The 115343-nt window shown below is 43.4% G+C and carries 89 protein-coding genes, 5 tRNA genes and 1 other RNA gene (1 of these 95 only partly in view); 57 read left to right on the plus strand and 38 right to left on the minus strand.

All coding sequences use genetic code 11. The features are described from left to right. Nucleotides 1-540 precede the first annotated feature (540 nt). Nucleotides 541-1848 carry an ammonium transporter gene (locus ACMFL8_RS02155; RefSeq protein ID WP_194620876.1) on the plus strand — a complete coding sequence of 436 codons (1308 nt, stop codon included), beginning with the start codon at nt 541-543 and terminating at the stop codon, nt 1846-1848. A gap of 10 nt (nt 1849-1858) precedes the next feature. Beyond that, the gene (locus tag ACMFL8_RS02160; protein ID WP_194620819.1) at nt 1859-2482 is read left to right on the plus strand and encodes a hypothetical protein; all 624 of its coding nucleotides are present in this window, start codon (nt 1859-1861) and stop codon (nt 2480-2482) included. A gap of 117 nt (nt 2483-2599) precedes the next feature. Here ACMFL8_RS02160 and ACMFL8_RS02165 read toward each other — a convergent pair whose 3' ends face one another. Then, the gene (locus ACMFL8_RS02165; protein ID WP_189582755.1) at nt 2600-3067 is read right to left on the minus strand and encodes an Lrp/AsnC family transcriptional regulator; all 468 of its coding nucleotides are present in this window, start codon (nt 3065-3067) and stop codon (nt 2600-2602) included. A 290-nt stretch (nt 3068-3357) separates the two neighbouring features. Between ACMFL8_RS02165 and rarD the strand changes: the two genes are divergently transcribed. Beyond that, a complete protein-coding gene (gene rarD / locus ACMFL8_RS02170; protein WP_413189975.1) occupies nt 3358-4380 on the plus strand; it encodes an EamA family transporter RarD in 1023 nt (340 codons plus the stop codon). Between the two features lie 101 nt (nt 4381-4481). Here rarD and smpB read toward each other — a convergent pair whose 3' ends face one another. Continuing rightward, nucleotides 4482-4958: an SsrA-binding protein SmpB gene (gene smpB, locus ACMFL8_RS02175; protein ID WP_010201796.1), complete on the minus strand. Its 477-nt coding sequence runs from the start codon at nt 4956-4958 to the stop codon at nt 4482-4484. Between the two features lie 252 nt (nt 4959-5210). Between smpB and coaD the strand changes: the two genes are divergently transcribed. The 18 genes from coaD (at nt 5211) to recO (ending at nt 24189) form a co-directional block, all read left to right on the plus strand. Further along, nucleotides 5211-5735: a pantetheine-phosphate adenylyltransferase gene (gene coaD / locus ACMFL8_RS02180; protein WP_010201795.1), complete on the plus strand. Its 525-nt coding sequence runs from the start codon at nt 5211-5213 to the stop codon at nt 5733-5735. Nucleotides 5736-5795: 60 nt separating this feature from the next. Further along, the gene (locus ACMFL8_RS02185) at nt 5796-6044 is read left to right on the plus strand and encodes a YfhL family 4Fe-4S dicluster ferredoxin (RefSeq protein WP_025651626.1); all 249 of its coding nucleotides are present in this window, start codon (nt 5796-5798) and stop codon (nt 6042-6044) included. A 55-nt stretch (nt 6045-6099) separates the two neighbouring features. Further along, nucleotides 6100-7425: an adenosylmethionine--8-amino-7-oxononanoate transaminase gene (gene bioA / locus ACMFL8_RS02190; RefSeq protein WP_413189976.1), complete on the plus strand. Its 1326-nt coding sequence runs from the start codon at nt 6100-6102 to the stop codon at nt 7423-7425. After that, nucleotides 7422-8162, plus strand: a complete 741-nt coding sequence (gene bioD, locus ACMFL8_RS02195; protein ID WP_413189977.1) for a dethiobiotin synthase — start codon at nt 7422-7424, stop codon at nt 8160-8162. Before bioA ends, bioD begins: the two co-directional genes overlap by 4 nt. An 85-nt stretch (nt 8163-8247) precedes the next feature. After that, nucleotides 8248-8630: RNase P RNA component class A (gene rnpB, locus ACMFL8_RS02200), an RNA gene on the plus strand. A 144-nt stretch (nt 8631-8774) separates the two neighbouring features. Then, a tRNA-Met gene (locus ACMFL8_RS02205) sits at nt 8775-8851 on the plus strand. A gap of 237 nt (nt 8852-9088) precedes the next feature. Further along, a complete protein-coding gene (locus tag ACMFL8_RS02210) occupies nt 9089-9901 on the plus strand; it encodes an ABC transporter permease (RefSeq protein ID WP_194620823.1) in 813 nt (270 codons plus the stop codon). A gap of 14 nt (nt 9902-9915) precedes the next feature. Further along, nucleotides 9916-10587, plus strand: coding sequence for an ABC transporter ATP-binding protein (locus tag ACMFL8_RS02215; protein WP_413189978.1), 672 nt, complete (start codon nt 9916-9918; stop codon nt 10585-10587). Between the two features lie 67 nt (nt 10588-10654). Then, complete coding sequence (locus tag ACMFL8_RS02220; protein WP_413189979.1) at nt 10655-11671, plus strand: capsule biosynthesis protein; 1017 nt, start codon at nt 10655-10657, stop codon at nt 11669-11671. Nucleotides 11672-11741: 70 nt separating this feature from the next. Further along, a complete protein-coding gene (locus ACMFL8_RS02225) occupies nt 11742-13523 on the plus strand; it encodes a polysaccharide biosynthesis/export family protein (RefSeq protein ID WP_201592707.1) in 1782 nt (593 codons plus the stop codon). A gap of 55 nt (nt 13524-13578) precedes the next feature. Then, nucleotides 13579-16101: a capsular polysaccharide biosynthesis protein gene (locus tag ACMFL8_RS02230; protein ID WP_413189980.1), complete on the plus strand. Its 2523-nt coding sequence runs from the start codon at nt 13579-13581 to the stop codon at nt 16099-16101. Nucleotides 16102-16245: 144 nt separating this feature from the next. Further along, on the plus strand, nt 16246-17478 hold the full coding sequence (locus tag ACMFL8_RS02235) for a capsule biosynthesis protein (protein ID WP_413189981.1): 1233 nt from the start codon (nt 16246-16248) through the stop codon (nt 17476-17478). Between the two features lie 273 nt (nt 17479-17751). Further along, on the plus strand, nt 17752-19548 hold the full coding sequence (gene lepA, locus ACMFL8_RS02240) for a translation elongation factor 4 (protein WP_189582726.1): 1797 nt from the start codon (nt 17752-17754) through the stop codon (nt 19546-19548). Nucleotides 19549-19628: 80 nt separating this feature from the next. After that, nucleotides 19629-20531, plus strand: coding sequence for a signal peptidase I (lepB, locus tag ACMFL8_RS02245; protein WP_189582723.1), 903 nt, complete (start codon nt 19629-19631; stop codon nt 20529-20531). A gap of 174 nt (nt 20532-20705) precedes the next feature. Next, nucleotides 20706-21101, plus strand: a complete 396-nt coding sequence (locus tag ACMFL8_RS02250) for a DUF4845 domain-containing protein (RefSeq protein ID WP_010201783.1) — start codon at nt 20706-20708, stop codon at nt 21099-21101. 140 nt (nt 21102-21241) lie between these two features. Further along, a complete protein-coding gene (gene rnc / locus ACMFL8_RS02255) occupies nt 21242-22039 on the plus strand; it encodes a ribonuclease III (RefSeq protein WP_010201782.1) in 798 nt (265 codons plus the stop codon). A 198-nt stretch (nt 22040-22237) separates the two neighbouring features. Next, on the plus strand, nt 22238-23371 hold the full coding sequence (era, locus tag ACMFL8_RS02260; protein WP_413189982.1) for a GTPase Era: 1134 nt from the start codon (nt 22238-22240) through the stop codon (nt 23369-23371). 47 nt (nt 23372-23418) lie between these two features. Further along, a complete protein-coding gene (gene recO / locus ACMFL8_RS02265) occupies nt 23419-24189 on the plus strand; it encodes a DNA repair protein RecO (RefSeq protein ID WP_413189983.1) in 771 nt (256 codons plus the stop codon). A 42-nt stretch (nt 24190-24231) separates the two neighbouring features. Here the strand turns inward: recO and ACMFL8_RS02270 are convergent, their stop codons facing one another. Beyond that, complete coding sequence (locus tag ACMFL8_RS02270; protein ID WP_413189984.1) at nt 24232-24870, minus strand: GspH/FimT family pseudopilin; 639 nt, start codon at nt 24868-24870, stop codon at nt 24232-24234. 669 nt (nt 24871-25539) lie between these two features. On the opposite strand from ACMFL8_RS02270, the gene ACMFL8_RS02275 reads away from it, so the two are divergent. Together ACMFL8_RS02275 and typA are read left to right on the plus strand one after the other, a co-directional pair. After that, entirely contained in the window at nt 25540-26838 is a 1299-nt protein-coding gene (locus ACMFL8_RS02275; protein ID WP_194620831.1) for an OmpA family protein, read from the plus strand. A 356-nt stretch (nt 26839-27194) separates the two neighbouring features. Continuing rightward, a complete protein-coding gene (typA, locus tag ACMFL8_RS02280) occupies nt 27195-29042 on the plus strand; it encodes a translational GTPase TypA (RefSeq protein WP_413189985.1) in 1848 nt (615 codons plus the stop codon). Between the two features lie 191 nt (nt 29043-29233). Here typA and ACMFL8_RS02285 read toward each other — a convergent pair whose 3' ends face one another. From ACMFL8_RS02285 to cysM, 6 genes are all read right to left on the minus strand, one after another. Beyond that, a complete protein-coding gene (locus ACMFL8_RS02285) occupies nt 29234-29674 on the minus strand; it encodes a hypothetical protein (protein ID WP_413189986.1) in 441 nt (146 codons plus the stop codon). Between the two features lie 307 nt (nt 29675-29981). Continuing rightward, nucleotides 29982-30932: a bifunctional DNA-formamidopyrimidine glycosylase/DNA-(apurinic or apyrimidinic site) lyase gene (gene mutM / locus ACMFL8_RS02290; protein ID WP_413189987.1), complete on the minus strand. Its 951-nt coding sequence runs from the start codon at nt 30930-30932 to the stop codon at nt 29982-29984. Between the two features lie 63 nt (nt 30933-30995). Beyond that, on the minus strand, nt 30996-33548 hold the full coding sequence (locus tag ACMFL8_RS02295; protein WP_010201773.1) for a RelA/SpoT family protein: 2553 nt from the start codon (nt 33546-33548) through the stop codon (nt 30996-30998). A 382-nt stretch (nt 33549-33930) separates the two neighbouring features. Further along, nucleotides 33931-35472, minus strand: coding sequence for a 23S rRNA (uracil(1939)-C(5))-methyltransferase RlmD (rlmD, locus tag ACMFL8_RS02300; protein ID WP_413189988.1), 1542 nt, complete (start codon nt 35470-35472; stop codon nt 33931-33933). Nucleotides 35473-35546: 74 nt separating this feature from the next. Further along, nucleotides 35547-36371 carry a 3'-5' exonuclease gene (locus ACMFL8_RS02305; protein WP_413189989.1) on the minus strand — a complete coding sequence of 275 codons (825 nt, stop codon included), beginning with the start codon at nt 36369-36371 and terminating at the stop codon, nt 35547-35549. 24 nt (nt 36372-36395) lie between these two features. Continuing rightward, on the minus strand, nt 36396-37355 hold the full coding sequence (gene cysM, locus ACMFL8_RS02310) for a cysteine synthase CysM (protein ID WP_413189990.1): 960 nt from the start codon (nt 37353-37355) through the stop codon (nt 36396-36398). 574 nt (nt 37356-37929) lie between these two features. Between cysM and ACMFL8_RS02315 the strand changes: the two genes are divergently transcribed. The 10 genes from ACMFL8_RS02315 (at nt 37930) to tsf (ending at nt 51425) form a co-directional block, all read left to right on the plus strand. Beyond that, nucleotides 37930-41517: an ATP-binding protein gene (locus ACMFL8_RS02315; protein ID WP_413189991.1), complete on the plus strand. Its 3588-nt coding sequence runs from the start codon at nt 37930-37932 to the stop codon at nt 41515-41517. A gap of 166 nt (nt 41518-41683) precedes the next feature. Beyond that, nucleotides 41684-42496: a crotonase/enoyl-CoA hydratase family protein gene (locus ACMFL8_RS02320; RefSeq protein WP_210541157.1), complete on the plus strand. Its 813-nt coding sequence runs from the start codon at nt 41684-41686 to the stop codon at nt 42494-42496. A gap of 234 nt (nt 42497-42730) precedes the next feature. After that, nucleotides 42731-43990, plus strand: a complete 1260-nt coding sequence (locus tag ACMFL8_RS02325) for a multidrug effflux MFS transporter (RefSeq protein WP_210541158.1) — start codon at nt 42731-42733, stop codon at nt 43988-43990. Between the two features lie 421 nt (nt 43991-44411). Beyond that, nucleotides 44412-45287: a substrate-binding periplasmic protein gene (locus tag ACMFL8_RS02330; RefSeq protein ID WP_189582685.1), complete on the plus strand. Its 876-nt coding sequence runs from the start codon at nt 44412-44414 to the stop codon at nt 45285-45287. Nucleotides 45288-45300: 13 nt separating this feature from the next. After that, the gene (locus ACMFL8_RS02335; RefSeq protein WP_413189992.1) at nt 45301-47538 is read left to right on the plus strand and encodes an ATP-binding protein; all 2238 of its coding nucleotides are present in this window, start codon (nt 45301-45303) and stop codon (nt 47536-47538) included. Nucleotides 47539-47558: 20 nt separating this feature from the next. After that, nucleotides 47559-47921: a response regulator gene (locus ACMFL8_RS02340; RefSeq protein WP_189582679.1), complete on the plus strand. Its 363-nt coding sequence runs from the start codon at nt 47559-47561 to the stop codon at nt 47919-47921. Nucleotides 47922-47951: 30 nt separating this feature from the next. Further along, entirely contained in the window at nt 47952-48401 is a 450-nt protein-coding gene (locus ACMFL8_RS02345) for a chemotaxis protein CheX (RefSeq protein WP_189582676.1), read from the plus strand. 48 nt (nt 48402-48449) lie between these two features. Continuing rightward, nucleotides 48450-48899, plus strand: coding sequence for a chemotaxis protein CheX (locus ACMFL8_RS02350; RefSeq protein ID WP_189582673.1), 450 nt, complete (start codon nt 48450-48452; stop codon nt 48897-48899). A 450-nt stretch (nt 48900-49349) separates the two neighbouring features. Then, a complete protein-coding gene (gene rpsB / locus ACMFL8_RS02355) occupies nt 49350-50153 on the plus strand; it encodes a 30S ribosomal protein S2 (RefSeq protein WP_010201760.1) in 804 nt (267 codons plus the stop codon). 387 nt (nt 50154-50540) lie between these two features. Next, complete coding sequence (gene tsf / locus ACMFL8_RS02360) at nt 50541-51425, plus strand: translation elongation factor Ts (protein WP_010201759.1); 885 nt, start codon at nt 50541-50543, stop codon at nt 51423-51425. A gap of 147 nt (nt 51426-51572) precedes the next feature. Here tsf and ACMFL8_RS02365 read toward each other — a convergent pair whose 3' ends face one another. The 4 genes from ACMFL8_RS02365 to hflX all read right to left on the minus strand — a co-directional run bounded on the left by ACMFL8_RS02365 (nt 51573) and on the right by hflX (nt 55831). Beyond that, entirely contained in the window at nt 51573-52394 is an 822-nt protein-coding gene (locus ACMFL8_RS02365) for a lytic transglycosylase domain-containing protein (RefSeq protein WP_010201758.1), read from the minus strand. Nucleotides 52395-52801: 407 nt separating this feature from the next. After that, nucleotides 52802-53491 carry an LrgB family protein gene (locus ACMFL8_RS02370; protein ID WP_010201757.1) on the minus strand — a complete coding sequence of 230 codons (690 nt, stop codon included), beginning with the start codon at nt 53489-53491 and terminating at the stop codon, nt 52802-52804. A gap of 22 nt (nt 53492-53513) precedes the next feature. Continuing rightward, entirely contained in the window at nt 53514-53942 is a 429-nt protein-coding gene (locus ACMFL8_RS02375) for a CidA/LrgA family protein (RefSeq protein WP_189582666.1), read from the minus strand. Nucleotides 53943-54370: 428 nt separating this feature from the next. Beyond that, nucleotides 54371-55831, minus strand: a complete 1461-nt coding sequence (hflX, locus tag ACMFL8_RS02380; protein ID WP_194620839.1) for a ribosome rescue GTPase HflX — start codon at nt 55829-55831, stop codon at nt 54371-54373. Nucleotides 55832-56154: 323 nt separating this feature from the next. Between hflX and ACMFL8_RS02385 the strand changes: the two genes are divergently transcribed. After that, the gene (locus tag ACMFL8_RS02385; RefSeq protein WP_413189993.1) at nt 56155-56955 is read left to right on the plus strand and encodes a lysophospholipid acyltransferase family protein; all 801 of its coding nucleotides are present in this window, start codon (nt 56155-56157) and stop codon (nt 56953-56955) included. Between the two features lie 134 nt (nt 56956-57089). Here ACMFL8_RS02385 and ACMFL8_RS02390 read toward each other — a convergent pair whose 3' ends face one another. Further along, a complete protein-coding gene (locus ACMFL8_RS02390; RefSeq protein ID WP_413189994.1) occupies nt 57090-58130 on the minus strand; it encodes an aldo/keto reductase in 1041 nt (346 codons plus the stop codon). Between the two features lie 48 nt (nt 58131-58178). After that, a complete protein-coding gene (locus ACMFL8_RS02395; protein ID WP_010201752.1) occupies nt 58179-58676 on the minus strand; it encodes an FKBP-type peptidyl-prolyl cis-trans isomerase in 498 nt (165 codons plus the stop codon). A gap of 150 nt (nt 58677-58826) precedes the next feature. On the opposite strand from ACMFL8_RS02395, the gene ACMFL8_RS02400 reads away from it, so the two are divergent. After that, a complete protein-coding gene (locus tag ACMFL8_RS02400) occupies nt 58827-59498 on the plus strand; it encodes a DUF1294 domain-containing protein (protein ID WP_413189995.1) in 672 nt (223 codons plus the stop codon). Between the two features lie 87 nt (nt 59499-59585). Here the strand turns inward: ACMFL8_RS02400 and lspA are convergent, their stop codons facing one another. From lspA to ACMFL8_RS02420, 4 genes are all read right to left on the minus strand, one after another. After that, on the minus strand, nt 59586-60236 hold the full coding sequence (gene lspA / locus ACMFL8_RS02405; RefSeq protein ID WP_413189996.1) for a signal peptidase II: 651 nt from the start codon (nt 60234-60236) through the stop codon (nt 59586-59588). Next, the gene (gene ileS, locus ACMFL8_RS02410) at nt 60229-63090 is read right to left on the minus strand and encodes an isoleucine--tRNA ligase (RefSeq protein ID WP_413189997.1); all 2862 of its coding nucleotides are present in this window, start codon (nt 63088-63090) and stop codon (nt 60229-60231) included. Before ileS ends, lspA begins: the two co-directional genes overlap by 8 nt. A gap of 431 nt (nt 63091-63521) precedes the next feature. Then, nucleotides 63522-64073 carry a protein disulfide oxidoreductase gene (locus tag ACMFL8_RS02415; protein ID WP_413189998.1) on the minus strand — a complete coding sequence of 184 codons (552 nt, stop codon included), beginning with the start codon at nt 64071-64073 and terminating at the stop codon, nt 63522-63524. A gap of 120 nt (nt 64074-64193) precedes the next feature. Then, entirely contained in the window at nt 64194-65831 is a 1638-nt protein-coding gene (locus tag ACMFL8_RS02420; RefSeq protein ID WP_201593254.1) for a carbon-nitrogen hydrolase family protein, read from the minus strand. 787 nt (nt 65832-66618) lie between these two features. Here ACMFL8_RS02420 and ACMFL8_RS02425 point away from each other — a divergent pair. Then, nucleotides 66619-67245: a BLUF domain-containing protein gene (locus ACMFL8_RS02425; protein WP_413189999.1), complete on the plus strand. Its 627-nt coding sequence runs from the start codon at nt 66619-66621 to the stop codon at nt 67243-67245. 86 nt (nt 67246-67331) lie between these two features. On the opposite strand, the gene ACMFL8_RS02430 is transcribed toward ACMFL8_RS02425, so the two are convergent. Continuing rightward, entirely contained in the window at nt 67332-68774 is a 1443-nt protein-coding gene (locus tag ACMFL8_RS02430) for an FAD-binding oxidoreductase (RefSeq protein WP_413190000.1), read from the minus strand. A gap of 336 nt (nt 68775-69110) precedes the next feature. Between ACMFL8_RS02430 and serA the strand changes: the two genes are divergently transcribed. Then, nucleotides 69111-70337 carry a phosphoglycerate dehydrogenase gene (gene serA, locus ACMFL8_RS02435; RefSeq protein ID WP_201593260.1) on the plus strand — a complete coding sequence of 409 codons (1227 nt, stop codon included), beginning with the start codon at nt 69111-69113 and terminating at the stop codon, nt 70335-70337. A gap of 210 nt (nt 70338-70547) precedes the next feature. Here serA and ACMFL8_RS02440 read toward each other — a convergent pair whose 3' ends face one another. Further along, on the minus strand, nt 70548-71633 hold the full coding sequence (locus ACMFL8_RS02440; protein WP_413190001.1) for a rhodanese-related sulfurtransferase: 1086 nt from the start codon (nt 71631-71633) through the stop codon (nt 70548-70550). 399 nt (nt 71634-72032) lie between these two features. On the opposite strand from ACMFL8_RS02440, the gene ACMFL8_RS02445 reads away from it, so the two are divergent. Both ACMFL8_RS02445 and ACMFL8_RS02450 read left to right on the plus strand, forming a co-directional pair. Continuing rightward, nucleotides 72033-74000, plus strand: coding sequence for an Eco57I restriction-modification methylase domain-containing protein (locus ACMFL8_RS02445; RefSeq protein WP_413190002.1), 1968 nt, complete (start codon nt 72033-72035; stop codon nt 73998-74000). A gap of 69 nt (nt 74001-74069) precedes the next feature. Beyond that, on the plus strand, nt 74070-75266 hold the full coding sequence (locus tag ACMFL8_RS02450; RefSeq protein WP_413190003.1) for a TaqI-like C-terminal specificity domain-containing protein: 1197 nt from the start codon (nt 74070-74072) through the stop codon (nt 75264-75266). An 87-nt stretch (nt 75267-75353) separates the two neighbouring features. Here the strand turns inward: ACMFL8_RS02450 and ACMFL8_RS02455 are convergent, their stop codons facing one another. From ACMFL8_RS02455 to metX, 3 genes are all read right to left on the minus strand, one after another. Next, nucleotides 75354-75935 (minus strand): tetratricopeptide repeat protein, encoded by a 582-nt coding sequence (locus tag ACMFL8_RS02455; RefSeq protein WP_010201739.1) that lies wholly within the window; start codon nt 75933-75935, stop codon nt 75354-75356. A gap of 402 nt (nt 75936-76337) precedes the next feature. Beyond that, on the minus strand, nt 76338-76955 hold the full coding sequence (gene metW, locus ACMFL8_RS02460; RefSeq protein WP_413190004.1) for a methionine biosynthesis protein MetW: 618 nt from the start codon (nt 76953-76955) through the stop codon (nt 76338-76340). Continuing rightward, nucleotides 76952-78457, minus strand: coding sequence for a homoserine O-acetyltransferase MetX (metX, locus tag ACMFL8_RS02465; protein WP_413191358.1), 1506 nt, complete (start codon nt 78455-78457; stop codon nt 76952-76954). The genes metW and metX overlap by 4 nt, the downstream gene beginning before the upstream one ends. 300 nt (nt 78458-78757) lie before the next feature. Between metX and hemH the strand changes: the two genes are divergently transcribed. Then, complete coding sequence (gene hemH, locus ACMFL8_RS02470) at nt 78758-79777, plus strand: ferrochelatase (RefSeq protein WP_189582626.1); 1020 nt, start codon at nt 78758-78760, stop codon at nt 79775-79777. Nucleotides 79778-79967: 190 nt separating this feature from the next. Then, nucleotides 79968-80807 carry a BPSS1780 family membrane protein gene (locus tag ACMFL8_RS02475; protein ID WP_413190005.1) on the plus strand — a complete coding sequence of 280 codons (840 nt, stop codon included), beginning with the start codon at nt 79968-79970 and terminating at the stop codon, nt 80805-80807. A 101-nt stretch (nt 80808-80908) separates the two neighbouring features. On the opposite strand, the gene ACMFL8_RS02480 is transcribed toward ACMFL8_RS02475, so the two are convergent. Next, on the minus strand, nt 80909-81241 hold the full coding sequence (locus ACMFL8_RS02480; protein WP_189582621.1) for a hypothetical protein: 333 nt from the start codon (nt 81239-81241) through the stop codon (nt 80909-80911). A gap of 196 nt (nt 81242-81437) precedes the next feature. Here ACMFL8_RS02480 and ACMFL8_RS02485 point away from each other — a divergent pair, with 196 nt between their 5' ends. After that, nucleotides 81438-82742 carry a right-handed parallel beta-helix repeat-containing protein gene (locus ACMFL8_RS02485; RefSeq protein ID WP_189582618.1) on the plus strand — a complete coding sequence of 435 codons (1305 nt, stop codon included), beginning with the start codon at nt 81438-81440 and terminating at the stop codon, nt 82740-82742. 51 nt (nt 82743-82793) lie between these two features. Here the strand turns inward: ACMFL8_RS02485 and ACMFL8_RS02490 are convergent, their stop codons facing one another. From ACMFL8_RS02490 to ACMFL8_RS02500, 3 genes are all read right to left on the minus strand, one after another. After that, on the minus strand, nt 82794-83216 hold the full coding sequence (locus ACMFL8_RS02490; protein ID WP_413190006.1) for a hypothetical protein: 423 nt from the start codon (nt 83214-83216) through the stop codon (nt 82794-82796). A gap of 390 nt (nt 83217-83606) precedes the next feature. Further along, nucleotides 83607-86585 carry a DNA polymerase I gene (polA, locus tag ACMFL8_RS02495; RefSeq protein WP_413190007.1) on the minus strand — a complete coding sequence of 993 codons (2979 nt, stop codon included), beginning with the start codon at nt 86583-86585 and terminating at the stop codon, nt 83607-83609. A 317-nt stretch (nt 86586-86902) separates the two neighbouring features. Next, entirely contained in the window at nt 86903-87316 is a 414-nt protein-coding gene (locus ACMFL8_RS02500) for an Ohr family peroxiredoxin (protein ID WP_413190008.1), read from the minus strand. Between the two features lie 298 nt (nt 87317-87614). Here ACMFL8_RS02500 and ACMFL8_RS02505 point away from each other — a divergent pair, with 298 nt between their 5' ends. The 11 genes from ACMFL8_RS02505 (at nt 87615) to rimI (ending at nt 97627) form a co-directional block, all read left to right on the plus strand. Beyond that, nucleotides 87615-88520 (plus strand): hypothetical protein, encoded by a 906-nt coding sequence (locus tag ACMFL8_RS02505; protein ID WP_413190009.1) that lies wholly within the window; start codon nt 87615-87617, stop codon nt 88518-88520. A gap of 190 nt (nt 88521-88710) precedes the next feature. Beyond that, nucleotides 88711-90306 (plus strand): peptide chain release factor 3, encoded by a 1596-nt coding sequence (locus ACMFL8_RS02510; RefSeq protein ID WP_010201724.1) that lies wholly within the window; start codon nt 88711-88713, stop codon nt 90304-90306. Nucleotides 90307-90619: 313 nt separating this feature from the next. Then, on the plus strand, nt 90620-91474 hold the full coding sequence (locus ACMFL8_RS02515; RefSeq protein WP_201593269.1) for an RsiV family protein: 855 nt from the start codon (nt 90620-90622) through the stop codon (nt 91472-91474). Nucleotides 91475-91553: 79 nt separating this feature from the next. Beyond that, nucleotides 91554-92897 (plus strand): FHA domain-containing protein, encoded by a 1344-nt coding sequence (locus ACMFL8_RS02520; protein ID WP_413190010.1) that lies wholly within the window; start codon nt 91554-91556, stop codon nt 92895-92897. A gap of 195 nt (nt 92898-93092) precedes the next feature. Further along, nucleotides 93093-94589, plus strand: a complete 1497-nt coding sequence (locus tag ACMFL8_RS02525) for an anthranilate synthase component I family protein (protein WP_413190011.1) — start codon at nt 93093-93095, stop codon at nt 94587-94589. Between the two features lie 193 nt (nt 94590-94782). Beyond that, a tRNA-Thr gene (locus ACMFL8_RS02530) sits at nt 94783-94858 on the plus strand. Nucleotides 94859-94925: 67 nt separating this feature from the next. Then, nucleotides 94926-95009, plus strand: a tRNA-Tyr gene (locus ACMFL8_RS02535). 81 nt (nt 95010-95090) lie between these two features. Next, nucleotides 95091-95164: transfer RNA gene (locus ACMFL8_RS02540), tRNA-Gly, on the plus strand. 119 nt (nt 95165-95283) lie between these two features. Continuing rightward, nucleotides 95284-95358, plus strand: a tRNA-Thr gene (locus tag ACMFL8_RS02545). Nucleotides 95359-95794: 436 nt separating this feature from the next. Further along, nucleotides 95795-96985 carry an elongation factor Tu gene (gene tuf / locus ACMFL8_RS02550; RefSeq protein ID WP_010201720.1) on the plus strand — a complete coding sequence of 397 codons (1191 nt, stop codon included), beginning with the start codon at nt 95795-95797 and terminating at the stop codon, nt 96983-96985. A gap of 162 nt (nt 96986-97147) precedes the next feature. Continuing rightward, entirely contained in the window at nt 97148-97627 is a 480-nt protein-coding gene (gene rimI, locus ACMFL8_RS02555; protein WP_413190012.1) for a ribosomal protein S18-alanine N-acetyltransferase, read from the plus strand. Nucleotides 97628-97690: 63 nt separating this feature from the next. On the opposite strand, the gene ACMFL8_RS02560 is transcribed toward rimI, so the two are convergent. Genes ACMFL8_RS02560 through trxB form a run of 3 tightly spaced genes read right to left on the minus strand, consistent with a single transcriptional unit; the run spans nt 97691 to nt 99997 of the window. After that, nucleotides 97691-98122: a MerR family transcriptional regulator gene (locus ACMFL8_RS02560; RefSeq protein ID WP_240216690.1), complete on the minus strand. Its 432-nt coding sequence runs from the start codon at nt 98120-98122 to the stop codon at nt 97691-97693. A 33-nt stretch (nt 98123-98155) separates the two neighbouring features. Beyond that, nucleotides 98156-98974 carry a leucyl/phenylalanyl-tRNA--protein transferase gene (gene aat, locus ACMFL8_RS02565; RefSeq protein ID WP_201593526.1) on the minus strand — a complete coding sequence of 273 codons (819 nt, stop codon included), beginning with the start codon at nt 98972-98974 and terminating at the stop codon, nt 98156-98158. After that, on the minus strand, nt 98975-99997 hold the full coding sequence (trxB, locus tag ACMFL8_RS02570; protein WP_240216689.1) for a thioredoxin-disulfide reductase: 1023 nt from the start codon (nt 99995-99997) through the stop codon (nt 98975-98977). A gap of 549 nt (nt 99998-100546) precedes the next feature. Here trxB and ACMFL8_RS02575 point away from each other — a divergent pair. The 3 genes from ACMFL8_RS02575 to ACMFL8_RS02585 all read left to right on the plus strand — a co-directional run bounded on the left by ACMFL8_RS02575 (nt 100547) and on the right by ACMFL8_RS02585 (nt 106622). Next, entirely contained in the window at nt 100547-103867 is a 3321-nt protein-coding gene (locus ACMFL8_RS02575; protein ID WP_413190013.1) for a DNA translocase FtsK 4TM domain-containing protein, read from the plus strand. 204 nt (nt 103868-104071) lie between these two features. After that, nucleotides 104072-104527, plus strand: coding sequence for a hypothetical protein (locus tag ACMFL8_RS02580; protein WP_413190014.1), 456 nt, complete (start codon nt 104072-104074; stop codon nt 104525-104527). A gap of 601 nt (nt 104528-105128) precedes the next feature. Then, nucleotides 105129-106622, plus strand: a complete 1494-nt coding sequence (locus tag ACMFL8_RS02585; RefSeq protein ID WP_413190015.1) for an amidase — start codon at nt 105129-105131, stop codon at nt 106620-106622. 33 nt (nt 106623-106655) lie between these two features. Here ACMFL8_RS02585 and ACMFL8_RS02590 read toward each other — a convergent pair whose 3' ends face one another. After that, complete coding sequence (locus ACMFL8_RS02590) at nt 106656-107558, minus strand: DODA-type extradiol aromatic ring-opening family dioxygenase (RefSeq protein WP_413190016.1); 903 nt, start codon at nt 107556-107558, stop codon at nt 106656-106658. 292 nt (nt 107559-107850) lie between these two features. Beyond that, nucleotides 107851-108339, minus strand: a complete 489-nt coding sequence (gene rlmH / locus ACMFL8_RS02595; protein WP_010196493.1) for a 23S rRNA (pseudouridine(1915)-N(3))-methyltransferase RlmH — start codon at nt 108337-108339, stop codon at nt 107851-107853. Nucleotides 108340-108589: 250 nt separating this feature from the next. Between rlmH and ACMFL8_RS02600 the strand changes: the two genes are divergently transcribed. Next, entirely contained in the window at nt 108590-109036 is a 447-nt protein-coding gene (locus ACMFL8_RS02600; RefSeq protein ID WP_010196496.1) for a DUF2147 domain-containing protein, read from the plus strand. Nucleotides 109037-109247: 211 nt separating this feature from the next. Here ACMFL8_RS02600 and ACMFL8_RS02605 read toward each other — a convergent pair whose 3' ends face one another. From ACMFL8_RS02605 to ACMFL8_RS02625, 5 genes are all read right to left on the minus strand, one after another. Further along, a complete protein-coding gene (locus tag ACMFL8_RS02605) occupies nt 109248-109787 on the minus strand; it encodes a DUF421 domain-containing protein (RefSeq protein ID WP_194621211.1) in 540 nt (179 codons plus the stop codon). A 315-nt stretch (nt 109788-110102) separates the two neighbouring features. Beyond that, entirely contained in the window at nt 110103-110618 is a 516-nt protein-coding gene (locus ACMFL8_RS02610) for an ABZJ_00895 family protein (protein ID WP_189586837.1), read from the minus strand. 43 nt (nt 110619-110661) lie between these two features. Continuing rightward, entirely contained in the window at nt 110662-112818 is a 2157-nt protein-coding gene (locus ACMFL8_RS02615) for a D-alanyl-D-alanine carboxypeptidase/D-alanyl-D-alanine-endopeptidase (protein WP_413190017.1), read from the minus strand. A gap of 117 nt (nt 112819-112935) precedes the next feature. Then, nucleotides 112936-113541 carry a 3'-5' exonuclease gene (locus tag ACMFL8_RS02620; RefSeq protein WP_413190018.1) on the minus strand — a complete coding sequence of 202 codons (606 nt, stop codon included), beginning with the start codon at nt 113539-113541 and terminating at the stop codon, nt 112936-112938. A gap of 51 nt (nt 113542-113592) precedes the next feature. Beyond that, nucleotides 113593-115343: the 3' portion of a DUF294 nucleotidyltransferase-like domain-containing protein gene (locus ACMFL8_RS02625; RefSeq protein WP_413190019.1), read on the minus strand. The gene runs 190 nt beyond the window's last position; 1751 of the gene's 1941 nt are visible here — the last part of the coding sequence; its start codon lies off the right edge, out of view; its stop codon occupies nt 113593-113595.

Consider the following 115343-nt stretch of genomic DNA (forward strand, 5'->3'; position numbering starts at 1 on the left):
GCTTCCTTGTCTACTACCGACGGACTATTGAGGTGGTATCTATTATTTATTGCCAAACTTTCGTTGGTATCGTACCTTGTTTGAGCGTGACTTAGCTACTTTTAATTAACCAGCCAAGCAGTTTTTATAGCCAAATTAATCCAATAAAATCTTTGTACCACTTTTAGTAAAATTCATCACAAATTGGCTTTTAAAGTTGCGCACATTATTCTCATAAATATGATTCAAGATGGGATAGTTGATTAGTTCTAATCCAGATTTAGTATTAGGGGTGACGGTAGGTCTAAAGATGGTCTTTATACTGGGGGCTTCTATTTTGGTATTGCAGTGTTATTTCCCTCACGAGAAAAGTGCATTTTGGCATACGTTTTGCTCTCTCTTTATTAGAGCCTACTTGTCTATATGGATTAGCAAGAGTAGAGCATTAATAGATGTTGATTTGCTGAATAATTGTTTGGAGAGAAGTGTGTGAAGAAATTATCTTTTAGGCTGGATGCGATATCTGTTTTATTTAAGTCGTCATTATTCAAGACCCTGTTGATGATCGGTTTACTGGCTGGGGCAACCAATAGTGCCAATGCTGCTGAGGAGGCCACATTAACGGTGACGCAATTGCTCGAATATCAAAACATTGCTTGGATTATATGGGGCGGGGTATTGGTGTTCTTTATGCAGGCAGGATTTGCCTTGCTAGAGAGTGGCTCAGTACGGGCGAAGAATGCTGTGAATGTGATGATGAAAAACTATACTGATATGTGTATTGGTGGTCTGGCGTTTTATTTGGTAGGTTTTGGACTAATGATGGGCACCAATGACTCTGGGTTTTTTGGTACTGATCATTTTATGCCAGTAGAGCTGTCTAACCTTGATTGGGCACTGATGTTTTTTCAGATGATGTTTGCAGCGACAGCGGTGACGATTGCTAGTGGCGCTATGGCGGAGCGCGTGTCATTTATTGGGTACGCGGTAGCCGCCTGTCTTATTTGCCTGCTTATCTATCCGGTGTTTGCCAGTTGGGTTTGGGGTGGTTATTTTGGTGGTACAGGCTGGCTTACCGAGCTTGGTTTTATTGATTTTGCGGGTTCTACCGTTGTGCATTCTATTGGCGGTTGGTTGGCGCTGGCTGGTATTTTGGTCATTGGCCCGAGATTGGGACGTTTTGCACCTGATGGCACGCCTAGATTGATAGCAGGACATAACATGACGTTACTGGCTCTTGGCGGCTTTATATTGTGGTTCGGTTGGTTCGGGTTCAATGCCGGTTCGACATTATCAATTACTGGCAATATTGGTTTGATAGCAGTCAATACTTTCGTCGCAGCTGTCAGTGCTGTGGTGAGCTATATGATCATATCGAGGGCTCTAAACAAAGCTATCTTGCTCAGCGATAGTGTCAACGCCAGTTTAATCGGTCTAGTATCCATTACTGCAGGGTGTGCCACGACGACGCCTGTGTTCGCCATTATCATTGGTGCGATCGCCTCAGTGGTCTATATCCTAGCGACCCAAGCTTTATTGAAGCTAAAAATCGACGATGTGGTATCAGCAGTTGCGGTTCATGGCTTTGGCGGGGCATGGGGCACACTGGCGGCCGGATTGTTCTATTCAGGGGATTTGTTCAACTTATCACGCTTGGGTGTGCAAGCCCTAGGTGTGGGTGTGGCGCTCGCTTGGGCCTTGGGCTTAGGTTTGGTGATGTATAAACTCATTGATATGACTTTCGGCTTAAAAGCCAGTCGCCTCCACGAGCAACGTGGCCTTGACTATACCGAGCATGCAGAGATAGGCTATCCCGAGTTTCAAAAGCAGATGTTTGATTCTAAAAGTTTAACAGAGCGGCATTTATAGGAGAAAACTGATGACTATCGAAACTCAATCAGTAGAAAAAACCGTGTCCGCGATGGCAAAAGTATTGGAAAAATATTTAAATCATGAGGAAGTATTGCTTCTCACGGTTCAATGGCGACAGTATCCTACGGTTTCCATAAAAATGATGCAACAGTGCGTTTTGGAGGCAACAAAACGCTATCCTAAGCTAAAACCCTATCGGTCTGATATCCGTAAAGATTTTTGGGGTACGATGCAAGCAGCCAGTCATCAATCGACTGAGGCAGCTACTGAGGCTAATACTGTTAATGGACAAAAGTCTGAATTTGAAGGGGTTCAAGCATTTTATACGGTAATGGAAGCGTTTAACAATCAATTGACCGCACCAGATAATCGCAGTCTGTTTCAGACCTTGCACCAAGCTGTTTCGAAAGAACGCACCTTCAAAGGGCATACGCTTAACATTAGTCAATTTTTAGATGGCGGTCGTCCTGTAGTACCTCATGATATGTATATTTTAAATAATGTGCTTCAACTTGCTTACGTCTGCTTATGCAATATTGTAGGGCCCGTCGAGGCTGATGACATTTTATTTCAGGTGGCGGAGATTGCCAAACAAAGTCATCCAAAAGCAGTGGTCGAAAAGCTATTTTGATTTATTGCTAGGGCGCGTTATGAATGAGTTCCTATGCTAGTTCATGACACGCTCTAACGCTCAATTCTAATATTTTATAAGAATTCTATTCATCGCAAACAAATTATCATGCTAGCGTCAATCCAATAAAATCTTTGTACCACTTTTAGTGAAATTCATCACAAATTGGCTTTTAAAGTTGCGCACATTATTCTCATAAGTGAGTAAACCAGTCGTGAATCGATGATAATCACTCATATTTTTGGCATTGACCATCAGCATAAAATCCGCGTCACCTGACACTTCATAGCAGCTCATGACCTGTGGCTGTGTATTCATCAAGCGCTCAAACCGATGCTGCATCGAGGTATTAGATCGCGCCATCTCTATCATCACCACGGCAGTCAGTCCGTAACCCACCTTGTTTGGGTCCACAATAGCGACTTGCTTGGTAATGACGCCGTTGCTGATTAATGCTTGGATACGGCGCTGGGCAGTAGCGATAGACACATGCACTTGTTCTGCCACCGTTTTTAATGGCAAGGTCGCATCGTCCTGTAGCAAATTTAAAATCGCTTTATCGATATCATCTAAAATTTGGCTCATTATGTTCTCCCTTCTATGAAATGCTTTCATTATCTGTTTTTATCATTATTATCACCATAAATCAAAAAATAAGAAAATATTCAGTTTTGAGCGCTCAAAAAGATAGATTTATTTATAAATGGGTTGTTATAGCAATAATATCTCATCGTTACTTCGTAAAATAGATGCTGTTAAGCAAGATCAACAATCAAAGCTTAGCAATCAGAGCCTAGAGCTCAAAAAAGCTTAGTCATGACAAATCAAAGCTAATAGCTGGTCTCCTAATATCTATTTAAATGTACGGTGCTTTTATGTCTACTTCAATCCTTTCTACTGTCTTTGCAAATACGCTCGCAACGACTGTTTCGCGCTTGCCACTGCCTACTATTTGGACAGCAGGTAGCGCACAGCAGCGCACATTAATGTTAGGCGTAGCGTTAGCCGTGCTGTCGAATTTGTTGTTTGGCGTACTTTATGCTTACAGCAGCTTTTTAGCGCCATTATCAGGTACGCAAGTCTTTATCTGGCGTATGCTCGCGATGTGGGCGGCACTGATAGGATATTTGCTGATTAGTGGGCGCTTAGGTGTTCATATTGATAAGTTAAAAGTGCTAGGTACTGTGAAGCAATGGGTGTGGTTGTTATTACCAACGCCGATATTCTTAAGTCAGTTTTGGTTATTTATGTGGGCACCCGTGAATGGGCAAGGTGTACAAACCGCGATGGGTTATTTCTTATTCCCACTAATGATGGTTATATTTGGCTGTGTCTTTTTTGGCGAAAAGTTGAGCCGTTTGCAATGGTTGGCGGTTGGCTTTGCCGCATTAGGGGTCGGCAGTGAAATTATCCGTACGCAAAGTATCTCTTGGGCAACGCTTTGGGTCTGCGGTACGTATCCTATTTATTATATCTTGCGTCGTCTGCAAGGAATTGGTGCAGTGACTGGATTATTGGTTGATTTAACGATATTCGCGCCATTTGCTTTGGCTTATTTGTTTTTCATAGCACCTAGTAGTTTAATGCTCGTTAGCGGCTCTGGATTTTTTATCATGATGCTGGCAGGACTCGGTGTCATGAGTGTGTTAGCCATGAAAACCAACGTGGATGCCAGTCAAATGCTGCCGGTAAATGTCTACGGTATGATGAGTTATTTGGAGCCTGCATTATTGTTTATACTGGCCATCACCGTATTGGGCAACCCGTTTGAATCAGCGATGATTTATAGCTATGGTTTGATTTGGCTGGGTATTGCTTGTTTGGTCACTCATGGCATTCGCCAACTGCGCCGCACTCGTAAAAACCTATCATTTTCGGTCAAAAAACAAGTTGCGTAAGAGCTATGATTGACAATATGAATAAGCGATAAAAAAGGACGGCTCAATTAACTGAGCCGTCCTTTTTACCTTAGATTAAAGTGAATATTTTCATTCATCCATTAATCTAAATGCTGTTTAAAGCCACGTTGCTTATCACGTTCCCAATCACGATCTTTAAGCGTTTTGCGTTTGTCATGCTGCTTTTTACCCAATGCTAAGCCAATTTGACATTTCACCAGCGAGTTTTTCCAATAGCAGGATAATGGCACGCAGGCATAGCCTTTTTGGTTGACTGCACCCATCAATTTTTCGATTTCGCGGCGATTGAGCAGCAGTTTGCGAGTACGGATACTATCAGGACTGACATGCGTTGAGCTGGATAGTAGCGGCTGAATATGCGCGCCAAATATGAAAGCCTCGTTATTACGGAAGATGATATAAGCTTCGGTAATGGTCATTTTGCCCGCGCGAATGGCTTTGACTTCCCAACCTTGTAACGACAATCCTGCCTCAAACGTTTCTTCAATGAAGTACTCGTGTCGAGCTTTTTTGTTCGCACAAATTTGATTTTCCGGTTTTTTTGATTTTTTTGACATAATTTCTCCATAAGAATCACTCAAAAGTATCGTGTTCTTATCTGACCAGTCCTACTAATTCCTCATCCTAACCCGTTTAATTGGATTATCTTACATTCGAACGATAAGACGGATGAGTCGAACCGCCTATTGTAGCAAAGCACCTCACAAAAATGTAAGTCAGCTGTTAGGACAAATGTAGCAGATAAGTATTAAGTTCGGGCAAAATTTGCTAGCATATGGCGTAATATTACCGACTATATTAGCCATGTTATGAGCCACTCTATTACTTCTAATTCCTCAAAGCTGCACACCAAGATTTTATATCCTGGCACCTTTGACCCGATTACCAATGGTCATGTGGACTTGGTCAAGCGCGCAACCAAGCTGTTTGATGAGGTCGTCATCGCCGTTGCATCAGGACATCATAAAAAACCGTTGTTTAATTTCGAAGAACGCGTCACTTTAGTAGAGACCGTGTTTGAAGATTTACCCCAAGTTTCGGTCATTGGTTTCGAAGGCTTGCTAGTAGATTTTATGCGTGAAAAAAACGCCACTGCGGTATTGCGTGGTCTACGGGCGATGTCGGATTTTGAATATGAGTTTCAGCTCGCTAATATGAATCGCGAGCTCGATGAAAACTTTGAAGCGGTGTTTTTGACCCCCTCTCAGAACTATTCATTTATCTCGTCGACGATGATTCGCGAAATTGCTAGACTTGGCGGCGATGTCAATAAATTCGTCCCTCCATGTGTGGCACAGGCTTTTACAAAAAAACTGGCTATTAAAGACAGCTAGCCCTTTAATAAGCTCATAGCTACAGCATATAAGCTAGTAATAAACAATAAGGAGCAGTTTATGGCGCTATTAATTACTGATGAATGCATCAATTGTGATGTGTGCGAGCCTGCCTGCCCAAACGAAGCCATCTCAGAAGGCGATGATATCTATGTCATTGATCCTGATTTATGCACGGAATGCGTCGGTCATTTCGATGAGCCGCAATGCGTGGTTATTTGTCCGGTTGACTGTATTCCTCATGATCCTAACCATGTCGAAACTGAAAGTGATTTGATGTCTAAATACAAACGCATTACTGGTCAGTAAGTGACTCATATACTATTGATAACATCTGGATTTAAAGCGCTTTAAGGACAATGCAATGACGATAAATGCAAGCCAGATAACGAGCGATTTTGACCAGCAACATCTTTGGCATCCGTATGCTAGCTTACCGCCTAGTTATCCTAATATCATGATTGACCATGCCGAAGGTATTTACATCGTTACTGAAGATGGTACGCGCCTGATCGATGGCATGTCGTCGTGGTGGGCGAGTGCACATGGTTATAATCATCCCAAACTGAATGCGGCGATGATTGAGCAGTTAGGCAAAATGGCGCATGTCATGTTTGGTGGTTTGACGCACCAGCCAGCGATAGATTTAGGCAAAAAGCTGCTCGATATTGTGCCTACTGGTTTAAAGGCTATTTTTTATTCAGACAGCGGCAGTATTGCGGTAGAAGTTGCGCTTAAGATGGCATTGCAATATCAGATTGCCGCCAAGCGTCCACAGAAATGCCAGTTTGCTTCAACGCACTCTGGCTATTATGGCGACACGTGGCACGCGATGAGTGTTTGCGACCCTATTAATGGTATGCACAGCTTGTATGGCAAACAATTACCGATGCAGCACTTCGTTCCTGCCCCGCCATTAGGGTTTGAGCGTGTTTTAGTGGAAGAAGAACGCACCGCACTGACAGCATTTTTTGATGAGCATAGCGATAAGCTGGCAGGCTTTATTATCGAGCCAATTATCCAAGGCGCTGGTGGCATGCGTTTTTATAGTCCTGAATATCTGCAACTATTACGTCAACTGTGCGATGAACATGATGTACTATTGATTGCTGATGAAATCGCCACTGGTTTTGGCCGTAGTGGCAAGCTGTTTGCTTGCGAGCATGCCGATATTAGCCCTGATATCATGACGATTGGTAAAGCCTTGACTGGCGGCTATATGACCTTTGCCGCGACTTTATGTACTCGCCATATTGCTGATACCATTAGCCAAAGCGATTATCCAGCTCTGATGCATGGCCCAACCTTTATGGGTAATCCGTTGGCATGTGCAGTGGCGTGCGCGTCCATTGACTTAATACTGTCCTATGATATTGAAGCGCGTACAGCCAATATGCAATCTGTCATGGAACAGCAACTTGCTCCAGCTGCGAGTTTAAATGGCGTTGCTGAGGTGCGTTGTTTGGGTGCCATAGCAGTAATTGAGCTGCAAGAAGCCGTTGATATGCCGACCTTTCAAACATTGCTGATTGAAAATGGTATTTGGGTCAGACCCTTTGGTAAGTTGGTCTATATTATGCCGCCTTACATCATCACTGATGATGAGCTGGTAACGTTATGCCAGTCATTACTAACCGTCGTCACTGCTTACTTGGGTCAAATTTCTACGACCGATAGAGTTCTGCTATGAACGTGCTATTTATCTCTGGTATCGATACCGATATTGGCAAAACCTATGCCACAGGTATGCTTGCAAAAGCCTTAATGCAGCAAGGCACAAATGTTATCACTCAAAAACTGGTCCAAACGGGCGTTAGTGTCAATCCAATGACCGATGAAATGGGTATTGCTGATGATATTATCACGCACCGCGCGTTAATGGACATACCGCTACAGCCGTGTGATTTGGATTTTACTACTTGTCCTTATCGTTATCAAAAGCCTGCTTCACCGCATCTTGCGAGTCGACTATCCAAACAAACACTCGATCCTGAGGTTATTACGAGCGCTACAAAAAGCTTGCAAGCTGATTATGAAGTAGTGTTATTAGAAGGCGCAGGCGGGCTACTAGTGCCCATTACTGAGCAGTTATTTGTCTTAGACTACATTGCTACTCAAGGCTATCCGATTATTTTGGTCACATCAGGTCGCTTGGGTAGCATTAATCATACCTTGCTTAGTCTCGAAGCTATCACCCAGCGCGGCTTACAGGTTCATACTGTTGTCTATAATCATATCCATGATGATACCGATAATACTGACGCCGAGATAGCTGATAGCACAATTGAGTTTTTACAGAACCATCTACAGCAATATTATCCAAAGACACACTGGCTACAGTTACCCCACTTAGAAAACCATGCAATGTCTGATACTAAAACACCGTTAAAGCATCAGAAATGGTCTTTGCCAAAGGACTTTATTTAAGTGGTTTATGAATAATATCTTTGTGAATGCAAATAAGCGTAAAAGATATTCCTAGACGGCGATTAGATTTGCTATACTAGCGCGCTTGGTAGACTAGGCAATCGCCGCTGCACACTGGCAACAGATGAGCAGGGGAGGAAAGTCCGGGCTACATAGGGCAGCGTGCCAGCTAACGGCTGGGCAGGGTAACTTGACGACCAGTGCAGCAGAGAGTAGACCGCCTTTGGCTTATATGGGTATCGCAAGATATTCATGTCATCGGTAAGGGTGAAAGGGTGCGGTAAGAGCGCACCGCGTGGCTGGCAACAGTTCACGGCATGGTAAACTCCACGCGTAGCAAGACCAAATAGGCATCGGCATGGCGCGGCCCGCGTTCGATGCGGGTAGGTTGCTTGAGCGTACGAGCGATTGTACGCCTAGAGGAATGATTGTCCACGACAGAACCCGGCTTATCGGTTTACCAAACCTTTTTAATGGCTGAAATTGTATTTATAAAATGCTTACTGTATGTTGGTGAGTATTTATTTGCAGAAAATGCCATGTTTTTTCGAAAAAATGCCTTTTGGGGGTTGACGAGGTTAGTCAACTTGGGCATAATACCGAGCCTAAAATGGCGATGTAGCTCAGCTGGTTAGAGCGCATGACTCATAATCGTGAGGTCAAGAGTTCAAGTCTCTTCATCGCCACCATTTATAGTAAGACTAGTAACATTAAAAAAGCCAATCCTTTGTGATTGGTTTTTTTTTGCCTAAAATAAATCAGTAAAAGCTATATTTTGCAGGAATGTAAATAGAATGCTTAATTATATTTACTTACTGTTTTCTTGCTAAATCATAGGTTTATCTGTCTAGACACAGATTAATTGTTGTAACTTATGTCGCGCTTACTTATCATAGGGGCTGTTTTCGGTAAAGTCCTGTAACGCCATGTCTGTACAATTACCTCCTTATCGTCCAATTAAGCATCGTAGTGGCCTCAAAGTCATGGGTGCCGCATTTCATGCATTATTGATGCGTGAGCTGCAAACTCGCTTTGGTGGTTATCGCTTGGGCTATCTCTGGGCGCCATTAGAAATCATTTTTCAAATGCTCATATTTCTAGTGATCTTTGGTGTAATTATCGAGCGCGCATTACCAGGAATGAGCTTTCCATTGTTTTTGGTTGGTGGAATGGTTCCTTTTCGTATGTTTCAGACTATTGCGACTAGAGCACTAGGGGCTGTTGAGGCCAATCAAGGACTTTTGATGTACCGTTCAATACGGCATATTGACGTCATTATTGCCAGATCAGCTTTAGAGCTTATTATTTATTTTATAACATTTATTATATTATTGATTGGCTTGGCATTTTTTAATGATTATGCCAGTTTGGGAAATCTACACATTGTATTATTTTGCTGGATAACGCTGTTTATGTTCAGCTTCGGTGTTGCTCTAATCATGATGATTGTAGGTTATTATGGCGGTGAAATTACCAAAGTAATTTCGATTCTCTTTACCATATTGTATTTTGCTTCAGGTATCATTTATCCCATTCATATTATTCCAGAGCCATACTTCAGTTATTTACTATATAATCCTTTTATCCATAATATTGAGTTGATACGACACGCTTTAGCACCTAATTATCCAGCTTATCATATTGATATAATGTATTTTTTAAAGTGGACAGTTGCAGTAAATTTCTTAGGTCTACTCATGTATAAAGCGGTAGAAAGAGACTTAATACGTTCTAAATAACGGCAGGTAAGTGAATGATTGAAATTAGAAATGTTTCTAAGTCTTTTATGACCAAGCAGGGTCGGCACTATCTGTTTAAAGATTTGAATCTGACTATTGGTGATAAACAAAGTGTCGGTTTACTTGGTCGTAATGGCGCGGGGAAGTCAACTTTATTACGTATTATTTGCGGACTGGATAAGCCGGATCATGGTGAAATCATTACTGATTCCACTATTTCTTGGCCAGTGGGGGTAGCCGGTGGTTTCCAAGGCAGCTTGACGGGTCGTCAAAATGTTCGTTTCGTCTGTCGTCTTTATTCTAGTGGTCCTTATATTGATGAAAAGATTCGTTTCGTTGAAGAGTTCGCAGATATTGGCAATTATTTTGATATGCCGGTTAAGAGCTACTCATCAGGTATGAAAGCGCGCTTGACGTTTGGCTTAAGCTTGGCCTTCGATTTTGATTATTATATGCTTGATGAAGCAGGTGCCGTCGGTGATGCGGCTTTTCGTAAGCGTAGTGAAGAGATTTTGGCAGCGAGACGTGCACAAGCAGGGTTTTTAATAGTATCGCATAACATCGGCGATATTAAGCGTAATTGCGATATTGGTATTGTGCTAATGGATCAAACAGCACACGTCTTTGAAGACACAACAGAAGCGATTGAGATATATGAAGAGCATGTCCACAAAGCGAAAAAATAAGATAATTGACTTCTCGCTGTTTATTGGCTTGGTGGTCCTCCCTTGGGTGCTAGTGATATTTTATGTCATGACCCTTGCACATCCGCGCTTCATCTCGACCGCTGACGTGGTTGTGAAACAAGTAAGCGAGTCTAGTGTGCCCTCTGGTGGCGGTTTATCGGCCTTATTGGGTGTGAATAGCACCAGTAAAGAAGATGCCACCTATCTGACTGAATATATCTTGTCTAACGATATGGTGAAGCGCCTCGATAACAAGTTCAAGTTCCGAGAAGCTTATCATGTCGATGGCTCGGATCCTCTCAATGAAATTGACCCTGATGCCTCGCAAGAAGATTTACTCGAATATTTCAAAAGCCGTGTCCATATCAATCTTGACGAACAAAGCTATGTGCTTTCAGTATCGACAGAGGCCTTTGATTCTGATTATGCTTTTGAGCTTAATAAAGCGATTTTGAGTGAGTCTGAGCAGTTTGTAAACCGTATCTCACAAGAGGTTGCTCGTGATCAGCTAGTATTTGCAGAGACGCAACTCGATGAGTCACAAGCTCGCTTGAATGAAGCCAAAGAACAGCTACTTAACTATCAAAACGAAAATGAGATTTATGATCCGCAAGCCAATGCGCAAATTGTCAATCAGCTGATTGGTAGCTTACAAGCGCAGCTTAGCTCATTGCGCACAGAAGAGCGACAACTGCTCAGCTATTTGAATCCAGATGCACCGCAAGTAGTGTCATTAAGAAGTCAGATAAAAGCGGTTGAAGAACAAATCAATCAAGAGCAAACCAAACTAACTTCACCAAACACCACCAAATTGAACCGTCAAGCGGTACAGTTTGAGACGATTAAAGCCGACGTTGAGTTTGCCACTGAACTATATAAATTGTCACTATCATCGCTTGAAAAGGCACGTTTAGAAGCCTTCAAAAAGATGAAAAACTTGATTGTGATTTCAAGCCCTTATGAAGCTGAAGAGTCATCATATCCACGTCACATTTATATTATTTGGACATCGCTTGCATTGCTTTTGATGCTTTATGGCTTCGTACGTTTAGTGATGGCAGTGGTTCGTGACCATCGTAGCTAGATTTGATCAAGGCAGTTTTGACAAACCAGATACCAGTAATGATCGACAGATCTGCAAAGGAATACAACGCATGAACATGAAACCACGTCCTATCGTGACGATGATTAAGGTAATGAGCTTGACGATGGCTGCGACCAGCATCTCAGCACTCGCAGCGACCAGTTATGCGGATCAAATATCAGGATCTAGCTTTGGCACTAGTAGCAATAGCATGAGTCAAGACCAAAACCGCAGCAATATCAATGTCTCCACGCAAGCTTTTGCTGGCGGTGTGCCAGGTCAAGCAACGACTCAAGAGGCAGTCGCTGCAGCAAGCTTACCGAGTCAGTCGGTTATTAACACCACACGACCTTATCAAGACATCAATACTCAAGATTTGATGTTTGGCGAACAGTTATTTCGTGGTGCGTTCTCGACGACTTCTGGTTCTACTTTCAACGACAGCTATGTGATCAACCCTGGTGATAATGTACAGGTGCGGATGTGGGGTGCGTATCAATATGCGGCAACAACAACCGTTGATCCGCAAGGTAATATCTTTTTGCCAAATGTGGGCCCAGTCCGTATTTCTGGTGTGCAAAATGGCAGTCTACAAAACGTGGTCAAGAGTGCTGTCAGTCGCATTTACCGCTCGAACGTTGGTGTTTATGCATCTTTAGAGCAAGCACAACCGGTTAAAGTTTTCGTAACTGGCTTTGTCAAACAACCTGGTTACTACGGTGGACTTGCCGCAGATTCGGTATTGTCTTATTTAGATCGTGCAGGTGGCGTCGACCCAACACGTGGTAGTTATATTGATATCCAAATCAAGCGCAATGGTCAAATGCTACAGCAAGTCAATCTATATGATTTTTTACTGGCGGGTAAACTGCAATCATTTGCGTTTCGTGACGGTGATGTGATTACGGTTGCGCCGCAGAAAAAAACGTTTGTAGTGGGCGGGCAAGTTCAGAATGAATACACCTTTGAATTTGATGTGAATGATTTGACCATTGGTGACGTATTACAAGTGGCCAGTCCAGCAGCGAATGCCACCAACGTTAGTATCACTCGCAGTGCAGGACGAGCGCAAACGGCAGAGTATTATTCCCTTGCAGAAGCGCAGAATGTCCCTGTCTATAATGGTGATCAAATGGTAGTGACCTCAGATCGCTATGCAGGCACAATCGCTGTACAGGTGAAAGGTGCGCATACGGGTAATGGCGCGATGGTTGTACCATACGGTGCTCGCCTAAAAGATATCGTCCCTCAATTGCAGCCGAGTCCACTGGCGAAACTGACGCATCTCACCATATATCGTCAATCTGTTGCTGAACAACAAAAACGCATGATTAATGAATCGCTTGATCGTTTGGAAGAGTTAACACTAGCCACTCAGTCAACGACTCGTGAAGAAGCAGCACTACGCCAAGATGATGCTGCACTGGTTAAGCAGTTCGTCGCCAAGGCGCGTAATGTACAGACTGATGGTCAGATTGTTGTTGTGCCAAACTCGTGGCAGGATATTATTCTGCAACAAGGCGATATTATTGAGATACCAGCGCAAACATCAGTCATTACAGTTAATGGTCAAGTACGAGCACAAGGCGCACTTACCTTTAATCCTGATTATACCGTTGGTGATTATGTTGCCAATTCTGGTGGTTTCTCTGATAATGCCGACGTTAAAGAAATTTTGATTATTCATCAAAATGGCGCTAGTGAAGTGGTCAACACTGCCTACCGTATTCAGCAGGGTGATGAGATTATGGTGCTCCCGAAAGTCAAAACCAAGCGTGTGGAAATTGCTCGTGGCTTATCGCAAATTATCTATCAATTGGCAATTGCGGCTAAGGTTGTATTAGATCTATAACGGTTCATACTGGTTATGTAGATTGAGACATCAATGACTAATAAAGGTATCGAGAATGGCAAAAAGTGTAAAGCATAAGGATGAGATGCAAGGAATGTCTACCTTTGATGACGCACTATTTTCGCCATTATTGAAGCCTGAGGTATTGGAACATGAGGTATTAAAACCCAAAGTACCAAAACGTCTGGCGGTAGTCGGTAAAGGTATGCGCCGTAATAACCTTTTACTATCGAGCGTCCTACGAGCAGACATTCAGCGTTGGTATCCTTGGTCAAGCTTGCAACAACGTCTTAATATAAGGGTTGAAACCCCTGATGCCTTTATCGGCTGGGGTCATAAGAAAAGCTATCAACGAGCAAAGCATGCTGCCAAACGCCAAGATATTCCTACATTAAGTATCGAGGATGGTTTTTTACGGTCGTTAGATTCAGGGCTCAGTAGCCGCTATGGGCTGAGCGTCGTCACTGATGATATTGGTATTTACTTTGATTTAACGCAGCACTCACGCCTTGAGCAACTGATTATTGAGCGTATTAAAAAGGCTATTACGACCAATAATAAAAGTATAGATGGAGAACGCGCTCGACAACTGATGGTACGCATATGCGACGAAAAGCTTAGCAAGTATAACTCAGTTATCGATTGTCCATCATTGGACAAGTTGGCTAATGAAGAAAATACAAATCCAAAAGAAAGCGCTTCAACATCGCATGTTTTATTGATTGACCAAGTGGTTGGCGACGCGTCTATTAAAGGTGCTGGTGCGAACAAACGTCAGTTTAAGAAGATGTTAAAATCTGCATGCCGTAGTCATCCAAATGCTCATATTTGGATCAAGGCTCACCCTGCCTCAAAATCAGGATATCTGACCAATTTAAAGTTACCAAAAAACGTCCGACTATTGACTCAGGCGCTCAACCCTATCGAATTATTAACGCAAGTTAGCGATGTTTATACCGTTAGCTCGCATATGGGCTTTGAAGCGTTGATGCTCGGTAAAGCAGTACATTGCTTTGGTGTTAATTGGTATAGTGGCTGGGGACTGACCGATGATAGCGGTGCACCCAAAAATCTGCTTAAAGCGGTCGAGAAACGTCGTCAAAAACTTGCCACCAAACTACGAGAGGCTAAGGGGAATTCAACTCCTGCATTATTTCCTAAATCATTTCCTACATCATTTTCTAAAAAAATATCTGCTACATTAGAAACGTTATTTTATAGCGCCTATATCGATTACAGCCGCTATGTAGATCCAGCCACCAAGCAAGCCTGTGACATTGATACAGCGATAGAATGGCTAGTGACTAATCGCTATTGGCAAGGATGTCTTGAAGGTAATTTAACGGTATATGAGTTTAGCCGCTGGAAGCTGCCGTTTGTGAAGGCTTTCGTTCATCTGCCCCGTACTACTCTGTTTATAAAACCCAAACCACGCCTCAAGAATTTGCTGCACCCTGATCACTTACGCGTCAATTATCAGCAGCCGCTATTGGTATGGGGCTTAGCCAAGCGTCAACAGGTACAAAAAAAACTACATACCAAGATTTCCAAGCAGCAGCATTCACCGATGCCGCCTATTTACTGCATGGAAGATGGGTTTATTCGCTCAAACGGTTTGGGTGCGACCTTGCTGGCGCCATTGTCAGTGGTTATAGACAAGCAAGGTATCTACTATGACGCGACGCAGCCGTCAGATTTGGAAACGTTATTACGTCATTGTCAGGCGATGAGCCCACAGCAAAGTAGGCGTATAAAACAACTTCAAGATAAGTTGCTTAATCAGCGGGTGAGTAAATACAATGTTGGGACCGATATAGGCAGTGCTGATAGCCAGCATACTTCTTGGGTACATAATGCAAAGGTATCTGGAAAACACCGCATTCTTATCGTTGGACAAGTCGAAGATGATTTATCGGTGCAATATTGTGGTTCAGAAATAAAGACCAATAACGGCTTGATTGAGCGTGTACAGCGAGACAATCCAGAGGCTTATCTGATTTACAAGCCTCATCCAGATGTTGAGGCGGGCTTGCGCGTAGGTAAGGTAGGAGAGGCGCATCTAAAACAAGTTCAAGCGGTCGCTTATGATACAGCGATGCCGGACTGTTTAGAGGGTGTCGACGAGGTGCATACCATGAGTTCATTGACGGGGTTTGAAGCCTTGTTACGTGGCTTAAAAGTGACTTGCTACGGTTTACCGTTTTATGCAGGCTGGGGCCTAACGACTGATATTGATGCACAGCTACCATTAAAAGCGGAGTATCTAAGCAGGCGCAAACGAGACACAGCATTGACACTTGAACAACTGCTGCATTGCACGTTGATAGACTATCCTTTATATCGACTTCCCAATGGTTATGGGCTGGCGCAAGTCGAGCAAGTCATTGATTACTTGTACCCGCCAAAAAATAACGCTTTTGCCGCAACGCAAAATGAAATAAATAATAATTCGGTCAAAACAATCTCTATTTCCAAGAAAATTTCAGCCGTACCCAGTCAGTTGAAGCGCCAAGCTGCCACCCGTTTTATGCAGCAGCGTTATCAATGGCAGCAGCGTCTACGTAGAGTGCTTCGTTAATTTTATCTAAACACGTGATGTAAAACCACTGCGACAAGTATGGGCTTTTTCGGTATAATCATTGATAATTAATGTCTATTCACACGGTCTAACGACCACGCTTGCTTTGATCTTCTATCCTTCAATTAATGGTAACTCAATACTATGGCAGCTTCGATGTCTCATTTGCTTACTCATCGACACGTTTTGCTGTTACAGGGAAAGATGGGCGGATTTTTTGACCGTTTTTCTACATTTTTGCAAACTCAAAATATTCAAGTGAGTAAAATAAACTTTAATGCAGGCGATGCTTTTTTTTATAGCCATCCCAATACGCATGAATATACGGGTACTTTGGCGCACTTTTCATCTTGGTTGCAGGTTTTTATTGCTGAGCATAATATTGATGCGATTGTATGTTTTGGTGACTGTCGCCCACATCATACGCAAGCGTCCTGTATCAGTGAAAAATTAGGCACCTCATTTTTTGTGTTCGAAGAAGGCTATTTACGACCTGATTATATTACCTTGCAAGAGTATGGTATTAATGGCTATTCACGCCTAAATACTGAAGATATTAAAGCGCTCAAAAAGGCCAATGACCATCCAATCTATACACATAATCGCTTTTATCGGCTAAGTATTGCCGCTATTGTTTATTATGTTATCGCTTGGCTATACAAAAGCCGCTATCCGCATTATTCACATTACCGTGGCATGACGGCATGGCAAGAGGCAATCGCGTGGCTCAAAGCGCCATGGCGTAAATTGCGAGGGTATTTACCTGATAAACAACTACAAAAGAGGCTGACCAAACAAGAAAGTGATAATTATTTCTTGATCAGCTTACAAGTCCATAATGACTCGCAGATTACCCATCATAGTGATTATCATGACATAGTACAGTTTATTGATGAAGCCATTGCAAGCTTTGCAAGTCATGCGAATCAGACACAGTTATTGGTATTTAAACACCATCCCTTAGATCGTGGTCATCGAGACTATCGTGAATTGGTCTCCAGTTTAGCCACACGCTATCAGGTCAGTCACCGCGTCTTTTATGGCTGCGATATGCATCTACCAACCTTGATGAAGCATAGTATCGGCATGGTGACGATTAACAGTACAACAGGATTGCAGTCGGTATACCACAAAAAACCGACTAAGGTGATGGGTCGGGCGATTTACGACACCCCAAAACTGACCGACCCAAAGCCGCTTGATGATTTTTGGCAGCATCCTAAAGACCCAGATAATGAGTTCTATTTAAGATTCCGTGAATATCTGATCGAGCAGACACAAATCAATGGGGCTTTTTATGGTCGATCGCCATGGATGTACAAATATCTAAAGCAAACAGATAGAGACACCAGCGCAATCTCTGATACGGCTAAATAGCTCATCAAGCAGGAGTTGGCTATCAATGTTCTTTGATTAATTTAGCGTTCAACGTTGCGTTATAAAATGCTAAATTAAGCGCTTATTTAACCATTAACGCTATTCAGTCGTTAGTGTCAGCAGCCATTCCAATTCCTACTAATAAAATCGCCTTACTTTACAGTGGAAAACTGCTAGAATACCTGCATATATCGGTACGTCGCAGCAATGGATGTTATTGCCCTTTTTGCGAACCGATCATTATTCTATCACCCTTAATTTAGTAGGCGCTTTGTGACTGCATTAGCCAATATTCGTAACTTTTCTATCATTGCCCACATTGATCATGGCAAATCGACCCTTGCCGATCGTTTCATTCAAATGTGCGGTGCCTTGCAAGACCGTGAAATGCAGGCGCAAGTACTCGACTCAATGGATATTGAGCGTGAGCGCGGTATCACCATCAAAGCGCAGTCAGTGACTTTGTTTTATGACCACCCAAATGGCGAGCGCTATCAGCTCAACTTTATTGATACGCCAGGCCACGTTGATTTCTCTTACGAAGTCTCGCGTTCATTGGCTGCCTGTGAAGGGGCGCTATTGGTCGTAGATGCGGCGCAAGGCGTGGAAGCACAATCGGTCGCTAACTGCTATACCGCAGTCGATCAAGGCTTAGAAGTGATGGCAGTTTTAAACAAAATTGACCTACCACAAGTTGAGCCTGAGCGTGTTATTCAAGAGATTGAAGACATCATTGGTATCGATGCTGTCGATGCTCCACGTGTATCAGCGAAATCTGGTCTTGGTGTGGATAAATTACTAGAGGCTTTGGTTGCTTTTATTCCTGCACCCACTGGCGACCGTGAAGCCCCGCTACAAGCGTTGATTATTGACTCATGGTTTGACAATTATTTGGGTGTGGTCTCTTTAGTACGTGTACGTCAAGGAACCATACGTAAAGGTGACAAGCTCTATATCAAGTCCACCAAAGAGGCGCACTTGGTCGGCTCTATTGGTGTTTTCACACCGAAACCTCTAGATACGGGTGTTTTGGAAGCCGGTGAAGTTGGCTTTATTATTGCCGGGATTAAAGATATTGCTGGTGCGCCCGTTGGTGATACGATTACCCATGCCAAAACGCCTGATGTTGATCGTATTCCTGGATTTAAGCAGGTAACGCCGCAAGTCTATGCCGGTATGTTCCCTGTTGAATCTACTGACTTCGAAAAATTCCGTGAAGCGTTGCAAAAATTGCAAATTAACGATGCCTCGTTGTTTTTTGAGCCAGATACCTCAGATGCGCTTGGTTTTGGTTTCCGTTGTGGCTTTTTGGGTATGCTACACATGGAAATTATCCAAGAGCGCCTAGAGCGTGAGTATGACTTGGATCTCATCACCACGGCACCGTCGGTTATTTATGAGATTGTAAAAAAAGATGGCAGTATTATTTATGTCGATAACCCATCAAGACTGCCTGAACCTAATAACATTGAAGAGTTTCGTGAGCCGATCGCCCGCTGTCAGATTTTAGTACCGCAAGATTATTTGGGTAACGTTATGACGCTATGTATTGAGCGTCGCGGCGTCCAAGTTGATATGCGCTTTATGGGACGTCAAGTTCAGCTGATATTTGATATTCCGATGGGCGAGGTGGTGATGGATTTCTTTGATCGCCTAAAGTCTGTGTCACGTGGATTTGCCTCGCTTGATTATAACTTTGAACGTTACCAAGTCGACAAGCTGGTCAAAATAGATGTGCTGATTAACGGCGACAAAGTCGACGCCCTAGCCATGATTGTGCACGAAACCCAGTCTCGTTACCGTGGTAATGCGCTTGTTACTAAAATGAAAGAATTGATACCACGCCAAATGTTTGACGTGGCGATTCAGGCTGCTATTGGCAGTCAAATCATTGGGCGTAGCACTGTCAAAGCCATGCGTAAAGATGTATTGGCCAAGTGTTATGGTGGTGATGTTTCTCGTAAAAAGAAACTGCTGTCCAAACAAAAAGCAGGTAAAAAGCGCATGAAGCAAGTGGGTAATGTGGAAATTCCACAAGAAGCCTTTTTAGCAGTATTGCAAGTCGATTAAGATATTGATATACGTATAATCATCGCTAGTCTTATAAATTTAAATAGTCAGATAAGCAGCTCGTTAATAGGCAATTTAGTATGGATTTCGATTTTAATTTGATTTTAGTGCCATTAACTATTGGCTTGGGTATTATTTGGCTATTAGATAAGCTAGCGTTTAAACAGCGCAAAACACGTGGTCGCGGTCAAGAGAGCTTATTGGTACGCTGGGCTTACGATTTTTTCCCTGTATTGGCAGTGGTATTAATAGTGCGCTCGTTTTTGATTGAGCCTTTTAATATCCCATCATCTTCTATGGTGCCGACGTTATATACGGGCGACTTTATTGCGGTCAACAAGTATGCCTACGGCGTGCGTTTACCACTGACTTATAATAAAGTATTGGATACAGGCGCGCCTGAACATGGCGATGTGGCGGTATTTCGTTACCCAGAAAACCCAAGTATTTATTATATCAAGCGCGTCATTGGCTTACCGGGTGATACGGTCAGCTATGATCAAGGCACGCTTGCTATCAATGACGTACCAGTAGCAACCAAATCAATCGATTTTGATGCCAATGCTGAGCTCACTGCACAGCTGTATCCCCCAGGACAAATTGCACCAGGGCAAGTACTTACGGAAGAAAACGCTGCAGCAATGGGTCAACAAGAAGAAGGTGAGGCGCAGTATTTTCAAGAAACACAGGGTGAGCATGAGCATCTCGTTCGCTACTTGAATGGTATGAATAGTTCGCAGTATGGGCCGTTTTTGCAGCAGCAGTCACCAGAAGTGGTTAGCTCAGAAGGGAACGAGTGGCGTATTACGGTTCCTGAAGGTAATTACTTTGTGATGGGTGATAACCGTGATCGCAGTGCTGACGGTCGCTTTTGGGGCTTTGTCCCTGATGAAAACCTAGCAGGCAAGGCCGTTTATATTTGGATGCATAAGCCACCTGGTCTCAACGTACCCACCTTTTCGCGTAATGGCTCTATTGATTAAAGTCATGGAACAACAGCGTGTTTATTTATGGACAATAGTTTCGTGCTACTATTATGATGATCCGATAATGTTAAATATCCAATCATTGTGACTGTCTAATGGTTTAATAAATGGATACTTAGTGTTATTGAGGTATCTAATAAAAATATAGCAATTTACCCGTTGAGAGGTGTTATGGTGCAGCAGTTATCTGGTTTGTCTACCCAGCGCGGCGCTAGCGTGACTAGCATTGTATTATTTATCATTGTTCTCGGTATTGCCGTCAAGTTGATGATTGCTATTGTACCAGCACAGATCGGTGATTATCAGCTGACTAAGCTTTTAGGAATGGAGCTCAAAGAAGCCAATGACAAAGGTGAGACGGCCAAGCAATTCGTCGAGCGTGTGAATCGGCAGTTATCTATCAATGCTGATTATGATACCAATGCAGAAGACGTGTTTACTTTCACTAATAAAAAGACGGGTCAGTTGGCTATCTATAAGAAATACGAACAAACCAATAACCTTTTCGGTAATGTCGATATTGTCAATCGCTTCGAAGGTGATATTGACGCAACCATGGCAGAGTAGCCTGAATGAGTATATAGCTCATTTCTTATTTATTCGTCAAACATCATTTACGACCATATTTTTTATTAATTAATCGTTATTAACCAGTCATTATTAACCAATTACCTCAGTAAAACAAAAGGGATAACCACAAGCCACGCATGAAACCAACTTCGCAGCACTCTCAGGCGGTTCCTACTCCCCAAACAAATAACACGTCTGTCGACACGCTTATTGTTAGCTCAGAATTCATCCAACGCTTGGCCATATTAACGCGCAAGCTGGGTTATGTGTTTAATAATCTAACACTTCCCAAGCTGGCACTGACTCATCGCTCGTTTGATAGCAAAAAAAACTACGAGCGCTTAGAGTTTTTGGGCGATGCATTATTGGGTATGATTGTGGGTGAGGCTCTATATCATCGTTATCCCAGTCAAAACGAAGGGCGTTTGACGCGTATGCGTGCCACTTTGGTACGCCAAGAATCGCTGGTCATCATTGCTCAAAATTTAGAGCTTTCCAATCATTTAATATTAGGGATAGGGGAGCGTAAAGGTGGTGGTCGTAATCGTGCTTCTATATTAGCGGATGCCGTAGAGTCGCTGATTGGTGCTATCTATTTAGACAGTCAGGATATGACTATTACTCGTGATTGCGTGCTCTCATGGTATGGAGACCTGATTGATAATGTCAATGACCAGAAAGCTCTAAAAGATGCTAAGAGCCGCTTGCAAGAATGGCTACAATCTAAGCAATTTGATTTGCCGCATTATGAGCTTATGGAAACCCGTGGCAATGCACCGCATCAAATTTTTGTGGTGCGCTGTCAGGTAAATATTAGTAACTGCCCTGATATTACTGAATCGGGTGAAAGTCGCCGTATTGCTGAACAAAAAGCAGCAGAGCTGATGATTAATCAGCTGCATAAACTGCCAAGCTTGCCTAAAACTCGCTCGTAATCTAGATATCCCAAGCATGTTCTAACCAAAAAATGAATTTATAATATTTTTTAAGTAAGGGTTATTTTTAAATAATACTTATTTTAAAACCGCAAATATTCTCAAGCCAAGCATGGTGCTGCTATCTTATTTGATACTACTTTATTTTAGATAGCAGTAGAACTGTTGAGCTGATGATAAACCCCACAGGATAAACCTATGAGCAATCATACTGACTTGCCATCAAACAATGAAGATAATACCAACGCTATGACCCAAAAAACAGACGTAAAACCAATACTAGAAAATGCTGAATTAAAAAGTGCTGACTTAAATTCCGAGCACTCAGAAAATAATGCAGCAGAAAGCAACGATGTAGAAAACGATCTGGCCATCGAAGAGTTTTTCTCGCCAAATAATAATGCGAGTATGGCTGATGATTTTAAAGCTGGCTATGTGGCAATCGTTGGACGTCCAAACGTGGGTAAGTCGACCTTGATGAACCATTTATTGGGTCAAAAATTATCTATTACGTCACGTAAGCCGCAAACAACCCGTCATCGTATCCACGGTATTTTGTCAAATCATGAAATGCAGGCAGTATTCGTTGACACACCAGGTATTCATCGCAATGAAGTACGTGCTATCAATGAGCGTATGAATAAAGCCGCAGTATCTGCATTAGTAGATGTTGATTTGGTATTATTCGTTGTTGATTCAGATCAATGGCGTGATGATGATTTGTTAGTTTTACAAAAGCTTGGCGATACTAATCTAACTGTAGTTTTAGTGATTAATAAAGCGGATACCTTAAAAGACAAAGGCAGCGTTTTACCGCTGATGGAAACCTTTAATGACAGCTTTGATTTTGCTGATATCGTACCAGTATCTGCTTTAAAAAACCAAAATCTAGATCGCCTGCAAGAAGTAATCGCCTCACATCTACCTATTGCTGCCCCTATTTATGATACCGAGCAAATCACTGATCGCTCAGAGCGTTTCTTAGCCAGTGAAATTATCCGCGAAAAAATCATGCGTAGCGCCGGTGACGAAGTGCCATATGACTTAACGGTACAGATTGACGGTTTCAAAGATGAACCTGCGCATACCGATCCAAAAACAGGTCGTCCACGTAAGGCTTGTACTTTCATCGATGCAACTATCTACGTCGAGCGTAGTGGTCAAAAAGCCATTGTCATCGGTGATAAAGGTCAGCGTATCAAGCAAGTGGGTATGGATGCTCGTAAAGATATGGAGCAGTTGTTTGATAAAAAAATTATGCTGACACTGTGGGTGAAAGTGAAACGTGGTTGGTCTGATGACGAACGTGCATTGACCAGTTTGGGCTATTAATAGCGATTAAAATTAGCCTTTTATAATCAGCGCTGAGGTAATGATAGATGCGTAATGAAGCATTGATTGGTTATTTGTTACACCAGCGCCCTTACCAAGAAAAACGTGCCTTATACTATTTATTTTCTCAGCAGCATGGTGTCATACATGGGATTGGTAAAAAAGGCGCGCCTTTATTTATGCCTTTACAACTGTTTGCCACGGGTAAGCGGGATTTAAAGACATTCAGTCAAATTAATATTGCACCTCAGCACGTCGTACAGACAGACGTGCTTCCAGAAGACGATGCCGCGAAAACGTTAAAAGCCGTTCCCTACGAAAACATCACTGGTCAACATCAATATGCTGCCTTGTATCTAAACGAAATACTATGGCGCTTATTGCCCACCGAAGATCCGATGCCAAAACTATGGCAACATTACCAAGACAGTTTAGATAGGCTAAAACAGCCATTAACGGCTAATGAGCTGCGCTTGTGTTTGCGGCAGTTTGAGCAGTATCTATTTAACGAATTGGGTTTTGCCTTGACACTAACGCAGGATAATGTTCAAGATAGTATCGAGCCTCAGAGTATTTATCGATTCTTACCCGATGCCGGTTTAGTGCCGGTTGTGCAAGGTGATTTTTTAGAAAGTGCTGATATGGGGCGAGCAGTTTTTGAGGGCAGTGAGATAGTGATGATGGTGGAGCAAGGAATAAGCGATGTCACACTTAATGCTTGGTCGCGTTTGCATCGACAACTGATTGACCACCTCCTAGATTATCAGCCGCTACAAAGTCGCTTGCTTTGGCAGCAGCAACAGCGCTATCAGTTATAGCTAAAGCATGAAAAAATTTAAAAGCTTTAACCTCAAAGCATGTCAGTCACCACACCCAGTCGGATGGCTGTCATTAGGCTTAAAAGTAATATTGGCGCCTTGACTGAATGATATTTGATACATAGCTTGGCTGTATGTAGAGTTTGCACAGTACTTAAAATGACCGAAATGCCCGCGTGGTTTACCGCTATCACCATAGAATCTGATGTAACGACGTTTTCCTGCACGCAGATGCAAAGTGCCATACTTAGGGTTTAAGGTTTGTTCTTCTAACAAATCGTCTGTCCCTTTATCAAAATGCTGGTTATCGTTGTTATCTACAAAGAGCAACAAGGTTTTATTGCTGTTTTTATGACATAAACCATTGCCATCCGACAAACACACTAATAAGTTTTGGCGACGAATGACACTTTCCGCTTTCGCTAATTTCAGCGTGTCTGTTATTCCGTACCTGATACGCTGAGCTTCCATGCGGGCCAATTGTGTCAAGATAGCGGGTGCGGCAATCATCATGATAATTGCTAATACTGCTACGGTCACCATAAGCTCTATTAATGTAAAGCCATTTTGATATGAGTATTTAAAAACGCGCTTATTGAGTGTGGATTTCTCGTTTAAGATAGCCTGTTCAGTGCTTATAGAGCAAATCTTTGGCGCTTGCATCATGACGGTGGAACTCATAAGCTTATTTCTACCCAAAACCAATTTAAGTAAACTAAATGCAGATAGTTGTTGGTAATTTGACGATATTTTATATACTATAGCCATAGGATTATTACTTGTAACAAATAATGTATTTGACACCTTGTCGGAATGAATGTGACCAATACCTGTGATTAAGCCTCATAAATATTTTTGTTAAGAATATTTAGGTTCCTGGGATATTAATCACTCTATATACTCATCACTTTAGCCAAAGATAAAAAATTAGATTAATGTTTGTTATTACAATATAAACAGAATATATGTCTACTGTCAAAAAATGTTTCAATTAGTGAATAGGTAGTTTTAACAATAGAGAAAAAGTACCAGTTGTATTAAAATACCCTCAACCAAAAGAGACACTTCGGTTGAAAGTCTATTGCGAACTCATACACAAAAGGCAAAAAACGTAAGGTGTGTTTGTTCTCAGTAACTTAAGCTGGCTATTGTGTTTTAGTTACGACATTATCGTGTAATAATGTGTAGCTCGTTAACGAAAAAAGTTGTAAACTGAATCGATAATCGCTAAGCTACTTCTAAATTAGTTTTGCTTTGTCATTTAAAATTCGTAAAAGATGTCTATTCTGGAGCATCTTGAGAAGTGGTTTTGCTTAACGCATCACTAAAATTATCCTTTGGAGGAAGTCCATGAAATTGAATAAAATCGCTCTAGCTCTAGTTGCCGTAGCAGCTGCGCCTCTAGCAGCTAACGCTGGCGTTACTATTAGCCCATTGTTACTTGGTTATCACATGGTTGATGACGAATTCAGTGATACAGCTGACAAACAGCGTGAAATCCTACGTACTGGTAAAAACCTTTATGAAGATGCCAATGGCAATCAAATCGGTGACGGCTCACGTGGTAACAGCAACGGCGGCATCGCTAAAGAAAGTGGTCTATATACTGGTGCTGCACTAGGTATCGAACTAACTCCTTCTACTCAGTTCCAAGTAGAGTATGGTGTGTCAAACACGAATGGCGAAGCGTCTGAAGATTCTGCAGATGCTGGTATCAACCGTTTTGACGTTGAACAAACCATGATCTCTGGTAACTTCTTAATCGGTACTGAAGAATTTACTGGTTATACTGATGGCGCACTTAAGCCTTATGTATTAGTTGGTGCTGGTCAGTCTAAAATCGAAGTAGAAAACCAAGAGCGTTACATTGCTTCTAATGGCGACACGGTTGACGCTGGTACTGAAGTATCAAGCTCAAAAGACACTATCGGTAACCTAGGTCTAGGTGCTATGTATCGCATCAACGACGCGTTAAGCCTACGTGGTGAAGCTCGTGCGATTCATAACTTCGACAACAACTGGTGGGAAGGCATGGCTCTAGCCGGTCTAGAAGTTGTACTTGGTGGCCATCTAGCACCTACAGTAGCTGTTCCTCCAATGGAAGAGCCTATGGTTGATACTGCACCAATCGTTGTTGTTGAATCTGATCTTGATTCTGACGGTGATGGCGTACCTGATAGCATCGATGCATGCCCAGGCACTCCAATGAATGTTGTTGTTGATGAGCGTGGTTGCCCAGTACCAGTAGATATTACTGACGAACTGAAAATGGAACTTCGTGTATTCTTTGATAACGATAAATCAGCTATCAAAAACCAATACAAGCCTGAAATCGCTAAAGTAGCAGAGAAAATGCGTGAGTATCCTAACTCAACTGCACGCGTAGAAGGTCATGCTTCTAAAACTGGTCCTTCAGCACGTTATAACCAACGTCTGTCTGAAGCCCGTGCTGTTGCTGTGAAATCTATGTTGACTAACGAATTTGGTATTGCTCCAAACCGTCTATCAACAGTTGGTTATGGTTATGACCAACCAATCGCACCAAACGACACTGAAGAAGGTCGCGCTATGAACCGTCGTGTTTATGCCATCATTACTGGTGACAAAACTATGACTGTTGAACAAACTAAAGATATGGTTGTTCAGTAAATAATAGCTAGATAGTTATCTTCTAAGTTATATCGTTACAAAAAAAGCTACCCATTGGGTGGCTTTTTTTTATTTATGTACTGAGAAAAGTAAGTTATTACATAAATTTATCGTGCAATAATGTTATACTATCGACCCAAACACTTTGTAGATTGACAAAGTGTACATTAGCATAGCTATCTGTACGATGGATTTTCCAGCATAGGTATTTGATTTTACTACTATTAATTAAATGAATTCACCTATTGTGTACTCATTTACAAGTCCTGTAGTCATATCTCTCTGGTTGATGGTAAAAGTTTATCCAGCGGTGCTTACTGCTACTGCATTTTTTTAAGACGAAAAGAGCATTTTATATGGCGAACGATATCAAACACCTGCGTAACATCGCAATTATTGCCCACGTTGATCACGGTAAGACAACTTTGGTTGATAAACTATTACATCAATCTGGCACTTTTGGCGATCGTGCAAACATTGCTGAACGTGCAATGGATTCAGGCGATATTGAGCAAGAACGTGGCATTACCATTTTGGCTAAAAACACAGCTATCCGCTGGACAGATAAATCTTCGGATACAGAGTATCGCATCAACATCGTTGACACCCCAGGTCACGCCGATTTTGGTGGTGAAGTTGAGCGTGTCATGTCGATGGTTGACTGCGTACTTCTAGTGGTTGATGCTGTTGATGGTCCAATGCCACAAACTCGTTTCGTAACGCAAAAAGCGTTCGAGCAAGGTCTAAAGCCTATTGTTGTTATCAACAAAATTGACCGTCCTGGTTCGCGTCCTGATTGGGTAATGGATCAAATTTTTGATTTGTTCGATAACCTAGGCGCAACTGACGAGCAGCTTGATTTCCCAGTTGTTTATGCGTCAGCATTGAATGGTATTGCAGGCTTAGAAGCTAATGATTTAGCTGATGATATGACGCCACTGTTCAAAACTATCGTTGATGTCGTGCAGCCACCACAAGTGGATGCAGATGCACCGTTCCGCATGCAAATCTCAAGCCTTGACTTCAATAGCTTCGTTGGTGTTATCGGTATTGGCCGTATCCAGCGTGGTAAAGTTAAGCTTAATACGCAAGTAACTGTTATTGATAAGCATGGCAACACGCGTAATGGCCGTATTCTAAAAATCATGGGCTATCATGGTCTTGATCGTATTGATGTTGAAGATGCACAAGCTGGTGATATCGTTTGTATCACTGGTATTGATGCACTTAATATCTCAGATACGATTTGTGATCCAGCTAACGTTGAAGCATTACCAGCACTAACGGTTGATGAACCAACCGTATCAATGAACTTCCAAGTAAACAACTCACCGTTCGCTGGTCGTGATGGTAAGTTTGTGACTTCACGTAATATTCGTGAGCGTCTTGAGCGTGAATTGATTCATAACGTTGCACTACGTGTAGAAGACACAGAGTCTCCTGATAAATTTAAAGTATCAGGTCGTGGTGAGCTTCACTTATCTGTGCTTATCGAAAACATGCGCCGTGAAGGTTTTGAAATGGGTGTTTCAGGCCCAGAAGTTATCGTTAAAGAAGTTGACGGTAAACTACAAGAGCCGTATGAAAACGTTGTGTTCGATATTGAAGATGAGCATCAAGGTTCTATCATGGAGCAGGTTGGTCTACGCAAAGGCGAGATGACTAACATGGAACTTGATGGCAAAGGTCGTATGCGTATTGAAGCAACTATGCCAGCACGTGGTTTGATCGGTTTCCGTTCTGAATTCTTGACCTTAACATCAGGTTCAGGAATCATGACGTCAAGCTTCTCACATTATGGTCCACAGAAAATTGGTGATGTTGGTGGCCGCTCTAACGGTGTACTCGTTTCTATGGCTAAAGGCGTTTGCCTAGGCTTTGCATTGTTCAACTTGCAAAAGCGCGGTAAATTATTCGCTGAGCCACAGCTTGAAGTATATGAAGGTATGATCGTTGGTCTTAACTCACGTAACGATGATATGGCTGTTAACCCAACGACTGCTAAACAGTTAACTAACGTTCGCGCTAGTGGTACTGATGAAGCATTGACGTTGACTCCAGCAGTTAAGTTTACGCTTGAGCAAGCACTTGAGTTCATCCAAGATGACGAATTGGTTGAAGTAACACCTAAAGCGATTCGTCTACGTAAGCGTTACTTGACTGAAAGTGAGCGTAAGCGTCATGGTCGTAAGAAAGGTGCTTAGTAGTTTATATTAGTACCAATAAATTTCTAAAAAAAAGGCTAACATCATGTTAGCCTTTTTTATTGTCGGTCTATAAATAATTGTTGGTAGTAATTAGTTGGTTGTAAATAGTAATTAAACAGTATTCAAATAAATCTGAATATTTAGCAGGTGCTCATCTTGTAGAATGATCGCTTGACGGAGTGATTGTCTTAAGGGGTAACTATCACATAATCATTTGTATTGATCAAAATCTCTGATGGTTGGTCAACGACAATACGTACGATATTGTTATCGCTGACTTGTGACTTATAGTAGTTGTCTTCGGCAACCGTACAGCCTAAGCACCGTCCCATCGCATCCCAAGGCTCTACAAATAGCTTCTGCTGAGCTTGATCAGTGTTACCACCGATTAGAGAAAAAGGCAGGCTGACAATATAAGCTGCCGTACCAGCCACGGCAGTCACTAAACCCAGTGGCTTGCCAACGATAGTATCTACTGCCATAGTGCCATAAGAAGGCCCAAAGTCATCTTCATCAATTTCTATCGCTGCCAAAGCAGGTTGCATACTGGCCACAATCAAGCTTACGCTTGTAATCAGGGTAAAAATTTTGCGCTTGACGGTGCGCTGTGTATGGGCTTTAACAGTCATAATGATATCCTAAAACTCGTAAGCAGTATAATGGATGGCTGCTGCTATTTTCATACAGAGACAACTTCCCTATACGAGCAATGCGGCAACGATAAATAGATTAATTATTACAGATAAATAAATGGTTTGCACTATTTATGTAAGCTCTTTCACTATTAAAGCAAGACGTAGGCCAATAAGCAACAAAAATGCGTGTGATACAGCTACTGTAATCACAAACTTTACTAACCTTAAAAAATGTTTTCTACTGTATCAGTGAGGCTTGATAGCATTAATACTTATCAAGTATGTCGTAGCATTTCTCTTACTACGCTAAGGGCTGGCAGTTGGGGCAGTAAACGCTAGCACGTCCATTTAGCTTGATATTTTCTAGCGTCGTTTGACAGTGTGGACAAGCTTCACCCTGTCTACCATAGACATTTAGAGTCTGTTGAAAATATCCGGTTTGCCCGCTAGCGACCGTGAAATCTCGTAAGGTCGAGCCACCAAGCGCTATCGCTTTTTGTAGAATGGTTTTAATATGATCGACCAAAATAACAATATCATCATACGATAATTGATGAGCAGGGGTCGCAGGATGAATCCCTGATAGATACAGGCTTTCGGTCGCGTATATATTGCCAACGCCAACGACCACTTGCTGCTCCATAATGACGGATTTGATGGCTCGCATGATTGGCCGCTTTTTCGATTTTGCTTTACTCGCTGTTTTTTTACCAGCCGTAGTTTCAATGGCGGTTTTATCAGATAGATTCGTGCGTTGGATGAGCTGATACAAGTAATCAGCAGTGAATTCCTCTGATAAAGGCTCAGCACCCAAGTGATCTAATAGCTTAGCACCATAATCCTCATGCCACAGCACCGAGCCAAAGCGTCTAGGATCATGATAGTGTAATTGTATTTGCTTTTTATCAGTGCTACCAAATACCATCACCAAATGGTCATGTTTTCGCTTCTCTGTACCCTTACTGTGCTGCTGTAAACTACCGGACATACCCAAATGAATGAGAAGCTGCCGCGGTGCCAATGTAGCAAGCTCAGTAGTAGCGTTATGCTTAGATAAGGGTGGTAAGAAATTTAATATCAAATACTTCGCTCGTCGCTCGATGCTGCCTAAGGTATAACCATCCAAGGCATCTAAATCGTCAGGCATAGACCAGCGCAGCTTTGGCTGGAATACTTTTACATCAATCACTTGTTGCCCCAATAAAGGGGTTAAGCTGGTTTTGGTTGTTTCTACTTCAGGCAATTCAGGCATAGTATTTTTGGTAATAACTCGATTATTAAATGGATAGGTTTGCGCAAAGCCTTAGCACTTTACTTAAGCAACCGCACGCCGTGCATGCAATATGCCATGCTGCTGTTCAAGTTTGGCTAAGAGTTTGGACAAATGCGCCAATCCTGACACCTCAATATGAAACTTTAAAAAGGCAATATTGTCATCATTGCTCAGGGTCTCAACTTGACGAATATTGACATTTTCTTTGTCGATAATTTGAGTTAAGTCGCGCAACAATCCACGTCTATCATAAGCTTCTACATGAATGTCTACGGGTTGGTAGCGACCTGATTTTACACGCCAAGCAGCATCTATCTGGCGCTCAGGGTCACGTTCAATAAGGCGTAAATATTCTGGACAGCCCCGATTATGTACACTAACGCCGCGTGACAAAGTGATGTAACCTGCAATCGGCTCACCGTGTACAGGATGACAACAGCCTGCTAAGTTGACTTCGATATTGTCCAGACCGTCGATATGAATTTTATAGGCATCAATTTTGCCAGCATCTCTAGCATCGACACTGGGTGTGAAATCTTCCTCAGGTCTCTCTGGCTCTAAGTGTAGCTGACGAGAGATATGGCTGGTGAGCTGGTTTAGGCTGATATCACCTGTGACCAAACCAACAATGACGTCGTCTGTATTATTGACGTGAAAAAACTGAGTGTAATCATTCAAATCAATACTGTTAGGATGGACGGATAAACGCTCCAATTCCTTACTTAGCATGTGCCGACCAATCTCAATGTTCTTATCGCGGTCTTGCTTATTAAACCATTGACGCAGCTTTGAGCGTGCTCGATTGGTATGAATATAACCGAGTGAGGCAACCAGCCAATCACGATTGGGCTCGCGAGAAGCTTTGGTAATAATCTCAACTTGCTCACCAGTTTTGAGCTGATAAGTCAGAGGCACATAGCGTTGATTGACCCGAGCGGCTTGCGCACGGTTACCGACCTGAGTATGTACATAGTAGGCAAAATCAAGGACGGTCGCGCCTTTTGGAAGTTCGGTAATATCACCGTCACGACTAAAGATGTAAATGCGCTCAAGCTCATCAAAATCAACCAGTTGCTCTTCTTCGTCGAACTCTATTTCTTCTAGCTCATCACCAGTCAACATGGATGAGCGTGGCTGATTGCGTGTTTCATTATTGATAGAAAGCAGTTGACGTAGTGAGCTGATTCTCTGGTTAAGATAATTGTCTTTCTTGTTTTTTAGCCCTTCTTTGTAATTGACATGCGCGCACATGCCAAGCTCAGCCTCAAAATGCATCTCATGGGTACGAATCTGTACTTCAAGCGATTTGTTTTCGGCAATCACCGCCGTGTGCAGCGAGCGATAGCCATTTGATTTAGGATTGGTAATATAGTCATCAAACTGTTCAGGAATATAGCGCCACAGACCGTGTACCAATCCTAAAACGTGGTAACAGTCGGAAGGATTGGTCACTAACACACGCAGCGCACGAATATCGTAAAGCTGATCGAAGGATAAGCCTTTGAGCTTCATTTTTCGATAAATAGAATAGATGTGCTTGACGCGTCCTGACACTTCACCCGCGATATCTGCTTCCGCCAAGGCTTCATTGAGCTTATCTTGCACACGCTGAATATAAGACTCGCGTTCGCTACGTTTTTCTGACAATAGCTTGGCTATTTCTTTGTAACGCTCAGGGGCGAGATATCGAAAGGCAAGGTCTTCAAGCTCCCATTTTAGTTGGGCAATACCCAATCTATGGGCCAGTGGCGCATAGATCGTCATGACCTCACGTGCCACTCGATTTTGCCGCTCTAAGTGAGAAAAGGTCAATTCGCGCATGGCGAAGGTACGTTCAGCCAGCTTAATAAGCACCACACGCACATCATTGGTGACGGAGATGAGCATGCTATAGATGTTTGATAATTGGTCACGCTGATTGTTTACGAAGTGATCTTCTAAGCGTTTGTTACTTTCGATAATTTCCGACAGTTTACCCATTGCCAAAGTATCTTTGACCAATGTGGAGATGTCTTTGCCAAATTTTTGCTCAATTTCAGTCAGACTGATGATTGATTTGCGGGCACTGCGATAGAGCATCGCAGCAACCAGCGCATCTTCATCTTGATAGAGGTAGGTCAATATATCGGTCATACCGATACCAGTGACATAAGCACCGGAGCGCTCAGATTCGCTGGTATTCATATGACTACGAATAAAGTCACAGGCAGCGCTGAGGTTGGGCACAGACTCTTGGCCGATACGCTTGGCCACGTTATCTAACCACGCAGGGACATCAATATTGGCATTGTCTAGATCGATTGCTTCAAGCTCTTCTTCTGAGAGAATATGAGCATCATCTAAAAGCTGGTTGTCCAAATATTCATTTTCAAGATTTGGGTCATGACTATGGTAAGCATGCTGTGCAGAGCGATCAAAAGTCGTATGCAGCTTGTGAGTGGCCAGTTGGTATTTGATATCGAGTGGAATTTGAGCATAGCTATTAGCAGACTGATGAGAGCGTTGACTCGCAACCAGTTGTGCCGCTAACGTCGCACTGTCGGCTTGTGTGGTCTGTCCATCTACCAACGGTAATCCTTCACGAATTTTTACCATAGCCGACTCCTCTTAGCTATTTCGAATTGATTATAACCTCATCTACTACGTACGAAACCCAAACTTATACAATATATAAGTGGGCAACTAAAAATCAATACAGCTGCTAAAAATCCATTTTTAGCAGCCATAGAGTTGTATGTAGAATATGTAAGATTATGAGTGTTAATAACTGCTGTATGCTGATTAAATAAGCATAGAAAGAACGACTATTATCTCATTTTAAGACGACAAATCAAGAGAGGCTCTGTAATGCTCATGTCACTATGATTAACATATCGGCTACTTTAATAGCATATTTTGACCTAATTTATGAATAAGCAAAATGTGTTGATAGTATGCCTAGTCACTCATACGATGACATATGCGAAAAAAATCAATGTTAATTAGTGACCTTTTCAAAGCGCGCAATAGACTCAACATGTCCAGTATGGCAAAACATATCCATTACGCCAGCATGAGTCAGACGGTAGCCTTGCTCTAATAATGCTTTTGTATCGCGGGCAAGCGTTGCAGGGTTGCAAGAGACATAGACAATACGCTCGGCGTTAAACTTCGGCAGATACTGCATAATCTCCCACGCGCCAGAACGAGGCGGATCGATCAATAGCGCATCAAAGCCTTGATTGGCCCAAGGCTTATCAGTACAGTCTTGCGTCAAGTCTTGGCTATAGAATTCAGTGTTATTGATCCCATTACGACGTGCATTATCAGCGGCGCGTGCGGTCATCGCTTCGCTACCTTCAACACCGACGACAGAGCCAGTCTCGCCAACCAATCGTGCCAATGGCAAGCTAAAGTTACCTAGACCACTAAACAAATCGAGTACGCGTTCACCGGCTTTTAGGTCTAATAAATCACAAGCAAGTTTGGTCATCTGACGGTTCACAGATAGATTAACTTGGGTGAAATCTGTTGGGATAAATTCAAAAGTAAGGTCGTACTCTGGCAGTTGGTAATACAAACGTCCAAATTTCTGACTCAGGTCATCAGCATCCGTCAAGGCGATACGCTGGATGCTATCAACGCCTTTCGATTGTAAATACAGCTGCCAATTACGCGCGGCAAAAAACACCTTTAGCTTCTCTACATCGGCATCAGATAACGGCGCTAAGTTGCGCACAATGAGGGCGACTGGCTGGTTGCCATCTGGTAGCTCTGGCATCTCTTCACCCATCGCCAATTCAAGCTGGGCAATCTTGTCACGGCTCTCTAGAGTGCTGATAAGGGTTTTTAAGTTTTCAAGCTCAAAGCCAATACGGGGATCTAGAATATGACACTCATTTAGCTCAGCCAAAAAGTTACTTGAGCGTTCACGAAAGCCCACCAAGGCGGTTTCTTTTTTGGTCACATAACGCACACCCATTCTTGCTTTGGTGCGATAACCGAGGCGATCACCGATTACAGGTGCTAGCCAATGATCAGGCTCGGCTTTGGCTTGATGCATCAGCATTTCAGCAAGGACAGACTGCTTAAAATTAATCTGAGCATCTGGCTGCCAATGCTGTAAGTTACAACCACCACAGACACCGAAGTGCGGGCAGGGCGGTACCACACGTTCAGGATTTGGGTTGGCAGTGATGCTGATCGCGTCACCTTCCTCAAAGCTGGTTCGGCTATTGGTAAGCTTGACCAAAGCGCTTTCACCCGGCAAAGCAAAGCTGACAAAGACTTTTTTACCATGCTTGTCTATGGCATGACCTTCTGCTTCACCTAAGCCATTGCCATACACTGCCACGCCGCGACCATCATGCGACAACCCATCAATATTAAACGGTAAGGGTTCAGCCTCTTTTAGACGGCGACGGGTCTTTGATGACGGTTTGGATTTTTTCTTGTTAGGCGGGATGGTAATGGTTTGGGTATCGTTCGCCTGCAGCGTTGCATCAGCTGCGGTAGATGTTTTTGAATCGGTGGGTTGCATAAACCTGCCTTAAATAAATAATAAATAATAAATAACTAAAAGGTGAGTACAGAAATTGGTACAAAGAATCATGCTTATACTGACGGCGTAAATGACCAATCAGCAATAAATTCTTGATGACGTGCACTGCCATCGGCTTGGGTGTATTTTGCTAAATAGTCATGGCTTTGCTGCTGCCAAGCATCAAAATCTTGTGAGGACAGTTGACCCGTTAAACGCAGCCAGCGCAGATAGATTAGCCAGGTATTCATCACGTCAGACTCGCAATAAATAGACAGCGTCTGCCAATCATCATTGCTGACAAGATCGCCAACCATACTGCCATCGACACTGGTTTTGCCGGGAAGTCCATACAAGCTTGCGACGATATCCATCGCTTCGCGGCGACTGGCACCGTATTGGCTAAATCTGTCCATTAAATCAAGATGGCGAGTATGGAAGCGATTGACATAATTATCAAAGCGCATGTTTTTGATGCGTGCGCCTTCTTCAAATAGCCATGGTGCTGAAAGGTCATACTGCATGGCACGGTAAATCAATACCGGAATATCAAAACCTGAACCATTCCAGCTGATCAGCTGTGGCAATTTTTCAATGTCACTAAACGCTCGAAAGAATTTAACGAGAATGTCCTTTTCGCTGAATTTATCTGCAGTCAACGAAAATAACGACAACTTGCCATCTTTTATATATAACGCCGAAATACAAACAATACGTTGCAGCGGCAAACGCATAAAATCGTGCCCAGCCTCTTGTGTACGTAGCGCTGTCAATGCGCTCAGTGCGTCCGCATCATTTAGATCGGTCAGCTGCGGGTAAATACGGCGCGCGGCAGCTGTATCCGCGACAGTTTCAATATCAAAGACCAATATAGGGTCGGAGGGTAGGGCATGTGACATAGATAAACCTAATTAATTTCGAGATTATGGTGCTGCATTGTCTACGCTATCATCGATACTATACAGCCCCGTCGATAAATAACGGTCTCCACGATCACAGACAATAAAGGCGATAACGGCATCAGGATTTTCTTTAGCCACCTGTACGGCAGCCCATGCAGCGGCGCCTGAAGATACACCCGCGAAGATACCTTCGGTTTTGGCCAGTTTGCGCATATAAACTTCAGCGATATGTTGGTCGATATCCATCACTTCATCGACCAAGTCTGCATCAAAAATACCCGGCATATAAGCGGCAGGCCAACGGCGGATACCGGCAATAGACGCTTCCTCGTCAGGTTGCAGCCCGATGATTTTGATCGCTGGGTTTTGTTCTTTTAGGTATTGCGAGACACCAGTAATGGTGCCAGTCGTGCCCATCGAGCTGATAAAATGGGTAATTTTACCCGCAGTTTGCGCCCATAGCTCAGGGCCAGTTGTTAGATAATGGGCTTGTCTGTTATCAGGATTATTAAATTGATCTAAGACGATGCCTTTGCCATCCGTTTGCATCTGCAACGCCAAATCACGCGCTGCTTCCATACCTTCATCCACTTCAATCAACGTAGCACCATAAGCAATCATGGCGTCTTTGCGCTCTTGAGTCGAATTGGTTGGCATCAGTAGGGTGATCGGATAGCCACGCATCGCAGCGACCATAGCCAACGCAATGCCTGTATTGCCACTGGTGGCTTCAATCAGCATATCTCCAGGCTTTATGTCGCCGCGCTGTTCCGCTTGGTAAATCATATTAAAAGCAGGGCGGTCTTTGACAGAGCCAGCAGGATTATTGCCCTCAAGTTTGGCGAGCAAAACCGCACCGTTTGTAATGTGCTCCTGCTCAGGCAGACGCTGAAGTTTCACCAATGGTGTTTGACCGACGCAATCGGCAAGGGCAGTCACTTGCGTGATAAAGTTGGCATTTGACGTGGTCGTCGTGGACATAAGGTATCCTTATTGGTTTTTTAGAGGACAATTTATTTAATATTAGGTATTTTTTAGAGCGTTATTCATTTAACAGTCGTCTGAAGCACCGCGTTTTAAATAACGGCTTGCTGATTAACACACTGTTGTTATCGTCCAACAATCGCTTGAGACCATCTCTGTAAATTCTGAGACTGCCACTATAAAGGTTGTTACTCAATCGTCAGCCAGTCAATTAGTGCGAGGGTCGTAATTACGCCGTTAATCTGGTCATATGACGAGGTATAAATGATGACAAATAAAAAGTTGCGTCATTATATCATTTTGTTTTCAGCCGCGCTGATGACATCAGATATTATTGGTAAATGCATTGCTACTGATATTAAAGACTTGAACATGGATACTGTCAAAATTATCAATGGATAGAGGTTCTCTTATCAGGATTATAAAGGTTAAGGTACGCGCTATGAATGTTTAACAGCCATTCATAAAATCCTGTTAAGATAATATCGAGCACCAGTTATTGGCTGCGGCATAAGACGTGAAAGCAGCATGAGTATTTATCGCAAAAATATCAGTGGAGAGTAATCCCAGTATGGCATACAAGAAACGTTTTGATACCAGTAGCGCTTATGGTCAGCTGATTATATTGGTGTTTTTGCCGATCTGTTTATTAGCAGCGGTCGGTGGTATCTTGGTCTTTCACGAAACCATGCGTGCTAGCAACTCAGAGCAAGAAGCATTAGCAGAGGCAATGCTTATTCGTTATACACCCACGATTGCCGAGCGTATTCCCGAACTACTAGAGCAGCAGCGTCAGCAAGCGAGAGATGAGGTCAATACAAGTGAGGCACCGCAAAAATCAGCTGTTACACTCAGCGGCCTCCAAGATAGGCTTGGGCGTATGCAGTCTGAGCAGCATGTACAGCGTATTGCGATTATTGACGAGGGCAATCAAGTACTGGTGACGGTAGGTTATGGAGCGAATGAAGCGTGGCCTCTGATCGCCACGACAGGGGAGTTTTTATCGCAAAAGCCAACACCTATCGGTACCGCCTATGGCAGCATGCTGGGTGATTTTGACGGTCAGCAACTGTGGTTAATGATTGATATGGACAACGAGCCGCTCTATATCGCTCGTTACCGTATCGCCATGGCACTGGTCATTACTGGCTTGTTTACTATTTTAATCTTGTTGCTGAGTTTGAATATTTATTCAAAACGTTGGATTGCACCAATTTATGAGTTGCGCCTGCAATTACAACGTACCCATGTCGACAATCTATACCAACCCGCTTCGGTCGAGTCAACTGGTGAGCTGAATTTATTACAACAGGATTTAATTAGGACTCTACGCCGTTTGCATGGTAGCTTTCAAGAGCTTAAGGACCATGCTGAGCAAACCGAAGATGACTTGCGTTTGGCCTTTGATGAGATGGAAATGCAAAACATCTCTATTAGAAATGCACGTGATGCCGCCATCTCAACCAGCCAAGCCAAATCTGCATTTTTGGCCAATATCAGCCATGAGCTGCGCACACCGCTCAACAGTATTGACGGCTTTATTAATTTGCTGGCGCGTCATGGCGAGCTCAATCCTGAACAAGACTTGTATGTGCAGACCATACGCAAATCGTCGGCACACTTGCTCGCTTTAGTGAATGATGTCTTGGACTTTTCTAAAATCGAAGCGGGCAAATTGGTGCTCGACCGCCATGAGTTTGACCTGTATGACACCATCTATGACGTGGTCGACATGCTGTCACCGGTATCCTCAGAAAAGGGGCTGCGCATGGCGGTGTTGTTCTATAATGATGTGCCCATGCGCGTGAATGGCGATGCCTTGCGCCTCAAACAAGTACTGACCAATATCGTGGGCAATGCCATTAAGTTCACAGACAGTGGCGATGTGGTGGTGCGCGTCAGCTTAGATGACCATCGCGACAATTACTTGATGATTAGCGTACAAGACAGCGGTAAGGGTATTTCCTTAGCCGATCAAAAAATGCTGTTCCAAAGCTTTAGCCAAGGCGATCCGTCAATCACTCGCCAGTATGGTGGTACGGGGCTAGGCCTAGTTATCTCCAAGCAACTAACCCGTTTGATGGGCGGCGATATTGGTTTTTATGATAATGCACAAGAAAACATTGCCAATCAAGGCGCGACGTTTTGGTTTCGAATGCCAGCCCATGTCGATGTATTAGAAGCCGCTACTGGGCAGACGATTGCGCTACCCGTGTTAGCACCGCTGGCGAGTGCCACCGATGAGTTCAATGTGTTGGTATGGATTAATCATCCTGCTTCGATACAGGTACTCAAAGCCAGCTTGCAATACTTACCGATTAAGCTGACCCAAGCCAATTCGTTGCCAGGCGTGCTTGAGTCACTAAAAGAGCGCGGCAATTATTGGGATTGGGTCATCGTCGATGATGACAAACAAGACGATATGATGGCGCTGCTCAAACAGATTCGTCTGCATTATCAAGGCAAGCTGGCAGTGTTTGGTTATCAGGTCGCTGCCGATCAAGCGCTGTTAAATCGTTATCATGCCAATATATTGTATGAGCCGTTAGACAAACGCCAACTCTACGGTATGCTTGATACGCAGAAGCGCAGCGCACCCAAAAATATGCAAGAGCCGCGCTGGAAAGGCGTGACCGTGCTGGCAGTTGATGACCATCTGCCAAACCTACTGGTGCTCGATGCCTTACTCAGTGAGCTTGGCATTCAGGTGATTACGGCGAATAGTGGTTTTGAAGCCATAGAGCTTATCAGCAAGCAACAAACCAAAAATATCAAAACCGCCAAAGCTGATAAGCAAAGTTTGTCGAAAAAGACCCAAATTTCAAAAGCGGAAACGCGCGACGAAGTGGGTAAAGCCGCCAACAGTTCCCTATACTCTGAAGATAATAATAATGAAGACAAAAGCACTACTCAGAGTACAACCAATGCTCAGAGTAAAACCAGTAATCAGGATAAAAACAGCATCGACTTGATATTTATGGACATACAAATGCCGCGGATGTCAGGGCATGAAGCCGCTCGACAGATTCGTAATATCGAGAATGCTGATAATCGTATTCCCATTATTGCGTTGACGGCACATGGATTGGCTGACGAGCGCGACAAGCTCATGGCGAGTGGTATTAATGATTATGTGGGTAAGCCCATTAGCCAACCACAGTTGTTACAAGTGCTACAAAAATGGCTAGGACGCACAACGACAGTGCCGCAGTTAACCGCTGTGGCTGGAGTCAATGCAGAGCAAGAGGTTGGTACTCAAAATACTGGTACTCAAAATATCGGTACTGATGTTGGTACTGATGTTGGTACTGATATCGCTACTAAAGATTTTGATGCAAAAGGTTTTGATGTACAAAGTGACCCCTTAACGAATACCGCTGTGGAAAAACCTTTAGGTTCGTATGTAGGCACTACAGCACCGGCTTATCCGATGGTTAAAGGTAGTGACGATTATAATGGTCAGGTGTCCGAAGCTATCAATCAGCAAAAAGTAACCCGACCTTTATCATTAAAAAAAATCCGTGATGACTATCTAAAGGATAGCCAGCCTCGTGAGGACTATAGACAAGGAACGCTACGCGAAAGCCAGCCACGTTATGAAAGCTTGCGCTATCAACAGCAAAGACAAGCATCGCTACTGTACCCTCCGTACCAAATATCAGGCAGCAGCAACCCTGAGGTACTAGCAAGTACCGAGGATAAGTTAGACGAGCACACAAACCTCGACCTAAGCGCTAATGATACGAGCACCTCCCATATCTTAGACTGGCAAGATGCGTTGACTCGCTCAGCGAATAAACCGGATCTCGCAGCCAAGCTCATAATTATGATGCTCGATACGATCAATGAGGAAAAACGCGCCCTCACTCAAGCGTGGGATGCCCGTGACCGTAGTGCTCTTGCACAAATTGCCCATCGTATCTTAGGCGGTAGTCGCTATACTGGTGTACCAGAGCTACGTCAGGCCAGCCAAGATCTGGAAGACAAGAGCTTGTTGAATATTCAGCACACTACGCCTGCACAGTTTGCGATGCTTGAGCCGTATTATGAAGCGTTATTAACGGCATTAAATAACTTACAAGCGCTGGATTTATCGTCTTATGCGCAGCTGAATTATCATCGTCTGAGTGAAAATGATATGACGTGGAAGATGATTTGAGGCAGCTAATATATCAGATGGTTTTGTCTGCAAATTGGCCGTTTTCTATTGATTGATGGATGGGTGGTATCCTGACAGTCAGTTATTCATAAGATATGGCAGATATAACCCTGTTATATTGGCATCATTAGCAGCATATTTATTTTATTTATTAATAAGGATTGTTATGAACGCGATTGCCACTTACCAGTATAAAACGTTACAAGTGAGTGTGACTGACCATATTTTAACCGTTACTTTAAACCGCCCTGAAAAAAAGAATGCCATGAGTTTTCAGATGATAGATGAGTTGATCAAAGTAGCAAGTCGCATTGGTAAAGAGAAAACGATACGTGCGGTGATTTTGAATGGTGCTGGAGATACGTTTTGTGCAGGTATCGATTTGAGCGACTTAAACCACCCAAAAAACAAAGCTTTTGCACTTTGGGAGTTAATGAAACCTTGGCAGAGCCTTTTTCAGCGTGTCTGTCTGGTTTGGCGTGATGTGCCTGTCCCTGTGATTGCGGTACTAGAAGGGTATTGTATTGGTGCAGGGCTACAACTGGCGCTGGCGTGTGATGTGCGCATCAGTCATCCTGATTGTAATTTGTCTATTATGGAAGCCAAGTGGGGGCTCGTGCCTGATATGGGATTGACCCAGTCGGCATTGGGCGTGGTTCGCGTCGATGTCTTAAAAGAGCTGGCGATGAGTGCCCGTACGATTGATGCAACCGAAGGCAAAGAGTTAGGTCTCGTCAGTCACTGTAGCGAGACACCCTTAGCACAAGCACAACAGCTCGCTGCTGAATTTGCAGAGCGCTCACCAGATGCCGTACTGGCCAGTAAGCGTGTCATCAATGCGATGTACGAACAATCAGCGTTGACGTTATATCAAGAAAAAGTCTGGCAGCTAAAGATGATGTTAGGTCGCAACCGTAAGCTTGCGCTCAGAAAAGCCAAGCAAGCCAGCACTGCATTTGCCAAGCGCCAATTCCGTTAGAATCTTAGACATTTCTTGAGAAGTTGTTAGTGTTTGTTTTATTAACATCATATGGCTATTGAAATACAAGCAGACAGTAAGATATAACACTGTCTGCTTGTGTATCTGTGCATAAATATGCATTATTGATTTGCTGCCAGTTTTTTATTTTGAATACCTTTATCCTGAATAAAAACTGGCCACACGCAAAGCCTGAATAATAAAATAATAACCATTATACAAAACGGTCTCACTATGTCTGCTCCAAAGCCTTCTTTGCCCAATAAACCACTTGCCTCTGAACGAGTGCGCTCTGCCGATTTGCCTGTAGCATGGATCATGATGCTCGGACTCATAGTGGCAGTAGGGCCGCTGTCTATTGATATGTATTTGCCAGCATTACCATCGATGGCAGATGACTTTGGTGTATCCACTGCTTTTATGGCCAATTCTGTGCCAGCGTATTTTTTGGGCTTGGTGTTTGGCCAGCTGTTTTATGGTCCGTTTAGTGATCGTGTTGGCCGCGTCAAACCTCTATATATAGGTATGACGTTGTATGTCATCGCATCCATCATCTGTGCAACCACAAACGATGAATATGTATTGTTTGTGGGACGTACCCTTCAGGCACTGGGGGCTTGCGTGGGGGCTGTGGTTACCCGTGCCGCGATTCGCGATCGCCTAACAGCCAAACAAACTGCCAAAGCCTTTTCTATCATGATATTGGTGATGGGCTTAGCGCCGATATTAGCGCCATCACTTGGTGCGGTATTTTTGCGTTTTTTTACATGGCACTCTATTTTTTGGTTTTTAGCGGCTTTTGGCACGCTCAACTTATTACTTACCAAATTTTTCTTTTTTGAAACACTAACTGAAGAAAACCGTAATGTGCGTCCCGCCAAAGAAGTCCTGAGTCAATACTGGGACTTACTGAAAGATCGCACTTTTAGCTATCCTGCGATTGGTGGCGGTCTGTTGATGGGTGCGATGTTTGTTTATATCAGCTCAGCTTCTGAATTGATCATGGATACATATGGGGTATCGGCGACCCATTTTGGCTGGCTCTTTGGCATGAATGCGGCTGGTTTTGTCGCTTTAACGCAGCTGAACCAATGGCTCACCAATCGCTTTCGTATCCTGAGTATTCTGCGTTTTGGTGCGATGATGCAGGTTATTTCTGCAGGCGTGCTATTCGTGATAGGTCTGTTTTTGGGTACTGATGCCTGGCTACCACTAGTATTGGTCTGTATTTTCTTTTGTATTGCGGGTCTTGGTTTGACGCAGCCGAATGCTTCTGCGATTGCTTTAGCCTTCCAAAAACGCCGCGCAGGTATGGCAAGTGCATTGCAAGGCTCTCTTATGTTCTCCGTGGGTATTTTTGGCGGTTTATTGTTGAATCTATTTCCGGTCAATCCAGTACTTAAAATCGGCATTGCCATGTTTTCTTTAATGAGTCTCGGTTGCTTTTTGATTTGGCAGATAGATCGTAATTTAAATCTTGATGATGCCGAATAAGTCCCAAATGAGCCATTAAATGATCAATTAAATCATGCCTTACTTACTCCCTGAAAAGCACTCAAACGTCAAAGGCGTTGTGAGTGCTTTTTTGTGTGCTTTGTACTAAAAAAATGTATATACATTTTTACTTGTTAAAATAAACAAATGTCCTTTATAAAATTAAAATAATGCTTGTTATTAGGTCGTAAAATACGATAAAGCGTAAATAAATATACTTATGTTTAATAATTATATATGCGGCCTTTGCTATATATAACAATTTGTATGTATTCTCTAAACATAATTATTGCAATCACAGAGTTGCTCAATTATCATCCTAAGTAACTTTCTGTAAGCAAATATTATTTAATGATTATTCGACCTTGCTAGATTGTTATTCACTAAAATTTAGAAAAACCTTAAACTTTAAGGATGGGATATGAAGCAAATATATCGGATGTTACCGATTGTATTAAGTGTTGGCTTATTCGGATGTGGTAATTCTTCTACACAAGAGAGCGCCAACTCGACTGGCAAGGCGATAGCAGCAGAAAGTAAAGATGAGTTTGTCAGTAAACTGCCTGATACTGCGCCAACCTTAAAGGTTGCTACCACAGGGACGATGCCTCCATTCTCGTTCCAGGATGACTACGGCAATATGCAGGGGATTGATATTGATTCTATCCGTGCTCTTGGTGAAGAGCAGGGGTTCAAGGTCGAATTTTACAAAGAAACTTGGCAAAATATGTTCGACAGTGTGGCGTCAGGCGGTCGTGATTTAGCGATATCAGGTATCTCTTATAAAGATGATCGTGCAGAAAAATATGGCTTATCTGACCCTTACTTTTTTAACCCGTCTTCAATCATGTATGCCAAAAGTGACACAAAAATCAAAGGCATAGAAGATTTAGCTGGTATGCATGTTGCGGCGATGGAAGGCTCTAAGCAAGAAGATCAGCTAAATGCGATGGGTCAATATAGTGAGATGACCACTAGAAGTACGGCTTTTTTGCTGTATGAAGACTTAATGCAAGGCAAGGTCGATGTGATTTTGCATGATCTACCTATTTTGCAATATACGGCAAAAAACCATCCAGAATATGATGTCACCATCGTCCCTTATGAAGGCGCGGATAATCCTTCAGCACAGCAAGTCATACTGATGGCAAAAGGCAATAGTAAGCTTATCAATACCGTCAATGAAGGGATTGCTAAGCTTGAGAAAAAAGGCACGTTTAAAGCAATCGATGAGCAGTGGTTAGGCGCGTCTGAGCCAGCTACTAAAAGCGCTACTACCAATGAGCAATCGAAATAAGGGGCTATAAAAGATGGCAACCACACATAATGTTGACAACAAACGTTATCGCAGTCTGATTGTTTCAATTGCACTGTTTTTATCATTGATTGGTGCTTTGCTGGCCTTTACTTTTTATACATCCAGCTTGCTCGAAAGAAACACGGTTTTAATTGACCAAACCAACCAAGTCGCTAATAGCGCCCAAGCGGTAATCAAAGATCTATTTGACTTAGATAGCAGCTATGGTGAAGACACCAGCTCTCCGCATATTCAACGAGTTTTGGAGCGTTTGGAACAAAACACCGCGCTTATTACCAACTCAATTGCAGCTATTGGGCAGGGTGGACAGGTTACAGATCTTGATGGTAATGACTACACGCTACCAAAGATTAATGAAAATTCGCAAGCCAAAATTTCTGCCGCCAATGAGCAGTGGCAACTTTTAGAGCCTAAGATTCAAAGCTATCTCAAAGATGCTGATAACATCATGGTTGATTCTTCTGATGAGTTGATTCAAGCGGTTGAGCAGGCCAAAACATCCAGTTTGTTTATTAACGAATCGTTAGATGAACTCACTGATGAGGTGTTTATCAACGCTGAGCGCCAAGCCGACACTATCCGTTTGATTCAGGTATTAGGTGTTGCAGCTATCTTTGCTTACTTCTTGATTTTCGTTTTCTTCTTCGTTCGTCGTCTGCGTGATACCGATGCAGAAGCTTTGGCCGCTCGTCGTGAAACCCAAGAAATCATGGAGACGGTGAATACGGGTCTCTTCTTGCTAGACAAAGATTTGAATATCGGTCAGCAGCATTCTCGCGCACTGACCAACATTATCGGTGCTGACACCCTAGCAGGAGAAAACTTTACCAATGTCTTGCGTGGTCGTATTTCTGATAAAGACCTAAACACCACCCGCCAATTCATTGAGCAGCTATATAATCCGCGTGTGAAAGAAAAGCTGGTCGATTCTTTAAACCCACTGAACAAAGTCATGTTGCACAATGCTCACGGAGCAGATGGTGCCGACAGTCGTTATTTAGACTTCAAGTTTTCGCGGGTTTATGAAAATAAAGACATCGCTCGTATTCTCGTCAACGTCAATGACGTCTCAGACGCCGTATATTTAGAACAGCGTCTAGAAAAAGAGCGTTCACAAAATGACATGCAGATTGAGATGTTAACAACCATCTTAAACGTCAATCCAAAAATCATTAACGAATTTATTACCAATACCAAAGCGCACATCGACAAGATGAATAACATTTTGAAAAACCCAGGTAGCTCACAATTTGAGCTTGAAGGTAAATTAAAAGCCATCTATCGTGAAATGCACAGCCTAAAAGGTGAAGCTTCTGCGCTGAAACTGCACAGCTTTACTAAGATTGCATCCGATGCGGAAGACAAGCTGGATGCGTTGCAAAATCAAGGTAAATTATCGGGTAATAACTTCTTGCCGTTAGCAGTGCATTTAGATGATTTGCTCAGCCTATCTAATACCATCGAAACATTGGGTGAGCGTATCAACCAAGCCACGCCAAAAAGTGTCAGTGTAACAAACAATACTCATGCGACCCAATCGGTAGCATCATCAGCCACGCCTGCATCAAATATTAAGACACCAGCCGCTAGCGAAAACCAATCAACGCATCAATCAGCCATGAGCATGCCTGTTGCAAGCGGTAATGATATTGATATTGATTTGAGTGATGAGTCGGATGATGATCAGTTGTCTTATTATCAAAGTTTTGCGCAAGACATCGCGGCAAGACAAGGTAAGCAAGTGCAGTTGAGCAGTCAGACGTTAGCGCACACGGCGATACCAGCCCATCTTAAAAATGTCGTCAAAGAAATAAGTATTCAGCTGTTACGCAATGCTGTGGTACATGGTATTGAGACGCCTGCGGTACGTCAGTCAGCTGACAAACCAGCCGTTGGTACTATTGATCTAGAAATACAGAGTGATAGCCGCGATCTCGTTATTACTTTGCAGGACGACGGACAGGGTATCGATTACGACAGCATTCGCCAAAAACTCATCGCCAAAGGTCGCTTTGATGCAGAAGCTACTGCTCAAATGAGTCAGGGTGAGCTATTAAAGCAACTGTTTACGTCAGGGTTCTCGACCAAAGAACACGCTGATGAAGATGGTGGTCGCGGTGTTGGCTTGGATATTATCAAAGCACAAGTAAAAGAGTATGACGGTAAGCTCAACGTCAATAGTGAGCTTGGTAAAATGACTCGCTTTACCATTACCTTGCCTAAAGCTTAATTGAGGATAAGAAAGACGTTATGTATAAATTAATGATTGTTGATGATTCTAATATCATTCGAAACCGAATCCAGCGTGCGTACGATTCAGGAGAGTTTATGTTGGTGGCTACGGCGACCAGCGGTGTGCAAGCTATTGAGAAGTTTAATGTGCATCGTCCTGATGTCATTACTATGGATTTGACCATGCCACAAATGGACGGTCTAGAGTGTATCGAAAAAATAATTGCGATCGATCCTGAAGTTCGTATTTTAGTGGTGTCAGCCTTATCTGATAAATCGACTGGTATTGAAGCATTATCGTTGGGTGCAAGTGGATTTTTATGTAAGCCTTTTTCAGAAGAAGAGCTTGTCGAAGCTTTACATGAGCTTATGCAAGACTAACTTCAGCCAACGATTTAAGCAGATGTCATTATGAAAGAACAACATTTACATATTTTTTTAAATATCATCACCAACTATTTTGATCAGTTCGGTAGTGAATCACTTATCGTTGATACGCCTTATTTGCTGGAAAATCAACAGCCAAAAGTCTACGACTATACCGGTGTCATTGGTATATCAGGGGTACAAAAAGGCGTGGTGTATTTTTCGGCAACCCGTGATTTACTGTCTTCAATATTGGACAGCATGGGTGAAACGGATAAAAGCGATGAAAACTACATCGATTTGGCTGGTGAAGTTGCCAATACGATCGCGGGTAATGCGCGCAAAGAGTTTGGTTCAGAGTTTCATATCTCTGTGCCGTTTGTTTTTAAAGGCGCACCGCAAAGTATTGTGTTGCCGCACGATGAGCGCTCTTTTATCATTCCTGTTACTTGGCGCGGTCAAGTCGGTGAAATTGTGGTTTGTTTGCAAGATTAAACTAAGCACCCACACATCATCGATGTTAGCTATGGACAATACACTATTATGGTTAAAGTAGAAAAATTAGGCGTCTTTTTAAGCTCAATCAGCGCATTCTTTGCGCAGATTGATGATACGCCAGTGGCGATTGATACGCCATATTTGAACAGTAATAAAAGTGCCGTTGGTTATGATTATAGTGGCATCATTAAAATATCTGGACCTATCGAAGGCTGCGTCTATGTGAGCGCGCCAAGCGTAATGTTGCGAGAAGTCATAAAAGTGATGGGCGAGCCAGATTCATCGATTACGATGATGAAAGACTTGTTGGGTGAGATGACCAATACCATCTCAGGTAATGCACGTACGGAGTTTGGCTCAGATTTTATTATCTCACCGCCTAAGATTATTGAGGGCGCGCCAAGCATCGCTTATTTACCAAAAGACCGCCAAAGCTATGTCACGCCATTTACTTGGCGCGGTTACGAAGCGGTGATTGGTATTTGTATCGCTTAGGGCGTGTCTGATCCTTTGAGCATGGCACTGAACGTAGCTGTCTGTGGATCCAATGATAGTAATCAGCGAAAAAAACGACGTTAAAGCGTCGTTTTTTTTATGGTTTTTATCCAAAGATATGTCACATAGCTTGTTCATTTATTTGATATTTAGCTTGTGCGGCTCATGATAATAGCGCTAGCAGTAAGCTGTACTTTTATGATAAAATACAGCGCAGCTATTTTATAACTTAGTGTTTATCGCTAAGTTCAAATCATAGCTCATTTTTTAAACCAACCCATCAACCAATGACACACACATCATGGCAAAAAATTGCTGGGTGTTTGGCGACTTGATTAATTTGCAAAAAGTTAATGCGGTATTCATAAGCATTGACCCTCAGCAGATGCGTGTCGCTAGATAGGCAGTTTTTGTGATGTGGAGGCATAACCCAACCACTAGGAATTTCACATGGCTACAAAGAATCCAACCAAAATCGAAATGCGCGACTTACTACAAGCCGGCGCTCACTTTGGTCACCAAACACGTTTTTGGAACCCAAAAATGGGACCATACATCTTTGGTGCACGTAACAAGATTCACATCATCAACTTAGAGCACACTGTAAAAGCGTTTAACGAAGCATTGACTTACGTAAACGGCTTAGCTGCTAAGAAAAACAAAGTATTGTTCGTTGGTACTAAACGCGCTGCTAGCGGTATCATCCGTGAACAAGCTGCCCGCGCTGGCATGCCATACGTTGACCATCGCTGGTTAGGTGGTATGTTGACTAACTGGAAAACACTTCGCCAGTCAATCAACCGTCTAAAAGAGCTAGAAAAACAAGCAGAAGACGGTACTTTCGCTAAGCTTACTAAGCGTGAAGCGTTAGAGCGTACTCGTGATATGGAAAAACTTGAGCGTTCACTAGGCGGTATCAAAGACATGGGCGGCCTACCTGACGCAATCTTCGTTGTAGACGTAGATCATGAAGCGATTGCTATCAAAGAAGCTAAAAATCTAGGTATTCCAGTTATCGGTATCGTTGATACCAACTCAAACCCAGATAACGTTGATTACATCATCCCAGCAAACGATGATGCTATCCGTGCAGTGACTTTGTATGTAACTTCTATGGCTGATGCGATTATTGCTGGTAAAGAATACGCACAGACTCAAGCAGGCGGCAAAGCTGAGCAAGAAGCACCTGTTGCAGCTACTGAAGCAGCACCAGCTGAAGCGGCTACTGAAGAAGCAGCAACTCCAGCAGAATAAATAGCTGACCTAAAAGGTTTACCTTTGTAAGGATGTATTAATAGTTATGCTATCAGCATCCATATAAAGGTATTAACAGCGTATACGTACAAGCTCACAATAGGCATGATGTAGTTTTACTCGTCATGCCTTATTGCTGATGGATTGTTTGTTAATAGGCGAGTATTATCGTTTATAGTTGCCCTCATGATACACAAGATCTGTTATCACAACGACTTCTGCTATCACAAGCAACGATGAGCACTCTCATCACAATAGCAATCATCACTACAAGAGCAATATAGTACTTATAAAATATAGTACCTATAGATAGTTTCTATAAATAGTATGAAAATATTGAATAGAAGTTAAGCACTCCCATACATAACAATATAAAAGGTAACTCTTATGTCAGAAGTAAAAGTATCTGCCAAAATGGTAAAAGAATTGCGTGACCGTACTGGTCTTGGCATGATGGAATGTAAAAAAGCGTTGGAAGAGTCAAACGGCGATGTCGAAACTGCCATTGATAACCTACGTAAGTCTGGTCAAGCCAAAGCCGCTAAAAAAGCGGGTAACATCGCAGCTGACGGCGCTATCATCATCGCTCAAGGCGACAACAAAGCATTCTTGCTAGAAGTTAACTGCCAGACTGATTTCGTTGCAAAAGATGACAGCTTCAATGCATTTGCAGAAAAAGTGGCTAGCATTGCTCTAGAGAACAACGTGACTGACGTTGCTGCTATCTCTGAATTGCCTTATGGCGATGGTCAAACCGTTGAAGAAGCACGTGTATCTTTAGTACAAAAAATCGGTGAAAACATCCAAATCCGCCGTGTTGAAGTACTTGAAGGCGCTAACATTGCTGCATACCGTCATGGTCTACGTATCGGCGTAGTGGTATCTTATGAAGGCGGCAGTGCAGACACTGGCAAAAACCTTGCCATGCATATCGCTGCGTTCAACCCAGTTGCAGTAGATGACGAAGACGTCGCTGCTGACGTACTAGCGCGCGAAAAAGACATCATCGAAGCCAAAGCAAAAGAATCTGGCAAGCCTGACAACATCGTTGAAAAAATGATCGAAGGTGGCCTACGTAAGTACCTAGACGAAGTAACGTTATTGCGTCAGCCATACGTCATGGACAATGAGAAAAAAGTTGGTGACGTATTGAAAGCTGAAGGCGTAAAAGTACTTGGTTTTAAACGTCTAGAAGTTGGTGAAGGCATTGAGAAGAAGCAAGAAGATTTCGCTGCTGAAGTTGCTGCAACTCAAGCACTAGCTAATAAGTAAGTTTCAAAATGCAGTAAGTGCTGAGTTTGTTTTTGCTCAGTACTTATAGATTGTTTGACATAAGAAGCAATCAAGCATAAAAAAGCCCGTTATTTATTAACGGGCTTTTTTGTGTCTGCTGATTTAGTTATATCATTAACAGTTATATTAACGTAATGCCGCATACGCTGAATTGGCATAACTGGCGCTATTGGTATTGCTACTAGTGCCATAGCTGACGTTTTGTAGGCCATTACTAGCAGTGGTATTGCTGTTGCTGGCGCTCATGCTACTACCAGACAGACCTGAGTCATTTTTATATAAGCTGTGATAGCGGCTCATCACGCTTTTGACATAGTTGCGGGTTTCTTTAAACGGTGGGATGCCACCATATTTATCGACGTTGCCTTCACCAGCATTATAACCGGCCACCGCATGTTCGACGTTGTTATTAAAGCGACGCATCAACCAAGCGATATATTTAGCAGACCCTTCGATATTGTCAGCAGGATTCCAAGGGTTGCTCACTTTAAAGCGGCGGGCAGTGGCTGGCATTAGCTGCATCAGGCCTTGAGCACCCACAGGTGAGCGTGCGTTGGGATTGAATGCGGATTCCGTATGCATCATGGCTTTCATGAGGGCAGGATCTACACCATTACGCTCGGCAGAGGCGCGAATATAACTGTCATAAGCATTGCGGCTACCGCTACTACTTGCTGTGCTGCTACCATAATCACTACCGCTGCTATTACTGCCATCATACATCTTGGAGTCTTTGTAGTAAGTCACCTTTACTTTTTTGGTGAATTTATCAAAGTTGCCGCTAGGATTGACATTGGTGAGCAGTACTTGTCCACCTTTGTCTTTATAGATATACATATTGCCTGCGTGAGCAGTCATCGAAAGCGTTGAGAGGGCAAGTGTACTAGCAATGGTGCTGAGTAAAAGCGGAGACAAACAGCGGGTAATCAAAGGGGAGATACTTATCATAGAGATATCACTTTTTATCGAATAATAGCAAATTGTTTTGCCTATAGGCGCGTCATGTTGCGCGTTAGAGCGGTTACCGTGTTTGCTGGATTTTACAGCTACATTGAAGATAGCTACCTAGCAATGGTCACGCTTAACAAGAAACCACTTGCGATAGATACAAAAAATAATAGTTGCTTACTATAACATATAATAACTTTTTAGCGCATAGGATTAGCAGAACAAAGCACAAAAGCCGCCTTTAATTTGTAAAAAAATCAACAGACTAAGGCTTTTAAGCACATCGATTACATGTCTGCTTCAGTGTTTTTAAGCTGATACAAACGCCTCAATATGCTCACTGCGACGGTAAATTTTCAATAAAGACGAAAAGTTATTTAAGATAATGATGGGTTTTTTAAACGCTATTAAATGGAAAACGCACTGATAAAAATAGGCACCCACACGGCAGTGACCAAACCATTGACCGCCAGACCAAAGGCAGCATAACGACCAGCAGTGTGACTGATTTGCCAAGCTTCTACTGTGCCAAAAGCATGGGCTGCCAAGCCAAGTGCCAAACCTTTGGCACGATCATCATCGATACCACGAAACAAAAATCGCGCTAAAGTGCCACCGATTATACCTGAGACAATAATAATCAAGTTGGCCATGGCCAGTGGCGCTTTAATCAAATCGGCGATGCTCAAGCCAATGGGTGTGGTCACTGAACGGGTGGCAAAGGCGAGTATCGTGTCGTGGCTTAAGGAAAATAGATAAGCCAATGACATAGGTAGTAATGCACCAATTACGCTGGCCATGGCTACGATCAAAGTCAGCTTTTTAACTGGCAAACCCTTGAAGTTCATTGCCGCGAGTGGCACGGCTAAAAGTACAGTGACATAGCCTAATAGATGGTCAAATACAGGTTTGGCAACGCTATAATAATTATTGTAATCCCATTGCAGGATAAACAAGAACAAAAGAACAAGAATCAACGCGGTAATCACCATTGGCAACCACGATAGCTTACGAGCCAAGACGCGGGCAATGACATGTGCTGTCAAGGTTAATAATATCGCTGCGAGGGTCGCCATCAATACGCTATCAAAAGTCATTACATTTCCTTGGTTATACAGCTCAAGGCTGCTGTTTTTGCTTATGAGTAGTATTGGTATTTGCGCTATCGCTTAGCCAGTGGTTGGCAAGAATAGCCAGTCCCCATAGTGGTATGAGCGTACTGATTAACATGGTCAGCATCACGCCCCACAGCTCGTCACCTAAGGCGAATAATAGCAAGCCTGCACCGGCTGACACGGGCAAAAAAGCAAAGCCACTATCGACCAATAAGACATTACTGGCTTGGGTAAGCCAACTGGGCAGGCCTTTAAGTAAACGCCATGCCATCAAGATAAAGAACATCGCGATTAAACCGACGATATTGGCGGCCTTTTCGATACCCGCCCACTGACAAATGATAACGGCAGATTCACGGACAAAAATGATCATGACCAACGTTAGGATGACGGCCATCCATAGGGGCATACGCGAGGAATGAGTGGAGTTCATAAGCAGTGCTGGCCAAGTCAGAGATAGAGAGTATGTTCATAAAATCGAGTAGGCAGTAGCGCCAAGAGCATAGCAAAGAGGGGTGTCTTTGCTCGGTTATGTTTTCAACGTAGTCGATAACGTCTAAATGGGTTAAATATATAAAAGTTGATTATATAGAGAGCAAACCAACTAATAAAGCCTCTAAAACGCTAGGACTGGTTATTGATCTTCTAAGTTTTTAGTCGAAAAATCTAGTCACACATGATGGTGAAAAAATGGAGGTCAAAAAAATAGACGATATCGTTGATACCGTCCATTTATCATTTAACACTCTATGTTAAGAAACCACTGATGAAAAGGCCTATTAATTGAGAAGCCAAGCGTTTTGGGAAGACGCTATTTGAATTTGTAAATCCAAATCAAATCTATACACCCAAATTTTACGCTTATTTTTCTTCTGATGTTTCTGAGTGCAATGTCTCAGAGCTCAACGTCTCAGAGTTAAGGGCATCAAAATCATCAAAAGCTTGTTCTTCTGCTTTCGTCATAAGTTGGTCTTCGTCTTCATCTTCATCAGGCTGCTCGAACTCTTCAAGGACTGGCATCAGTAGCGTGGCTTGTGCTAATGGCAATACATCTAGAGGATTCAAGTCGGCTTGACCAAGGAGCTGTCTGAGTCTGTCACTCGGCAAACGAATGGTCAAGCATTCATGACCTGTATCATCGTAGCTTTCTTCTAAAATGACGCCCAGCTCATACAAGGTACTTTTGAATTGACCTGCATTATAAGGAAGAGTCAAATCAAATGTTGTTAAAGCACCAGTCAGCAGCTGTTGCACAGCTAGTGACAACCCTTCCATGCCTAGGTTCTCTCTAGAGGAAACATAGACACGGTTGGGTTGACCTTCGCTAGCATAACCGATATGGGCGGGCTCATCCGTCAAATCAATCTTATTGTAGACATTGAGTACCGGCACATCATTGTCAATCTCTGCCAATACATCTTTGACTGCTTGAATTTGCTCGTGCATGTCTTCACTAGAAGAGTCGATGACGTGTAGCAATAAATCTGCCTCTAATGTCTCTTCTAATGTCGCATGAAAAGACTCGACTAGCTCATGCGGTAGATGACGGACGAAACCAACCGTGTCGACCAAGACCACGCGCCCAACACCCTGCCAGTCTAAACGGCGCAAAGTTGGATCGAGCGTGGCAAATAGTTTATCCGCCGCATAGATGTTTTCATCGACTAAGCGGTTGAATAATGTAGATTTACCCGCATTGGTATAACCGACGAGTGAAATAGTCGGCACGTCTGATTTTTGCCGACGTGCTCGACCTTGAGCGCGTGTTTGGCGCACTTTTTCCAGTTTGCTTTTTAGCTGATTCACACGAGTCTGTAATAAGCGACGATCGGTCTCAAGTTGGGTTTCACCGGGTCCGCGCAGACCGATACCGCCTTTTTGACGTTCCAAATGCGTCCAACCACGTACCAAACGTGTCGATAAATGGTTTAGCTGCGCCAGCTCTACTTGTAGCTTACCTTCGTAAGTACGGGCACGCTGCGCGAAAATATCCAAAATCAGACCAGTACGATCCAGTACGCGACATTGCACCAAGGCTTCGATATTACGCTCTTGTGATGGCGATAAGCTGTGGTTAAAAAGGACGATATCAGCGTCATGCTCGCGCACCAATTCTGCTATTTCTGCTGCTTTGCCGCTACCGACGAAGTATTTGGCATCGGGTCTTTGGCGTGAGCCTGTGACCAACGCCAAACGATCAGCCCCTGCTGAGTCTGCTAATAGCTCAAATTCACCTAGATCGTCAGGATCTTGAATTTGGCGGATGTCTAAATGTACTATAATGGCGCGTTCGCCACCTTCATGTCTTTCAAAATAATCCAAAGAGTATCACCTATTAATAAAGTAAATAAATCGCTATTATCAATTTAGTAAGCTTTGATTCAGTAAGCTTTGATATAACGTTCAGATGGTTGTCTATATGTGGTCTTATCACTTGATATTAAAGCGTATTGGCATAATTAGCGATGATTTTATGTTACAGCATTTATGGTGGCTGATTTTCTATAAATCTGCTTCATTACCCATTTGTATAAAAGTAAACACTCACTGAGTGAACAAGCTATCACTGAGTGACAGAACTTTGTTATACTTAGCTCGTTTTTTTAACTATCTAAAAACCAAACATTCAATCATGAGGGACGAAGATGAGCCAAGCTAAGTCAGGCTTTTCACTCAAACAACAATGGGGTCGCGGTAAACAAATCGCGGGAATGACCACGACGATCGCTGGTGGTCTTAGGGCTGCTCAGCGTATTGGCGCATTTAAGCAGCCACCACGCGAAAAACTGCCACGCTACATTCAAGTATTTTGTCGTAAGATGGCAGGCTCCTTTGGGGTCAAGGTCGTTGAAGTTGAGCCAGTGCAACAGCATCATGGTCTATGGGTATCCAATCATGTGTCATGGATGGATATTCCGGTCGTGGGCACGGTGAGTCCTGCCTTTTTCTTATCCAAAGCCGAAATCGGTGAGTGGCCAGTATTTGGCAAGCTGGCTCATGCGGCAGGTACGGTATTTATTGAGCGTGGTTCCGGTGATGCAGGCTCGGTGGCAGCGCAGATTGCTAGCTTTTTAGCAAAAGGATTTTCGGTGATATTTTTCCCAGAAGCGACGACTACCGATGGTAAAAAAATCAAACGTATTCATGGGACATTGCTACAAGCAGCGATAGAAGCAGACGTTCCGGTTCGCCCCATCGTTATCGCTTATGTCAATAAAGACGGTACATTAAGCGAAGCACTGCCATATTATGGCAAGCTGACGATGAAGGACAGCATGAAAAAAGTGCTTGATAGCAAAGACGTAACCGCTTATGTATTGCCATTAGCGCCGATAGATCCAGCAGGCTGTAGCAAAAGCGAGCTGACCAATGTATTGCAGTTACGTATGCAAGAGGGGTTGGCTGAACTACATTCAAGAGTACTTAACGTACCGGCTAAAGACTAAATATTTGCAGTTGAAGTAATAGTCAAAAAAAGGGCGCGAATCGCAGTGATAATGCTAGCGATTTGCGCCCTTTTTGGTGGGAGCTTCAATAGAGCGTACTTAATTTAATCCACTACGCTCTGATAGAGGGCAGATTATGGTGACGGATTAGGCTGCTGTGTATGTACAGCTTCTATCGCCTCTAATACGTCTGCTGTCAGCTCTACATTGACACTATCGATGTTGGATTTGAGCTGCTCGGTAGTCGTTGCCCCAATGATATTGCTGGTGACAAAGTGACGAGAGTTGACGAAAGCCAATGACATCTGTGCCATGTCCAAACCTGCATCAGCGGCTATCTTGGCATATTGCTCAGTGGCTGATTTGGCTTGTTCGTTTACGTAGCGCCCAAAACGGTCGTACATAGTCAGACGTGCGCCAGTCGGACGTTTGCCATCGAGATATTTACCAGATAACACACCAAAACCAAGCGGTGAATAAGCAAGTAGACCTACATTTTCACGATGTGCAATCTCTGCCATATTGACTTCATATAAGCGGTTCAGCAGGCTATAGGGATTTTGCACAGTGATGGGGGCAATCAAGCCGTTTTTATCTGCTTCCCATAGGTAGCGCATCAGACCCCACGCAGTATCATTCGACAGCCCATAAGCACGAATACGACCTTTTTTGATCTCATCATTTAACGCTTGAATGGTCTCTAAAAAAGGCGTTAAATCGTCTAGTGACTGCGCTGCCATCGCTTCAGTATAACCGCGCTGACCGAAGAAATTCGCTTGGCGTTCAGGCCAGTGCAGTTGATAAATATCAATATAGTCGGTTTGCAAACGCTCAAGATTGCCATCAATGGCGCTGCTGATTTGCTCAGCATTAAAGCGCGTTTGCCCGTCGCGTAAAAAATCCATCGGTGACATTTTGCTGGCAAGGATAACTTTGTCACGCTGTTTGGTTTTGCTAAACCATGTGCCCATAAAGCGTTCGGTATCGCCCTGCTTGTCTTTGTCCGGCGGCGATGGATACATCTCTGCCGTGTCCCAAAAATTCACCCCTTCGCTTAGCGCCATGTCCATCTGCTCATGCGCTTGGGTCTCATCATTCTGTTGTCCCCACGTCATCGTACCTAGACAGATTTTGGAAACGTCTTCATTAATTTGTGGCAGTTTTTGATATTGCATTTTTTATCCTTATCGTTCATTCAACAGAGTGTTTTTAAATGAATTGTTTTACATGAGCTTTATGCCCGTTACACCGGGCGGTGTCACTTTGAATATTTTTACTTTAAACAATACGGCTTGCCCAGCGAGTGGATGATTGAAGTCTACTTCGACTTGATCATCATCGATGGCACTGATAGTACCGGGTAGGGTATTTTTGCCTTTATCTTCAAATTCTACCATCATACCAATTTCAGGGTTATCAGCGACCAGCGCGAACTGAGGGCGGCTAAAATGCTGAATATTGTCAGGATTCCAATCACCAAATGCTTGCTCTGGATCAAGGTGGGCAGAGCGGGTGTCACCCGCACGCAGGTTCATTAATACTTGTTCAAAACCGGGTAGTAAGCTCTCGTCACCAATGGTCAGCGTCACAGGCGCATCGCGGCTAAAGGTAGAGTCAATCATCGTACCGTTCTCTAATGATACTTCAAAATGCAGCTTTACCAGACTGCCAAAAGTGATGCGCGTGTCTTCATTGGGATTGATAAATTGTGAGTCGGTCATAGTCAAAAGCCATCTGTTGCGGGATTAGAAGTTCAGGTCAAAAAATTAATATAAGAAATGATAAGCCATCTGAGAAAGGTTGTAAGCGTAAATAGTGTAACGCAAATAGTGTACTATATTTGGCAAGTCTAAATTAGGTTTGGAGGAACCATGGCAAATAAGCAACAAGGCCACATTAAGAAGTGGCAAGACGACAAAGGCTTTGGCTTTATCGACACTGAGCAGGGTGACTCAGTATTCTTTCATATCAATGAATTTAAAGCACGCCGTCGCCCTGAAGTGGGTGAGCAAGTCGTCTTTACGCTTGGGCAAGATAGCCAAGGGCGAATGCAGGCAAAAGACGTGCAAGAGCTGAGCTTTGTGCAACAGAAAATGGCACAAAAGAATCAGCAAATCCGTCATCGTAATGCAAAGCGTAGTCATCAAGCGGAGTTTGAAGCAGGACAGAAAAAACGCTTGTTCCTTGGTGTGGGATTTTATGGTGTCTTAGCTCTATTAGCGGCCATGAATAAGCTAAGCTGGCTGGTCGTGGGTTGGTATGTAGCTTTGGGTTTGATTACTTATATGATGTATGCCAAAGACAAAGCCGCTGCGCAAAGTGGCGCTTGGCGCACGCCTGAGTCAACGTTGCATCTACTCAGTGCGTTGGGTGGTTGGGTAGGAGCAATGGTCGCACAGACTTACTTGCGGCATAAATCACAAAAACCTGAGTTTCGCATGGCGTATTATTTGACCGTGGTGATTAACATGGCAGGGTTATTGTTTTTATTGGCAGGTGGCGGTTTAGAGGCTTTGAAAGAATTGCTTGATTCTCTGATATAAAAAAGATGGCTAACAAACAACAAAAAAGGTGGGTTACTTATTCGTAACCCACCTTTTAAATCTAAAAACTATGTACGATTATAAGCGCTAAACCTCACGCTTCTTTTCTAAAAATAGCATATCGATGACAATCATCGCGACACCGATACTGATGCCCATATCCGCGATGTTAAATATCGGATAATGCCAAACGTCAGCATTGTGTACATGAATGAAGTCGATCACGTGACCGTGTAGCAGACGATCTATTAAGTTACCAACTGCACCGCCAAGCACTAAAGCCAGTCCGAGCGATAATAGCGTGGCTTTACGAGGTGCTTTAATCAGATAGATGATTAAAAACAGCGACATGATTAGAGCAAGTCCCGAAAAAAACCACTTCTGCCAACCGCCTGCATCCGCCAAAAAGCTAAAAGCAGCGCCATAATTGTATGCTAAAGTCCAATTAAGAAACGGTTCGATAACAGGCACTGGCTCATGAAAAGTCAGGTTAGTTTCTGCCAGCCACTTCGTCCACTGATCGATGATAAGTACAACCAGTGACACCAGATACCACATAAAAGCACGACTGCCATTAGCAAGCATCTTTGGTGCTTTAGTTAAGCGACTTCTCGGTGTCGTTGAGCTGCCCGTTGTTGCATGGGCAGGGGTTGGCGAGTGGTCGACCTTAGACTGCGGCTGCTTGTCTTCAGGTGGCTCTGTTGGGTTGGGCGCTGAGTTAGGTGTCGTGTTAGGCATAGTGGCGCACCTCGCCGTTACCCGTGACATTAGTGACGCAGCGAGCACATAGTTCAGGGTGTGCGCTATCGGTACCGATGTCATTACGGATATGCCAGCAGCGCACGCATTTGGTACCAGTCGCGGCACTCACATTGACTACTAAGTCTGATACTTCTTTAGTGCTGCTTTCAGCTTGCTCTGTGGCGTCATTCTTAGCAGCAGCAGGAGCATCGCTCATCGGTTTTAAGGTTGCGCTACTGGTAATAAGTACAAAACGCAGCTCTTCGCCAAGCTTGGCTAAGCTTTCATGCATCGCACCGTCAGCATACAAATCAACGTCAGCAGATAAATTAGCATTGATGATTTTTTCACCACGCGCGGTTTCTATATGCTTATTCACCATATCTTTGGCTAGCATGATACGTTGCCAATCATCAGTACTGATCGCACTTAGCTCAAACTCTGGGAAGGTATACCATTCTTCGGTAAACACATAGCCTGCTTCATTGCCGTTTTTACCTTCTAACACTTCCCACGCTTCTTGGGCGGTGAACGACAAAATCGGCGTAATCCAGCGAATCAACGCTTGGGCGATATGATAAATAGCCGTCTGCGCAGAGCGACGCGGCTGTCCATCAGTCTGGGTGGTGTACTGACGATCTTTAATAATATCTAAGTAGAAGCTACCCAAGTCTTGCGAGCAAAACGCGGCAATAAGTTGAGTGACTTGGTGGAAATCCATCGCATCATAGGCGTCGATGATTTGTGCTTGCACCGTTTGCGTACGCTCAATGATAAACTTATCAAGGCTGACCAGCTCATTAATATCAATGCTATTGGTTGCTGGATCGAAGTCATCGGTATTGGCAAGCAAGAAACGCAAGGTATTACGGATACGGCGATACATGTCGATTGCGCCTTTAAAGACCGTTTTGCCTGCGCTCATCTCATAACGATAATCGCTCGACGCAATCCACAAGCGCAGCATGTCTGCACCTGTTTTGTTAATCTCTTCTTGTGGCGTGATGATATTGCCGAGTGATTTACTCATCTTGCGACCGTTTTCATCAACCACAAAACCATGGGTCAATACTTGCTTGAACGGAGGACGCTCGTACATGGCTTCAGAGGTTAATAACGACGTCTGGAACCAACCGCGATGTTGATCCGAGCCTTCTAAGTACAGATCAGCAGGATTGGTCAATTCATCGCGTTGCTCCAGTACGGCAAAATGCGTCGTACCTGAGTCAAACCAAACATCTAATGTGTCAGTCGCTTTGTCATAGTCAGCCGCTTCCGCACCCAAAAAGTCTTCACAGCTGGCATCAAACCAAGCTTCCACACCGCCTGCATCAATTTTTTGTGCGGCAGTTTCCATGAGTTCAAGCGTGTTTGGATGTAGTTCACCCGTTTCTTTATGAGTGAAAAAGGCAATCGGTACGCCCCATGTACGCTGGCGTGAAATACACCAATCTGGGCGACCCGTCATCATTGACTCAATGCGGTTCTGTCCCCATGCTGGCGTCCAATTGACCGCTGGAATATCAGCAAGCGCGCGCTCACGTAAACCTTTGGTTTCCATATTGATAAACCACTGCGGCGTGGCGCGGAAGATAATCGGCGACTTATGACGCCAGCAATGCGGATAGCTGTGCTCAATCTTGGTATGGCTAACGAGATGACCATTGTCATGTAGGGCAGCGATGATTTTTGGATTGGCTTTATAGATATGCTCGCCCGCAAATACCGCCGCGCTGTCTAAATAGACGCCCGTACCACTCACTGGGTTTTCAACTGGTAAATCATATTTCAGACCAACGATATAATCGTCGAGACCATGACCCGGTGCGGTATGGACTAAGCCAGTACCGCTATCCGTGGTTACGTGATCGCCTAAGATAAGTGGCACTTGACGGTCTACAATCAGTGGATGCTGGGCGCGTAGACCTTCAAGCTCACGTCCGGATACAGTTGCCAATACACCTTCATTGCTAAGTTTAAACTCAGTCAGTGCGCTTTCAACCAAATCAGTCGCTAATAAGAAGTTGCCTTTTTCAGTCGCCACCACACTATAGTCATGCTCAGGATGTACGGCGATGGCTTGGTTAGCTGGTAATGTCCAAGGCGTCGTCGTCCAAATGACCGCTGCGATATTACCGTCGATTTCGCTCAATGCGGCAACTTTTTCGGTATCAAGCACATCAAAACTGACATAGATCGCATCTGAGACTTTGTCTTGGTATTCCACTTCGGCCTCAGCCAGCGCAGAGCTACAGTCCAAGCACCAGTTAACGGGTTTCATACCGCGAGTGACATGACCATTGTCATGGATTTTGGCCAGTGCGCGTACGATGTTGGCTTCTTGATGGAAGTTCATCGTTAAATAAGGATTGTCCCAATCACCAAACACACCCAGACGTTTAAAGTCTGCCTTTTGTAGCTCAATCTGCGTGCTTGCATATTCGCGGCACAGACCACGAAATTCAGTCGCAGAGACTTTTTGACCGACTTTGCCGACCTTGGCTTCGACCTTTTGCTCGATAGGCAGACCATGACAATCCCAACCGGGCACATAAGGTGCATCAAAGCCTGATAAGGTTTTTGACTTTACGATAATGTCTTTGAGCACTTTATTGACCGCATGACCCAAGTGAATCTGCCCGTTGGCGTATGGAGGGCCATCGTGCAAAATGTACTTGGTCGCACCTGTACGCGCCTTGCGAATTTTGCCGTACACGTCATCCGCTTCCCACGCAGCCAGCCAATCTGGCTCACGTTTGGCAAGGTTTGCGCGCATGGCAAAGGGCGTATCGGCAAGATTTAGCGTGTCTTTATAGTCTTGGCTTGGCGTATCAGTACTTTTATCAGTCATAGAAGGTGTCTTTTTAAAAAGTAGGTTAAAAGATAGGTTAAAAAGTGACTAAAAAATTGATGTAAAGTCAGGTGTGAAATTTAAGCTTAACGTTAAATATAATATGGGGTCAAATATTTGATAATCGATACTCGTTTTTTGTCTTAGACAACGTTGCTTACAATAGGTTGCTTGTGAATAGTTACGTCCATAATAAATACTAACGGGACGATTGCAACAAAAAATGCATTTATCAGAATAATTAGTCTAGCACCGATGATAACGGCAGCTATTATATGACAAAACGGGAAGGGTAAAAAGAGCTGGTCAGTATCGTCCTGTTTTTAGCCAAAACCAAATTTACGTCAGCATAAATACTTTGCTCATTCAATCATAGGTCTGGCAAGCTTGATTGGTCAACAGACCCTAGATGATACCTAATTGGCGTAGGTCTAAAAAACGGAGGATAACCACAAGCGCAATTTAAGCGACCAGAGTGGTTGAATACCTGTCAATCCTTGCGTCATCTCGCCATCTTTTAAGATGACATAAGAAGGCGTGACTTGCCCTTGCCAATCAGCAAATATCTCTCCTTCTTGATCATTGACCGTGGTAAAGCGATAACTGTTTTCATTAAGGTAGCGGTGCAGCTCTTGATCAGTGCCTGATTTAATGGCCACCGTAACGACTGGATAATTATTTGCGGCGGCAAGTTTGTTTATGGTTGGCGAGGTGAAACTACAGACTGAACACCACGTACCCCAAAAATATACCAGTGTCGGCTTCTCCTGACTCAGTGCCGCTAAATCAACCGTTTGTCCTTGGTAGTCTATCAATTGCAATTGTGGGTTGGCTGGCATGACGGGTTGTCGCCACCAATTGATGGCGGTATAAATAACGGCAAACATCAAACCATATATCAACAAGGTTTTAACTATAGAAAGCACTTTTTGCTTTGGTTTTTTCTTAAGAATATTTTTTTTATTTGTGAGATCAGTCGTCATAATGGCTGCATTTTTGCTCTAAATGTGTTTGATAGATAAAAATAAACGGCTGAAATGTCAGCCGTATTACTCATCAATTTTATGTAACTGTTTTTAGTGGTTACTTTTTAAGTTAACCGATTAAGGCTTTTGTGCACGATTTTGCAATGGATCACCAATGAGTACGCTGCCTGAGTTTTCAAGGCGCTCTTCGTCGGTTAATTTGCTCGCTGGAATTTTTGCTTTTCGTTTCCATTTTAAGCTAAACAAATCATCACGGCGGTCAATCAGGTTATGTACCGAGCCTTCGTTACGGACGTGAGTCAGCTTATCTAAGTTCACATCTGAGAAAAAGATCATCTCAGTGTTTGCCGTTGTTTCGGCCATAATCGCATCATGCGGAAAAGCAAAGTCTGACGGTGAAAAAATCGACGACTGCGCGTATTGAATATCTAGGCTTTCAACTTGCGGTAAGTTGCCTACTGAACCACAAATCATGACATAGCATTCGTTTTCAATGGCTCGCGCTTGGGCACAGTGGCGCACACGTAAATAGCCATTTTTGGTATCTGTCCAGAAAGGCACAAACAAAATATCCATATCGTCAAGTGCCAGTAAGCGGGCAAGCTCAGGAAATTCAACGTCATAACAGACCAAGATGCCAATACGACCGGCATCCGTGTCAAATACTTTGACCTCGTCACCACCTTCGATCACCCAAGCGCTACGCTCATGCGGCGTAATATGGATTTTGCGCTGCTCTTCGACCGTACCATCGCGGCGACACAAATAGCTGACATTGTACAACGTATCGTTTTCGTCTATTAATGGCATGGAGCCGACAATAACGTTGACGTTATAACTGACTGCCAGATGCGAGACTTCGTTTTTGAACCACTCGGTGTAACCGGCCAAAAAGCGAATCGCGATGTTTTGATCGGTAGATTCACACAGACCCATTAATGGCGCGTTAAAGAACTCTGGTAAGCAAGCAAAGTCTGAATTGTAATCGGCCATGACATCGACAAAGAATTCTACTTGTTGCAAGAGCTCCTCAGGCGATTCAACTTCACGCATTTGCCACTGAATACCACCGATACGCACTTCTGACTTACGGGTATTCGGCTTATAATCTTGCGGCTCATAATAAATATTAGCCCACTCAAGTAGAGTAGCAAAGCCTTTAGACTGAGCGTCATCTGGCAGATAAGCGGTCAAAATACGCTTAACGATAAAACCGTTGGATAGCTGAAAGGAAAGAGCAGAGTCATGGATTTCACGCGATTCGACCGCATCGATATACTCACCAGGGGTCAAATCTTTGTGATTATAGTAATTAGGAATGCGGCCTCCGGCTAAGATAGCTCGGAAGTTCAGCTGGCGGCACAGCTCTTTACGCGCATCATAAAGACGACGACCCAAACGGTAGCCACGATACTCAGGGTCAATCAGCGCATCCAAGCCATAAATAGCATCACCTTCTGGATTGTCTCTAATGATTTCTTTGTGCCCAATCAAATCATCATAAGTATGTGGGTTAGAGAACTTGGCATAGTCCACGCGCATAGAGAGAACGATACCGATCAGCTGATCATGATCAAACATTGCAATCTGCCCTTCAGGAAAGGCATCAATCAAGGTATGAATAGTGGTCTTTGACCATGCGCCGCCCAAATTCACATAAACACGGTCCATCAAGGCTTTTAACTGCGGATAATCTTTTTTCTTGATCTCAGCAATCGTGAGATGAAAGTCGTCTATTTTTTCGATTTTACTCATAAGGTTCCTGTCTGCGGTGTTAATGAACATCGTAAAATTAATGCGTTGTGCGGTGTAGTATCTGATGTAGTGTCTATAGCTATATATAGACCTAAAGATTTTTGTGTAACAAAAGCGATAAAAATATTCCAATACGCTTATATAATCGTTACAATAATTTATCTTTTTATTTACAATGAGTTATAGCGATTACATATTATCTAAAAATTTTAATGAGGGCTTTAACAGGTTTGCAAGTGTCTACATTTAAGAAGACTGGCCTTGTTAGTAGCTGAATCAATCGTACTTGTATGAATAGCATCTGTTCTAATAGTACCTAGGGCGTGTCATCAATTAGTACATGGATACATTTAGTGGTCTTAAAATGGTTAAATTTTGCCAAACATCGTCAGAAACTTTGTCAATATATTCATATTTACGGCAATTTCTTCCTTGTTTGGCTGCAATTTTCCTCATTTTAAGCCTCACAATCTAAATGATGACACGCCCTAGTCTAGTAATTAGTATCTAATCTAACAGTCTCTATTCTAACAGTACCTAATCTAACAGCATCGAAATTCTGTAGCGTCTCCTATTACTTTTGGCTTCGCTTATTCATCATGATTTGGCTTATTACTTTATATTTCGATAGTTATCATACCAATGTAGCGGGTCAATGACAGTCCCGCGTAGTAAATATTTGCTACGTTTTTGTGAATCGATGTCCCTGTCTTTGCTTGGTCTGAACGTGTTTTTTGTTTGACTTACTTCATTTTGCGGTCTATAGGCGGCTTTTTAGGATTATTTTATGGCACCCTTGACACATACGGTCGACCCTCTAGAAACAGTAGAGGATTCAGCATTGGTTCAATTGGTGTATGTCAGTAGTATCACCCTCAGCACGCGCTTAAAAGCCTCAATATTTGATGAAGTAGAAGGTCATGCTCGGGACTATAATGAGCAGCATGGCATTACGGGTACTTTATGTTATGGCAATGGTCACTTCTTACAATGTATTGAAGGTAAAAAATCAAACGTGCTTGCTTTGCAAAAGCGTATTTTTGCCGATAGTCGTCATAAAAATGTGCAAGTCTTGCTATTACGAGTGATCGATCAGCGTAGCTTTGCTGATTGGCGTATGCGCCTGCTATTTTTGGAGCGTTGGTTGTGGTCACCAGCGACCAAGAAGCAAGCCATGCAATTATCGCCTTTTTTACCGTTTGCCCCGCATGGCTGGACCTCGAAGCGTACGGAGCAATTTTTGCAGATTATCAAAACGTTTGACAGCCCGCCACATATAAAAGCCGCTGGCATTACTTATAATGCACTGGGCAATATGTTTCGTCATATCGCGGCACCGCATCAGGCCTTTTTAATCGTTCAAGGCTTTTTGAGTATGTTGCTGGTAGTAGCGCTGATACTGTTATATTTATAAATTATAAGTTTTATAGCTGAGCTAAAAAAGACGCTAACTTTTGAGTTTAGCGTCTTTTTATTTGAGGTAAGCGATTAAAATACCAATCACATATCAAAAATCTTACCACGGTTCATAATGTTATTGGGATCAAAGACTTTTTTGACCTCTCGTAAGTAATCAATCTCAGTCTCGCTGCGGCTGTAGTGTAAATAAGGCTTTTTGGTCATACCCACGCCATGTTCGGCAGAGACTGAGCCGCCATACTTCTGTACCGTCTCAAACACGTGTTTGTTGACGATCTGACACTCTGCAAAGAAATCATCTTTGCTCATGTTTTCAGGTTTTAGAATATTCAGATGCAAATTGCCATCGCCGATATGACCGAACCAGCACACTTCAAAGTCAGGATAGTTACTGCTGACAATGTGATCAATCTGTTCTATAAATTCAGGCACATGGCTTATCAGTACAGAGACATCGTTCTTATAAGGGGTAAATACTGAGATGGTCTCAGAGATGTATTCGCGCAATTTCCACAGCTCTTCTGCCTGCGCGAGGCTTTGACTCATCACCCCATCGACGACCCAACCTTGCTCCATGCAGTGCTCAAATATTGCCATCGCCTTATCCATGATCGGCTCATATGGCGCTTCAAACTCTAGCAATGTATAAAACTTGGTACGCGACTCAAACGGCTCTTGTACTTGACCATGTGCCATTAACTTGTCAATCGCCACGTCGTCAAAGAACTCAAATGCCGTTAAGTCAATTTGTGCTTGAAAAGCCGATAGTACATTCATCACATCGTTAAAGCTGTCCATACCGAGCACCATGACGTTTAAGTCTTGCGGCTGACGCTCAAGCTTGATCTGTGCATGGGTGACAAACCCTAGGGTTCCTTCGCTACCGATGAACAGTTGACGCAGATCATAACCTGTGGCGTTCTTTACCATACCGCGATTCAGCTGCAAGATATCACCTTTACCAGTGACCACAGTCAGCCCCATGATCCATTGACGGGTCATGCCGTAACGAATGACTTTAATACCGCCTGCGTTGGTACCGATGTTGCCACCGATTTGACTTGAGCCTGCTGAGGCAAAGTCGACAGGGTAGTAGAGGTCTTTAGACTCTGCGAACTGTTGCAACTGCTGAGTGACCACGCCTGCTTCAATCTCGACCATGCGATCCGCCGGATAAAACTGTCCGATACGGTTCATTTTATCCATACTAACGACGATTTCACCATTGGCGGCGACCGCGCCAGCAGACAGTCCAGTACGACCGCCACTTGGAGTCAGAACAACGTTGTGCTCGTTGGCAAGGAGTACGATAGATTGCACTTGCTCGGTGGTTTTCGGAAAGACAATGGCAGCAGCAGCTGGAGCAAAGTGCTTGGTCCAGTCTTTGCCCCAATGTTCTAGGCTCTCAGCGTCGGTTTTGATTTGGCTGGCATCAAATTCATGAGTATCAATTAAAGTACTCAAAATAGCTTGGACGGCAGCTGTATTGGTTTCGGGTGTAGGCTGAGCGGTAGTTGGCGTCATGATAAAATCTCAATATTAGCGTAAACACGATGCTGGGGTTGACTATTATATAACGAAATATCTCTAAATTCAGTGATCAGTCAGCTCGTGATGGCAATAAGTAGGTGATAATCTGTCTATATGGCAGGCTGTAAATCACAAAAAAATGGTCTGGTCAGTTTCAAACAGAATGATTCACTATAGCATAAAAATTTTTCAGGCTTGATAACCAATAATTCATCTAATCTCCTAACATCGACGTCGAATTTTGTGTAAGATATCGGGACTGTTTTCGTTTCATCCCTCAGACTTATCCCACTGATGATTTTTATAAGACAATTATAGGACAGTTCTCATATGGCGTTATCACTACAGAAAGACAAAATACGTTTTTTATTGCTTGAAGGTCTACATGCCAATGCTCTAAAAGTATTGGAAGGTGCTGGCTATCATAACATCGAAAATATCAGTCACGCGCTGGATCAAGATGAGCTGATCGAAAAGATTAAAGACGCTCACTTTGTTGGTATTCGCTCGCGCACGCAGCTGACTCGTGAAGTACTTGAGCATGCGCACAAGCTGATCGGTATTGGTTGCTTCTGTATCGGTACCAACCAAGTAGACTTAGAAGCCGCTCGTGAACTGGGTATTCCAGTCTTTAACGCGCCATACTCAAATACCCGCTCGGTGGCTGAACTGGTATTGGCCGAAGCTATTATGCTGTATCGCGGCATTCCTGAAAAGAATGCGACTGTGCATCGCGGCGGTTGGGGTAAGTCTGCCACCAACTCACATGAAGTGCGTGGTAAGACCATCGGTATCGTCGGTTACGGCTCTATCGGCTCACAACTGTCAGTATTGGCAGAAAGCTTCGGTATGAAAGTCATTTATCATGATGCTGTCACCAAGTTGCCATTAGGTAATGCGGTACAAGTGGGAAGTTTAGAGGAGCTGTTATCAACGGCTGACATCGTGACCTTGCATGTACCTGATGTGCCAAGCACGCGCTATATGATGAAAGCTGAACAGTTCGCACAAATGAAAGAAGGCAGTTACTTTATCAATGCTGCACGCGGTACGTGCGTCGAAATTGACGACCTAGCTGCTGTGCTTGAGTCTGGTAAAATCTTGGGCGCGGCGATTGATGTGTTTCCGAAAGAGCCAAAATCTGCTGACCAAGAGTTTGAGTCACCACTACGTAAATTTGACAATGTTATTTTGACCCCGCATATCGGTGGTTCAACTCAAGAAGCGCAGGCTAATATTGGTTTGGAAGTAGCGGATAAATTCGTCAGATACTCTGATCAAGGTGATACGGCGACCGCTGTTAACTTCCCAGAAGTGTCTGTTCCATTCAAAGAAAACTCGCATCGTCTGCTGCACATTCACAAAAACGTACCGGGCGTACTGTCACAGATTAACCGCTTGTTTGCTGAAGCGCATATCAACATCTTGGCACAGAGTTTAATGACGGAAGGCGATGTCGGCTATCTGGTCATGGATGTCGATTACAATGATTCGACCGCTGCGTTAGATCAGCTGAAAGACGTAGAAGAGACTATCCGCGTACGTATCTTATTCTAGTATAGTCAGTCCACTATAAAAGAGTTACAGCGTTAACCTCGCTTGAAGTATTACATATACATCTGCACTCGGTTGCCTTGTACCACTTTCAAATTGGATCAACTATATCAGCGTTGATTGTTGCGATAAGCACTGACAATTTGTCATAAAAAAAGAGAGGCTCTATTAATTAGAGCACTCTCTTTTTTGTTTAGCTTGAAGTAAGACTGTTTATCTATTTTTGGCTTGATTTGCTGCATCGGCTAATCGTTGTGCTTCAACCTTAGCGGCTTTGCGTTTCTCTATCACATCTATCACGTCGCTGCCGATATGCGCTTCACCACGTTTTTTGGCCAATTGCATTTGATGCTCGCGTTCACGAAAGCGCGCCTTTTGTTCATCAGTTGCTTTATCGATACAATGTGGGCATGACTCGCCTTTAATGTAAGCACTGCTTTGCATCTCTTCTTGAGTAATCGGCATACGGCAAGCGAAGCATTGCTCATAGCTGCCTTTTTCTAAATTGTGATTGACCGACACGCGATTGTCAAAAACGAAGCAATCGCCTTGCCACATAGAGTCGCTGGCAGGCACTTCTTCTAGATATTTTAGGATGCCGCCTTCTAGATGATAAACCTCTTCAAATCCTTGCTCCCGTAAGTAGGCAGTAGATTTCTCACAGCGGATACCACCCGTACAGAACATCGCGACTTTTTTATGCTTCGTTGGATCAAGCTCTTTTGCCACGTATTCTGGAAACTCGCGAAACGTTTCCGTATTCGGGTTGACCGCATTTTGAAACGTACCGATTTTTACCTCATAATCGTTACGCGTATCGATGAGCATAACCTCAGGATCAGAGATTAGCGCATTCCACTCGCTTGGTTTTACATAGCGACCGACCGATTGCAAAGGATCGATATTTTCGACACCCATGGTGACGATTTCTTTTTTGAGCTTCACTTTAGTACGATAAAAAGGCTGAGCATCAGTATAAGACTCTTTGAAGGTAAAACTGCCAATCGCTTCGATACTACGCAGGTAGTCAAGGACGGTGTCAATACTTTGGCGCGTGCCAGAAATCGTCCCGTTAATGCCTTCAGCGGCAATCAACAAAGTGCCTTTAACGTCATTATCGAGCATGGTATTTAAGATTGGCTCACGGTGTTGCTCAAAGTCAGCAAAGCGCGTGAACTTATAAAGAGCGGCAACGACGATATTATTGGTGACGCTATCGTAAACGGGGGCTGACTTGTTATCAGTCAGGTTACTATTAGAATTGCTATCTTGGACCTTACTGTTTTGAGTAGTGCTCATGTGTTTCTCCTGCTGGCTAGGTCGCAAACCTAGTGCGTTGGGTTAACAGTCTGGTTCAAATAAACACGCTATGGTGTCATCCTCGCTTGATGTACTTTGGGTACAATCTGTGCTCGGCTTCCTTATATCGCATTCATTTTAAATAGACTTGGTTGGTTTAGAATGAGGTATAACACTAGCCCTATTGTGGGATTAGCTGATGCGCGGGTAGTGTAGCAAATTTTGGTAAGATTTTGAATAGTTTAATAGCGAATGGTATCGCTAAAGCAATGCCGACTCACTAAAGAAATCTTATCTGAGCGATTATCAATTTTAGGCGTTTATCCGATGAGTAGAGCTTGCTATAGTAGACGTTTGCTCATCGTTTGGTTCTATTTATTTCATTATTAAGGCGCTCGTATGTCTCTGTTTCAATCTATCGTCATCGAAAAGTATGTCCGCGAACTTGATAGCACTCAGCTAGAAACGGCTTGGCAGACTTATAGCCATTGTTTTTTAGACCTATCAAAGCAGGACAACATCCGCCTAAGTAAAGAAGAGCAATACCAAGAAGGATTCTTAAGAGATTTATTCGTCGATGTTTTTGGTTATACACTCAATCCCAATCCTAATTATAATATAACGACAGAGTTCAAAAACCAAACGGGCAGCAAAAAAGCCGATGGCGCGATACTCAAAGACGGTCATGCTGTTGGCGTGATTGAGCTAAAAGGTATGAATACCACTGACCTTAGTAAAATTGAGCAGCAAGCCTTTGGTTATAAAAATAATCAGCCAAAGTGCCGCTATGTCATTACGTCTAATTTTCAAAAGCTGCGCTTATATATCGATAATGCAGTCGAGTTCATTGAGTTCAATCTGTTCACCTTGACCCAAGACAATTTCGCATTACTATATTTGCTACTGCATCGTGATGGCATCATGGATGATTTGCCTGCTAAGCTAAAGTCGGCATCTCTATCGCAAGAAGAGGCGATAACGAAGCAGCTCTATAAAGATTACTCAGTATTCAAACGTGAGCTATTCAATGATTTGACCACCAATAACCCAAGCGTAGACAATTTAGTATTGTTTCAAAAATCACAAAAGCTACTCGATAGATTACTGTTTATTTTCTTCGCTGAGGACAGTCATCTGTTGCCTGCCAACTTTGCAAAGGGAATCATCAGCGAATGGGAGAAGTGGAAATCGCTAAAAATGACTGTGCCTTTGTACGATAGGGTCAAAGCGTACTTTGGTTATTTGGATAAAGGTCATAAAGATGAGTATAGCGAGATATTCGCCTATAACGGTGGACTGTTCAGCACTGACGAGCTGCTGGACAGCGTCATCATCAGCGATGATATTCTACAGACCCATATCAAGATACTCTCCGAATACGACTTTGACAGTGAGGTAGACGTCAATATCTTGGGACATATCTTTGAAAACTCATTATCAGAGCTTGATGAGGTAAAGGCGCAGCTGACAGGTGAGGTGGTCGATAAATCGCAGACCAAGCGTAAAAAAGACGGGGTGTTCTATACCCCGAAGTACATCACCAAATATATCGTCGAAAACACAGTAGGCAAGCTCTGTACGGATAAAAAGCTTGAGCTGGGTATTAACGAAGAGAATTACTATCAAGAAGCGGTCATCAATAAAGATGGTACTAAAAAGAAGAAAACTGCCAAGCAGATTGCCACAGAAAAGGTAGCGTTCGATAGCTTAAATACGTATCGAGATTGGCTATTACAAATCACCATTTGTGATCCGGCAGTAGGGAGTGGGGCGTTCTTAAATGAGGCGCTAAACTTCCTAATCGCGGAGCATGACTATATCGTCGAGCTAGAAACCAAGCTATTCGGTAGCGGTCTGGCATATCCTGATATCGAAAACAGTATTTTAGAAAATAACTTGTTTGGTGTCGATATCAATGAGGAAAGCGTCGAGATTGCTAAGCTGTCACTGTGGTTACGGACAGCGCAGCCACGACGTAAGCTAAATAATCTCAATGATAATATCCAGTGTGGTAATTCACTCATCGATGATGTAGAGGTCGCAGGCGAGAAAGCCTTTAATTGGCAAACGGCGTTCCCACAAGTCTTTGCAAAAGGTGGCTTTGATGTGGTGATTGGTAATCCGCCTTATGTGAGAATCCAAAATCTTAAAAGTACGTTAGTAGATTATTATTTCCAAAAATATGAAAGTCCTATAGGTAAGTTAGACTTATCAGTTTTATTTTTTGAAAAAGTTTTTTCGCTTATAAAGAAGGAAGGTGTGGCAGGTTTTATTTCATCATCTCAATGGATGCAAACAGACTACGGTGAAAATATCCGTAAAATTTTATTAAATAGTAAAATATTAGAAATAGTTGATTTTGGCTAACTTCCTGTTTTCGAAGGTGTAAGCACTTACCCTGCGATTTTTATTTTAGGCTTTAATAATAAAGAATATGTGAGATATAGAAAGATTCTTTTTAAAGAGCATTTAGACTCATTAGGAATAAAAAATACTGAATCAATTTTGATACCGTATAGTAATTTGAGTGGAAAATCGTGGTCATTTGGCTCATTTGATCTCTTTAATAAATTAAAATTATCAAAAAATCCATATCTTAAATTATCTGATTATGGAAAAGCTTACTACGGAATAGTAACTGGGATGGATAAAGCATTTATCGTAAATGAAGAAGTTATACAAGAAAATAAACTTGAAACTAGTATAATTTTTCCATTTGCTTATAAAGGTGAAGAAGTAGGCAGATACCTAAATACCAATCCTGAGTTTTCTATAATTTATCCCTATGAAAAAACAGACGACGGAAGTCAGCAGCTAATAAATCCTGAGAAGTTACAAGCGAAATTTCCTAATACCTATAAGTATCTTTTACGCTTTAAAGATCAATTAGAAATAAGAAAAGATTCAAGGAGGTTATATGCTACTGGCAATAATTGGTTTAGTCAGGTTAGACAGGGCAATTTTGATTTAATAAAGGCTGATAAATTACAGATACGTGGAATAAGCCACAGTATTAGATGTGGTTTTTTAAAGAAAGGAATTGCCTTTAGTGGTGCGAATTGTCCAGCCATCATTCTAAATGAAGGGGTTTCATACTCTGTGATTATAGGAATTATTAACTCTTCTTTAATAGACTATTATCTCAAACAAATCTGCCCCAAAAAGCTTGGTGGTTATATTCGATATAATACAAAAAACATAAGTGATATTCCGATTATTTACCCTTCTGAAAAAGACCTTCTCGAGTTTTTAGTTAATAAAATAATGAAACTAAGAGAAGAATTACAACTTTCTGTTGAGAAATTCTCATTATTTATTAAAGGAAATATAAATATATGTTCAATCTCTCGTAAACTAGAAAGTTGGCACGAACTCTCGTTCTCTGACTTCGTAAAAGAGCTAACCAAAGCTATAAAGGCAACGAATAAAATACGTACTAAAGAAGGGCAGCCCCCAATCCTTGAATTGACTAAAAAAGATGAATTCGAATGGATGGAGCTTTTTGAATCTAAAAAGCTAGAAGTGCAACAGTTACAGCAAAAGATTAAGCAAACTGAGCAAGAAATAGATCAAATGGTCTATCAACTATATGATTTAACGGCTGATGAGATTGCCATTATCGAAGCCAGTTAATGTAAGTATTTATCATTATGTAAACACAAAAAATCCAGCTCAAAGGCTGGATTTTTATTTTCAAACTAAAACTGTACGTGGCTAGAGTTACTTACTCTGAAACCAAGTATCCGCTTTGCTACGGGCACTAGCGATATCTGAGCTTGATAAGTTCAATGCCAACTGACCGATTTTGCCGCGTGCTTTGTTACGGACTTTTTCATCTAGCATGCCATCACGGGCAGCCAAGTCGTACCACTTATAAGCATCGACTAAATTCTTTTGCTTCTCATCTAATAGTGCAAGCGTATAGCTGGCACGGTTATCACCACGCATGGCGGCTTTCTCTAACCAAACTTTCGCTTGTTGCAAGTTAGGCTGCACACCTTCACCGCGCAAGTACATGATGGCAAGATTCAACTGAGCAGGGGCAACGCCTTGCTGAGCAGCTTTGGTATACCATTGGATGGCTTGCTGGGTGTTTTGGGCAATGCCTTCACCTTTTTGCAAACGTTTGGCTAAGTAAAACTGAGCGTGATCGTTGCCTTGGGCAGCACGATTAGACAATTCACTGACAGGCATTAGCTCAAAACGTGAGGTATCAAGTGGCACGTTTGATATTAACTCAGCGTTGGCAAGGCCGGCACAAGAAAACAAGGCAGTGAACAACGCAGCTTTTAATAATTTCATAGCAGCTCCAAAATTAGGCAGTTAATAGGCAAAAAGAGTTGTACCGCTCAACATTGTCTCGCTAAAGACAGTTAGACGGTGATAACAATTAGGTGAAATCTTGCGATATAAACCTACCTAATTATTAGCAATATAATTAATCGTTGAGTGTCGCAATCACCGTTAGTCGGACCGATAAACGGTCGAAATCAGGGTGCGGTTGACACTATTTTGCTAGCTTAACACCCAAACTTACGAAACTCAAATACTAATTACATGATTTAATCCTCATTACTACCTTAGCGTCCTCAACAAAATCATAGAGTTACTAAGAGGTAATAAAGAATTAACAATGTATTAAGGTTTAAAAGGTGTTTATTAGCCATCACTAGATAGCTCAAAAGGAAGTGAAATTGCCTATAACTATACGGGTTTTTGTTTGGTCACGCGGTAAATAGCGACGTCTGCCAGTAGATTTGGCGCTTGGCGTATCAATGCTTTCATGAGCGGTGTGTGACCTTTTTCTGAATCACTAACGGCAAAGCGGTTAATAATATGAATGTCATGCTTGGCACAAAGCTGCTCAAAGTCTTTAAAGGTACATAGATGAATATTTGGCGTGTTATACCATTCATAAGGCAGCGCTTCTGAAACGGGCATCATCCCTTTAAGCCCTAAATGCAGCCGGTTTTGCCAATGGGCAAAGTTCGGAAAGGTAATCACTGCCTCGCGGGCAACACGCAGCATATCGAGCAATAGTACATCTGGTGACTTGACCGCTTGCAGGGCACGCGCCATGACGACGGTATCGAAGCTATTATCAGCGAAACGCGCGAGACCATCGTTCAGATCTTGCTCGATGATGGACAACCCTTTGGCGATACCATCATTGATTTTTTCTTCGTCAATCTCAAGCCCATATCCCGTCACGCCGCGATTTTGTTGTAAATGCGCGAGCAATTCGCCATTGCCACAGCCTAAGTCTAGTACATGGGACTGCGGGGCAATCCAACGCTCAGCCAATTGATGATCCATTCTCATGAGCGCTCTCCAGTTTTCCGATGGCTGTTTTTTGACTGGCTATCCGTGATAAATGGCGCGGTCAAAAACCCTCTGACGGCACCCATATAACGGGGGATATCGAATAAGAAGGAATCGTGACCATGCGGTGCATCGACATTGATATAGTTGACGGGTTTGCCAGTCGCCATTAAGGCATCGACAATCTCTTGCGAGCGCTCAGGGGCAAAGCGCCAATCGGTGGTAAACGACACCACTAAGTACTGACACTGAGTGTGGGCGAAGGCCGCTTTGAGCGCCGCTAATTCTTGCTGACGATCAATTTCATTGTCAGTTTGAGCGTCATTGTCATTGTCGGTTTCATTATCAGTTTTTAAGTTGTCAGTTGCTACATTGTCAGTGACTAAGTCATCTGCAAGCTCATATTTAGCGGATTTTTCGGTCGCATTTTTGGTCGTTTCGACAGACGCTGCGATTGAGTCCTCAAGTAGCACTACGGACTCCGACGAATTTGTAGAGTCTACTGATGGTGTTGATGGCTGTACGGATGACTTTGCTGATGGCTGTACTGACAGATAGCCACGCGTTGGGTCAAAATAGTCTAACGCTTTGGTCATGAGCAAATAAGTATTGGCATCGAAGTTTTCACTAAAGCGCTCGCCTTGGTAGCGTAGATAGCTTTCTACCTGAAACTCGACATCATAGCCATACATAAATTTGCCAGATTTTAAATCACGACCAAATTTGGCTTTCATCGCATCATCAGTCAAATAGGTGATATGACCAACCATGCGAGCCAATATCAGTCCGCGACGAGGGTAGGTGCCTGCTTGTAAATAACGCCCATCTTTAAAATCAGGATCGGAGAGAATAGACTGCCGCGCCACTTCATTAAAGGCAATATTCTGTGCAGAGAGTTTCGGCGTACTGGCGATGACCACACAGCGCTTCAGCCTCTCAGGATAATCGACCGACCATTGCAGCGCCTGCATACCGCCCATTGAGCCACCGACGATGGCATGCCAAACATCGATACCGAGACGGTCTGAGAGCATGGCTTGGGTTTTGACCCAGTCTTTGATGGTGACTAGCGGAAAGTCAGGGCCATAAACTTCTGATGCGCTAGCGTCGTCTGCTTTTTCTGAATCGACGCTGTTTGAATCGATACTGTCTGGATTAATCGTCGTTGGACCCGTCGAGCCAAAGCAGCTGCCAATATTATTGAGGCACACCACATAAAATTGATTGGTATCGATGGCCTTATTAGGGCCAATCATATTATCCCACCAGCCTGCCTTTTTATCATCGGCACTATACCTGCCTGCCGCATGATGATTACCAGATAAGGCGTGACAAATTAATATCGCATTTGATTGATCGCTATTGAGGGTGCCATAAGTCTCTACCATCAAGTCAAACGAGGGCAAGGTTCGATTGCACTCCAAGGTCAAGGGTTCAGCGAAATGGAAGTTCTGTGGTGTGACGATTCCAACTGAGCCAACGGTATCGACTGAGCTATCCACATGAGCGTGATCTTTTGGGGAGTGGTCACTGGTAGTACTATCAGGACGTGCGTTCAAAGCTACCTCGCAAGACGACAATTATCAATAAAAAATAGGACGGCAATATGCTTGCCTATTGTATGGCGATGCGTGGATGAGCACAACCTTCGAGTTGAGTCTTTCGCGCACAGTAAAAACTCAGTGCGTATCAAATTGTAGGGTTGCTACTTTTACCATGCGTTATCGCGCTATAAAATGCTACACTAATAATCGTTTATCCTATATTCTTTTTTAATCAACCTAATAATAAAATAGTACTTTATGAAACCAAAACTGCCCCCACGTATTGCTGTTCTATTGGTCAACCTTGGTACGCCTGATGAGCCGACAGCGCCTGCCGTGCGTCGCTACCTAAAGCAGTTTTTATCAGACCCGCGTGTGATCGAGATTCCGAAATTCCTGTGGGCGATTATCCTGAATCTGTTTGTGTTGCCAAGCCGTCCTAAACGCGTGGCAGAAGCTTATGCCAGTATTTGGGATGGTGACTCGCCAATGCGCAATATCCTGAACCAACAAGTAGCGATGTTAGATACGCGTTTGGCTGAGCAGGCTGCACCATTTCGCGTTTCTGTCCATTCTGCAATGAGCTATGGTAATCCAGGTTTGCCCGATGTGATGGACAAACTGCGTAGCGAAGGCGTTGACCACTTTGTGATGTTACCCGTATTTCCACAGTATTCAGCGACTTCAACGGGTGCAGTGTACGATGCCATTACTAAATGGTCTCTAAAGCAGCGTAACTTACCTAATATTACGATCGTTAAAGACTACTTCGCGCATCCTTTATATATCAAAGCATTAGCGGATAGTATTCGTCGCTTTCAAGCGGTACATGGCAAACCTGACAAGCTTATGTTTAGCTTCCACGGTATTCCGCAGCCGTATATGGATAAAGGCGATCCTTATCCTAGACGTTGTAAATGTACCGCAGCGCAAGTGGCACAAGCGCTTGGCCTAAAAGATGATGAATGGATTATCAGCTTTCAGTCACGCTTTGGTAAGCAAGAATGGGTTAAGCCTTATACCGACGTCATACTCGATGAATGGGCTAAATCAGGTGTAAAATCAGTACAAATTCTCAGTCCAGCGTTCTCAGCGGATTGTCTAGAAACCTTAGAAGAATTGGCGATTGAGAACCGTGAGAACTTTCTTCATGCTGGCGGACAAGAGTATCACTATATCCCAGCGCTGAATGCCGATGAGGCACATATTGATTTATTAGAAGCCATGAGTGCGCCATTGGTCAAAGGCTGGGCAGGCACGCTGGATGGTTGGGCTTAATTGATTAATCCAAAGCATAAAAAATACCGGACATCGTTTCCGGTATTTTTTTGTCTAAATGGTTTTAATTGAATTGACTAGAATGAAATAAAGTTGGGGTATTCGTTATCAATGTGTAAGAATATGCCAAACAACTATTTAAAACCTTTGCTAGCTTTATATTTGCGTAACTTTATCTTTAAGGATGACTATGTCCAGCTCTAACTCTTCACAATCCAATGTGTCTCTACAAAAACCTAACGGACAACCACCAAATTTACCACCAACTGATGAGTATGGCGGCCTATTACCGCAGTTATTGGCAAGTCCAAGAAAATGTGATGCAGCGGCTGGCATGAGCTGGATTGTTAAAGCGTTTGGGCTGTTTAAAGATCAACCACTATTATGGTTTGGCATGAGTGTGACATTTCTAATAATCGTTGGCATTGCTTCTTCAATACCTTTATTAAATATCCTGATCATACCGACTCTATTTATGTTTCTTGGGGGCTTTATTAAAGGTGCAGCAGCTCAATCGCAAGGGGCAGAGCTGCGTTTTGACCATCTATTTTCAGCATTTAAAAGCCATTGGCAGCCCTTGCTAATCCTTGGCTTATTATATTTAGTGGGTATTATTATTTGTATGATTCCGCTGTTTATCGCTATGGGTAGTATGATGTTTTCTATGATGACAGGCGGTATGGGTAGTAGTTACGGAATGATGAATGATATTTCTCTAGGAAGTATTTTCCTTGGTTATCTGTTGTCTATGCTACTGATAATCCCCCTTTATATGGCACTGTGGTTTGCGCCAGCGTTAGTGGTACTACATGACCTCGACCCCATTGCCGCCATGAAAAAAAGCTTTGAAGCAGGCAAAGTTAATGTCGTGCCTATTTTAGTGTATGGTTTAATATCAGTGTTGTTGTTACCTATCCTGACTATGCTGACCTTGGGACTGGGTGTATTTTTAATACTGCCAATTATGTTGCTCACTTACTACACCAGCTACCGTGACGTTTGGACCGATCAGCCAGTGTCAGCAGTGTAGTTTTTGAATTTGATAAAACGTTAAAACTTAAGCACCTTCTAAGAAACAAAAAATCCCGCTCAATGCTATCGAGCGGGATTTTTTATGACTGAATAGTTATCCTAAAAAGAGTCATCGTTACTACGTTCTGCTGCCTCTCTATCAGCGATATCCATCGCATCTGGATAATCACTGTCATCTAAATTGTCTTGAACCAAGACTTCATCGACACGTGATTCGTCGATATTTTGGCGGTGCATGGGCGTTAATCCTTGCGTGGCATCTGTACCGACTTCTGAATTATCAAACCCAGCACTATTGTCAATCACATCATCATTATCAATCGTGTGCAGCATAGGATTGTCTAGATTCACTTCTTGACTGTTATCATTGATGTTTGTATCACCTTCAATGTGATCCATATTTTCTGGTAGCGGACTCTTTGAATTGTCCATAATGGTTTCCTTATTATTGGCGGTTATTATTAGGTCGGTGGTTATTATTAGATAGTTATCAGCTGTTATTGTTGATTTTGTTTATCAAGATTCATTTATCAAAGTTAGTGTGACGCGTTATGATAGCTACTGATAGTAGTAAGGTGTCACAGGATGTTCAAAAAATGTAAGACGGACAATAAATAAGAGGTGCTTAATGGTAGCCAGCAAGAAGGGTTTACTCACATTCTCGTTAATAACAGCCTCATTGATGGGTGTCACGGTAGGCATGACAGCTTGCGAACGTTTGCCTTTTATTAATCCTGAGGGTATGAGAGAAACGAGTCATGTACAGCCGCCGCTTATAATCGATGCCAAGCTACCAAAAGCTACGACGATAATAAATTGTGCACCATTGAAACCTAAGCAGACAGTGACGGTAAAAGGTCATAGCGCACTCAGTAACGGCTGTGATTTGACAGGCAAGTCGATACGCTTTGAGCTGAACCACTCAAACAGCTCACTCGACTGTCGAGGCGCACTGCTTAGTACCACGGCTGATGACCCATCAAAGGCCAGTGCTATTACCATTAAGCCTGAAGCGGATGTGGCTATCGACAATATTGCAGTGGCCAATTGTCATGTGGAGGGCTACGGTCATGCGCTGCACATTCGCCAATATAGCAATCCCAATCAGCGTTACGCGCGTGGCTTTATTCATCCTGCTGCCAACCGTGCCCTTGCTCCAAATAGTATTCGCGTCATTAATGTCAGCAGTCGCAATAGTATCAATAGTGGGATGTTCGTTGGCGATCATGTGCATGACATCACTTTTGATAAAGTGCATATCCAAAACGCAGGCACCGTTGGGCTCTATTTAGAGTTTGGTAGTCGCGATAACGCGATTAAAAACTCTGTGTTCGTCGGGAATGGTTTTCGTACGTTTAAACCCAATCGTGAAGCTATCGCCGTCGATTCATCGAGCAACAATCGTATCGAAAACAATCAATTTATCCATAATGGCGCAGGCAGTATATTGTTATATCGCAATTGCTTTGAGCACGCCGATGACCCGACGCGGGGCAATCATTTTAAACGTACTGAATCGAGCCGTGACAATATTATCGCCAACAATATTTTTGAAGATGAGCCAGTTGGTGTGTGGGTGGCATCCAGACAGTCGCGCAATCTCAAAGGTTTTGAATGCGGTGCTTATTTGGTTAAGCAAACGCCATTTGCCAGCTACCATTTAGACAGTGCTAAAGACAATCAGATCATTAATAACCGTTTTGAGCAAGTCGAGCAGGGGATTATCGTAGAGGATGACGGCACGCTGATTAAGGGCAATAAGTTCGCAGCAAACGTCCGCTTACCTATCAGTGTTGGTTCTGAGATTCGTGAACAAAGCACAGTCGGAGCAATAATAAATACGCAGATTAAAAACAATACCTTTATCGATAAATCTATCGAACAAGCTATTCAGATTAGCGCTGCAAGCAAAACGGCTACCCATATTGAGTAGCCGTAGATATTTAAGCAACATTGATAGACCATAAACACTGCACTGACAGTTTTAGTGATTGGCGTGGCTCAATCCATCATTTAACTTGTGCAACAGGCAGGATTCAAAGTCGTTTAGTGTAAACTTCCATAAATATAGCAAGGCAATCAAATAAATAAGGGTTTCAGCCAGCTCTTCAACTATCCCACCAAAAGTGTGAGGGAACACGATAGCGTTCTCTCCCATATATTGTAATATCGCCAATGTGGCGACGCCAAGATAGAGCGACACATCAACATTTTTTAGTACTGCCCAAAGATAACGCCTCGAGTAAATCAGCAAACCGACACTCGTCAGGTACAGGGTCAAAAGAGCTGCGTCCTCCCACCAGTCATAAGACTGATTGAGAAATGAAAAATCACTGGGAACCAGTAAATCTGGTAGATAGTTCAACTCTCGACGAATAACAGCGACAAAAACCAGCACTGTTGCCAACCAAAAAGCCTTAATTTGTCTGACATGACTCTGTATAACATACTGTGAGCTGCGCAATAAACATGCTATCAACAGTATAATGCCAGGGGCTTCAATGATGCCATCTGAACTCAAAATAAATGACTCCCGATTTTTTAAAAACAAAAAAGTGAGCGCAAAGGCTCACTTCAAAGCAAAAAATAATGAATGAATAATTATGATTTAATGTGCCACCATTATAACGCCTATACTGAGATATTACCGTTATAAAATATAACCAACTGGTCATAAGTGATTGTTAATATGAATAATAGTTAATCATTCATTGTAGTCTTGGTTATTAGAAATTTTTACTTTTTCTAAGCATCTAAAGACCACTTATCTCAGGTCTAAGCGAGTGACAGTCTGTAATTAATGCGCCTCATCCCAGTTTTGACCACTATCAGTCTCGACCAATAGCGGGACTGCAAAGTTGACGTTCCAGCCTTTTTCCACGGCTGTCGTCCTTAAGACATCTTGCATTGCATCGGTAATCAACTGGCTAATCTCATCGACCTTATCGGAATCGACTTCGAACACCAATTCATCATGGACTTGTAGCAGCATCTTAGCTTGCTCTTTTGGCAATACCTTATCGACGGCAATCATAGCAAGCTTAATTAGATCTGCCGCTGAGCCTTGTAGTGGCGCATTAATCGCCGCACGTTCAGCGCCTTGCTTGACCATGCGGTTGCTATGGGTGATATCAGGCGTGTAAAGCTTACGACCTAATATCGTCTCGACATAGCCTTGCTCATGGGCACTGGCACGAGTATTGATCATATAGTTTTTGACACCCGGATAGCGATCAAAGTACATGTCGATATAGTCTTGCGCCTCATTACGGCTCATTTGCAATTGCTTGGCAAGCCCAAAGGCACTCATACCATACAGTAGTCCAAAATTGATGGCTTTGGCATTACGGCGCTCAGTTGGCGTAACATCTGCGACATCTTTGCCAAGCACTTCGGCGGCAGTCGCAGCATGAATATCTAACCCTTCGTTAAAGGCGTCAGTTAAGTTCTTATCACCTGAAAAATGCGCCATGAGACGCAATTCGATTTGTGAATAATCGGCTGCGAGAATCACGCGACCTGCTGGAGCAATAAAGGCTTGGCGAATTAGGCGACCAGTTGCCGTACGAATAGGAATATTTTGTAAATTGGGATCAGTCGAAGATAAACGACCAGTGCTGGTCAATGCCTGATGATAGCTGGTATGCACACGATCAGTCTCGCTATCTGCGACATTATCAAGCGCATCGGTATAAGTGCTCTTTAGTTTAGATAGTCCGCGATATTCTAAGGTGATATCGACCAATGGGTGATCAATTTTCGATAGTATGGCTTCACCAGTAGAGTATTGACCGGATTTGGTCTTTTTGCCACCCGGAACGCCGAGTTTCTCAAATAACATTTCGCCGAGCTGCTTAGGTGAGCCTAAGTTAAATTCTTCGCCAGCGATTTCATAAGCCTGTTTTTCAAGCGCGATAATTTCTTCATCGAAGCGCTTAGATAATTCGTTTAAGAAGGGGCGTTTAATTAAAATGCCATTTGCTTCCATTTGACACAGAATCTCTGCCGTTGGAATCTCTAACTCATGTAGCAATTTGGCATTATTGGCATCGTTCGCCATCTCGACACTAAACACCTCAAATAATTGATAAGTAATATCGGCATCTTCACAGGCGTAGTCACTGGCGATATCGATGGCGACTTGGTCGAACGTAACTTGCTTAGCGCCTTTGCCAGCGACGTCTTCATAGCTGATGGTTTGCGTTTGTAGATAATGACGTGCCAAGTCATCCATACCGTGACGAGTGGCGGCAGCGTTAATCACATAGCTGGCAAGCATGGTATCCATGGCCCAATTATTGGGTTGTTCATGAATGGCACCGACCAAATCGATATCATAATGACTGAGAATATGAGCATCGTATTTTAAATGTTGACCGATTTTACCGATATTTGAATTTTCCAAAATTGGCTTTAGGCGTGTCAAAACGGTATCACGGTCGAGCTGTTTAGTTGTTAGCTCGTCACCTTCCAGACTATGCGTCAGCGGAATGTAGTACGCTTCATGTGCTTGCACAGCAAAGGAGAGACCGACGATTTCAGCTTGACGCCAATAGATGCTAGTGGTCTCGGTATCTATAACGAAATGTGGAGCCGCTTTTAGTAACGCAATCAAACTATCAAAAGCTGGTTCGTCGAGCACAGTATGCCATGCTCTATCATGCGATTCGCTATCTTGGATATTCTCAATACTGCTTGATTGTAGCGACTTAGCGATTTGTGCTTGTGATTCAGCATCTGCTTGACTGTCAGCGACACTCTGCGAGCCATTGGCAGGGTGATTTGGGTGGTCAAGAGACGCTAGCTCGTTTCTAAACTCAAGCTCATTATACAATTCGCGTAATTCGTCTATATGAGCACAAGGATCGGTATTGATTTTCAGATCGTTCCAGTCCTGACCGATAGCTAAGTCTGTCACGATAGTAGCCAGCTTCCTATTAAACGGAATATCGTCAGCGTGTTCAATCAAACCTTTGGCACCGCGACCTTTGATAAAACCAATATGCTTTAACATATTGCCGATATCGCCATACTCAACGAGTAGGTCTTTTGCTGTTTTTTTACCGATACCAGGCACGCCTTTGATACCGTCTGAGGCATCGCCCATCAATGTTAAAAAATCAATCATTTGGTTTGGCGTGATACCAAGTTTGTCTACGACCGCTTGAGTGTCCGTGACTTTGCCAGTAAAGCTGTCTTCTAATATGACGCAGTCATTAACCAGCTGCATCATGTCTTTATCGCCAGTTGAGATGACGACGTGATGGCCTTGTTCGACTGCACGATGCGCCAGTGTCCCGATAATGTCATCGGCTTCTGCGCCCTCGATGCGCAACAGCGGAATACCTAATGCGGTTACCAAGCGATGGATATAAGGAATCTGCTCTACCAGCTCTATGTCGATGGGCGGGCGAGCTGCTTTATAATCAGCAGACATATGGTGACGAAAAGTCGGTGACTTGGTATCAAAGCAAACCGCCATATGAGTGGGATGATAACGACGCATAAGCTTGAGTAACGCATTGAGCGTGCCACGGATGGCATTGGTTATCAGGCCTTGCGAGTTTTGCATGGTCTTTGGTAAGGCATGATAAGTGCGAAACAGATAGTAAGAGCCATCAACCAAAATAAAAGGGGGCTGATTGCTGTCCACATGACTGGTGTCCATGGTCGCTACATTGGGCATGGTATCAAAGTTTGGCAAAGCGGCAGGATCAATCGCTTGATGGGAATTGTGGTCACTGTCGGTAATGGAGTCGGTCATAGGATCAGTCATAAAGGTCACTTATCAGCTATTAGATAGAAATATGTGCTTATTATAACGATAAAAATGACGTGTGCCGAACTGCTTAAAAGTTATGATAGGTTCTATAGTCAAAACATTCTAAAAACGCGACGGTATGGCTGATATCAATTTACCTTGCTTGCTGCTATCACAGAGGCTACGAAAAATTCATCCCAGTCGCACTGTATCTGTTTTAAAGTGAATCCACTATAGCGTTATTGTTTTTTGACCAAAATTTAAGAAAAAAAAGAACCCAGCGTTAACTGGGCTCTTTTATATCTATTACTGATACTGTCATTGATCAGGAATTATTTTACTTCTGACGTCACTTCGCTATCGATATTACCGTGTGTGGCTTTCGAGTATGGGCAAACTTTATTGGCTTTTTCGACCAGCTGTTGAAATTCATCGGCAGATAGCTCTGTATTTTCAGCAGCCACATGAATTTTCACCGCCAATTGAAAGTCTAGACCTTCACCTTTACGTAAATCTACCGATACTTGAGTGGTCGAGTCAAATTTTGCTTTTTCTTCGCCTTTGACTGCCGCAAGTGCGCCATCGAAGCAAGCCGCATAACCCATGGCAAATAATTGCTCTGGATTATTACCGTCTTTACCTGAACCCGGTGCGACCATATTAATGGTCAAATCACTATCTTGCAGACTAGCCTTACCAGAACGACCGCCAGTGACGGTTGCTTGAGTAGAATATAGATTTTTCATAACACATCCTTTGTAATTGGTTTATTTATATAATTATTAAATTCAATCAGCCATTAAGCATAACAAACTATGCGCCTAGCTCCATAGGTCAGTCGTAACTATATGCTACGACTTTGTAAGTGAGCATTTGCATGGATAATGAGAATATTTTTAACATTCACCAATAAGCCCTGCTACACAATTAATGGCTTTAAATATATAAGTCATGGCGACATTGATGTAAACTAGTAACATGGTTTTCATACCCACATTATCAGCAGAGATGTGCAAAACATCCTAACCGTAAGGACACCTTATTATGAAAGCAACAGTATTTTTGCCTATGACCTTATCCTTGCTCGCGATGGCACTCGTGGGATGTGGCGAAGACGATGACGGTGTCTACGGTTCAGGCGGCAATAAGATTACGCTGACGAGCTTTTCTAATAGCTATGACAACCAAGCCAACGCGAGCGCCATTGCGCGAATCGAACAGACCTACCGTACTGGTGGACGTGAAATAAAAATAAAAAATCTGGTCAACAGTTACAACAACCAAAGTCTTAATAACTTAGACAGAACCGTGCTGGCAGATGATTTTGAAGGCAGACTGGAAAATAACGATATTGAAGTCAATGGCCGCACGGTTAAACGTCCTATTTATGAGACAAACAGCAACAATAAATTGAATTATGAGACCACCTATAAAACCCTTGATTTAGCAGGTTTGAACGCTGGTAGTTATAGTTCTGGCAACAATATAGACAACAGCCGCGGCATCATTACTGATTTGAACAACTATCCTGATATACCAGCCAATGTGACGTTCCCAGCTGGCTCGGTTTGTTATATTCCTGTTGTCACTAGCGAGCGCTCATTTTTGGCTTTTAGTGACAGTAATAAAACGGGCTATAGTACGCTGAACAGATGGATTGACGCGGCCGAAGAACGTTTTAACGACGATAGAGACTTTAGCACCTCGCGCTTTGGGGTGGGTTTTGACAACGACCAAAAAGCGGCGCAAGTGACGTTTTTTGAGTTTAACAACCAGCCTGCTTATCGATACAATGGTGTTGAATATGATAATGATATTTATGAAGCCGATTATGTGGCGCAAGGCCGCATTGACCCGAATACCAACAGTGTGCGCGGTGTCGTTGACTGTACGCTAGTCAATGAGGTGGCAGGGGACTTCTTGGCAGCGCAAATCACGCGCTATTATTAAATTCCAAAAAATGACTGACACTCTCTATTTAACGATCTAGAGAGTGTTTTTTTATGCGCTAATTCTGCACCCTCACGCTAAATCCGCTACAATACGCCCATTATTTATTTTATTTATTGAAATTAATACCCAAAAGAAAGTTACTGTCTAAGAGACAGCCTTTTTGAAGTTAAGGTTGAAGCCAAAAATTATGAGCGTAGATCCAAAGAAATTGAACAAAGAAGTGGCCAAACGCCGCACCTTTGCCATTATCTCGCATCCTGATGCGGGTAAGACCACCATGACCGAAAAGCTGCTGCTATGGGGTCAAGCGATTCAGGTGGTTGGCGAAGTAAAAGGCCGAAAAACTGACCGTCATGCCACGTCCGATTGGATGAGTATGGAGCAGGAGCGTGGTATTTCTATCACCACTTCAGTCATGCAGTTCCCTTATCAAGACCATATGGTCAATCTACTAGACACCCCGGGTCACGCCGACTTTAGTGAAGATACTTATCGTACGTTGACCGCTGTCGATAGCGCGTTAATGATGGTTGACGGTGCGAAAGGCGTTGAGGAACGAACCATCAAATTGATGGAAGTTTGCCGCATGCGTGACACACCGATTATCTCGTTTGTGAACAAGCTAGATCGTCAGATTCGCGAGCCGCTTGAGCTACTGAGTGAAATTGAAACAGTGCTTAAGATTAAATGTATTCCGTTGACGTGGCCGATTGGTATGGGGCAGGATTTCGTTGGCGTCTATCATTTGACCGAAAATAAGACTTACCTTTACGAAAAAGGTAATGGCGGCAAGATGACGGTTTCTGAAACCCGTGACGGTTATGATTATCCGGACATACGCGAGCGTCTTGGGAAGCTGATGTTTGATGCTTTTGAAGAGTCGCTTGAACTGGTACAAATGGCGCTAGAAGACTTTAGCGAAGAGGCATTTTTAGCGGGTGAGATGACGCCAGTATTGTTCGGTACGGCGCTGGGTAACTTCGGTGTCAATATGGTACTCGATACCCTTGTGAAATATGCACCGCCCCCAAAAGCCCATCCGACTACTGAGCGTGAAGTCTCAGCATCTGAGACAGACTTTACAGGTTTTGTCTTTAAGATTCAGGCAAATATGGATCCGCGTCATCGTGACCGCATTGCGTTCTTACGCGTGTGCTCAGGTAAGTACGAAAAGGGCATGAAGCTGAAGCATGTACGCTTGGGTAAAGACGTGCGTATTGCGGATGCACTGACCTTTCTCGCCGGTGACCGTGAAGCGCTAGAAGAGGCTTATCCGGGTGATATTATTGGTCTGCATAATCATGGGACGATTTCTATTGGTGATAGCTTTACCGAAGGCGAAGAGCTAAACTTTACCGGTATCCCTCATTTTGCGCCTGAATTGTTTCGCCGTGTCGTTCTAAAAGATCCTCTGAAGTCCAAGGCTCTACAAAAAGGTCTACAGCAGTTAAGTGAAGAGGGCGCTACACAGGTCTTTATGCCGCAGATTAACAATGATTTAATCTTGGGCGCGGTGGGTGTGCTACAGTTTGAAGTGGTCGCGCATCGTCTCAAAGAAGAATACAAGGTTCAATGTATTTTTGAGCCAGTATCGATTGCAACGGTACGTTGGATCCATTGCGATGATGATGTGGCCTTGGCTAAGTTTAAGAAAAAAGCCCACGATCAGTTATCAATCGATGGCGGTGGTTATCTGACCTATCTTGCGCCATCGCGAGTCAACTTGCAGCTGATGCAAGATCGTTATCCAGAAGTGACTTTTAGCAATACTCGCGAGCATTAATATCTGTTATTTAAGTATGAGTAAATGGTCAAAACCTATTTTCTATTTTTTAAAAGACACGCTAGCCGTGTCTTTTTTATTGCCTGTCGTTTAGTCCATTATTAAATCGCTACTTCTCATAAACATCGATACATCAATACTTTGGAACTAGCACCTTGACACTGGCACTTTGAAACCAGTCTTTTGAAACTGGCACTTCAAAAGATTAATACCTCAAAAACACAAACAGTGTTTCAACAATACATCACAGTAGTTACGGTAGAATATTATTAACCATTATATTATTAACCATTGTTTTTTTATGGAAAAAATTATGACAGTCACACCTCAATCTAGTAGCGCCACACCAAAAGCCAACCAGTCGTTAGTACTGAGAAGGACCAGTCTACGCCGAGTTGGTACGTTAGTGACTGGCCTACTATTTGGGGCAATGGCGATGTCAGCTAATGCGGGTAATCTCATTAGCAGTACCGATTATTTGGATTATGAGTTGCCCAACGATGTGCAAGAGAAATGTGCCGAACGACAGAATTGTCCAGAGATCGAGATTAAGTATCTCAAAACCAATCATGATTGGATAAACGGTATTACCAATGCCCGTATCAATCATTTCGTCGTCAATAGTAAACCGACCGAGTCAGCATCTATTAATACCAGAGCGACGCCAGCCATTGTCAAGGCAGCTATCGATGACTTTGCAAGCTCACAATTTATAGATATGCCAAACGACAGTTCAGGGTCGTATAATTTGATGGTCACGCCTGATTATTTGGGGCATGTGAGTGATTTTGAGTTGTTTGAAATCAACTCGTATGTGTTTACAGGTGGCGCGCATGGCATGCCCTATAGTGAGTATTTAATATTCGATGCCAGCAGCAAAAAACAAATCCAACTGGCAGATATGTTGCAGACAGGCAAAAAATCACGTTTTGAGGCGCAAGCTTACGCTGCTTATAAAACGTGGGTAAAAACGGTCGATAATGACTTGAGCAGCTATGAGAAAAACTGGCCATTTACCCTGAGTGATAACGTCACATTGACGGATAAAGGCGTCGATATTCGCTATCAACATTATTCTATTGGGCCTTATGCTTATGGGATGCCAGTCTTAAGTATCCCTTACAGTAAGCTTGGTGGTGTGATCAAGCCGCGTTTTATGCCCAAATAACCGTTTTATTCCGAAATAATATGAGTCATAAACTTTAGAGAACCATTGAACATTTAATAATAAATTAAGGAGCGATGTTATGACGAGCGATATAGAAAACACAGCAGCGACAACAGAGTCAACAGTTACAGATACTTGGCGTCTCAACGCCTTAACAGTAGCGCTGGGTGATCTGGCACTAACTGTAAGCGACAGCTTGTCTGTGGGGCGTGGTAGTGATAATGACGTGGTACTTGGCAGCAAGGAAGTATCACGCAATCACGCGGTACTGAGCGTACTAAACGGTAAGCTGTACGTCAAAGATCTGGACTCCTCTAACGGGACGTTTATTAATGAGCAACGTATTGATAGCAATAAGTCTAAGCACCTTGAGGCCAATGATACGCTTGGTTTTGCCAGTTTTGCCTTCACAGTAACGCCGTTGAGTGTCGTAAATGAAGCTGTAGTGAATGAAGCTGTAGTGAATGAAGCTGTAGAGCAGCCAGTCATCGCTAAAGAACCGATAGTCGACCACGAACCTGTCGTTGATGTTACTGCTGCGCCAGTTCTCGCATCAGATTCTGTTAATACCCATGATGCTAATACCCATGATGCTGAGTCTAGCGTTGCCGATTCGAGCAGTGTTGATTCTGAAACTGTTGCTTCCAAAACCATTGACTCTGAGATTAGTCCGTCTCCCGTCGTAGAAGAGCAGGTAGCACCGACTGTTGCTGACAAACCAGAGATGGCTACTGATACACCAGAAGTGAATCCTGAGCCGCCTGTAGAGGTTGAGCCTATCGTGAAAGAAACCATCATTGCAGATGTGTTGTCATCAGTGAATAGCTCGGATAGCACTCCTGTTCAACCAGCGGATATTACCGAAAGCAAGGTTGATAAGACTAATGAGGCAGCTACTCCAGTCGTTAAAGAAACGATGATCGAAGAAGTCTTGACCGCCAAAGATACTGTGGATACCACACCTGTGCAAGCGACTCCAGTTGCCGCCGCCGCAGTAGACGAGCCGACGCCCATTACTGAGCAAGAGAATGCCATGTCTAAAGAGGTCATGCCTAAAGAAACAATAACTGAGACGCCTGTTGCTACTGAAAAGCCTTTAGCCAAACAGTCTGTTGTCGAGCAACCAGCATTAGACAGTGCAGAGCATGACAAAACCACCAAAACTGAACTGCAGGAAGAGGCTGATCCGGATGTCTTACGTGCTAAGCAAGCAGCAACTGCTCAGTTTTCAGGTACGGCCAATCTAGGACAGGCTCACGATCTCGGTACCAAAGGTAATAATGCCATGGATCAAGCCGTTGATAACCCTGCCAATGCTGGATACGTAGAGAAGAAGCCCAGCGGTGGTTGGTTTATATGGGTGTTTGCCGTCATTCTTATCATTGGCTTAGCGCTATGGCTGTTCAATATGGGCGGTGTATAAGCCAAGCTCTGTCATGTCCATCATGTCATGCTGAGATGAGTTAAGGCTAACATCTTTATCCTTATAACTAGCGTTCTATAGCGTCAACGTTCATGAGAGTGTTGACGCTATATTTTGATTATACTTTCATTCTCTTTTTAAGATTGTTTTTAAGTTTATGGCCTTTTGCCAATATCGTGTTAAGAGACAGCTACTATGATGACCTTTGTAGAATATCAAGCTTTCAAAAATCAAGGCTTTAGTCATGCCCCTTTGGTAAAAAAGCGTTTGATGGATGCGCAAACGCCCGTGTCGGTATTCTCTAAAGTACGTGATTTGAATGGTTCTGCTTATCTGTTTGAGTCCGTGGTAGGTGGTGAGCGCTGGGCACGATACTCTATGATAGGCTTGGGCAGTGATCTGATTGTACAGTATGCCGACGGTAGTATGACGACCAAAAAAAACGATCATACGGACACCGAGTCAGTAGAAAATCCATTTGAATATATTCGTCAGTTAATGGCTCAGTACCAGATGCCAACAGTTAAGGATATTCCCACATTACCGAGCTTCAGTGGCGGTTTGGTGGGTTACTTTGGCTATGACATGGTGCGGGTCATTGAGCCTAGTGTAGGCCTGTCTGATGCGCCTAATCCGATGTTAATGCCAGATATGTGGCTGATGCTCTCGATGAGCGTCATCGTCTTTGACAATTTAGAAAATACTTTATCAATTATTGTTTATGCTGATTGTCAGGCTGAGGATGGTTATAGCATGGCCATACGTGAGCTAGAAAAAATCGAAGAGAAGTTGGCAGAGCCGTCAAATTTATCTGCGCCAGTTATGCCGACTCCAGCTTTTACCTCGCAGACAAGTGTAGAAAAGTATGTTGGCGACGTCAAAAAGATAAAAGCTCACATCGAAGAAGGCGCTGTGACGCAAGTGGTCGCATCACAGCGTTTGACGGCAGATTATACAGGTGACTCACTGGCTGTTTATCGTGCGCTACGATACCTTAATCCATCACCTTATTTATTTTTGGTACATGGCTATACGCTTGATGATCACAAGCGTTTTGATATCATTGGCGCTTCTCCTGAAAGCCTGTCACGTATCGAAAACGGCAAAGTGACGGTGCGTCCACTGGCTGGTACCCGTAAGCGTGGCCGAGATAAAGCAGAAGACCTAGCACTCGAGCAAGAGCTACTCAACGATGAAAAAGAGACTGCCGAGCATTTAATGTTCATTGATTTAAGCTGCGAGGATATTGGCCGTGTCTGTACAGATGGCAGTGTGAAAATCACTGAAAAGATGTCTATCGAGCGTTATTCACAAGTCATGCATATTGTGTCCAATGTTGAGGGCAAGGTGCTGCCTGATAAAGATACGCTAGATGTGTTTTGCGCTACCTTTCCTGCTGGTACATTATCAGGTGCACCTAAAATTCGTGCCATGCAAATCATTGACAAAATAGAGCCGGTGCGTCGAACAGTGTTTGGTGGCTCAGTAGGATATCTAGGCTGGAATGGGAATATGGATACGGCTATCGCTATCCGAACAGCAGTGATGCGCCGTGGCCAAATACATATCCAAGCAGGGGCAGGGATCAATGCCGACTCTGTGCCAGAGGCGAAGTGGGATGAAACCAATAAAAAAGCACTTATATTGGTGAAAGCGGTAAAAATGGCCTGTAATGGATTGTATATTCGTTAGCGATATTGTCAGTTGTATCGCAAAAATAAGAGTCGCAAGCATAAAGAGCCATCAAGCTTGAATTTTTATCTGAAAAAAATAGCAATATAATCAATGTCTTGAATATTATTATTAAAATAATTGGAAAAAACATTAAAAAGAGCTTGCGTCTGTCCAAATATTTGATAGAATAGCCACCACTTTGAGAGAACAAGCCGACTTAGCTCAGTTGGTAGAGCAACTGACTTGTAATCAGTAGGTCGCCAGTTCGATCCCGGCAGTCGGCACCATCTCTCTCAAAGTAGCTTTTTATGAATATGTCTTGAATTAAAGCCATTTTTATTCAAAGCAACCTAAGGTGGGATTGGGGAGCGGTCAAACCCAACAGACTGTAAATCTGTCGCGAAAGCTTCGAAGGTTCGAATCCTTCTCCCACCACCATATTTTCTAAGTTTGTCATAGCGCCAAGCATACTCGATATATAATCACTCTTTATTAGAGTGAGCTTACAGAAGAGTAAATGCGGGTGTGGTATAATGGTAACACCTTAGCCTTCCAAGCTAATGACGCGGGTTCGATTCCCGCCACCCGCTCCATATAGGCACAATCGCAAAAACTATTAAACATTCATCACGACAGTCAGTATATTATTGCTGTATCGTGATATTTTTTTTAGTGCAACCCACTGGTTGGCTACTGTAGTTGTTAAAAGCATGCTCATATAGCTCAGCGGTAGAGCACTCCCTTGGTAAGGGAGAGGTCTCGAGTTCAATTCTCGATATGAGCTCCATTTATTATTTAGCCTTTTATGTTTGCTTTGCTACTTTAACACACCGCTTTATGTCGATATCGAAATTATAGAATATTGAAAACAATAAAAAATTGGTACGGTAAATAAAAATTTAAGGGTGACACTGAGGTGTTGCCTTTTAGTGCTGTCAATTTCTAAATCAATTGCATTCACAAAAAAATACTGTAATGACAATGTTGTATAATACAGTGTAATGCTTGAAAAGCTAGTGATTGAAAAGTAGGTATAATGCCTGCATATAAAAGTATGGTGTTTACATTGTACTAAAGCATTTAACAGCAATACGATAAAGTAATTTTTAGTAGATAAGCCATAGCGTCAACGGTTTGATGGTTTTGTACGCATCATAAGCCGTCAAACAGCTATTCATCGATCTTTGACTGATAAAGATTCACCAAAAAAAGAGGAAATACCCATGGCAAAGGCCAAGTTTGAACGCAGCAAGCCACACGTCAACGTCGGTACCATCGGACACGTTGACCATGGTAAAACAACCCTAACAGCCGCTATCGCAACCGTAGCAGCAATCACCTCAGGTGGCGAAGCCAAAGACTACGCGTCTATTGACTCAGCCCCAGAAGAAAAAGCACGTGGCATCACCATCAACACCTCACACGTAGAATATGACACCCCAGCACGTCACTACGCTCACGTTGATTGCCCAGGTCACGCCGATTATGTTAAAAACATGATCACCGGTGCAGCCCAGATGGACGGCGCAATCCTAGTAGTATCTGCAACTGACGGCCCTATGCCACAAACACGTGAGCACATCCTGCTTTCACGTCAGGTTGGCGTACCGTACATCGTCGTATTCATGAACAAGTGCGACGTTGTTGACGACGAAGAATTGCTTGAACTAGTAGAAATGGAAGTTCGTGAATTACTAAGCGACTATGACTTCCCAGGTGATGACACCCCAATCATCCATGGTTCAGCTACTGAAGCTCTAAAAGGCTCACAAGAAAAATATGGCCAACCAGCTGTCGTAGAACTACTAAACGTTCTTGACACCTACATCCCAGAGCCAGAGCGTGACATCGACAAAGCATTCCTAATGCCAATCGAAGACGTATTCTCAATCTCAGGTCGTGGTACTGTTGTAACGGGCCGTGTTGAATCTGGTATCGTTAAAGTTGGTGACGAAATCGAAATCGTCGGTATCCGTGACACTCAAAAAACCACCTGTACTGGTGTAGAGATGTTCCGTAAACTGCTTGACGAAGGTCGTGCAGGCGAAAACTGTGGCGTACTACTACGTGGTACTAAGCGTGAAGACGTACAACGTGGCCAAGTACTTGCTAAGCCAGGTTCAATCACGCCTCACACCAAGTTTGACGCTGAAGTATATGTATTGAGCAAAGAAGAGGGTGGTCGTCACACACCATTCCTAAACGGCTATCGTCCACAGTTCTACTTCCGTACTACTGACGTAACTGGCGCAATCCAATTACAAGACGGTACTGAAATGGTAATGCCTGGTGATAACGTTGAGATGGGCGTAGAGCTTATCCACCCAATCGCTATGGACAAAGGTCTTCGCTTCGCTATTCGTGAAGGCGGCCGTACTGTAGGCGCTGGTGTTGTTGCTAACGTATTGAACTAATCTATCAGTCTCAGTAATGAGCTTGTAAGTTAGTTATGAAAAAGCCGCTCTCTTTATTGAGGGTGGCTTTTTTTTGGATGAAATAAGTTGATTGAGTGATATGAGCAAATAAAAATCAGTATTTACGATAAAATAGACCCTAATAAGAATAAAGGATAGGCCATGTTCACTATAGAAAATATAGAAGAGCTGCTAATTGATGCAATAGAGTTTGAACACATGATTCAAGCAGTAGCAAATATTGAAACTATGGTACAGCCGCAAGATGCTTGGGGTTATCAGACAATAATAGAATTGCTTGAGCAAGATAGTATTGATTTATTGGTCGTTTATCAAATTGATAAAGTCGTTGGCTACTGTCTCTATCAAGTTATCTTTGAGCAAGCAGAGATACTGCGCATCGGCACGCATCCTGATTACCAACGCCAAGGTATTGCCTCGCAAGTTTTTGCTAAATTGAATACTGAATTGATGAATAATAAGGTGGAAAATTTACTATTAGAAGTACGCGCAGACAATTTTTCAGCGATTGCTTTGTACGAGCAGCAAGGGTTGGCAGTGATTCATCGGCGTAAAGGCTACTACCAAATGCCTCATCGCCCAGCCATTGATGCGTTGATTATGCAGCGTGTGTATCTTTAATAGCCATAAATAGTACAGATGCTATTGGATTGATAAACGTTAGGAATGAAGACAGGCTCTAGATTACTCGGGGATGGTCTTTTTGCAGACTTCAATATCGAGCTCATAGTCACTATCTGCTTGCATGCGTTCTAATATTTCGATGCGCTCGCTTAAGAGCTCTACCATGACATTGATATTGGCCTGCTGTTTTTTGACTTGAGCCAGTTTTTGCTGAGTGAGACTTAGCTGTAAATCAATATCGAGCTGCCCATCATAATAGTCATTAAGACTGTCTCTGATTTCAGTGAGCGTAAAGCCAATAGCTTGTGCGCTCTTAATCAACTCAATGCGCTCAACGCATTCAGGATGAAACTCAGTATAGAGCCGTGAGCCTGCTTGTCGCTTACGCGACTTGAGTAGCCCTAGCTCATCATAATGACGCACGGTGTCTTTGGTGGTATTGGCTTCGCTCGCCAGCTTTCCAATTAATAAAAATGATGTATCAGGTGCCATAATAACCTCGTTGTTTTGTCGCTGTCACCACCATCATGAGTTGAGCTGCCAAGATTCCTTGCTCTCAAGGAGCGATACACTTAGGGACTTGTGAGAGTTCTTTTGCCATTTGACTGAATGAGTGGCTATTAGCGTATCCAATTGGGAAAGAAATTCAGCACGTGGTAGGGTGGTCGCACCTAAGCTCATGAGATGCTCATTGGGTAATTGGCAGTCTACGAGTGCCACGTTGCTCTGCTCACATAAGCGCATCAAACCCCAAAATGCTAACTTAGAGGCGTTGGATGAACGGTGAAACATCGACTCGCCAAAATAGATATTGCCTATTTTTAATCCGTACAATCCACCAATGAGTGTGCCTGCGTCATCCCAAACTTCGATACTATGTGCAAATCCATGAGCATGTAGTTTGGTATAAGCCTCGATCATCTCATCATGAATCCACGTGTGCTCGCCCTCAGGTAGGTCAGTATTGAGACCATCACTGCGCGGTAAACTACAGGCGTGAATGACGTCATCAAAAGCTTGATTGAGTGTCACTTGCCAACGCGCGCGGCTTGCTTGCTTGCGTAGAGATTTGCTGGGTTGATAGTCGGTCGGCACAATCACGCAGCGCGGTTCAGGGCACCACCAAGCGATAGGCTCATCTTCATTAAACCAAGGAAACAAGCCTTGCGCATAAGCAGAGATGAGCGTCTCGGGTGCTAAGTCACCGCCCATGGCGACAATACCGACTCCATCAGGATCAATAGAAATAGGATCAGGAAAGTCATAACGCCCAAGACTTTTTAAGGTCTCAGGCGTGATAAGCTGCTCGTTGTTATTGGCGTTATATTGTGAGAAGCTGTTCATTTAGTCTTCTTGATCAGCAGTCAGCGTTGACGCATAAGTATGGTCTAACGCAGTGGCTTCGCCAATGGCATCCAAGTATTTTTCAGCATCAAGCGCGGCCATACAGCCAGTGCCAGCAGAAGTGATGGCTTGACGATAGACGTGATCAGCCACGTCGCCTGCTGCAAACACACCTTCGATACTGGTTTGTGTGGCATTACCATTTAGGCCACTGTTAACGATAAGATAGCCGTCTTTCATGTCGAGCTGACCTTTGAATAGATCGGTATTAGGCTTGTGACCAATGGCGACAAACATACCAAATACATCTAGTTGCTTAGTACTGCCATCAATCATAGATTCAATAACGACGCCATTGACGCCCATGTCATCACCGACGACTTCTTTTACTTGATGGTTCCATTCGATTTTGACGTTGCCATTCTTGGCTTTTTCGAACAATTTATCTTGTAAGATTTTTTCAGAGCGTAAACCATCACGGCGATGTACTAGCGTGACTTCAGCAGCAATATTGGATAAGTACAAGGCTTCTTCGACAGCTGTATTGCCACCGCCAATCACCGCGACTTTTTGGTCTTTATAAAAGAACCCATCGCAAGTGGCACAAGCTGACACGCCTAAGCCTTTAAATTTGGTTTCTGACTCTAGCCCCAAATACTGTGCAGACGCACCCGTTGAGATAATCAAGGCATCACAAGTATAGGTGCCATTGTTACCTGTCAATTGAAAAGGACGCTCGCTTAAATTGACATCATTGATATGGTCATAAACCAATTCTGTACCAAAACGTTCAGCATGAGCTTTCATGCGTTCCATCAGTGCAGGGCCTGTCAAATCATGAGCATCGCCCGGCCAGTTGTCGACTTCGGTGGTGGTGGTTAATTGTCCACCCACTTCCATACCAGTGACCATAACGGGCTTGAGGTTAGCGCGCGCAGCATAGACCGCGGCAGAGTAACCCGCAGGGCCTGAGCCTAAAATAATGAGCTTTTCGTGACGTGGAGCGGTAGTATCAGTTGCCATGAGTGGTTCCTTGCAAAATATACGAATTAAAAATGTGAGTGATAAATATAATAAAAAGACAAACGTCAAAAGGTGCGACTAATATAGTTTTTCTAATTGCTATGAGATAATAACATAAGGGCACAGCGCACAAAGTGCAAGTTTGCTAAAACAAACACAGGTATTATTAGAATCAAAGAATAAATAGCTTTGGAATATAAGTGCAAAAAACAGAGGCTATTTTATAGAATTTAGGCAATACAGTGAGCAATATTTTGCCACTAATGTTTCGCTAACCAGCTGTTTTCTTGTGCAAAGTGTCTATTGATTTACTTTCTTACACGCTTTCTTTATAAGACTGTCGCCACTGCACCTATGTATTTGTTATTATAAGAAGTTATGCCAAGTGTAGTAGGAGCCAAGCGATAACGGTTGTTTAAAGGCTCTATGATCGGCACCTGCCAAACAAACACTTCGCTCGGTACATTTATGTCAACACTTTATGTCAGCATGATTAGGCTTAGTCATGCACTGGCGACCATTTAGTATTAATAACAAGGCAGATTTTACGTGATATCAGCACCGCTTATTGAGTATTTAAAAAAGGGAATATTTACCCTCCTTGGGTTAATACTGGCCGTTTATCTGTTTGTCATTCTGATGACGTATACAGGCAACGATCCTAGTTGGTCGCACATCAGTAGTGACATGACCACCATTAACAATATGGGTGGCGAGATGGGGGCGTGGTTGTCTGACCTGCTTTATAGCTTTTTTGGTTTTGGCGCATGGTGGTTGTTGGCGTTTGTGGTCTATGAGTCTATTCTTATTTGGTGGGACAATAAGCCGACGTTTTGGTTGCTACGTGTAGTCGCTTACGTGTTTTTGATTCTAAGTGCCAGCGCCTTATTTGCGCAGTTGGTCGCTTTAGTGCAGCAAATAGCAGATCCAGTTACCACAGGTCTGACAGGGGTCGCGGGTGGTATCATCGGTCTCGAACTGCAAGCGCGTTTGGCTCAATTATTGTCGCAGTGGGGGAGTGTGGTTTTTTTAACGGTATTCGTAATTATTACGGCGACTTTTGCTTTTAATATTCATTGGCTCGCGATATACCGAAAAATCATGACCCTGTCATGGCTTGGTTCTGGTGTAAAAAACCAAGATAGTCAGTCTGAGAGTGTGCAGGCCGCTGAAAAGAGTCGTCAGCAGCATAATGAAGCCCTAACCGACGAAAAGGTATCGCACGCTGTTCCGGAGTATGACCAGCTGTCCCTTGAGCTGCAAGCAACTGAGCATGAGGCTAATACGCAACAATCCGATAGCAGTGGTCGCTTTAATCATGTACTCACCGAATTTTTAGCGAGTTCTGGCTTGGGTGCCAGTGTAAAAGCTTCTATGGCAGCAGCGGGTGAGAGCGAGCATTTACAAAGCGTACCTGCCACGCCTAGTAGCGCTGGCGTAAGCAACTTTAGTGATAATAAGGTATCTGCTACCCCAAGCCCTGTCACGACTCCTAGCCGTAAAGTAGAGCCGAGTTTTGCTTGGAATGATGCCAATACTGTTGATGACTTATTGGCAAGCGATATGGCTATTTACGACCAGAGCATCCACAGCGCCACTCATGATTCTGCTACTCCTGCTTATATCAATAATGCTGAGTCGCCAAAAGAGACAGCAGTGTCTACAAACACGGCAACAGACATGGCAACGCTAGAGCTGGAGACACCAAGCGCGAGCTCTACTGTTAGTCCTAATAAAGAAGATGTCGACCAAGCAATTACAGAGACAGCAAGCAAGCAAATCGCGCCTAATTCTGCCGATGCGCCTCAGACTATGGCATCAGATGACAGCCATGCAACAGATGAAACGAACGAAGCGGTTGATACATTGGCAGAATCTTGGTTGTCAGAACATGCGCCTGTTTCACCTTCTCAAGAAACAGAAGAAGATACTAATGAACCCGAGCAGCCAGCACTAAAGACGGCAGCGGATAATACTTATGACGCCTCTGCTGGATCATCAAACAAGTTAGCAGACAAGTTATCAAATGAAGAGCAATGGGAAAGCTCATTGTCAATACAAAGTCCTGCTCCAGAAGAGGATGATGTAAGTATCGTCGCACCAGTCGCTGATATGACCCCGACCAATACGCCACCGACCAACCCAGCATTACCTCCTAAGGTAGAAACCAACGTTTCAGCGCCAGCTGCTGAACCGATAGTCGCATCTAAGCCAACGGTCAGCTTTGCGGTGCCAGAGGGTGATAGCGGCAACCATATTACGGATATGATGCCTGAGGATGACAGCCGCGATGATAATAGCGATACGCCCGTTATGCCGCATATCAGTGACGATGGCGCTTTTAGTCAAAAATCACGCTCGATGCAAACGGCCGCCTATCGCAGTAGCTTAACGCCTATTCCAGAGATCTCTATTTTAGATAAGCCAGATCCTGATCGTAAGCCAAGCTATACCATTGCTGAGCTTGATAAGTTGTCTGAGCTCTTAGAGATTAAATTACAAGAATTCAATGTTAAGGCCGCAGTAGTCAATGCCATTCCGGGGCCAGTCGTTACACGCTTTGAAGTAGAGCTTGCTGCTGGGGTAAAAGCCAGTAAAGTCACCGGTATTTCACGTGATTTGGCACGGTCATTATCAATGGCATCTTTGCGTGTGGTTGAGGTCATTCCGGGCAAGCCTTATATCGGTATCGAAGTGCCGAACAAACAACGCGAAATGGTGCGTTTGATTGAGCTGTTGAATACCGAAAAATTCCAAGATCCTAAAGCCCAAATCAGCATGGCGATGGGTAAGGATATCGGTGGTAATGCTATTATTACTGACCTTGCGCGCGCGCCGCATATGTTGGTTGCTGGTACCACAGGCTCTGGTAAATCCGTATTAGTCAACTCAATGCTACTCTCTATGCTACTCAAATATACACCGAACGAGCTGCGCCTGATTTTGATTGATCCAAAGCAGCTTGAGCTGGCAAACTATAATGACATTCCGCATCTATTGACGCCAGTCGTTACCGATATGACTGAAGCCGCCAGTGCTTTGTCATGGTGTGTGGCAGAAATGGAGCGCCGTTATCAGCTGATGAGCTTATTAAAGGTACGTAAGCTTAACGAGTTTAATAAAAAGGTCATCGCTGCTGAAAAATCGGGCAATCCAATGCTCGATCCTTTATGGCGACCCAATGATAGCGTGAGCATCAGCCAAGCACCAAAGCTCAAAACATTACCGATGATTGTCATTGTCGCGGATGAGTTTGCTGATATGATTATGCAGGTCGGTAAGCAAGCAGAAGAATTAATCACCCGCCTTGCGCAAAAGTCACGCGCAGCAGGAATTCATTTAATGCTTGCCACCCAGCGTCCATCGGTCGATGTTATTACTGGTCTAATTAAAGCCAATATCCCCGTTCGTGCAGCGTTACGTGTGAACTCAAAAGTGGATTCACGGACGATTCTAGACAGTGGCGGTGCCGAAGACATGCTGGGTAATGGTGATATGCTGTTTTTAGGCCCAGGGCAAATTGAGCCAGACCGTGTACATGGGGCGTATGTCAGCGATGAAGAGGTCAATCGTGTCTGTGATGCTTGGCGTGAGCGCGGTGCGCCTGATTATATTGATAACATGGCAGGCAACTTTGAATTGTCTAGTCCTGGCGGTGGTGGTAGTGGCGGCAACGCTTCTGGTGAGGACGATGACTTATATAATGATGCCGTGGCTTTCATCATGGAGACGCGAAAAGTATCAGCGTCTAGTATCCAGCGTAAATTTAGTATCGGCTACAACCGTGCCGCTCGTATCGTTGATTCAATGGAAGAGGCTGGATTGGTCAGCTCGATGGGTAAAAGCGGCAAGCGTGAGTTATTGATGTAAAAGATGATAAGTTTGATGAATTATAAAAAGCGAGTCACGAGAGTGGCTCGTTTTTTTTTGATTCTCAGGTCTGACATTGAAAATCACATAGTAAACGTTAAAATATTTCATTGAAACTTAAAGGTTACTCCTGTATAAAATAGTGAACATTAGTTTTTTTTAGCCAAATTGATTTTGTCGTCATGGAGGATGCTGATAGTGCATATGCGAAGTATAAAAGGTATTAAGAATATAACGAGATACTATGAAAAGTATAGACTTGGTGTTTTTAGTATAATTTTACTAGTCGTATTAGTGTTTAACATAGGGTTTTTGCCCTATTGGCTCTATAGTTTAGGACACAAATATATCGTTAGTTTGACTCCGATAAATACTCTATTTGGTGTTGTTATATTAGGTTTGATTCCTACGCTTATCGCTAGCGTAATTTTCGGTATCTATTTCGCTAAAAGGTATGATAAAAAACTGATGGCTAAGTATCTATATTTTTTAGAAGATGTTGCTTCGGGTATTTATAGTATTGTTCTGTTTTTATTAGCTACGATCATATTAATTGATATGTTGAGCGTACCATTTTCAGATGCTTTTTATATTAGTATTTTTATTATGGGTTTAGGTCTTACATTTTTTGAATCTTATTATAAATATTATTATAAATAACTGAATATATCATTTATTTATGAGTACATATGTATCGGAGTAGAACAATGGAAAATAAAATACATCTTGATAGTATTGCTAATAAGCAAATTGAATTTACTAGTTACCGACTGGTTATCCTTAGTTTTATCGTCATATTAGCTGTTTTTTTAATGTTCGCTCTTCTTGTCTTTCCAGTTTTTAGTATATTAACTCTACTGTGGAGTATCATTGACTACTTTGCACTTTCATTAGAAAAGATAAAGATTCTTTTATTAATACTGTCAATTGTACTCTTCTATGGCTGCTGGTTTTATTTTAAAAGCAAGAATGAGCAAATAAGTGAAAAAACAAAAAGTACCGAAGCCGTGTTATTTCTTGGTCTGCTGATGACTAGTTTTTTGGTAGTCACCTTTGGTTATCTAAATATGTACATTATTGATTATAAGCTTAATGATGTGACTTCTTATTGTATATTTTATGCTAATTTACATATCTATTTTAAGTTGAAATCACAATAATTTTATATTTTCTTTAATTACCAAGAAGTAGTAGGTTTGCACTGGCTACCTGTATTGTTTACGCGATACAATCAAGTAATCCATCCAGCAAGGACGCTACTATGTTTAAAGAATACACCCAATACGATGCCCTAGGTTTAGCCAAGCTCGTCAATTTAGGTGAGGTCAGTGCCAAAGAGCTATTAGACGCTGCGACTCATCAAGCCAACACACTGAATCCTAAGTTAAACGCCATCATTCATCGCTTTGATGAGCGTGCTTATAATGCTGCGCAAGCAGGATTGCCAGCAGGTGCATTTAATGGTGTGCCGTACTTACTCAAAGACCTATCATTTTATTTTGCTGACGAACCCATCACGATGGGCAGTCGTAGCGTGAATGTCATGCCAGAAAACGACAGCGAAATCGTTAAGCGTATGAAAGCGACGGGTGTCAATACTTTCGGCAAGACCAATACGCCAGAGTTTGGTTTAATCATCACCACTGAACCCAAAGCGCACGGTGCCACCCATAATCCATTCAAAAAGGGCTATAGCTCTGGTGGGTCATCGGGTGGTAGCGCGGCGGCAGTGGCGAGCGGTATCGTACCGATGGCAGGTGCTGGCGATGGTGGCGGTTCGATACGTTTTCCGGCAGCGTGGTGTGGGGCGTTTGGACTCAAACCCAGTCGTGGACGTAACCCAATGGGTCCCGCATTTGGTGAAGGTTGGGAAGGCGCGGTCGCTGATCACGTGATTACCCGTAGTGTGCGTGATAGTGCTGCGATGCTCGATGCCACGAGTGGCGCTGAGATTGGCGCGCCTTATGTGATTGCGCCACCCGATGGGACATTTTTGCAAGCAGCGATGCGCGCCCCTCGGCAATTAACGATAGCTTTGCACCAGCAGCCATTAGTCGCCAATACAATAGTGGACAAAGAAGTACTGGCTGTACTGGAGCAGACGGCAAAGCAATTAGAAAGTATGGGTCATCGTGTAGTGCCTGCTGAGCCGAATATTAATATCGAACAATTTTGGCATGATTTTTTAGTGGTGGTTTGTACGCATACAGCCTTTACCATTGATAATATCGAACGCAAATTTGGTGCGGAACATATAAAGAACCTAGAGCCGCAAACGTATAATATGGCAATGCTAGGACGCTCGCTCTCTGCCGTTGACTTGGCACACGCTAAGCATGGCTGGCATGATAACCAATATCAAACGGGTCTATTATTAGAGACCTACGATATGATTCTGTGCCCGACCATACCGACGCCTGCGGTTAAGCATGGCGTGCTACCACCAAGTCGTATGGATGAAATGCTCATGCGTAGCGCAGGTCTACTAAATAAAGGCATTGATATGGGGAAATATGCCTTTAGCTCAGGCATGATCGAAAAGCTTAGCCAGCCAGTGCTGGGAAAAATGGCCTTTACCTTGCTGGGGAATGTCACTGGGCTGCCTGCCATGTCATTGCCAGTAGGCATGAGCAAAAAGGGTTTGCCGATTGGCATGCAGCTGATTGGGCGTATGAATGACGAGACTACTTTATTTAGTATCGCTGGCGAAATGGAGCGCGCAGGGTTGTTTACCAAGGCAGCTTTTGAGAAGTAGTTTTATTTTTGCTATCGCTTGATTGATGGTTGCTTAATCAAAGCGAAAGATATCCATTCCCAAGCTATGGTGCGCCATGCTTTGATGTACCACCGAGACGCGTTGACCGGCTCCTAGGGCAAAAAACAGCGGTAGTAAATGCTCGTCGCTTGGGTGTATGTCGCGAAAGTTGGGATACTGCTGCCAGTCTAATGCCGCTGGGATGTCTGTTTTGAGCTGCTGTAGCAACCAGAGCTTAAAGTCTTGTGCGGTCTCATCTATGCTATCGGCTTCCCAGCGTAAGGCTTGTAGATTATGAGTGATATTGCCTGAGCCCACGACAAGTATTTGTTCCTCGCGCAGTTGCGCCAGTTGCGCGCCCAGCTGATAGCAGGCAGCACTGTCATAGTGCCGTGGCAACGATATTTGTACGATAGGCACATCGGCCTGCGGATAGAGATGTCTGAGCGGTGCCCAGACACCATGGTCACTGACGCGCATCGGATTGACGCTACAGGTAATACCGCGTGCCGTTAACTGCTGTGCTAGCGATTCAGCGAGTGCCGGATGACCTGCAGCAGGATATTGTAGCTCATACAGTTCAGGTGCAAAACCTGAAAAGTCATGCCACGTCTTTGGTTGTGGGTTGCTGCTGATTTCTAGCTTCGCCGACTGCCAATGCGCCGACATAATAACGACGGCACGTGGCTTGGGTAGGTTTTGCCCGATACGAGCCAGTGCACTGGTCGTGGCCGATTGCTCAATCGCCAGCGTTGGGGCACCATGCGAGATAAATACCGCTGGTAGCTTGGCTAAGTTGGTCGCAGTTGACTGCCCAGCTTGGGCGTTTGCCAAAGCTGCTGTGGTCGTAATGGGCGTATGCGTCTCTTGGTGAGGTTGCTCACGTCGCTGATGCGCATAAGGGGCGTTCGGTGTCGCTCGTTTTGGATATTTCATGTTCCGTTTATTAGGGCATATGCTCATTTTTCAATCGTTTTGATGAGGTATAACCAGTTCAAAATAAAAACGGTATGCTAAAAACAGCGTTCTGCTGACATGAGTTTTCCTCGCTTACTGTGCGCTTTGCCCTTCAGAGGCTTCGAAAAACTCATCGTAGCAGCACTGTATTCTTTTTAAGCTGTATTCTTTTTAAATTGAATCGACTATATCTGTCTTAAGCAAGCAGTCATTTATTAGCACATTTGCTCATGCTATTTTCAGTTACTATAATTTCGAGTAACTACGATTTTTAATTGCCACGATGGTAGGGATGGTTGTGATTGACACTCATCGCCCGATATAGTTGCTCCATCAAGACCACACGTACTAATGGGTGCGGCAACGTCAGCGCGGATAATGACCATTTCACATCGGCTTTTGCCAATACTTCTGGTGATACGCCGTCAGCGCCACCAATCACTAGGGCGATATCATCGCCTTGCTGCATGGCATCGGCCAACTTATCTGCCAACCCTTCTGTCGAGAGCATTTTTCCTTTGACATCCAATACCCATAATTGCTCACGTCCCGCTGCATTGTGAGCGGCTAATATCGCCTGACCTTCTTGCTCGCGATACTGAGCAAGATTGGCATCCGAAGGGTTTTTGGCACGTTTGGCGGCAGCAAGTTCAACAATTTCTGTACTGAGCATTGGTTGGATACGTTTGAAATATTCATCAAAGCCAGTCTGTACCCAGCTCGGCATCTTGTTACCAACGGTCAAAATTCTTACTTTCATAATACCTACCCTGTCAATACGTGAGAAAATGTAACAAAAAAAATCTAAGCTTAAGTTGCCGTAACAAAGACCTCTTTTACAAAGCTTTTTTTTATGCTTTACTAGCATTCGACAAACAGTTGTTCTTTAGTTCGCAATCATCTTGAGAAGTGATGAGCAATTATACAATGTCTTTATGCAATATTTTTATGCTAATTTTTTGATGTACCATAAGTTCAATTGAAAGTTTTTTTAACGAAAGGAGTCGTTCATGAATCGTACTATATCTAGTGCACTTACCCTTACCGCTGGTGCTCTGCTGTCTACCTCTGTCTTTGCTGCCTCTTTAAACGGCACACAATGGCAAACCATTGATGATAAAACTGGTGAAAAAAAGGCCATCATTCAGCTGAATGAAAGCAACGGTAAAGTCTCAGGAAAAATCATCAAAGTACTCAATAAGGAAGAGGCTAAAGCTGTTTGTACCAAATGTCCTGGTAGCCTCAAAAACAAGCCAATCGAAGGTCTACAGATTCTATCGGGCTTAAAGGCTGACGGTAATAATAAATGGAGCGATGGTAAGTTAGTAGACCCTGAGTCCGGCAAGACGTACTCTGGCAAACTCACGTTAAGTGACAATGGTCAAAGCCTAGATCTACGAGGTTATGTCGGTTCGCCACTCTTTGGTCGTTCGCAAACGTGGCAACGCATCAAATAACGTGTGTAATGCCTGTTGGATAGACTATTGACCAAGACTGTCATTTTAGAAAGCTTGCCATTGAAGCAAGCGTATCATTGAGATATAAATTAACCAGAAAGGATAGCCGATTAGATTGGCTATCCTTTTTTATGTCTGTTTGTTCAACAGACCCTAACCAATTGCTATTACTCTCTAATGACATTATACAAGTGACATTACATAAGTGACATTACATAAGTGAAGCAATGGTTTGCGAGACTTTGTCTTCTGTATTTTGGCTATCAGCATTATCGCTTGGTTTTGGAATGATGGTCAGCTTAGCATCAGATTCAAAGACAATGGCTTCAATATCATCGAAGCTGTTCATGCCTTCAGAACGCATGGCACATTCGATTTCTTGACGGGTCAGCCGCTCATCTCGCATAGCATCGGGCAAAAACTGCCCTTGATAAAAGACAATACGCGGCTCAGATAAAATAAAATTGCTAAATTGCGGTGAGATGGAAGCGTATTTGGTGACCAAAAATTGTAGTAGGTATAGCACCAAGATAGAGGCCACGCCTTCGATAAAAGGGATGTCTTTGAGCAAAATAGTGCTAGCACCCAATGAGCCGATCATTACGGTGACGATCCAATCAAAGTTATTGAGCTGTGATGTGGAGCGCTTACCCGAGATTTTGGTGGTCAGCACGACTAAGACGTAAACCATGACGGTCGTTAAGACGATGCGTCCAAGCTTGTCTATACTGTCAAAAAATAGCATGTCCATAATATTGACTCCTATCAATAGCACAAAGTGATTCAATGTTTAAAGGTCAGGGCGCGTTCTCAATCTGAGCAAAAGCGACTAAATGAGTTAGAAATGGCTAAATCTTGCCAAACTGTGTCAAACAGCTGGTCAATATGACGATATTATCTGCGCTATTTTCCTTGTTTGGCTACAATTTATCTCATTTTTATCACCATTTTCAAAATGAGGACACGCCCAAGCTGCTAAATATCACACCAGCTAAAACCAGCGTAACGGAATTCACGCCCTAATGGTGAATAAACTTTGTAGTACGTTGTAGACAGCAGCGCGTGTTCACCCTGTTTTACGTTTGGGGTTAAGGAGATGATTCAGCGCCAAAATACTGATGCGGGCACTGATAAAAGTCAGTACCAATATCATGACTATGGCAGAAATGAGCGGGAGAGGTTGTTGCATAGCCATCTCAATCAATACTTCACGATTCACTGCATCAAATAAAAAGAACCATATGCCTAAGAAATAAATAGCAGTGAGTAACCAAACTACTGCGACGCCGCCAAACATTAAGCGATTGATTTCACTTTTACTAAGGGCGCGCTGTTGATGCTTAATAAATTTACTGACTGCAATATAAGCACCGATAATGATAGAGAGCACAGTCACCAGTTGCGAATTCAGAGCAAGTTTGGTTTGAATCATCATAAATATTGCGCTGGCAAGAATATAGCCCACCGCAAAAAAACCCACATATTGTGCCAGTTGGGATTGAGCTGACTCATGATTTTTCGGTAGCGCACTGCGATTTGAATGAGTCTTGGATTTATTGAGATTGGTTGTCTTGCGTGACATGAGCGACCCTTTATAAAGGTGAAAAATAGGATGTTAAAAACACTTAATGCTGCGCTGTCCAATCAAGCATCGCATCTAACACGGGTCTAGCCGTATAAGCGTTTAATGCTTGCTCACTATTAATGAGTCCAACAACGACATAATCTTGTCCCGACAACCCTTTGACATAGCCTGCCATTGAGGTGACATTATTTAGAGTACCCGTTTTTATCCATGCACGCCCTGTGGCGGCTGAATCGGGTAAGCGTGCGCCATGAGCAGCAATGGTACCACTGACTCCAGCGATGCCTAACGAATTGACATAAGCATCGAAGCTTGGATGGCTATAAGCGTAAGTTAATAGCTCGCTTAAGTTGGCAGCCGTTATCGTACAATCACGGCAGAGTCCTGAGCCATTGGTTAGATACGGTGCTGGGGTGTTCAGATGGCTCTGCCACCACTGATTTATCGTTTGTAAGGCCGCAGGATAGTCCGTAACAGCAGGTTTGCCAAACTGATATAAGCTGGTTGTCTGCTCATTTATGGGTTTATTATTTGCAGCTTTATTATTTGCGGCTTTGACATTGCTTGGTGTATCGCTATTTGCACTAGTTATATCAGATTCTGCGTTGCTTTTAATATTAATGGCTTCAACGTTAATTGCTTCAATACTATTTGCTTTGGTTTTATTTTTCACCATAGTGGATTGGCTATAAGCGCCAATCGATAGAGCCACTTGTTCAGTCATGACATTGTTTGAGAAGTGATTGATATCATAAATTTGCTGAGTCAAATTCAAGGACGGATAGCTGGCAATGGGCAGCGGGGACATAGACAGTGCTGACAAACCATGCGTGGGTTTAATGCTTTTTGCTGTAGTGTAAGGCGTTTCTTGGGTGATGACATCGCCACTTAAGGTATTGCCTAGCTCTTGCCATTTTGCGGCGACAACACGTGCCGAAAAATCTTTGGCATCAGGATAAGCGACATAAAAAGCGTGCTCTTGGCAGCTATTGGGCAAACCGGTATTTAACACAAGCTTTTTCGTTTGCCACTGCGGTGCGAGACTATAACGCGCTTGTCCACAAGCAGCTGAGCGCGTATCTATTATGCTGGGCAAATCATAATTTGCTAATTGCGGTGTATAAGTCAGGCTTGCTTGGTCATCGTTTAACGGATAGCTTTTGATACCAATGGTACTGAAATTCACCAAAAAGCCATCGGGACTGGCGTTATAAGGGCGCAGTGGTGAGTTATCAAAGGCGGCAGGATCTTTAGTGACATTTTTAAAGACGGCACTGTCGACAATAATATCACCCTCGATATGATGAATACCTGATGATTTTACTTTATAGAGAAGCTGTTTTAAACGCTCGTGGGTCATTTTTGGGTCACCACTGCCTTGAATAATCAGATCACCATGTAAGCGGTCACCGATGACAAGGCCTGTATGATAGACACGGGTATGCCAGACAAAATCAGCGCCTAGGGTGTCTAAAGCAATAAAGCTGGGAACGAGCTTCATGGTGCTGGCAGGCGTGCGAGCGATATCGGATTGGTGATTCAATATTGGTGAAAATGAAATCTTTATGGATGCAGCATCAGTATTAACATTACTGGTTTTATCGCTATTTTCTGTAATATTGGCATTACTACCATCGTTGTTAATGATGGTTGTTTTTGCCTTATCGCCCAATATCGTTGGGATACTTTCTAAGCTTTGATAAGTGTAAGGATCATCGGTGTAAGCATGCAGTTTTTGCTCATGTTTTTCAATGGTTCGCCGCTCAATGGTAACCAATGTACTCTGTTGGAGCAGATGGCTGTTCTCATTGAGTTTGTCATTATTATTTTGCGTGGCTGTCTGGGCGTTACCCTTTATGTCAGAATTTACGTTAGCGGTTTGTTTCGGTTGAGAAATCCTTTTAGAGGAGCTATCCGAGCTGCTATCGATTACCTGAATCGGAGCGGGCAGGTGACTGGCGTTTTTATCACCAACTGGTGTGATGATGATACTAATATCAGCTTCTATTAAGTCAGCTCGTGATAATGCCGCTTGAATAGCTTTGGGCAATGCTGCTTGCGCATACAGCGGGGCTGCCACTAATGTCAGCGCAACCAACCATTTGTGAGTCTGATTAAACGATCGCAAATGACTAAAAATAGGCGATAATTTGGCGGTAAGCACGGAGGAATGACAGAGTCTAGAAGTAGGTCGCATGAGCATCTTTTATTCGGTAGCAAAAGCCGCCTATACTAACATGAGTTGCCGTTTTCGCGTAGATGGCAGGCATAGATGAAAACCTTTTTAGCTGAATTTTCAAAATACGAACGCACGCTAGCGTATATGTAAAAATGCCATGGCGGTCATGATCGCATCGTTATAAGCATCGTGAGCGCCCAGATCAGGGATATTATAGTGCGCTAAAATATTGCGCAGCTGTTGTGATTGGTTGGGGACACCCTGAGTGCGATCACCCATGCGCCGACTATATAAATGGCGCAAATCTATGACTTCGTTGGGTAGTGCCGTGCCCATATAGCGTTTGACCAAAGGGTTTAAAAACGCTGTATCTAAACTCGTACAAAACCCCACAATCGGTCGATTACCTATAAACGGCAGCAATCGCGCCAGCATCTCATCGTAGCTCATGCCATGCTCAACGTCAGCGGTACGCAGACCGTGAATCACAATGGTATCACGGTCTGGCATCACTGGAGGCATGCATATGATATGCATGCCATTACCGGTGTCAATCGTATTGCCATTGATATGAATCGCGGCGACGGACAATAAGTGGTGCTTTTTTGGATTGAGCCCCGTCATTTCGCAGTCAATCGCTACCCACTGCTTAGCCAAAGGTTTGGTAAACATCGATGCCAATTCTGGACGCTGTAGCTGTTTTTTCTGCCAAGCGCAGGATAACTGTGTTAGCCAACTCATATTTGTCGCTCATCCATTGATGCGAGTTCTATACTTATACGATTTTCATACTTATGCAATTTCTAATTGATAATGCTGACGTAGCTGGTTTTTAAAGCTTTTGACGACAGCCAAACACTCTTTTAATAAATCACGCTCAAGCGCGGTCAAGGTCATTGGGTTCACTTGCCGTGCATGTCTATCATCGGTGGAGAGCGCAACGGATAGGCGCTGCGCCATAAAAAATTCCAAGGCTTCTAGCAAAGTATCTGCCCGCTCTTGGGTCAAGGCGCGCGCTTGTACCAAAGCTTTAAGGCGGTTTTTGCTACTAGGCACGTCTAAGATATCGTTTTCTAACGCCAAGGTACGAATACCATGAACCAGTGGAAAGATACCGGCTTTTTTTAGATCAATGTCTTCTGACCCGGATTTGCCACCGAGCAAAGGCACGAACTTTTGCCACCACTGATTGACATCACCGAACTGTAGCGCGGCACGTGCAAACTGGCGTACAAACATAGGGTCTGACTGCCTGTGGGCGACCTTTAAATGTTGACGCACCTGAGTCAATAATGACTCATCTCCGCAGACGTATTCGCCATCAAGTATGGCGGACAAATAAATACCATGCATAGGATTGGTGTTTTTAAACCATAAACCAATCTGAGCATTAAACTGTTTTAGCGGCTGTCGCCACATCGGGTTGGTCATCATGATATTGCCATCGCACAACGGATAACCGAGGTCTGCTAAATGGTGATTAAAAGTATCCGCAAATTGCGCCAGATCAGGATGAGTATAGCCATCACGTAAGATGAGTGCATTGTCTTGGTCAGTACGCATGATTTGCTCACCTCGACCTTCTGACCCCATCACGATTAAGCAGGTATTATTCATGACTTCAGCAGGCACGATAAGTTGCCAAAGCTTGGTAAATACTTGTGCATTCAAGGTCTGTACCATACGGCTGATATTACCGATTTTGACGCCGTTTTGATGTTGTGCGCGAATGTAACGACCGATAAGCTCGACGGCGGTATCTAAGCTCGATAAGTCTTTTGCTTGCTCGATTTGGATACTAATGAGCTGAGAGTGATGGCCAATATGCGCAAGCATATCGCTTTGTCCGAGTATACCGACGACATCCCCATTTCGATCAATCACTGGTAGCCGATGGATGCGATAGCGGGTCATGGTCAATAATGCATCGCCAATCTCATCACTGGCTTTGATGGTACGCAGGTTAAAGTTAGCATAGCGCTGGCATGTAGTCGTGGCAGGGTTTTGCTGGTCACTCACGGCGCGGCAAATATCGGTGTCGGTTAAAATACCTAACAGATGACCAGTACCATGTCGAGTTTCTTTCCTATGCTCTAGATGGTTCAATGGACGTACTAGTACATGTTTTAGCCCCGCTTTCGTCATGATAGAAGCGGCTTCGTATAAACTATTATTGGCATCGACGATATGGACTGGCAATAGATTGACGTCAATGACAGGCTGCAACATGATCTGTTGCACTTCTTGTTGGTCATTGTAGCTGGCAGGGTCTATGGTTTTATTGTGACGGCGTTGCTGTAATGCTTTTAGCCGTTCGGGCAGCTTATCTGACAGCATTTGACGGACTAGATGGTTTTGGGCACTGATTTTATCGACTGCGCTACCAGCGACTTGCAGCAATAACGTATCTTCAGCGGCTCGAAACTGATAGGTCTGCAGTGCTTCAGTATTAGAGCTGTTTTCAGTCAATGATTCAGGCAGACGACGGCTGTCGAACCAGTCGTTATTATTGAGCTGGTCGGAGTGGTTACTACCCAAATAAG

This window comes from Psychrobacter sp. AT9, assembly GCF_047272965.1.
Classification (GTDB): domain Bacteria; phylum Pseudomonadota; class Gammaproteobacteria; order Pseudomonadales; family Moraxellaceae; genus Psychrobacter; species Psychrobacter glaciei.

Bases quoted from the DNA above. Each gene is read 5' to 3' on its own strand.
- ACMFL8_RS02560 (WP_240216690.1), bottom strand. From the start codon at position 98,122: ATGGCACCTGATACATCATTTTTATTAATTGGAAAGCTGGCGAGCGAA.
- ACMFL8_RS02480 (WP_189582621.1), bottom strand. From the start codon at position 81,241: ATGGACAATTCAAAGAGTCCGCTACCAGAAAATATGGATCACATTGAA.
- tsf (WP_010201759.1), top strand. From the start codon at position 50,541: ATGTCAGAAGTAAAAGTATCTGCCAAAATGGTAAAAGAATTGCGTGAC.
- ACMFL8_RS02335 (WP_413189992.1), top strand. From the start codon at position 45,301: ATGGCAACCACACATAATGTTGACAACAAACGTTATCGCAGTCTGATT.
- trxB (WP_240216689.1), bottom strand. From the start codon at position 99,997: ATGGCAACTGATACTACCGCTCCACGTCACGAAAAGCTCATTATTTTA.
- ACMFL8_RS02295 (WP_010201773.1), bottom strand. From the start codon at position 33,548: ATGGTAAAAATTCGTGAAGGATTACCGTTGGTAGATGGACAGACCACA.
- rimI (WP_413190012.1), top strand. From the start codon at position 97,148: ATGTTCACTATAGAAAATATAGAAGAGCTGCTAATTGATGCAATAGAG.
- ACMFL8_RS02315 (WP_413189991.1), top strand. From the start codon at position 37,930: ATGGCATACAAGAAACGTTTTGATACCAGTAGCGCTTATGGTCAGCTG.
- ACMFL8_RS02350 (WP_189582673.1), top strand. From the start codon at position 48,450: ATGGTTAAAGTAGAAAAATTAGGCGTCTTTTTAAGCTCAATCAGCGCA.
- rarD (WP_413189975.1), top strand. From the start codon at position 3,358: ATGTCTACTTCAATCCTTTCTACTGTCTTTGCAAATACGCTCGCAACG.
- ACMFL8_RS02305 (WP_413189989.1), bottom strand. From the start codon at position 36,371: ATGTCACATGCCCTACCCTCCGACCCTATATTGGTCTTTGATATTGAA.
- bioD (WP_413189977.1), top strand. From the start codon at position 7,422: ATGAACGTGCTATTTATCTCTGGTATCGATACCGATATTGGCAAAACC.
- ACMFL8_RS02165 (WP_189582755.1), bottom strand. From the start codon at position 3,067: ATGAGCCAAATTTTAGATGATATCGATAAAGCGATTTTAAATTTGCTA.
- ACMFL8_RS02320 (WP_210541157.1), top strand. From the start codon at position 41,684: ATGAACGCGATTGCCACTTACCAGTATAAAACGTTACAAGTGAGTGTG.
- ACMFL8_RS02185 (WP_025651626.1), top strand. From the start codon at position 5,796: ATGGCGCTATTAATTACTGATGAATGCATCAATTGTGATGTGTGCGAG.
- coaD (WP_010201795.1), top strand. From the start codon at position 5,211: ATGAGCCACTCTATTACTTCTAATTCCTCAAAGCTGCACACCAAGATT.
- ACMFL8_RS02375 (WP_189582666.1), bottom strand. From the start codon at position 53,942: ATGAACTCCACTCATTCCTCGCGTATGCCCCTATGGATGGCCGTCATC.
- ACMFL8_RS02365 (WP_010201758.1), bottom strand. From the start codon at position 52,394: ATGATAAGTATCTCCCCTTTGATTACCCGCTGTTTGTCTCCGCTTTTA.
- ACMFL8_RS02585 (WP_413190015.1), top strand. From the start codon at position 105,129: ATGTTTAAAGAATACACCCAATACGATGCCCTAGGTTTAGCCAAGCTC.
- ACMFL8_RS02615 (WP_413190017.1), bottom strand. From the start codon at position 112,818: ATGCGACCTACTTCTAGACTCTGTCATTCCTCCGTGCTTACCGCCAAA.
- ACMFL8_RS02270 (WP_413189984.1), bottom strand. From the start codon at position 24,870: ATGAGTTCCACCGTCATGATGCAAGCGCCAAAGATTTGCTCTATAAGC.
- hemH (WP_189582626.1), top strand. From the start codon at position 78,758: ATGAAACCAAAACTGCCCCCACGTATTGCTGTTCTATTGGTCAACCTT.
- typA (WP_413189985.1), top strand. From the start codon at position 27,195: ATGGCGAACGATATCAAACACCTGCGTAACATCGCAATTATTGCCCAC.
- ACMFL8_RS02345 (WP_189582676.1), top strand. From the start codon at position 47,952: ATGAAAGAACAACATTTACATATTTTTTTAAATATCATCACCAACTAT.
- metW (WP_413190004.1), bottom strand. From the start codon at position 76,955: ATGAGAATGGATCATCAATTGGCTGAGCGTTGGATTGCCCCGCAGTCC.
- ACMFL8_RS02370 (WP_010201757.1), bottom strand. From the start codon at position 53,491: ATGACTTTTGATAGCGTATTGATGGCGACCCTCGCAGCGATATTATTA.
- lepB (WP_189582723.1), top strand. From the start codon at position 19,629: ATGGATTTCGATTTTAATTTGATTTTAGTGCCATTAACTATTGGCTTG.
- aat (WP_201593526.1), bottom strand. From the start codon at position 98,974: ATGAACAGCTTCTCACAATATAACGCCAATAACAACGAGCAGCTTATC.
- ACMFL8_RS02275 (WP_194620831.1), top strand. From the start codon at position 25,540: ATGAAATTGAATAAAATCGCTCTAGCTCTAGTTGCCGTAGCAGCTGCG.
- ACMFL8_RS02325 (WP_210541158.1), top strand. From the start codon at position 42,731: ATGTCTGCTCCAAAGCCTTCTTTGCCCAATAAACCACTTGCCTCTGAA.
- rpsB (WP_010201760.1), top strand. From the start codon at position 49,350: ATGGCTACAAAGAATCCAACCAAAATCGAAATGCGCGACTTACTACAA.
- serA (WP_201593260.1), top strand. From the start codon at position 69,111: ATGGCGTTATCACTACAGAAAGACAAAATACGTTTTTTATTGCTTGAA.
- ACMFL8_RS02485 (WP_189582618.1), top strand. From the start codon at position 81,438: ATGGTAGCCAGCAAGAAGGGTTTACTCACATTCTCGTTAATAACAGCC.
- ACMFL8_RS02390 (WP_413189994.1), bottom strand. From the start codon at position 58,130: ATGCAATATCAAAAACTGCCACAAATTAATGAAGACGTTTCCAAAATC.
- mutM (WP_413189987.1), bottom strand. From the start codon at position 30,932: ATGCCTGAATTGCCTGAAGTAGAAACAACCAAAACCAGCTTAACCCCT.
- ACMFL8_RS02620 (WP_413190018.1), bottom strand. From the start codon at position 113,541: ATGAGTTGGCTAACACAGTTATCCTGCGCTTGGCAGAAAAAACAGCTA.
- ACMFL8_RS02580 (WP_413190014.1), top strand. From the start codon at position 104,072: ATGCGAAGTATAAAAGGTATTAAGAATATAACGAGATACTATGAAAAG.
- ACMFL8_RS02215 (WP_413189978.1), top strand. From the start codon at position 9,916: ATGATTGAAATTAGAAATGTTTCTAAGTCTTTTATGACCAAGCAGGGT.
- ACMFL8_RS02525 (WP_413190011.1), top strand. From the start codon at position 93,093: ATGATGACCTTTGTAGAATATCAAGCTTTCAAAAATCAAGGCTTTAGT.
- ACMFL8_RS02510 (WP_010201724.1), top strand. From the start codon at position 88,711: ATGAGCGTAGATCCAAAGAAATTGAACAAAGAAGTGGCCAAACGCCGC.
- ACMFL8_RS02250 (WP_010201783.1), top strand. From the start codon at position 20,706: ATGGTGCAGCAGTTATCTGGTTTGTCTACCCAGCGCGGCGCTAGCGTG.
- ACMFL8_RS02340 (WP_189582679.1), top strand. From the start codon at position 47,559: ATGTATAAATTAATGATTGTTGATGATTCTAATATCATTCGAAACCGA.
- ACMFL8_RS02160 (WP_194620819.1), top strand. From the start codon at position 1,859: ATGACTATCGAAACTCAATCAGTAGAAAAAACCGTGTCCGCGATGGCA.
- ACMFL8_RS02520 (WP_413190010.1), top strand. From the start codon at position 91,554: ATGACGAGCGATATAGAAAACACAGCAGCGACAACAGAGTCAACAGTT.
- ACMFL8_RS02500 (WP_413190008.1), bottom strand. From the start codon at position 87,316: ATGAAAAATCTATATTCTACTCAAGCAACCGTCACTGGCGGTCGTTCT.
- cysM (WP_413189990.1), bottom strand. From the start codon at position 37,355: ATGTCCACGACGACCACGTCAAATGCCAACTTTATCACGCAAGTGACT.
- ACMFL8_RS02430 (WP_413190000.1), bottom strand. From the start codon at position 68,774: ATGACGCCAACTACCGCTCAGCCTACACCCGAAACCAATACAGCTGCC.
- ACMFL8_RS02600 (WP_010196496.1), top strand. From the start codon at position 108,590: ATGAATCGTACTATATCTAGTGCACTTACCCTTACCGCTGGTGCTCTG.
- ACMFL8_RS02455 (WP_010201739.1), bottom strand. From the start codon at position 75,935: ATGAAATTATTAAAAGCTGCGTTGTTCACTGCCTTGTTTTCTTGTGCC.
- rlmH (WP_010196493.1), bottom strand. From the start codon at position 108,339: ATGAAAGTAAGAATTTTGACCGTTGGTAACAAGATGCCGAGCTGGGTA.
- ACMFL8_RS02395 (WP_010201752.1), bottom strand. From the start codon at position 58,676: ATGACCGACTCACAATTTATCAATCCCAATGAAGACACGCGCATCACT.
- ACMFL8_RS02385 (WP_413189993.1), top strand. From the start codon at position 56,155: ATGAGCCAAGCTAAGTCAGGCTTTTCACTCAAACAACAATGGGGTCGC.
- ACMFL8_RS02400 (WP_413189995.1), top strand. From the start codon at position 58,827: ATGGCAAATAAGCAACAAGGCCACATTAAGAAGTGGCAAGACGACAAA.
- ACMFL8_RS02445 (WP_413190002.1), top strand. From the start codon at position 72,033: ATGTCTCTGTTTCAATCTATCGTCATCGAAAAGTATGTCCGCGAACTT.
- ACMFL8_RS02235 (WP_413189981.1), top strand. From the start codon at position 16,246: ATGGCAGCTTCGATGTCTCATTTGCTTACTCATCGACACGTTTTGCTG.
- ileS (WP_413189997.1), bottom strand. From the start codon at position 63,090: ATGACTGATAAAAGTACTGATACGCCAAGCCAAGACTATAAAGACACG.
- ACMFL8_RS02220 (WP_413189979.1), top strand. From the start codon at position 10,655: ATGACCCTTGCACATCCGCGCTTCATCTCGACCGCTGACGTGGTTGTG.
- ACMFL8_RS02425 (WP_413189999.1), top strand. From the start codon at position 66,619: ATGGCACCCTTGACACATACGGTCGACCCTCTAGAAACAGTAGAGGAT.
- smpB (WP_010201796.1), bottom strand. From the start codon at position 4,958: ATGTCAAAAAAATCAAAAAAACCGGAAAATCAAATTTGTGCGAACAAA.
- rlmD (WP_413189988.1), bottom strand. From the start codon at position 35,472: ATGCAACCCACCGATTCAAAAACATCTACCGCAGCTGATGCAACGCTG.
- ACMFL8_RS02475 (WP_413190005.1), top strand. From the start codon at position 79,968: ATGTCCAGCTCTAACTCTTCACAATCCAATGTGTCTCTACAAAAACCT.
- recO (WP_413189983.1), top strand. From the start codon at position 23,419: ATGCGTAATGAAGCATTGATTGGTTATTTGTTACACCAGCGCCCTTAC.
- tuf (WP_010201720.1), top strand. From the start codon at position 95,795: ATGGCAAAGGCCAAGTTTGAACGCAGCAAGCCACACGTCAACGTCGGT.
- ACMFL8_RS02440 (WP_413190001.1), bottom strand. From the start codon at position 71,633: ATGAGCACTACTCAAAACAGTAAGGTCCAAGATAGCAATTCTAATAGT.
- rnc (WP_010201782.1), top strand. From the start codon at position 21,242: ATGAAACCAACTTCGCAGCACTCTCAGGCGGTTCCTACTCCCCAAACA.
- lspA (WP_413189996.1), bottom strand. From the start codon at position 60,236: ATGCCTAACACGACACCTAACTCAGCGCCCAACCCAACAGAGCCACCT.
- ACMFL8_RS02210 (WP_194620823.1), top strand. From the start codon at position 9,089: ATGTCTGTACAATTACCTCCTTATCGTCCAATTAAGCATCGTAGTGGC.
- era (WP_413189982.1), top strand. From the start codon at position 22,238: ATGAGCAATCATACTGACTTGCCATCAAACAATGAAGATAATACCAAC.
- polA (WP_413190007.1), bottom strand. From the start codon at position 86,585: ATGACTGATCCTATGACCGACTCCATTACCGACAGTGACCACAATTCC.
- ACMFL8_RS02515 (WP_201593269.1), top strand. From the start codon at position 90,620: ATGACAGTCACACCTCAATCTAGTAGCGCCACACCAAAAGCCAACCAG.
- ACMFL8_RS02155 (WP_194620876.1), top strand. From the start codon at position 541: ATGATCGGTTTACTGGCTGGGGCAACCAATAGTGCCAATGCTGCTGAG.
- ACMFL8_RS02230 (WP_413189980.1), top strand. From the start codon at position 13,579: ATGGCAAAAAGTGTAAAGCATAAGGATGAGATGCAAGGAATGTCTACC.
- ACMFL8_RS02590 (WP_413190016.1), bottom strand. From the start codon at position 107,558: ATGAAATATCCAAAACGAGCGACACCGAACGCCCCTTATGCGCATCAG.
- ACMFL8_RS02610 (WP_189586837.1), bottom strand. From the start codon at position 110,618: ATGTCACGCAAGACAACCAATCTCAATAAATCCAAGACTCATTCAAAT.
- ACMFL8_RS02505 (WP_413190009.1), top strand. From the start codon at position 87,615: ATGAAAGCAACAGTATTTTTGCCTATGACCTTATCCTTGCTCGCGATG.
- ACMFL8_RS02225 (WP_201592707.1), top strand. From the start codon at position 11,742: ATGAACATGAAACCACGTCCTATCGTGACGATGATTAAGGTAATGAGC.
- bioA (WP_413189976.1), top strand. From the start codon at position 6,100: ATGACGATAAATGCAAGCCAGATAACGAGCGATTTTGACCAGCAACAT.
- ACMFL8_RS02420 (WP_201593254.1), bottom strand. From the start codon at position 65,831: ATGAGTAAAATCGAAAAAATAGACGACTTTCATCTCACGATTGCTGAG.
- ACMFL8_RS02415 (WP_413189998.1), bottom strand. From the start codon at position 64,073: ATGACGACTGATCTCACAAATAAAAAAAATATTCTTAAGAAAAAACCA.
- ACMFL8_RS02330 (WP_189582685.1), top strand. From the start codon at position 44,412: ATGAAGCAAATATATCGGATGTTACCGATTGTATTAAGTGTTGGCTTA.
- ACMFL8_RS02285 (WP_413189986.1), bottom strand. From the start codon at position 29,674: ATGACTGTTAAAGCCCATACACAGCGCACCGTCAAGCGCAAAATTTTT.
- ACMFL8_RS02605 (WP_194621211.1), bottom strand. From the start codon at position 109,787: ATGGACATGCTATTTTTTGACAGTATAGACAAGCTTGGACGCATCGTC.